The organism is Taylorella asinigenitalis MCE3 (assembly GCF_000226625.1).
Classification (GTDB): Bacteria; Pseudomonadota; Gammaproteobacteria; order Burkholderiales; family Burkholderiaceae_B; genus Taylorella; species Taylorella asinigenitalis.
Genome location: NC_016043.1, coordinates 807,402 through 922,744 on the forward strand (window position 1 = coordinate 807,402; position 115,343 = coordinate 922,744).

At 36.6% G+C, this 115,343-nt stretch carries 110 protein-coding genes and 1 tRNA gene (2 of these 111 cut by a window edge); 48 read left to right on the forward strand and 63 right to left on the reverse strand.

Annotation, left to right across the window (positions count from 1 at the left end; translation table 11 throughout):
- The 3 genes in view from nrdA to yfaE are tightly spaced (at most 23 nt apart) and all read left to right on the forward strand, a layout consistent with a single transcriptional unit that may run on beyond the window.
- Positions 1-1,249 carry the 3' portion of a class 1a ribonucleoside-diphosphate reductase subunit alpha gene (nrdA, locus tag TASI_RS03925; protein WP_014111467.1) on the forward strand. Its footprint begins 1,028 nt before the window's first position, so only the last 1,249 of its 2,277 coding nucleotides appear in the window; the start codon falls outside the window, past its left edge; it ends in the stop codon at positions 1,247-1,249.
- 23 nt (positions 1,250-1,272) lie between these two features.
- A complete protein-coding gene (nrdB, locus tag TASI_RS03930; protein WP_014111468.1) occupies positions 1,273-2,406 on the forward strand; it encodes a class Ia ribonucleoside-diphosphate reductase subunit beta in 1,134 nt (377 codons plus the stop codon).
- 1 nt (position 2,407) lies between these two features.
- Positions 2,408-2,671 carry a class I ribonucleotide reductase maintenance protein YfaE gene (gene yfaE, locus TASI_RS07795; RefSeq protein WP_081462454.1) on the forward strand — a complete coding sequence of 88 codons (264 nt, stop codon included), beginning with the start codon at positions 2,408-2,410 and terminating at the stop codon, positions 2,669-2,671.
- Here the strand turns inward: yfaE and TASI_RS03935 are convergent.
- A complete protein-coding gene (locus TASI_RS03935) occupies positions 2,642-3,985 on the reverse strand; it encodes a YihY family inner membrane protein (protein WP_014111469.1) in 1,344 nt (447 codons plus the stop codon). The genes yfaE and TASI_RS03935 overlap by 30 nt on opposite strands.
- A 60-nt stretch (positions 3,986-4,045) precedes the next feature.
- On the opposite strand from TASI_RS03935, the gene TASI_RS03940 reads away from it, so the two are divergent.
- The 9 genes from TASI_RS03940 (at position 4,046) to TASI_RS03980 (ending at position 12,381) form a co-directional block, all read left to right on the forward strand.
- Entirely contained in the window at positions 4,046-4,477 is a 432-nt protein-coding gene (locus TASI_RS03940) for a DUF2069 domain-containing protein (protein WP_044978043.1), read from the forward strand.
- On the forward strand, positions 4,470-5,891 hold the full coding sequence (leuC, locus tag TASI_RS03945) for a 3-isopropylmalate dehydratase large subunit (protein ID WP_014111471.1): 1,422 nt from the start codon (positions 4,470-4,472) through the stop codon (positions 5,889-5,891). Before TASI_RS03940 ends, leuC begins: the two co-directional genes overlap by 8 nt.
- A gap of 11 nt (positions 5,892-5,902) precedes the next feature.
- Complete coding sequence (gene leuD / locus TASI_RS03950) at positions 5,903-6,550, forward strand: 3-isopropylmalate dehydratase small subunit (protein ID WP_014111472.1); 648 nt, start codon at positions 5,903-5,905, stop codon at positions 6,548-6,550.
- Positions 6,543-7,631, forward strand: a complete 1,089-nt coding sequence (leuB, locus tag TASI_RS03955) for a 3-isopropylmalate dehydrogenase (RefSeq protein WP_014111473.1) — start codon at positions 6,543-6,545, stop codon at positions 7,629-7,631. Before leuD ends, leuB begins: the two co-directional genes overlap by 8 nt.
- Before the next feature lie 8 nt (positions 7,632-7,639).
- The gene (asd, locus tag TASI_RS03960; RefSeq protein WP_014111474.1) at positions 7,640-8,761 is read left to right on the forward strand and encodes an aspartate-semialdehyde dehydrogenase; all 1,122 of its coding nucleotides are present in this window, start codon (positions 7,640-7,642) and stop codon (positions 8,759-8,761) included.
- Positions 8,761-9,567: a tRNA pseudouridine(38-40) synthase TruA gene (gene truA / locus TASI_RS03965; RefSeq protein ID WP_014111475.1), complete on the forward strand. Its 807-nt coding sequence runs from the start codon at positions 8,761-8,763 to the stop codon at positions 9,565-9,567. Before asd ends, truA begins: the two co-directional genes overlap by 1 nt.
- Positions 9,568-9,640: 73 nt before the next feature.
- The gene (locus TASI_RS03970) at positions 9,641-10,672 is read left to right on the forward strand and encodes an ABC transporter substrate-binding protein (protein ID WP_014111476.1); all 1,032 of its coding nucleotides are present in this window, start codon (positions 9,641-9,643) and stop codon (positions 10,670-10,672) included.
- Position 10,673: 1 nt separating this feature from the next.
- Positions 10,674-11,603, forward strand: a complete 930-nt coding sequence (locus TASI_RS03975; protein ID WP_014111477.1) for an ABC transporter permease — start codon at positions 10,674-10,676, stop codon at positions 11,601-11,603.
- Complete coding sequence (locus TASI_RS03980; RefSeq protein ID WP_014111478.1) at positions 11,596-12,381, forward strand: ABC transporter ATP-binding protein; 786 nt, start codon at positions 11,596-11,598, stop codon at positions 12,379-12,381. The genes TASI_RS03975 and TASI_RS03980 overlap by 8 nt, the downstream gene beginning before the upstream one ends.
- Here the strand turns inward: TASI_RS03980 and TASI_RS03985 are convergent.
- From TASI_RS03985 to TASI_RS04030, 10 genes are all read right to left on the reverse strand, one after another.
- On the reverse strand, positions 12,370-14,283 hold the full coding sequence (locus TASI_RS03985; protein ID WP_014111479.1) for an ABC-F family ATP-binding cassette domain-containing protein: 1,914 nt from the start codon (positions 14,281-14,283) through the stop codon (positions 12,370-12,372). The two genes, TASI_RS03980 and TASI_RS03985, sit on opposite strands and share 12 nt — an antisense overlap.
- Complete coding sequence (gene prmB / locus TASI_RS03990; protein WP_014111480.1) at positions 14,267-15,184, reverse strand: 50S ribosomal protein L3 N(5)-glutamine methyltransferase; 918 nt, start codon at positions 15,182-15,184, stop codon at positions 14,267-14,269. The genes TASI_RS03985 and prmB overlap by 17 nt, the downstream gene beginning before the upstream one ends.
- Positions 15,184-16,329 (reverse strand): succinyl-diaminopimelate desuccinylase, encoded by a 1,146-nt coding sequence (dapE, locus tag TASI_RS03995; protein ID WP_014111481.1) that lies wholly within the window; start codon positions 16,327-16,329, stop codon positions 15,184-15,186. The genes prmB and dapE overlap by 1 nt, the downstream gene beginning before the upstream one ends.
- Positions 16,330-16,332: 3 nt before the next feature.
- Positions 16,333-17,148 carry a 2,3,4,5-tetrahydropyridine-2,6-dicarboxylate N-succinyltransferase gene (gene dapD, locus TASI_RS04000; RefSeq protein ID WP_014111482.1) on the reverse strand — a complete coding sequence of 272 codons (816 nt, stop codon included), beginning with the start codon at positions 17,146-17,148 and terminating at the stop codon, positions 16,333-16,335.
- Between the two features lie 94 nt (positions 17,149-17,242).
- On the reverse strand, positions 17,243-18,016 hold the full coding sequence (locus tag TASI_RS04005) for an acetoin reductase (protein ID WP_014111483.1): 774 nt from the start codon (positions 18,014-18,016) through the stop codon (positions 17,243-17,245).
- A gap of 16 nt (positions 18,017-18,032) precedes the next feature.
- On the reverse strand, positions 18,033-19,031 hold the full coding sequence (locus TASI_RS04010; RefSeq protein WP_014111484.1) for a hypothetical protein: 999 nt from the start codon (positions 19,029-19,031) through the stop codon (positions 18,033-18,035).
- Positions 19,032-19,041: 10 nt separating this feature from the next.
- A complete protein-coding gene (locus tag TASI_RS04015) occupies positions 19,042-19,494 on the reverse strand; it encodes a hypothetical protein (RefSeq protein WP_028883744.1) in 453 nt (150 codons plus the stop codon).
- Positions 19,495-19,496: 2 nt separating this feature from the next.
- Entirely contained in the window at positions 19,497-20,381 is an 885-nt protein-coding gene (locus TASI_RS04020; RefSeq protein WP_014111485.1) for a DUF3298 domain-containing protein, read from the reverse strand.
- A gap of 218 nt (positions 20,382-20,599) precedes the next feature.
- A tRNA-Leu gene (locus TASI_RS04025) sits at positions 20,600-20,684 on the reverse strand.
- 98 nt (positions 20,685-20,782) lie between these two features.
- A complete protein-coding gene (locus tag TASI_RS04030) occupies positions 20,783-21,946 on the reverse strand; it encodes an AI-2E family transporter (RefSeq protein WP_014111486.1) in 1,164 nt (387 codons plus the stop codon).
- Positions 21,947-22,000: 54 nt separating this feature from the next.
- Here TASI_RS04030 and TASI_RS04035 point away from each other — a divergent pair, with 54 nt between their 5' ends.
- The 3 genes from TASI_RS04035 to TASI_RS04045 all read left to right on the forward strand — a co-directional run bounded on the left by TASI_RS04035 (position 22,001) and on the right by TASI_RS04045 (position 26,359).
- Positions 22,001-22,597, forward strand: coding sequence for a transglycosylase SLT domain-containing protein (locus TASI_RS04035; RefSeq protein ID WP_014111487.1), 597 nt, complete (start codon positions 22,001-22,003; stop codon positions 22,595-22,597).
- 83 nt (positions 22,598-22,680) lie between these two features.
- A complete protein-coding gene (locus tag TASI_RS04040; protein WP_014111488.1) occupies positions 22,681-23,661 on the forward strand; it encodes a TAXI family TRAP transporter solute-binding subunit in 981 nt (326 codons plus the stop codon).
- Between the two features lie 88 nt (positions 23,662-23,749).
- Positions 23,750-26,359 (forward strand): TRAP transporter permease, encoded by a 2,610-nt coding sequence (locus TASI_RS04045; protein WP_014111489.1) that lies wholly within the window; start codon positions 23,750-23,752, stop codon positions 26,357-26,359.
- Between the two features lie 34 nt (positions 26,360-26,393).
- Here TASI_RS04045 and lexA read toward each other — a convergent pair whose 3' ends face one another.
- On the reverse strand, positions 26,394-27,095 hold the full coding sequence (gene lexA, locus TASI_RS04050; protein ID WP_014111490.1) for a transcriptional repressor LexA: 702 nt from the start codon (positions 27,093-27,095) through the stop codon (positions 26,394-26,396).
- Positions 27,096-27,200: 105 nt separating this feature from the next.
- A complete protein-coding gene (locus TASI_RS04055; RefSeq protein WP_014111491.1) occupies positions 27,201-28,397 on the reverse strand; it encodes an amino acid aminotransferase in 1,197 nt (398 codons plus the stop codon).
- A gap of 76 nt (positions 28,398-28,473) precedes the next feature.
- Between TASI_RS04055 and uvrB the strand changes: the two genes are divergently transcribed.
- On the forward strand, positions 28,474-30,486 hold the full coding sequence (gene uvrB / locus TASI_RS04060) for an excinuclease ABC subunit UvrB (protein ID WP_014111492.1): 2,013 nt from the start codon (positions 28,474-28,476) through the stop codon (positions 30,484-30,486).
- Here the strand turns inward: uvrB and TASI_RS04065 are convergent.
- The gene (locus tag TASI_RS04065; protein WP_228359728.1) at positions 30,478-30,984 is read right to left on the reverse strand and encodes a hypothetical protein; all 507 of its coding nucleotides are present in this window, start codon (positions 30,982-30,984) and stop codon (positions 30,478-30,480) included. The two genes, uvrB and TASI_RS04065, sit on opposite strands and share 9 nt — an antisense overlap.
- Entirely contained in the window at positions 30,965-31,876 is a 912-nt protein-coding gene (locus TASI_RS04070) for a recombination-associated protein RdgC (protein WP_014111494.1), read from the reverse strand. Before TASI_RS04070 ends, TASI_RS04065 begins: the two co-directional genes overlap by 20 nt.
- 109 nt (positions 31,877-31,985) lie before the next feature.
- On the opposite strand from TASI_RS04070, the gene recA reads away from it, so the two are divergent.
- From recA to TASI_RS04085, 3 genes are read left to right on the forward strand one after another with little or no spacing between them, the layout of a single operon-like run.
- Positions 31,986-33,050, forward strand: coding sequence for a recombinase RecA (gene recA / locus TASI_RS04075; RefSeq protein ID WP_014111495.1), 1,065 nt, complete (start codon positions 31,986-31,988; stop codon positions 33,048-33,050).
- 3 nt (positions 33,051-33,053) lie between these two features.
- Complete coding sequence (locus TASI_RS04080; RefSeq protein ID WP_014111496.1) at positions 33,054-33,482, forward strand: regulatory protein RecX; 429 nt, start codon at positions 33,054-33,056, stop codon at positions 33,480-33,482.
- Position 33,483: 1 nt separating this feature from the next.
- Entirely contained in the window at positions 33,484-34,587 is a 1,104-nt protein-coding gene (locus TASI_RS04085) for a glycosyltransferase family 9 protein (RefSeq protein WP_014111497.1), read from the forward strand.
- Here the strand turns inward: TASI_RS04085 and argH are convergent.
- Positions 34,559-35,965, reverse strand: coding sequence for an argininosuccinate lyase (argH, locus tag TASI_RS04090; RefSeq protein ID WP_014111498.1), 1,407 nt, complete (start codon positions 35,963-35,965; stop codon positions 34,559-34,561). The two genes, TASI_RS04085 and argH, sit on opposite strands and share 29 nt — an antisense overlap.
- 71 nt (positions 35,966-36,036) lie before the next feature.
- Between argH and TASI_RS08050 the strand changes: the two genes are divergently transcribed.
- The 5 genes from TASI_RS08050 (at position 36,037) to TASI_RS04110 (ending at position 39,468) form a co-directional block, all read left to right on the forward strand.
- A complete protein-coding gene (locus tag TASI_RS08050; RefSeq protein ID WP_014111499.1) occupies positions 36,037-37,053 on the forward strand; it encodes an NAD(+) synthetase in 1,017 nt (338 codons plus the stop codon).
- Entirely contained in the window at positions 37,022-37,675 is a 654-nt protein-coding gene (nadE, locus tag TASI_RS08055; protein WP_266105234.1) for an NAD(+) synthase, read from the forward strand. Before TASI_RS08050 ends, nadE begins: the two co-directional genes overlap by 32 nt.
- A 2-nt stretch (positions 37,676-37,677) precedes the next feature.
- Entirely contained in the window at positions 37,678-38,016 is a 339-nt protein-coding gene (locus TASI_RS04100; RefSeq protein ID WP_014111501.1) for a P-II family nitrogen regulator, read from the forward strand.
- Between the two features lies 1 nt (position 38,017).
- Positions 38,018-38,743, forward strand: a complete 726-nt coding sequence (locus TASI_RS04105) for a pseudouridine synthase (RefSeq protein WP_014111502.1) — start codon at positions 38,018-38,020, stop codon at positions 38,741-38,743.
- Positions 38,744-38,835: 92 nt separating this feature from the next.
- On the forward strand, positions 38,836-39,468 hold the full coding sequence (locus TASI_RS04110) for a SecDF P1 head subdomain-containing protein (RefSeq protein WP_028883731.1): 633 nt from the start codon (positions 38,836-38,838) through the stop codon (positions 39,466-39,468).
- Positions 39,469-39,472: 4 nt separating this feature from the next.
- Here the strand turns inward: TASI_RS04110 and xth are convergent, their stop codons facing one another.
- From xth to TASI_RS04130, 4 genes are read right to left on the reverse strand one after another with little or no spacing between them, the layout of a single operon-like run.
- On the reverse strand, positions 39,473-40,252 hold the full coding sequence (xth, locus tag TASI_RS04115; protein ID WP_014111504.1) for an exodeoxyribonuclease III: 780 nt from the start codon (positions 40,250-40,252) through the stop codon (positions 39,473-39,475).
- Entirely contained in the window at positions 40,246-41,553 is a 1,308-nt protein-coding gene (locus TASI_RS04120) for a sigma factor (protein WP_014111505.1), read from the reverse strand. Before TASI_RS04120 ends, xth begins: the two co-directional genes overlap by 7 nt.
- 5 nt (positions 41,554-41,558) lie before the next feature.
- A complete protein-coding gene (locus TASI_RS04125) occupies positions 41,559-42,527 on the reverse strand; it encodes a Bug family tripartite tricarboxylate transporter substrate binding protein (RefSeq protein WP_014111506.1) in 969 nt (322 codons plus the stop codon).
- Between the two features lie 2 nt (positions 42,528-42,529).
- Positions 42,530-43,216, reverse strand: coding sequence for a hypothetical protein (locus TASI_RS04130; protein WP_014111507.1), 687 nt, complete (start codon positions 43,214-43,216; stop codon positions 42,530-42,532).
- A gap of 91 nt (positions 43,217-43,307) precedes the next feature.
- Between TASI_RS04130 and TASI_RS04135 the strand changes: the two genes are divergently transcribed.
- From TASI_RS04135 to TASI_RS04160, 6 genes are all read left to right on the forward strand, one after another.
- Positions 43,308-44,237 carry a DMT family transporter gene (locus TASI_RS04135; protein ID WP_014111508.1) on the forward strand — a complete coding sequence of 310 codons (930 nt, stop codon included), beginning with the start codon at positions 43,308-43,310 and terminating at the stop codon, positions 44,235-44,237.
- A 3-nt stretch (positions 44,238-44,240) separates the two neighbouring features.
- On the forward strand, positions 44,241-45,329 hold the full coding sequence (locus TASI_RS04140; protein ID WP_014111509.1) for an efflux RND transporter periplasmic adaptor subunit: 1,089 nt from the start codon (positions 44,241-44,243) through the stop codon (positions 45,327-45,329).
- Between the two features lie 11 nt (positions 45,330-45,340).
- Positions 45,341-48,415, forward strand: coding sequence for an efflux RND transporter permease subunit (locus tag TASI_RS04145; RefSeq protein ID WP_044978049.1), 3,075 nt, complete (start codon positions 45,341-45,343; stop codon positions 48,413-48,415).
- A gap of 1 nt (position 48,416) precedes the next feature.
- Positions 48,417-51,503 carry an efflux RND transporter permease subunit gene (locus TASI_RS04150; protein WP_014111511.1) on the forward strand — a complete coding sequence of 1,029 codons (3,087 nt, stop codon included), beginning with the start codon at positions 48,417-48,419 and terminating at the stop codon, positions 51,501-51,503.
- Positions 51,487-52,878: an efflux transporter outer membrane subunit gene (locus TASI_RS04155; protein WP_014111512.1), complete on the forward strand. Its 1,392-nt coding sequence runs from the start codon at positions 51,487-51,489 to the stop codon at positions 52,876-52,878. Before TASI_RS04150 ends, TASI_RS04155 begins: the two co-directional genes overlap by 17 nt.
- Positions 52,879-52,942: 64 nt before the next feature.
- Positions 52,943-54,391: an NAD-dependent succinate-semialdehyde dehydrogenase gene (locus TASI_RS04160; protein WP_014111513.1), complete on the forward strand. Its 1,449-nt coding sequence runs from the start codon at positions 52,943-52,945 to the stop codon at positions 54,389-54,391.
- A 158-nt stretch (positions 54,392-54,549) separates the two neighbouring features.
- Here the strand turns inward: TASI_RS04160 and TASI_RS04165 are convergent, their stop codons facing one another.
- The 4 genes from TASI_RS04165 to TASI_RS04180 are packed head-to-tail and all read right to left on the reverse strand — an operon-like array spanning position 54,550 to position 56,990.
- Positions 54,550-54,852: a hypothetical protein gene (locus TASI_RS04165; RefSeq protein ID WP_044978051.1), complete on the reverse strand. Its 303-nt coding sequence runs from the start codon at positions 54,850-54,852 to the stop codon at positions 54,550-54,552.
- Position 54,853: 1 nt separating this feature from the next.
- Positions 54,854-55,456 (reverse strand): nitroreductase family protein, encoded by a 603-nt coding sequence (locus tag TASI_RS04170; RefSeq protein WP_081462455.1) that lies wholly within the window; start codon positions 55,454-55,456, stop codon positions 54,854-54,856.
- A gap of 1 nt (position 55,457) precedes the next feature.
- A complete protein-coding gene (gene pdxJ, locus TASI_RS04175; protein WP_014111517.1) occupies positions 55,458-56,192 on the reverse strand; it encodes a pyridoxine 5'-phosphate synthase in 735 nt (244 codons plus the stop codon).
- A gap of 6 nt (positions 56,193-56,198) precedes the next feature.
- Positions 56,199-56,990 carry a class I SAM-dependent methyltransferase gene (locus TASI_RS04180; protein ID WP_228359729.1) on the reverse strand — a complete coding sequence of 264 codons (792 nt, stop codon included), beginning with the start codon at positions 56,988-56,990 and terminating at the stop codon, positions 56,199-56,201.
- A 47-nt stretch (positions 56,991-57,037) separates the two neighbouring features.
- On the opposite strand from TASI_RS04180, the gene TASI_RS04185 reads away from it, so the two are divergent.
- Genes TASI_RS04185 through mnhG form a run of 6 tightly spaced genes read left to right on the forward strand, consistent with a single transcriptional unit; the run spans position 57,038 to position 62,983 of the window.
- Complete coding sequence (locus TASI_RS04185) at positions 57,038-59,890, forward strand: monovalent cation/H+ antiporter subunit A (protein ID WP_044978055.1); 2,853 nt, start codon at positions 57,038-57,040, stop codon at positions 59,888-59,890.
- Between the two features lie 9 nt (positions 59,891-59,899).
- Entirely contained in the window at positions 59,900-60,232 is a 333-nt protein-coding gene (locus TASI_RS04190; RefSeq protein WP_014111520.1) for a Na+/H+ antiporter subunit C, read from the forward strand.
- A gap of 3 nt (positions 60,233-60,235) precedes the next feature.
- Entirely contained in the window at positions 60,236-61,900 is a 1,665-nt protein-coding gene (locus TASI_RS04195) for a monovalent cation/H+ antiporter subunit D (protein ID WP_014111521.1), read from the forward strand.
- Entirely contained in the window at positions 61,900-62,385 is a 486-nt protein-coding gene (locus TASI_RS04200; protein ID WP_187286155.1) for a Na+/H+ antiporter subunit E, read from the forward strand. Before TASI_RS04195 ends, TASI_RS04200 begins: the two co-directional genes overlap by 1 nt.
- The gene (locus TASI_RS04205; protein WP_014111523.1) at positions 62,382-62,666 is read left to right on the forward strand and encodes a K+/H+ antiporter subunit F; all 285 of its coding nucleotides are present in this window, start codon (positions 62,382-62,384) and stop codon (positions 62,664-62,666) included. Before TASI_RS04200 ends, TASI_RS04205 begins: the two co-directional genes overlap by 4 nt.
- On the forward strand, positions 62,663-62,983 hold the full coding sequence (gene mnhG / locus TASI_RS04210; RefSeq protein WP_014111524.1) for a monovalent cation/H(+) antiporter subunit G: 321 nt from the start codon (positions 62,663-62,665) through the stop codon (positions 62,981-62,983). Before TASI_RS04205 ends, mnhG begins: the two co-directional genes overlap by 4 nt.
- Before the next feature lie 13 nt (positions 62,984-62,996).
- On the opposite strand, the gene TASI_RS04215 is transcribed toward mnhG, so the two are convergent.
- From TASI_RS04215 to mltG, 5 genes are read right to left on the reverse strand one after another with little or no spacing between them, the layout of a single operon-like run.
- Positions 62,997-63,653, reverse strand: a complete 657-nt coding sequence (locus tag TASI_RS04215) for an ankyrin repeat domain-containing protein (protein ID WP_014111525.1) — start codon at positions 63,651-63,653, stop codon at positions 62,997-62,999.
- An 8-nt stretch (positions 63,654-63,661) separates the two neighbouring features.
- The gene (locus tag TASI_RS04220) at positions 63,662-64,438 is read right to left on the reverse strand and encodes a TatD family hydrolase (protein WP_014111526.1); all 777 of its coding nucleotides are present in this window, start codon (positions 64,436-64,438) and stop codon (positions 63,662-63,664) included.
- A gap of 9 nt (positions 64,439-64,447) precedes the next feature.
- Positions 64,448-65,488: a DNA polymerase III subunit delta' gene (holB, locus tag TASI_RS04225; RefSeq protein WP_044978057.1), complete on the reverse strand. Its 1,041-nt coding sequence runs from the start codon at positions 65,486-65,488 to the stop codon at positions 64,448-64,450.
- A 5-nt stretch (positions 65,489-65,493) separates the two neighbouring features.
- Complete coding sequence (gene tmk / locus TASI_RS04230; protein ID WP_014111528.1) at positions 65,494-66,108, reverse strand: dTMP kinase; 615 nt, start codon at positions 66,106-66,108, stop codon at positions 65,494-65,496.
- Position 66,109: 1 nt separating this feature from the next.
- On the reverse strand, positions 66,110-67,138 hold the full coding sequence (gene mltG, locus TASI_RS04235; RefSeq protein ID WP_014111529.1) for an endolytic transglycosylase MltG: 1,029 nt from the start codon (positions 67,136-67,138) through the stop codon (positions 66,110-66,112).
- 113 nt (positions 67,139-67,251) lie between these two features.
- Here mltG and ygfZ point away from each other — a divergent pair, with 113 nt between their 5' ends.
- Positions 67,252-68,139 carry a CAF17-like 4Fe-4S cluster assembly/insertion protein YgfZ gene (gene ygfZ, locus TASI_RS04240; RefSeq protein WP_014111530.1) on the forward strand — a complete coding sequence of 296 codons (888 nt, stop codon included), beginning with the start codon at positions 67,252-67,254 and terminating at the stop codon, positions 68,137-68,139.
- On the opposite strand, the gene TASI_RS04245 is transcribed toward ygfZ, so the two are convergent.
- Genes TASI_RS04245 through ppsA form a run of 6 tightly spaced genes read right to left on the reverse strand, consistent with a single transcriptional unit; the run spans position 68,136 to position 73,114 of the window.
- A complete protein-coding gene (locus tag TASI_RS04245; RefSeq protein ID WP_081462456.1) occupies positions 68,136-68,471 on the reverse strand; it encodes an RnfH family protein in 336 nt (111 codons plus the stop codon). The two genes, ygfZ and TASI_RS04245, sit on opposite strands and share 4 nt — an antisense overlap.
- On the reverse strand, positions 68,452-68,895 hold the full coding sequence (locus tag TASI_RS04250; protein WP_014111532.1) for a type II toxin-antitoxin system RatA family toxin: 444 nt from the start codon (positions 68,893-68,895) through the stop codon (positions 68,452-68,454). The genes TASI_RS04245 and TASI_RS04250 overlap by 20 nt, the downstream gene beginning before the upstream one ends.
- Positions 68,896-68,902: 7 nt before the next feature.
- Positions 68,903-69,352: an SsrA-binding protein SmpB gene (gene smpB, locus TASI_RS04255; protein WP_014111533.1), complete on the reverse strand. Its 450-nt coding sequence runs from the start codon at positions 69,350-69,352 to the stop codon at positions 68,903-68,905.
- The gene (locus TASI_RS04260) at positions 69,352-70,287 is read right to left on the reverse strand and encodes an SPFH domain-containing protein (protein ID WP_014111534.1); all 936 of its coding nucleotides are present in this window, start codon (positions 70,285-70,287) and stop codon (positions 69,352-69,354) included. Before TASI_RS04260 ends, smpB begins: the two co-directional genes overlap by 1 nt.
- Positions 70,288-70,298: 11 nt before the next feature.
- Positions 70,299-70,742 (reverse strand): NfeD family protein, encoded by a 444-nt coding sequence (locus TASI_RS04265; protein ID WP_014111535.1) that lies wholly within the window; start codon positions 70,740-70,742, stop codon positions 70,299-70,301.
- 2 nt (positions 70,743-70,744) lie between these two features.
- Positions 70,745-73,114, reverse strand: a complete 2,370-nt coding sequence (gene ppsA / locus TASI_RS04270) for a phosphoenolpyruvate synthase (protein WP_014111536.1) — start codon at positions 73,112-73,114, stop codon at positions 70,745-70,747.
- Between the two features lie 152 nt (positions 73,115-73,266).
- On the opposite strand from ppsA, the gene ppsR reads away from it, so the two are divergent.
- Positions 73,267-74,097, forward strand: coding sequence for a posphoenolpyruvate synthetase regulatory kinase/phosphorylase PpsR (gene ppsR / locus TASI_RS04275; protein ID WP_014111537.1), 831 nt, complete (start codon positions 73,267-73,269; stop codon positions 74,095-74,097).
- Here the strand turns inward: ppsR and TASI_RS04280 are convergent.
- The 17 genes from TASI_RS04280 to rpsB all read right to left on the reverse strand — a co-directional run bounded on the left by TASI_RS04280 (position 74,087) and on the right by rpsB (position 90,839).
- On the reverse strand, positions 74,087-74,863 hold the full coding sequence (locus TASI_RS04280; protein WP_014111538.1) for a TrmH family RNA methyltransferase: 777 nt from the start codon (positions 74,861-74,863) through the stop codon (positions 74,087-74,089). The genes ppsR and TASI_RS04280 overlap by 11 nt on opposite strands.
- Positions 74,864-74,928: 65 nt before the next feature.
- Positions 74,929-76,035, reverse strand: a complete 1,107-nt coding sequence (locus tag TASI_RS04285; protein ID WP_014111539.1) for a fatty acid desaturase — start codon at positions 76,033-76,035, stop codon at positions 74,929-74,931.
- A 112-nt stretch (positions 76,036-76,147) separates the two neighbouring features.
- Positions 76,148-76,786, reverse strand: coding sequence for a ribonuclease HII (locus TASI_RS04290; RefSeq protein ID WP_014111540.1), 639 nt, complete (start codon positions 76,784-76,786; stop codon positions 76,148-76,150).
- Positions 76,776-77,957, reverse strand: coding sequence for a lipid-A-disaccharide synthase (gene lpxB / locus TASI_RS04295; protein ID WP_014111541.1), 1,182 nt, complete (start codon positions 77,955-77,957; stop codon positions 76,776-76,778). The genes TASI_RS04290 and lpxB overlap by 11 nt, the downstream gene beginning before the upstream one ends.
- Positions 77,958-77,960: 3 nt before the next feature.
- Positions 77,961-78,755 carry an acyl-ACP--UDP-N-acetylglucosamine O-acyltransferase gene (lpxA, locus tag TASI_RS04300; protein ID WP_014111542.1) on the reverse strand — a complete coding sequence of 265 codons (795 nt, stop codon included), beginning with the start codon at positions 78,753-78,755 and terminating at the stop codon, positions 77,961-77,963.
- 9 nt (positions 78,756-78,764) lie between these two features.
- Positions 78,765-79,217, reverse strand: a complete 453-nt coding sequence (gene fabZ / locus TASI_RS04305) for a 3-hydroxyacyl-ACP dehydratase FabZ (protein WP_028883703.1) — start codon at positions 79,215-79,217, stop codon at positions 78,765-78,767.
- Between the two features lie 44 nt (positions 79,218-79,261).
- Entirely contained in the window at positions 79,262-80,386 is a 1,125-nt protein-coding gene (gene lpxD, locus TASI_RS04310; protein WP_014111544.1) for a UDP-3-O-(3-hydroxymyristoyl)glucosamine N-acyltransferase, read from the reverse strand.
- Entirely contained in the window at positions 80,383-81,012 is a 630-nt protein-coding gene (locus TASI_RS04315; RefSeq protein ID WP_014111545.1) for an OmpH/Skp family outer membrane protein, read from the reverse strand. The genes lpxD and TASI_RS04315 overlap by 4 nt, the downstream gene beginning before the upstream one ends.
- 18 nt (positions 81,013-81,030) lie before the next feature.
- The gene (gene bamA, locus TASI_RS04320) at positions 81,031-83,415 is read right to left on the reverse strand and encodes an outer membrane protein assembly factor BamA (protein ID WP_014111546.1); all 2,385 of its coding nucleotides are present in this window, start codon (positions 83,413-83,415) and stop codon (positions 81,031-81,033) included.
- Positions 83,416-83,480: 65 nt separating this feature from the next.
- Positions 83,481-84,815 (reverse strand): RIP metalloprotease RseP, encoded by a 1,335-nt coding sequence (gene rseP, locus TASI_RS04325; protein ID WP_014111547.1) that lies wholly within the window; start codon positions 84,813-84,815, stop codon positions 83,481-83,483.
- The gene (dxr, locus tag TASI_RS04330) at positions 84,815-85,999 is read right to left on the reverse strand and encodes a 1-deoxy-D-xylulose-5-phosphate reductoisomerase (protein ID WP_014111548.1); all 1,185 of its coding nucleotides are present in this window, start codon (positions 85,997-85,999) and stop codon (positions 84,815-84,817) included. Before dxr ends, rseP begins: the two co-directional genes overlap by 1 nt.
- Before the next feature lie 3 nt (positions 86,000-86,002).
- Positions 86,003-86,911 (reverse strand): phosphatidate cytidylyltransferase, encoded by a 909-nt coding sequence (locus TASI_RS04335; RefSeq protein ID WP_081462457.1) that lies wholly within the window; start codon positions 86,909-86,911, stop codon positions 86,003-86,005.
- A gap of 3 nt (positions 86,912-86,914) precedes the next feature.
- The gene (gene uppS / locus TASI_RS04340; protein ID WP_014111550.1) at positions 86,915-87,661 is read right to left on the reverse strand and encodes a polyprenyl diphosphate synthase; all 747 of its coding nucleotides are present in this window, start codon (positions 87,659-87,661) and stop codon (positions 86,915-86,917) included.
- Between the two features lie 4 nt (positions 87,662-87,665).
- Positions 87,666-88,226, reverse strand: a complete 561-nt coding sequence (gene frr, locus TASI_RS04345; protein WP_014111551.1) for a ribosome recycling factor — start codon at positions 88,224-88,226, stop codon at positions 87,666-87,668.
- A gap of 12 nt (positions 88,227-88,238) precedes the next feature.
- Entirely contained in the window at positions 88,239-88,952 is a 714-nt protein-coding gene (gene pyrH / locus TASI_RS04350; protein ID WP_014111552.1) for a UMP kinase, read from the reverse strand.
- Between the two features lie 113 nt (positions 88,953-89,065).
- Positions 89,066-89,944, reverse strand: a complete 879-nt coding sequence (gene tsf, locus TASI_RS04355; protein ID WP_014111553.1) for a translation elongation factor Ts — start codon at positions 89,942-89,944, stop codon at positions 89,066-89,068.
- A gap of 103 nt (positions 89,945-90,047) precedes the next feature.
- Positions 90,048-90,839, reverse strand: coding sequence for a 30S ribosomal protein S2 (rpsB, locus tag TASI_RS04360; RefSeq protein ID WP_014111554.1), 792 nt, complete (start codon positions 90,837-90,839; stop codon positions 90,048-90,050).
- A 239-nt stretch (positions 90,840-91,078) separates the two neighbouring features.
- On the opposite strand from rpsB, the gene map reads away from it, so the two are divergent.
- The 5 genes from map to TASI_RS04385 all read left to right on the forward strand — a co-directional run bounded on the left by map (position 91,079) and on the right by TASI_RS04385 (position 96,863).
- On the forward strand, positions 91,079-91,879 hold the full coding sequence (gene map, locus TASI_RS04365; protein ID WP_014111556.1) for a type I methionyl aminopeptidase: 801 nt from the start codon (positions 91,079-91,081) through the stop codon (positions 91,877-91,879).
- Positions 91,880-91,882: 3 nt separating this feature from the next.
- Positions 91,883-94,435: a [protein-PII] uridylyltransferase gene (gene glnD / locus TASI_RS04370; RefSeq protein WP_014111557.1), complete on the forward strand. Its 2,553-nt coding sequence runs from the start codon at positions 91,883-91,885 to the stop codon at positions 94,433-94,435.
- Between the two features lie 14 nt (positions 94,436-94,449).
- Positions 94,450-95,127, forward strand: a complete 678-nt coding sequence (locus TASI_RS04375; RefSeq protein WP_015551101.1) for a MarC family protein — start codon at positions 94,450-94,452, stop codon at positions 95,125-95,127.
- Between the two features lie 79 nt (positions 95,128-95,206).
- Positions 95,207-95,656 carry a disulfide bond formation protein B gene (locus TASI_RS04380; RefSeq protein WP_241685333.1) on the forward strand — a complete coding sequence of 150 codons (450 nt, stop codon included), beginning with the start codon at positions 95,207-95,209 and terminating at the stop codon, positions 95,654-95,656.
- 112 nt (positions 95,657-95,768) lie between these two features.
- Positions 95,769-96,863, forward strand: a complete 1,095-nt coding sequence (locus TASI_RS04385; RefSeq protein ID WP_014111560.1) for an ornithine cyclodeaminase — start codon at positions 95,769-95,771, stop codon at positions 96,861-96,863.
- A gap of 71 nt (positions 96,864-96,934) precedes the next feature.
- On the opposite strand, the gene purF is transcribed toward TASI_RS04385, so the two are convergent.
- Genes purF through aceE form a run of 8 tightly spaced genes read right to left on the reverse strand, consistent with a single transcriptional unit; the run spans position 96,935 to position 107,620 of the window.
- Positions 96,935-98,392: an amidophosphoribosyltransferase gene (gene purF / locus TASI_RS04390; RefSeq protein WP_014111561.1), complete on the reverse strand. Its 1,458-nt coding sequence runs from the start codon at positions 98,390-98,392 to the stop codon at positions 96,935-96,937.
- A gap of 8 nt (positions 98,393-98,400) precedes the next feature.
- On the reverse strand, positions 98,401-98,910 hold the full coding sequence (locus tag TASI_RS04395) for a CvpA family protein (protein WP_014111562.1): 510 nt from the start codon (positions 98,908-98,910) through the stop codon (positions 98,401-98,403).
- Positions 98,910-99,743 (reverse strand): SPOR domain-containing protein, encoded by an 834-nt coding sequence (locus tag TASI_RS04400; protein ID WP_014111563.1) that lies wholly within the window; start codon positions 99,741-99,743, stop codon positions 98,910-98,912. Before TASI_RS04400 ends, TASI_RS04395 begins: the two co-directional genes overlap by 1 nt.
- Before the next feature lie 6 nt (positions 99,744-99,749).
- The gene (gene folC, locus TASI_RS04405) at positions 99,750-101,030 is read right to left on the reverse strand and encodes a bifunctional tetrahydrofolate synthase/dihydrofolate synthase (protein WP_014111564.1); all 1,281 of its coding nucleotides are present in this window, start codon (positions 101,028-101,030) and stop codon (positions 99,750-99,752) included.
- A 38-nt stretch (positions 101,031-101,068) separates the two neighbouring features.
- Complete coding sequence (locus TASI_RS04410) at positions 101,069-101,632, reverse strand: cytochrome b (RefSeq protein WP_014111565.1); 564 nt, start codon at positions 101,630-101,632, stop codon at positions 101,069-101,071.
- A gap of 49 nt (positions 101,633-101,681) precedes the next feature.
- On the reverse strand, positions 101,682-103,502 hold the full coding sequence (lpdA, locus tag TASI_RS04415) for a dihydrolipoyl dehydrogenase (RefSeq protein WP_014111566.1): 1,821 nt from the start codon (positions 103,500-103,502) through the stop codon (positions 101,682-101,684).
- Positions 103,503-103,511: 9 nt separating this feature from the next.
- The gene (gene aceF, locus TASI_RS04420; RefSeq protein ID WP_014111567.1) at positions 103,512-104,924 is read right to left on the reverse strand and encodes a dihydrolipoyllysine-residue acetyltransferase; all 1,413 of its coding nucleotides are present in this window, start codon (positions 104,922-104,924) and stop codon (positions 103,512-103,514) included.
- An 11-nt stretch (positions 104,925-104,935) separates the two neighbouring features.
- Complete coding sequence (aceE, locus tag TASI_RS04425) at positions 104,936-107,620, reverse strand: pyruvate dehydrogenase (acetyl-transferring), homodimeric type (RefSeq protein WP_014111568.1); 2,685 nt, start codon at positions 107,618-107,620, stop codon at positions 104,936-104,938.
- A 196-nt stretch (positions 107,621-107,816) separates the two neighbouring features.
- On the opposite strand from aceE, the gene TASI_RS04430 reads away from it, so the two are divergent.
- The 5 genes from TASI_RS04430 to TASI_RS04450 are packed head-to-tail and all read left to right on the forward strand — an operon-like array spanning position 107,817 to position 113,673.
- Positions 107,817-109,481: a PAS domain-containing sensor histidine kinase gene (locus tag TASI_RS04430; protein WP_015551111.1), complete on the forward strand. Its 1,665-nt coding sequence runs from the start codon at positions 107,817-107,819 to the stop codon at positions 109,479-109,481.
- Positions 109,482-109,484: 3 nt separating this feature from the next.
- Positions 109,485-110,105 carry a response regulator transcription factor gene (locus tag TASI_RS04435; protein WP_014111570.1) on the forward strand — a complete coding sequence of 207 codons (621 nt, stop codon included), beginning with the start codon at positions 109,485-109,487 and terminating at the stop codon, positions 110,103-110,105.
- A gap of 9 nt (positions 110,106-110,114) precedes the next feature.
- Entirely contained in the window at positions 110,115-110,990 is an 876-nt protein-coding gene (folD, locus tag TASI_RS04440; RefSeq protein WP_014111571.1) for a bifunctional methylenetetrahydrofolate dehydrogenase/methenyltetrahydrofolate cyclohydrolase FolD, read from the forward strand.
- Positions 110,990-113,056 (forward strand): M3 family metallopeptidase, encoded by a 2,067-nt coding sequence (locus tag TASI_RS04445; protein ID WP_014111572.1) that lies wholly within the window; start codon positions 110,990-110,992, stop codon positions 113,054-113,056. The genes folD and TASI_RS04445 overlap by 1 nt, the downstream gene beginning before the upstream one ends.
- Positions 113,053-113,673 carry an SCO family protein gene (locus TASI_RS04450; protein ID WP_014111573.1) on the forward strand — a complete coding sequence of 207 codons (621 nt, stop codon included), beginning with the start codon at positions 113,053-113,055 and terminating at the stop codon, positions 113,671-113,673. The genes TASI_RS04445 and TASI_RS04450 overlap by 4 nt, the downstream gene beginning before the upstream one ends.
- Positions 113,674-113,768: 95 nt before the next feature.
- Here TASI_RS04450 and TASI_RS04455 read toward each other — a convergent pair whose 3' ends face one another.
- The 3 genes in view from TASI_RS04455 to livM are tightly spaced (at most 3 nt apart) and all read right to left on the reverse strand, a layout consistent with a single transcriptional unit that may run on beyond the window.
- Entirely contained in the window at positions 113,769-114,470 is a 702-nt protein-coding gene (locus TASI_RS04455) for an ABC transporter ATP-binding protein (RefSeq protein WP_014111574.1), read from the reverse strand.
- A gap of 3 nt (positions 114,471-114,473) precedes the next feature.
- Complete coding sequence (gene livG / locus TASI_RS04460; protein WP_014111575.1) at positions 114,474-115,241, reverse strand: high-affinity branched-chain amino acid ABC transporter ATP-binding protein LivG; 768 nt, start codon at positions 115,239-115,241, stop codon at positions 114,474-114,476.
- Positions 115,238-115,343: the 3' end of a high-affinity branched-chain amino acid ABC transporter permease LivM gene (livM, locus tag TASI_RS04465; protein ID WP_014111576.1), read on the reverse strand. 1,127 nt of this gene lie beyond the right edge of the window; only the last 106 of its 1,233 coding nucleotides appear in the window; its start codon lies beyond the right edge, outside the window; the stop codon is at positions 115,238-115,240. Before livM ends, livG begins: the two co-directional genes overlap by 4 nt.

A 115,343-nucleotide genomic window follows, 5' to 3' on the forward strand; every position in this document is an offset into this window, starting at 1 on the left:
GATGTATGAAAGGTTGGTTAAAGGGCAAAATATTACTTTATTTTCTCCTTCTGATGTTCCTGGCTTATATGATGCCTTTTTCGAAGATCAAGAATTATTCGAAAAACTTTATACAAAATACGAGCAAGATCCTAGCATACGCAAACGTCAGGTTAAATCTAATGATTTGTTCTCTATGCTTATGCAGGAGAGGGCTAGCACGGGACGTATCTATATACAAAATGTAGATCACTGCAATACACATAGTGCTTTTGACTCTAAAAAGGCCCCTATCAGACAAAGTAATCTTTGCTTAGAGATTACATTGCCAACAAAACCACTAGATGATATCAATGATGTCAAAGGTGAGATTGCTTTATGCACTTTATCTGCGTTTAATCTTGGTGCGATTGAAAATTTAGAGGAACTTGAACACTTAGCCGATTTGGTTGTACGTGCCTTAGATGCCTTATTGGATTATCAGGATTATCCAATTAAAGCTGCACAAATTAGTACTATGAACCGCCGCTCTCTTGGCGTGGGTGTTATTAATTTTGCATACTATCTAGCTAAAAACAATGCAAAATACTCTGACGGTAGCGGGAATGCTTTGACACATAGAACATTTGAAGCTATTCAGTATTATTTATTGAAAGCTTCTATGAATTTGGCTAAAGAGTTTGGTCCTTGCCCAGCATTTAACGAGACTAAATATTCTCAAGGGCTATTGCCGATTGATACATACAAAAAATCGATAGATCAATTTTGTGATGAAACTTTGCATTTAGATTGGGAAACGTTACGAGTTGAGATTATGAAAAATGGTCTTAGAAATTCCACTTTAACAGCACTTATGCCGTCTGAGACTTCTAGTCAAATTTCTAATGCTACCAATGGAATCGAACCTCCTAGAGGTTTAATAACCGTAAAACAATCAAAGGATGGAATCCTAAAACAAATAGTTCCAGAATATAAAGAACTTAAAGATAAATACGAAACTTTATGGCAGTTACCTAATATGGAAGGTTATTTCCAAATCGTAGGTATTATGCAGAAATTCGTTGATCAGTCTATATCAGCAAACACTAACTATGATCCTAAAAAATTCCCAAATGGCTTAGTCCCTATGCAACAATTAATTAAGGACCTTCTTAAAGCCTATAAGTACGGAATTAAAACTCTGTACTATCACAACACTAGGGATGGATCTGATGATATTCAAGATACTGCAAAAGAAGATGATTGTGCTGGAGGGGCATGCAAAATCTAAAGGCATGCACATAGAGGAAAATTATGAAATATAGTACATTTTGCCAAACACCAAACAATGCTTTAAAAGAGCCTATGTTTTTTGGTCAACCCGTAAATGTTGCTCGATATGATCAGCAAAAATATGAAATTTTTGAAAAATTAATCGAAAAGCAATTGTCTTTTTTCTGGAGACCAGAGGAGATTGATGTCTCACAAGATCGTATTGATTATGCAGGTCTACCAGAGCATGAAAAACATATATTTATTAGCAATCTAAAATATCAAACTCTTTTGGATTCGATTCAAGGCAGAAGTCCTAATGTTGCCTTTTTACCCCTGGTCTCTATACCCGAACTTGAAACTTGGATTGAAACCTGGTCTTTTTCTGAAACTATTCACTCTAGATCCTATACACATATCATTAGAAATATATCAGTCGATCCTAGCTCTATCTTTGATGATATTGTTCGAAATAAACATATTCTAGAGAGAGCCAAAGACATTTCCAAATACTACGACAATTTAATTGAACTAACTCAGTATTATGAATTGTTCGGCGAAGGTACTCACAACATAAACGGCAAAGAAGTTGAAGTGAGTATTACTGAGCTTAAGAAACGTCTTTATCTTTGCTTAATGGCAGTTAATGTTTTGGAGGCCATTAGATTTTATGTAAGTTTCGCATGTTCATTTGCATTTGCAGAACGCAAACTTATGGAAGGTAACGCAAAAATCATAAAACTTATTGCACGCGATGAAGCACTTCACCTTACAAGTACTCAACATATGCTCAATATAATGCGTTCTGGAGAAGATGATCCAGAAATGGCTGTTATTGCTAAAGAGTTAAATGAAGAGTGTTTTGAGTTATTTAAAAATGCTGCTGAACAAGAAAAAGCTTGGGCTGAGTATTTATTTAAAGATGGTTCTATGATTGGGTTAAATAAAGACATACTAATCCAATATGTTGAATACATCACAAATATTCGAATGCTTGCTGTTGGATTGAGGGAGGCCTTTCCGAATTCTAAACAAAATCCTATTCCATGGATTAATACATGGCTAACTTCGGATAATGTTCAAGTTGCACCTCAGGAGGTTGAGCTTACTTCTTATCTTGTTGGTCAAGTAGATTCTAATCTGGATATCGATGAATTGAGCGCCGACGATCTATAGGATGGCCTATGTAATTACTGAAAGCCTTGGCTTTCATACGTTTGAAAACGAGACGCTATTAGAGAGCTTGGAACGAACAGGTCACAATGTTCCAAGCCATTGCCGTTCGGGGTTTTGTGGCACATGTAGAACAAAAATAATAACTGGTGAGGTTGATTATTTAATAGACCCTCTTGCTTACATAGGTCCTGACGAAATTCTACCTTGTTGTTGTAAAGCTAAAGGATCAGTGATTTTAGACTGTAGTACTGATATCAGAGATTAGTAAATTTTGCTTTGTTGGTAGGCTTTCATTTCGTGTATTTGATGGTATTAATTCGCCAAGTGTTACATGCTCATCGAGTATTAGACGGGCCATCTGTTTTTTCATATTGTTATCAACCTTATCATTAATTGATTTATTCAGAAGAAACATATCCTTAAGTTTGGACATGTCCATATCATAATCACTAGCTATAACCCATCGTTCAGAACGCTTGCCGTCTGTATTTACAATATATCCCAAAGTTTTTAACTTATCTAAAAGCATAAGAGTATGTGCAATTTCTCCATGGACTTCATGAACAATTGTGTTGGTGCTTTTTCCCGGGGGATTGTCGTTTCTTGAATTATTTAATAGTCTTAAAATCCTTACCGATTGTGTGAAATCGGCACCGATTTTGTTGTATGTGTAATCAAAACCATACCTAAGTTGTGGAAGTAGAGCTACCAATAAGGCTCCAGCGAGTATGATAATCCATGAAATATAAATCCATAATAAGAATAATGGTATGGTGGCAAAGGTACCGTATATCAGGGTGTAAGAGGGAAATTTAGTTATATAGTATGTAAATCCGAATTTCAGTCCTTCAAATAGCAAAGCTGAAGTAGCTCCGCCAATCAGTGCATCTTTCCAATGAACTTGTCTATTTGGAACGATTTTATAAATCAATGAGAAAGAAATAAAAGACAAAATAAATGGAAAAATAGTACCAAATAGGTTTTGTATAACACTTAAATCCATACCAACGCCAAGCTTAGCTCTAGTAACATAAGTGCTTGCCCATATGCTTGCTCCAAACACAAATGGGCCTACAGATAATACAGCCCAATATATAAGAATTCGAATCCATAGTGGCCTTTGTTTAGTAACTCTAAACATTTTATTTAATACTTCATCTATAGTTTTCATAAGCATAATGGAGGTTATGACTAGGAAAACTGAACCAACAACAGTCATACCTCTTGCACTTTCAGCAAACTGATTTAAATAATTCATTATTTGATCAGATAAACTCTCAGGCATAAGATTGCTTGTCATGTAAGTTTGGAGATCACCCTGTATGGTGTGAAACATAGGAAAAGCTGTGAATAGTGAGAGAATAACAGCTAATAATGGGACTACAGCAAGTACAGTTGTGTAAGTAAGAGTGCCAGCAACTTGAGTTATATTTTCTTTAAGAACTCTATTGTAGATGTATGAAACAGTTTCTTTAAATGATTTTTTAGATTTCTTGTCTTCAAGACTGCTATGCTCTTGAAGTTCATGAGCATCTTGAATGTCTTCTAATTGTTCATCTTCATCTATAAGGTCTGACATACTTACCCCTAAATATAACATTGTGTAAGTATAACAATCTTAGGAATAATTTAGATTAAAATGGAAAATTACATTTTGACTTTAAGCCATTTTAATTTAGTGAATAACCCTCAGAACAAATTAACAAAGAAAATAATATTCATACTTTTATCTGCACTTATTCTCTTAAACGTTCTGTGGGAGTTGTGGTTTGATCCATTGTTGCCAGGCGGCAGTTTATATGTTTTAAAAATTATGCCACTATTTTTTTTGCTGTATGGCACATATAAAGGGGATATATATTTATTGCAATGGCTATCCTTAGTAATTCTGTTATATGTAATGGAAGGCATTGTCAGAATGATGTCGGATACTACAGAAACATCTAAATTACTCGGTTTGATAGAATTTTTATTAGCTACGGGAATTTTCATATTTTCTCTTATATATTTAAGACCAGCTAAGCAAGCGTTCAAAGCTCATAAGAAAAAAATAAGGAGTACAAATGAATAAAACTTTATACGATAAATTATGGGATGCTCACGTAGTGAGTAATTCTGATGATGGTACCTCTCTTATTTATATTGATAGACAGCTTCTGCACGAAGTGACTAGCCCGCAAGCTTTCGAGGGCTTGAGATTAAACAATCGTAAGCCTTGGAGAATTGAGGCAAATCTTGCGGTAGTGGACCATAACATACCTACAAAAAATATAAAAATGGGGATAGACGAGCCCATTGCCAAATTACAAGTGGATACGCTTAGAAAAAATTGCGAAGCCTTTGATATTACTTTTTTCGACGTAAATGATATAAGAAACGGTATTGTTCATGTGGTTGGACCTGAGCAGGGAGCTACATTACCAGGAATGACAGTCGTTTGTGGTGATTCGCATACTAGTACTCACGGGGCGATTGGGGCATTGGCATTTGGAATTGGTACTTCTGAAGTTGAACATGTATTATCCACTCAGACTTTGATTAAAACTAAAGATAAAAATATGCTTATTCGTGTTGATGGTAAGCTTCCAGATGGCTGTACATCAAAGGATTTGATTTTATATATTATTGGTCAAATTGGAACAGCTGGTGGTACAGGTTATGCAATTGAATTTGCAGGTTCTACCATTAGCGATCTATCTATTGAGTCTAGATTAACGATTTGCAATATGGCCATTGAAGCGGGAGCTAGATCAGGTTTAGTGGCTGTAGACGATAAAACGATTGATTATTTTAAAAACAAACCATTTGCCCCTAAGGGAGCGGATTGGGATATGGCGGTTGAATATTGGAAAACACTAAATTCAGATGAAGGTGCTCATTTTGATAAAGTTATCAAAATAGATGCTACTAAGGTAGTACCTCAAGTGACATGGGGTACTTCTCCTGAAATGGTACTCGGAGTAGGGGATCAAGTTCCAAACCCGTCGGATGAATCTGATTTAACAAAATCACAGGGCATTGCCAGAGCTTTGGAATATATGGGCTTAGAGCCGAATCAAAAAATAACTGATATTTTTATTGATAAAGTCTTTATTGGGTCCTGTACGAATAGTCGAATAGAAGATATTCGAAGTGCAGCAGAGGTAGTAAAAGGCAAACGCATTGCCAGCAATATTAAATTAGCTATGGTCGTGCCAGGCTCTGGTCTTGTGAAAGAACAAGCGGAAAAAGAGGGACTAGATAAAGTTTTTACTGATGCTGGCTTTGAATGGAGATCGCCAGGATGCTCTATGTGTCTTGCTATGAATAACGATAGATTATCTCCTCAAGAACGCTGTGCATCTACCTCAAATAGGAATTTCGAAGGACGTCAGGGGCATGGAGGGCGCACTCATCTCGTAAGCCCTGCAATGGCTGCGGCTGCAGCAATTGCTGGACATTTCGTGGATATCCGTGATTTTAAAAATTTAAACTCTCAAATCTAAAGGAGTGAGATATGCAAGTGTTTACTAAACATAAAGGTCTAGTTGTTCCTTTGGATAGGGAAAATGTTGATACCGATTTAATTATTCCAAAACAGTTCCTTAAATCAATCTCAAGGACTGGGTTTGGTCCTAATGCATTTGATGAACTAAGATATATAGATCACGGCGAACCAGGAATGGACAATTCTTCAAGACCACTAAATCCTGATTTTGTTTTGAATTTTCCAAGATATAAGGATGCAAGCATTCTTTTAGTAAAAAGCAATTTTGGATGTGGCTCCTCTCGCGAACATGCACCATGGGCTTTGTTGCAAAATGGGTTTAGAGTAATTATCGGCTCTACTTTTGCTGATATTTTTCATAACAATAGTTTTAAAAATGGTTTGTTACTAATTAAATTGGATGCGAATATTGTTGATGAATTATTTAAGGAAGTTTCTGAGCAAGTAGGGTATACATTGACCGTTGATTTAGAAAACCAAAAAATCATTAAGCCTAATGGTTGCGAAATTAATTTTGAAATAGATGAATTCAGAAAATATTGTCTATTGAATGGCCTAGATGATATTGGAATCACTCTAAACAAAACTGAAAAGATTAAATCATTTGAACAAAATCGTTTAACTGAGCATTCTTGGCTAAGAGGTATGCATGGATAATTTAGTAGCTGTATTGCCAGGGGATGGAATTGGCCCTGAGATTGTAACTCAAGCTGTTCGGGTACTTAAAAGTTTGGATTTAGATTTGGTTTTTGAGGAGCAGCCAGTAGGCGGTGCAGCTTATGATATTTCTGGATATCCTCTTCCAAAGCAAACTTTAGATCTTGCAAAACGCTCTAAAGCAGTTTTATTTGGTGCTGTTGGAGACTGGAAATATGATTCTTTAGAGAGGGAATTTCGGCCTGAACAAGCGATTCTTTGGCTTAGAAAAAACCTTGGTCTTTTTGCAAATCTTAGACCAGCTTTCTTATATCCTGAGTTGTCAGATGCCTCAACTCTTAAACCTGAGATCGTTTCTGGGCTAGATATATTAATTATTCGTGAGCTAACTGGAGATGTATATTTCGGAAAACCTAGAGGGTTAAGAGAAATTCCTGAAGGTGAGTTTGCTGGTGAGCGTGAAGGCTTTGACACTATGTGCTATCGCGAGGGTGAGATAAGACGAATCGCTCATATTGCTTTTAAAACAGCTAAACTAAGAAACAAAAAATTATGCTCCGTAGATAAAGCAAATGTACTAGAAACATCTCAGTTATGGAGAGATATTGTTATTGAAGTAGCCAAAGAATATCCAGATGTTTCACTTTCGCATATGTATATCGATAATGCGGCTATGCAATTAGTGAGGGCACCTAAGGAGTTCGATGTTATTCTTACAGGAAATTTATTTGGAGATATTCTTTCAGATGAAGCCTCTATGCTCACTGGATCGATTGGAATGTTGCCATCGGCATCTTTAAATGCTAGTTCTCAAGGTCTATATGAACCAAGTCATGGGTCAGCTCCTGATATTGCAGGAAAAAATGTGGCCAATCCTTTAGCCACTATATTGTCAGCAGCTCTTATGCTTAGATATAGCTTTGGCTTGGAGGAACAAGCAAAAAGAATAGAGAGTGCTGTTGCTGGGGTCATAGCTGAGGGATATAGGACTGTAGATATATTGAGTGATTCAAATAATCTAAAACGTGTAAGCACTTCTGAAATGGGTGATGCTGTAATTAATCAACTTACAAAACAATAAGGAACAATATGAAATTAGACGTAGGAATTATTGGTTATCGTGGTATGGTTGGCTCTGTCCTTATGCAAAGGATGAGAGATGAGGGTGATTTTGATAGGATAAATCCAGTATTTTTTTCTACAAGCAACCCAGGTGGAGATGCTCCAAGTTGGTCTAATGCTGGTCCTCTTGAAGATGCCAAATCTATCGACGCATTATCAAAATTACCTGTGATTCTGACATGTCAGGGTGGGGATTACACAAAAGAGATTTATCCAATGCTTCGTAATAATGGATGGAATGGATACTGGATTGATGCAGCTAGTGCACTTAGGATGGATGATAGTTCCGTTATTGTTTTGGACCCCGTTAATCGTGATGTAATTGATAAAGCCCTACATAATGGAGGTAAGTTATTTACTGGCGGTAATTGCACTGTTAGTTGTATGCTTATGGGATTGGCAGGCCTATTTAAAGAAGGCTTGGTGGAGTGGATGACCTCAATGACTTATCAAGCCGCTTCTGGAGGAGGTGCTAAGCATATGAGAGAATTGCTCACTCAATTTGGAGATCTTAATTCTGAAGTAAAAAATTTGCTTGATGATCCAGCATCTGCAATTTTAGAAATCGATAAGCAAGTTTTAACTAAACAAAGAGGTGGCTTAGATACTACACAGTTTGCCGTTCCATTAGCAGGAAATCTAATTCCATATATTGATACACAATTAGAAAATTGTCAGTCTCGTGAAGAGTGGAAGGCTCAAGTTGAGACTAATAAAATCTTGGGTCGCTCTGGAGATGCGATTATTCCTATTGATGGCTTATGTGTAAGAATTGGGGCTATGAGATCACATAGCCAAGCACTTACGTTTAAGCTTAACAAAGATATTCCTATTGAGGATATCGAATCTATTATTTCTAATTCTACTGAATGGTCTAAGTTTATTCCTAATAATAAAGAGGAAACCATTCAAAAACTAACACCAGTAGCTGTGTCGGGTACTTTAGATATTCCTGTGGGACGTATTAGAAAATTAAATATGGGACCTACATATATATCGGCATTTACTGTTGGAGACCAATTACTTTGGGGGGCGGCCGAACCACTTAGACGCATGCTAAATATTATTCTAGACTTTAAAAACTCGTAATGTCTTCTAGAGTTGCTTTAGGAATCTCCTATGATGGACGGGATTATCAAGGTTGGCAAACTCAACCAAATGGTTTAACTATTCAAGATTTTCTTGAAGCTGCTCTCTTTAAATTTACAAATCATAAAGTAAATACAATTTGTGCAGGTAGAACCGATACTGGTGTTCATGCTATTGGACAAGTTGTGCATTTTGATACAGAAGTTTCAAGAGAACTGGAGTCCTGGGTTAGAGGAGTAAACGCTCATTTACCAGATTCTATTAGAGTAAGATGGGCTCAAGAAGTACCAGATGAGTTTAGTGCACGTTTTTCAGCTACGCACAGAACCTATGTTTATCTATTAAGAAATGAGAGGGTTCTGTCGCCTATTTGGAGTGGTAGGGCAGGTTGGGATTTTCATAATCTTGATATTGAAGGCATGAACATTGCCACCCAAAGTTTTATTGGTACGCACGATTTTTCAAGCTTTAGGTCATCTCAATGCCAAGCCTCAAGTCCTATTCGTTCCCTAGACACGCTTAAGCTTGAAGCAAAGGGACCATTTCTGATTTTTACACTTCGAGCAAATGGCTTTCTGCATCATATGGTTCGAAATATTATCGGAGCTTTGTTATATGTGGGCATGGGTCGTTTTAAGGCGGAATATATAAGTGAATTAATCGATGCTAAAGACAGAAAGTTTTCTGCACCAACTTTTATGCCAGATGGTTTATATTTTGCATGCGTAGATTATCCTGATAAGTACGATATACCACAAAATTTTGACCCTAATCATTCATTTCAAAGCATCATTTATTCAATTTAGTAGACATATTAAAAAAATTGATTAGAATAAAAATTCACTCTTATTATTATTAAATTTTAGGGATTAATTGAAAATGAACGTATTAAATAAAAGAGTCACGAAATTACTAATGGCATTGATAGCTACAAGTGCTATCGTGGCATGCGGAGAGAAATCCAACACATCAACATCATCAGAGTCATCTTCAACAAATACTGAAGCACCAGCGAAAAAATTTAAAATTGGTGTAGTGCAATTTGCTGAACATGCGTCATTGAAAAACTGTCATGATGGCTTCCTTTTGGGCCTAAAAGAAGCTGGATATGAAGACGGTAAAAACATTGAAATTGACTATCAAGTTGCACAAGCAGATACTGGACTTACAAACCAAATTGTTCAAAATTTTGCGAGCAATAAGGCTGATTTAATCGTGGGCATTGCCACTCCAGCGGCTCAGGCAGCATATAACGAAGGTCGTAAAAGTAATATTCCAGTTATTTTCAATGCTGTGACTGACCCTATTTTAGCGAAGCTTCAAAATGAGGATGGATCAAATAAGGAAGGTGTTACAGGAACAAATGATCGTCTTCCAATTAAACAACAGCTTGCGATGATTAGGGCATTTTTACCTGAAGCTAAAAAGATAGGTATTATGTACAATACTGCAGAGGATAATTCTTTAGCTTCAATCAAAATCTATGAATCATTAGCACCTGAATATGGATTTGAAATTGTGACTCAAGCAATTACAAACGCAGGGGACGTGCCATTGGCTGCTCAGGCTTTGATTTCAAAAGTGGATGCATTGACAAATTTGACCGATAACATGGTTGTTCAAAATATGCAGGTTATTATTGAAAAGGCAAAAGAAGCAAAAATTCCTTACTTCGGATCTGAGCAAGAGCAAGTTACTTTAGGTTTAGTTGCGGCTGAAGGCCTAGATTATGTTGCTCTTGGAAAAACTACAGGTAAGATGGCAGCTTCTATCATCGAAGGGAAAAAAGCTGTAGAAATTCCAATTCCTGAGATTTCAGAATCAAGCCCATTTTATAACTCAAAAACTCTTAGCGAATTAGGATTAACTCTTCCTGAAAGCTACAAACACGCTAAGGACTTAGCAAAATAAAATGCAGTATTTAGCAATTTTTTCTGACATATTTGAGCAAGGTTTAATCTACTCTTTGCTTGCATTAGGTATCTACATAAGTTTTAAGGTCTTAAATTTTCCTGATTTATCTGTAGATGGTAGTTTTCCATTTGGTGCTGCTGTATCAACTTGGGCACTTATGTCAGGCCTTGATCCTTGGACAGCACTTGTTTTAGCTACTTTTGCGGGAGCTATTGCAGGTGCATTTACAGGGTTCTTGCATGAAAAATTGCGTATCAATGCACTGTTTGCGGGCATAATTACTATGACCTTGCTCTACTCAGTGAATTTATTAGTTGTGGGTAGAGCAAATCAATCTATATTCGATAAGACTACAATTTTTAAGGGTGCACTTTCAAATTTATCTATTTTCGATGGCAATAGAAGCGTGCTCATCCTTACTGTTGTCGGTATTATCGTTTTGATTATTAAATTCGCACTGGATTACTACTTTAGAACCAAAGCTGGTCTATTGCTTAGGGCAACAGGTGATAATGAACAAATAGTTAAATCACTAGCTGTTAAGCCTGGTTCAATGCGTATTATTGGGCTCTCCCTAGCTAATGCATTAGTGGCATTATCTGGTGCGGTTTTATCGCAGCAACAAGGTTATTTTGAAATAAGTATGGGTACTGGGGCTATGGTCACTGGTTTAGCTTCATGCATAATTGGGTTAGTTATTTTTTCAAATATCAGATTTTTAAAAGTAACAACGCAAGTTATATTTGGCTCAATTGTGTACAAAGCTTTAGTGGCACTAGCAATTAATTTAGGTACTCCTGCTTACCTTCTAAATATGGTTAGAGCACTGTTATTTTTGTTGATATTAATGAGCGATCAAGTACGTATTCCGCTTATGAAAAGTTTAAAGATTAATTCTCGTACAAAAGGGAGATTAGAAGATGTCTAACTTTCTTGAGATTAAGAATTTAAATAAAAGCTTTCATAAAGGTACTCCTGATGAAGTTAGAGTTTTTAACGACTTTAATTTGACCACTAAAAGAGGGGAGTTCATATCAATAATTGGCTCAAATGGATCTGGTAAATCTACCTTATTGAATCTAATATCTGGCTCATTAAAACCCGACTCTGGAAAAATCATAATCGCAGATAGGGGAGATACTAATAAGATTTCTGAATCTTCAAGATATAAGACCATGGGGCGAGTTTTTCAAAATCCATCTATGGGTACTGCAGGTAATTTGACTGTTTTAGAAAATTTAGCTTTAGCCGCAAATAAAGGAAAATTTTACGGCTTGGGGCTTGGCTTTAATTCTAATGATAGAGCTTATTTTGCAGAATCCCTTAAAAAATTAAACATGGGTTTAGAAAATTACTTAGACCAAAAAACAGGTAATCTATCAGGAGGCCAAAGACAAGCATTAGCATTGTTTATGACTTCACTAACTGAAGCTAGTTTAGTTTTACTTGATGAGCACACAGCAGCATTGGACCCTAAATCATCCGATAGGATTATGGAACTTACCCAAGAATTGGTTGATACAATGAATTGCTCTGTTCTTATGGTTACTCATAATCTCAGATATGCGATTGCATACGGTGATCGCATAATTATGATGCATCAGGGAAAAATCGTATTAGATAAAAGTGGAGAGGATAAAAAACGTCTTCATCTAGATGACATAGTTGGCTTATTTGCAGATATATCGATAGAACTAGGAAATTAGCCCTTTTTCGATTTCTTCTAGTTGGCCTAATATTTCAATCCACTTATTTTCGGACTCTTCTAATTTTTTTGTGGCTGACGCATGGTCTTCCAAAGTTTTAATTCTAAGAGTCCGATTTGATTCTTCATAAAAACTCTCGCTAGCAATCAATTGATCGTATTTAGCGATTTCCGCTTGTAATGAGGATATACAAGCTTCGAGTTCAGCAGCCTTAGATTCAAGCGGCTTTTTAAGCCTCGATCTTCTTTGACGCTCCTCTGCTTCAAGACGTTTTTGAGTTTTTTTATCAACTTCAGCTGAGGCTGTCGACGAACTCTCTTTTGAAATCGATTGAGATTTATCTTGTAGCCAAGTTGCGTAATCGCTCAGATCGCCGTCGAACTCGGAAACATTGCCATCAAAAACAATCCAAAATTTATCGACCGATGTTTTAAGCAATTGACGATCATGCGATACCAATAGCATACTGCCCTCAAATTCAGCCAAAGCCGCAGCCAAAGCCTCTCTCGTAGTAATATCTAAGTGATTGCTCGGCTCATCCAGCACCAGCAGATTTGGCTTTTGCCATACTACTAAAGCCAAAGCCAGGCGAGCCCGTTCGCCTCCAGAAAAGTTGGCAATGCTCTCGTTTACCATATCCCCACTAAACGCAAACTGCCCCAAATAATTCCGCAACACTTGCTCGCTCGCACTCGCACCAGCAATCCGCTGCATATGTAATAGGGGAGAAGCACTATCATCAAGCATATCAAGCTGATGCTGTGCAAAATAGCCAATCTTCACGCCCTTCGATGAAGTGAGTTTTCCGCCTAACAGAGGCAACTCCTCAACAAGAGATTTCACCAATGTAGACTTGCCCGCACCATTAGCACCGAGAATCCCAATTCTATCGCCCCCGCGAAGCATTAGATTTATATCATGCAGCACACAAGTTTCTCCATATCCTGCACTAGCATTTTCAAGAATAAGAAGAGGGTCGGGCATGTTTGTATTGTTTGGCAATGTTATGTGAACCGCTCCTTCTAACTGAAGTGGAGCTAATTTTTGCATGCGGGCGAGAGCTTTTACGCGGCTTTGTGCTTGTTTAGCTTTTGTAGCCTTCGCTTTAAAGCGATCGATAAAGCTTTGCAGTTTCTCGCTTTCCCTTTTTTGACGCTCAATTGCTGAAGCAAGTTGCTTTTGCTTTTCTGCTCTCTGAACTACATATTGGTCATAATTCCCGCGATATCTGATTAATTTTCCATTTTCAAAGCTAAGAATTACCTGTGCGATTGAATTGAGAAAATCTATATCGTGGGAAATAGCAATCACTGTGCCATCATAAGATTTAATCCATTGCTCAAGCCAGAGCATCGCATCTAAGTCGAGATGGTTTGTTGGCTCATCTAACAAAAGTAAATCAGATGGCATCATAAGTGCACGTGCCAATGCCAATCGCATCTGCCAGCCGCCTGAGAATTCTTCAATAGCCTTGGTCCACTCGCTTTGATGAAACCCAAGCCCTGCCAATAATTGCTCAGCCCGAGACTGAGCCGTATATTGTCCCGCTTCGTCTAAAGCAAGCTCTAATTCGGATAAACGTACACCATCATTTGGGTCCGTAGCCTTAAGTTGAGCTTGAAGAGAGCGAAGATTCACATCACCGTCAATTACAAATTCCGTGGCTGACTGCTTTCCGACTAAAATATCTTGCTTTACGTGAGCTATACGCCAATTTTTTGGGATGGCAATGTCCCCGCTATCCTGATCAATCTGCCCAAGCAAAAGGGCAAACAAACTCGACTTTCCAGCTCCATTTCTCCCAAGAATTCCAACGCGCTCTTCAGGATTAATAGTGAAGGATGTATTTTCAAGTAAAAGCTTAGTTGAGCGTCTTAAACTTAAATTAGAGGCTTGAATCATTTAGGTCGCGACTATTGATGAGAACGACATTATCCACGGTAGTTTGAGTCTCTAAGCACACATGGTTTAAATCTGGAAACGCACGGATGAAGTTAACGTATTCATTGCCAATTTCAAGAATAATAGAGCCATCAGCACTTAAATAATTACGTGCCTCACTCAGAAATCTTCTAACGATATCCATGCCATCTTGACCACCAGCTAGAGCTAGAGCGGGTTCTGAACGATATTCGATAGGAAGTCTTTGCATAGAATCGTCGTTAACATAGGGTGGGTTACATAGAACCAAATCGTATTTATACTTTGGGGCAAAGGCAAACAAATCACTCTCGAAAATTTCTATATTTTGGATGCGATGATATTTAGCATTTCTTTTGGCAATGTCCACGGCACTGCTCGATATATCCACACAATCAACAAATGCCTCTGGAAAAGCCATAGCTGCCAATATCCCCAAACACCCCGAACCTGTGCACATATCAAGAATATGTAGCGGCTCCTCTTCGATAATTTGCTGATCAAGAAGATCGCTCGCAATTAGCTCTGCGATAAAAGAGCGGGGGATAAGGACATTGGGAGAAACTTCAAATCTCACACCCTGAAGCCACGCAAACCCCGTAATATATGGCAATGGTATCCGCTCCGACACTCGTTTTTGGAGATATTCTAAAATTTTTTGCTTCTCAGATTCTAGTACTTTAGCATCGAGGAATAAATCGATATCTGTGGGATTAAGATTTAATGCTGCAAATACCAGATGAATTGCTTCATCAGTAGGGTTATCATTTCCGTGCCCAAGGAAAATATCGTGTTCTACGAATTTGGTGACACAAAATCTAACGAGATCTCTAATACTATTAAGATCCTTCAAGTGGGAAGAGTCGAGATTTAGGCTTGTCATTATGCAAGAAGTTTTTCTAAAACTTTAACGTATATATCTTTGCTTTTCTCTAAGTCATTAATATCCACATGTTCATTGATTTGATGAATGCTTGCATTTATCACACCAAATTCAAGAATTTTTGGTTTGGGATTCATCTTAGCGATAAAACGTCCATCAGATGTGCCCCCAGTCGTGCTTAACTCAGCATCAACTCCAGTGACTTCTTTGATAGAGTCGACCATCGCATTAGTAAGATCCTCAGCTTCAGTCAAAAATGGCTCGCCTCCAAGAATCCATTCAATCTCATAGTCAAGATTATATTTTTTTAGAATATCTTCAACACGAGTCTCGAGAGATTCAGGCGAGCTCTCAGTGCAAAATCTAAAATTAAATTCTATCTGAGCTAATCCAGGCACTACGTTCGCCGCACCAGTTCCTGCACGATAGTTAGAAATTTGAAAAGAGGTAGGTGGAAAGAATTTATTACCTTTATCCCATTCAGTAGCACATAATTCAGCTATAGCTGGAGCAGATAAATGAATTGGGTTTCTAACTTTATGAGGGTAGGCAACATGTCCTTGCTTACCCTTAACTGCTAAAGTAGCACCTAAAGAACCTCTACGACCAATTTTAATAGTGTCACCTAAACGCTCTGCACATGAGGGTTCAGCAACAATACAGTAATCAATTGCATCGCCGCGATTTTCAAGCTCCTCACAAACGCGAACGGTACCATCAATTGCAACACTTTCTTCATCCGAAGTAATCAACAATGCTATAGAGCCTTTGTGATTTGGATTAGCTTTTACAAATTCAAGGCAGGCAATGGCACTGGCTGCGACTCCACCTTTCATATCTGCAGCCCCACGACCATATAGTTTGTTATCCCGTATGGTAGGTTCAAAAGGAGGAGAGTCCCACAAATCAGACGGTCCTGGAGGAACCACGTCTGTATGACCTGCAAATACTACTAACGGAGCTTGACTTCCACGACGAATCCAAAGATTGCGAACATCTCCAAATTGCATAAACTCAGGTACGAAACCGTGCTCAGAGAGTAGCTCTACAAGTACATCCTGACATCCTGCATCATTAGGCGATATCGATTCACGTGAAATTAACTCTTTCAATAACTCAAGTGTGGAAATGTTTTTGTAATCCATAATTTAATCTCTTAGTAAATCGTTAATACTTGTTTTAGAGCGAGTTTTTGCATCCACTCTTTTAACTATTACAGCACAAGCTAAGCTATGTGTGCCGTCTTTGCTTGGAAGGCTACCTGGAACTACAACGGATCCAGATGGAATTCGTCCATAAGATATCTCGCCTGTTTCTCTGTTGTAGATTTTTGTACTTTGTGACAGATAAACTCCCATTGCTAATACGGAATTCTCTTCAACTATTACACCTTCTACTATCTCAGATCGAGCACCTATAAAACAGTTATCTTCAATTATTGTGGGATTTGCTTGCAATGGCTCTAATACGCCACCAATCCCAACGCCACCAGATAAGTGAACATTTTTTCCGATTTGAGCACAAGACCCTACAGTTGCCCAAGTATCGACCATAGTTCCTTCCCCTATGTAAGAACCAATATTTACGTAAGAGGGCATGAGCACTACGTTTTTATCTATAAATGAACCACGTCGAGCAACAGCAGGCGGAACCACTCTAAATCCTGCCTTCTTAAAATCTTCAGATGTGAAATGTTCAAATTTTAGAGGTACTTTATCGTAGAACTGTAATGGAACTTCGTTCATCACTTTATTGTCGCGAAGTCTAAATGAAAGCAAAACAGCTTTTTTAACCCACTGATTTACATGCCATTCTGAACCTGTTTTCTCTGCTACACGAATAATGCCATTGTCTAAACCATCGAGAACAGTTTCAACAACTTCAGTAAGCTCTGAATTATTTGGATTGATTTCGCTTTTATTTTCCCAAGCTTCGTTTATTAAATCTTCTATTTGAGGTGACATGAGATGAGATATGTAAAATTAAACTATTATATATGAACAAAAATTCCCCCTATGAACTAAAGTACAAAGGGGGATTTGGTGGATTTACTTAGAATTATCTAAATACCATTCCGCCGTCAGTTAGGATTGCTTGCCCTGTAATGTAATCTGATTTTTCAGATGCTAAAAAGGAAACCAAATTCGCAACATCCTGTGGTACTTGAGGACGGCCAGCCAAAATTGGAGCTGTGAACTCATTCCACGCTTGTTTAGGTTCATATCCTTTATGATTTACAAATGCTTGGTCAATTCGCTCCCACATTGGAGTGTCAGCTACGCCAGGGCAATATGCATTTACTCGAATATTGTATTGAGCTAGTTCTTTTGCAGTAGATTGAGTAAAAGATCTTACTGCATATTTTGAGGCGCAATAGGTGCTTAACATTTCATAAGATTCATGTCCTGCAATTGAGCAAGCATTAATAATTTTTCCTATGCCATCTTGTTTTTTCATTTGTTCTGCAGCCGCTTGAGTGCCAAATACAACGCCTTTTACATTTATATTAAATACGCGATCAATCTCTTCTTCTTTAATCTCTAAGAATGCTTCCACGGATTCAACCCCAGCATTGTTTACGAAAACGTCGATGCGACCAAACGCTTTAACAGCTTCATCTACTAATCTGAATTGATCATCTCGCTTAGATACATCTCCTACAACAGCTATGGATTCAAATCCTTGAGAATCAAATTCTGCTTTTGCCTTATTTAGATTCTCTTCATTAATATCATGCAAAACAACTTTAAATCCGTCTTTTGCTAACTGAGTGGCAATGCCATTGCCCAATCCTACCGCAGATCCTGTAACGACAGCAACTTTCTTATTCATACGTTTCTCCTATAAATTAATCACTAGTTATATAATCAAAATAGCTTAAAGTAGCAGCACTCGGTTCTTTATTTGCATATGAGGTCATGTATTTTTCAATATGCATAAATTTAGCTTGTGTACTATCTTCAGGTAAATAAAGTACTGGTCTCCTGTCTAACTCAAATTTATATAAGTCGTTAAACGGAACTAGTTCTTTAATTGTTACAAGTCTTTCTATTCCGTTTTGATCTTTAAATTTAACATCAAATTTCATCAAAGGAACATTCATAACAATTGTCCCTGTATGGTCTCTATTAATTATTTCCCCATCAGCAACTTTCCCATAAAGAGCAATTTTGTTTGATTTAATAGAATTACTACCTCGAGCGATGGTTCTATCTACTAAACTAAATACAAATGTGCCTAGAATCCCTATTAATGGAGCCCACACCCACGGATGCCACAGTGATAGAAATCTCCAGCCATCTTTTTCTGAATAATAAAAATAACATACTAAAAAGAAACCTAATGCATAGGTTGCGATAAAGATTAGATAAATGAATCCCTTAATATTAATGGCACTGGGAACATCCCTATTATTATCATCAATTATAAAAGGAACATGTGGATTATCACTTTTATTTAAAAGTAACGATATGTTTTTCCCTTCGTAAAAGTTATATTTTCCTTCTTTATCGTCTATGTAGGCGTTAACTTGAGTACCAATAAAATTAGGGAAAGAAAATAAGTAAGCCTTATTTATTTTAGATCCTTTGGTGATGTCAAAAACTTTAAGCACCTTACCAATTGTATGATGCGTATTGTTATAAATATTTTTTATTTCAGCATTTACTTTAATAGGGTTGAGAATTACTCTTTTAAACTCTTTATAAATAAACCCTAGCCACAACACAATTCCAACTGCAAGAGCTATTGTGGAGTGCAGGGCTGAACTTTTCCAAATACCTGCATAAATAAAAAATAGGGGAAATATAAAAGTAAAAACCGCCATATATAAGCGCCAAAAAAACATAAATATCCCCTTAATTAGTTAACACAAATATATTCGGATCCAATCTTAGATATATCAACGGCTGTTTAACAAATAGTTTTCTTTGCTGATATGACAAGTCAGTTTCTAGAACTTTAGAATCTATTATCCTTCCGTCTTTAGTTTTAAAGATTATGTAGTAGTCATCTAGTCTCACATCATTTATTACTGTACCTGAGAATTTTATTTCATAGAAAACCCCAACAGAACTTTCTCCATTTTGAATTAAGTATTTTTTGGTTAAGTTTAGAACTGGGTTGATTTCTGTGAGACTAAGAATTGCTTTAGCTACAAGAAGTATAACAGTAGTAATAAGAGCAAAATAAAATCCCGCACGCCTAAAGAGTAAAGAAAAAATTATTAGAAGAATGACAAAAACTGAAATGCCGAAAAAAACATAAGAGTTAAGGATGAAAATTAAATATTCATATATAGGGTATTGCATGTTTAACGCCTATCAAAAACTTCACCTGTACCGTCGTGGTTAACTTTATATTCGTAATCACCACGATCTCCTTCAATATCCCATTCCCATACCTGAAAATTGTCTTTGTAGACTTTCACACGTGTAGAGGCACTAAGTTTTCCACCCTCTACCTCTTTTGCTTTGACTAAAGCAGAATCTCTTGATCTACTTAATCCAGCAAAATCAACTTCAGTAAGGGGAATGCGTCTTTTAGCTAGACTTTCTAGATGATATTTAGATAACTTAACAGGTTCATTTTTAGTCCAGACTCCATCAGTATAACTATAACGGTCAACATAGTCTTTATTTACAGGGTCGTTTAAGCTTAAGTGAATCCTATTGAAGTAAAAATAAATATAATCGTTATCTAATACGAAAGGAGTCTTCCCATCAAACATTTTTAATAAATCTGATTGAATGTTTTTTAAATCTGCTTCTGACATATTTAAAGGTGAACTTTCCTGGGCTTTAATCTCTCTTTGAATTTCCTTTACAACGGGTTCTAAATAATTTCGGTTTGGTGCAGATTTAACTCTTTCGATTAATCTTTGGTGATCAAAATTATTGTCTATTGGGTATTTGTTCTTTAATTCAGTGATTTGAGCTACTAATTCATCGATTTCGCTCTGATTAGGTTTCTGAGATTTATATCTAGGGTCATCCTTAGATATATTTTGCTCAATTTCCTCGTTTGGAATCGCTTGTCCCGAAGCTCGAGCGAATGCTTCGGCATATTTAGCTTCTAAATTTACTTGGGACTCAGATTCGGGGTGAAAGGTTTGGTTATAAGCTTGTTTAATGTCGTCACATGCAGATAGTGACAACAATAGCAATAGGGTGGCAATGCCTTTGTATTTTCTGAACATAAGATTTACTAAAATTATTTTTACTAAATTTTACAAATCTTATATTAAATATGTTTGTATCTTTGAATAAAGCAAAAAAAGAGTCCTTTAAGGACTCTTTATATTCTTTGAAACTGCTATAGGGTAATGAATGGTTTAATAGATGTATAAGAGGTCTATAAGAGATATAAAAAGAGGTATCCAAAAAAGCCTTTAACACAAGCACTCAAAGATATTTATGGTGCGAACGGAGAGACTCGAACTCTCACACCTCTCGGCGCTGGAACCTAAATCCAGTGCGTCTACCAATTCCGCCACGCTCGCTAATAAAGAAAATAATTCTACACCACAATTATTAAAGTTTCAAATACATTACAGGGTGATTGATAAATATTTGCTGTGAAGTTGTTTTAAAACACGAACTATTTTTCCATTTTCTTCTCTAATGCTTCAACTGTCTCTTCAGGGTGAGTTTCTGAAAGAGCAATATATTCTTCATGGTTACTTTCAATAGCAGCAACGTCGTCCTCTTCGAGCAAACCCACGGCGTTTGGAAGCTCTCCCCAAAAGGTGATAAATAAGGCGGCTAGCAATGGGCCAATTACAAATCCATTTAATCCAAAAACAGCCAAGCCCCCAATAGTGGTTATTAGGATTAAATAGTCGGGTAATCTAGTATCTTTACCTACTAATATAGGTCTAAGTAGGTTATCAGACATACCAATAACCACCACGCCCCAAACTATCATAATAATACCTTCAATAGTAGATCCTGATACTAATAGATAAATAGCAACTGGTAACCAAACTAAAGCGGCACCAATAGCAGGAAGTAGAGAAAGGAATGCCATGATTACACCCCATAAAATAGGTGATGGAATACCAAGAATGGCAAAAATAATCCCTCCTAACGCACCTTGAGCTATAGCCACAAGCATATTGCCTTTTACAGTTGCTCTCACAACAGTCAAAAATTTACTGAAAAGTTTGATTTTGTGATTGCCACTTAAAGGTATGAATCTTTTTATATATTCCTTTATGGATTCACCGTCTCTAATAAAGAAATACATTAAATAAAGCATAATGCCCAAATCCATAATGAAAGTGAACGTGTTTTGAGATATGTTCACTAACTCAGTAGCCATAAATTTAGAGCCTTGATTAAATAGTTGCAAAAGCTTCTCTTTGAAGCTGAACTCACTTGTGATATGGAATCGCTCAAGGAAAGAATGAATAGGCGATGGCAAATTGTTATAAACTAAATCTAAATATTCACCAATATTTAATTTCCCTGATTCTATCTGCTCATATAAATCAACAGCTTGAGTAGTAAGAGAAGTGGCAATGATACTTATAGGAATTATTCCTAAAAGAATCGCTAATATCAATGTAAGTAGAGCTGATATGTTTTTCCTTTTCGGCATTTTATTAAGTAATTTTAAATAAATTGGCCTAAATAAAACTGCAAAAATAACTGCCCAAAAAAGTGCCGAGAAATATGGACTTAGAATATAAATAAAGCCTATGGTCACTAAAAGGAGGAACCCCATATAAAAGCCATAAAATACTCGGTTTTTACTTTGCATTACCTTTCCTTAAGAATAAAATAATCTGATTATACAAATAATATAAGAACTGAGATGATAAATTTTTACAAATTTTTATCATTTGTTATTGTTTTTGTGATTAGTGCATGTGCCTCCAGAAATGTTGTTAGCACTAATCCTCCATCCAATTCAAATGATATGTGTTCGATACTAACTGAAAAACCCGAATGGCGAAAATCTTTAATTCAAGCAAAAGATAAATGGCAAGCACCTCCGCAAATCGTTATGGCTATCATTTATCAAGAATCTAAATTTATTCACAATGCTAGACCAGCTAAAAGATGGGCATTAGGTTTTGTTCCTTTAGGCAGGCCAAGCGACGCCTACGGTTATCCTCAAGCAAAAGATGATGTCTGGAGAGACTATATTAGAGAAACAGGGAATAGTGGAGCAAAGCGAGATGTTTTTCATGATGCTGTAGATTTTATTGGTTGGTATATGGCTAAAACTTACAAAGTAAATGCCGTTGGACGATGGGATACATATAATCAATATCTGAATTATCATGAAGGGTGGGGAGGCTTTTCAAGAGGCACATTTGAAAATAAGGAATGGTTAAAAAATATAGCTAATAAAGTTGCTTCCAGGGCCGAACTTTATGGTTCCCAATATTTATTGTGTAGGGAATAATCTTAGGGATATTCCTATTTCATTCTGTAACCTATATTTGTTATATATATAGACAATTTTTAATTACATAGATAGGTGTTACTATGAAAATCCTTAAAAAATTATCCTTAGCTGTAGGAACTGCTGCGTTACTATCTGCATTTACTGTATCTCCAGCTTCAGCAGCTGAACAGAAATTCGTTAGTATAGGTACTGGGGGTGTTACTGGAGTTTATTATGCTGCAGGTGGAGCTATCTGCCGTATCGTTAATAAAGATCGCAAAGATCATGGTATCCGTTGCTCAGTTGAATCTACAGGAGCTTCTGTTTTCAATGTAAACACTATCAAAGCAGGTGAGTTGGATTTAGGCTTTGCTCAATCTGACGTAGCTTACAACTCATACAAAGGAGAGGCTAACTTTAAAGAAGCTGGTCCATATCAAGATTTAAGAACGGTATTTGCTCTGCATCCTGAACCGTTAACTATCGTAGTTTCTAAAGATTCTGGGGTTAAAGGTTTTGAAGACCTTAAAGGCAAACGTTTTAATATAGGAAACCCAGGTTCTGGTAACCGTGCATCTTTGGAACAGTATTTAACTGAACTTGGTACTGACAAATCATATTTCTCAGTTGCATCTGAATTAAAAGCTGACGAACATGGCACAGCTCTATGTGACGGTAAGATTGACGGCTTCATCTACGGTGTTGGACATCCATCAGCTAATATTCAAGATCCAATCACCACATGTGGTGCTAAACTAATGCCACTTACTGGTGAAGTAGTAGACAAAATCGTTGCCAAATTCCCTTACTACGCAAAAGTTCAAATTCCAGCTGGTATTTATTCAGGAAACGAAGCAACAGATACTTATGGTGTTACCGCTCTTGTAGTGGCTTCAGCAAAAACTGATGAAGAAACAATTTACAAAATCGTTAAGGCAGTATTTGAAAACTTCGATGATTTCAAAAAACTTCATCCAGCTTTAGCTAATCTTACAAAAGAAGGTATGATTACAAACGGTGTTACTACTCCACTTCACCCAGGTGCTGAAAAATACTATAAAGAAATCGGTTTAATCAAATAATTTTTAAACTTTTTTTCAAATTTTTTTCAATCAAACCGCTAAAGACACAGGTCTTGGCGGTTTGTTCATAATTATTATTAGGACTTATATGGTTACGGACGCAAAAAAATTAGCTGAATTGGAGAAAATGGTCGCTGATGTCGACCGTGGTGGAAGAAAAGTTGAAGGTGCTGCAAGGCATGTATTAGCCATTGGTGCATTACTTTGGACCTTATTCCAATTATGGATTGCGTCTCCCTTACCTTTTGAATTTAACTTCGGAATTTTTAACGACACAGAAGCCAGATCAATTCACTTAGGCTTTGCTATGTTTTTAGGCTTTTTGGCTTATCCCCTAGGAAAAAATCACTCCCATAAGATGCCAGCATATGATTGGATACTAGCCTTATTAGCAGGATTCTGTGGAGCTTATTTATATCTCTTCTATCAAGAACTTTCTACAAGACCTGGGATACCTACTACATTGGATATTTTTGCTGGAACTCTAGGTGTTTTACTTCTTTTAGAAATTACTAGACGAGCTTTAGGTTGGCCTATGACCATTCTTGGTATAGTTATGCTGACCTATGTTTTTTTAGGCCCTTATTTTCCTGACGTTCTCTCACATAAAGGAGCATCTATTAATCGTTTAGTCGCTCATATGTGGCTTGAAACAGAAGGAGTTTTCGGCGTTGCTCTTGGTGTATCAACATCATATATTTTCATTTTTGTTCTCTTAGGTTCATTATTAGATAAATGTGGAGCAGGGAATTATTTAATGCAAGTCTCATTTGCGATGTTAGGTCATTTAAGAGGTGGTCCAGCAAAAGTAGCCGTAGTATCTTCAGCAGTAAACGGAATCGTTTCTGCTTCTTCAGTAGCAAATGTAGTAACTGGCGGAATTTTCACTATACCGCTAATGAAGAAGGCTGGTTATGGCGGCGTAAGAGCAGGTGCGATTGAAACTTCATCTTCCGTTAATGGTCAAATTATGCCTCCAGTTATGGGTGCAGCTGCATTCCTTATGATTGAATATGTCGGCGTACCATATACGGAAATTATTAAAAACGCATTCCTTCCCGCAACTATTTCCTATATTTCCTTGTTTTATATAGTTCATCTTGAAGCACTTAAGCTTGGAATACAGCCTATGATGGCAGCTAACCAGAATCGCACTTTTTCTCAAAAGCTAATTAGCTACCTTATTGGTATATCTGGTACCCTTGCGGTTATGGGGGCGTTCTATTACATAGGTACTGGTGTTCAAGCTATTGCTGGTGATGCAGCTATTTGGATTTTAGTTGGCTTATTACTCGCTTTATATTTAGGCCTAGTTTTTGTAGCATCAAAATACGAAGACCTACCAAATGATATTAATATTACCAGCCCTGTTAAGCCTGAAACTTGGCCTACTGTTAGGGCAGGTTTGTTTTATCTAATTCCAATAGCTATTTTAGTATGGTGTCTGAGTATTGAAATGCTTTCAGCAGGCCTTTCAGCTTTCTATGCGGTTATATCTTTAATTGTTTTAATGCTAACTCAAAGACCTCTTATGTCCTTATTTAGAAAAGAAAACCTCTCTGGTGCAATTAATAAAGGATATATAGAAACTGTTCAAGGATTAGAAGAGGGTGCTAGAAATATGATAGGCATTGCCATCGCCTGCGGAACGGCTGGTCTTATTGTAGGTGCAATTACTCTTACTGGTCTAGGACTTCGAATGACAGCTTTTGTAGAGCTTGTTTCAATGGGAAATGTCTTAATAATGTTGTTCTTTACTGCATTTGTATGTCTGGTTCTTGGCCTTGGTATGCCCACAACAGCAAACTACATTCTAATGGCTACATTGATGGCCCCTGTAGTGGTAGAACTAGGTGCACAAAATGATCTGATAATTCCATTAATTGCCGTACACTTTTTTGTGTTTTATTTTGGGATTATGGCCGATATAACCCCACCTGTGGGCTTGGCTACATTTGCTGCGGCCGCCATTTCGGGTGAAGATCCTATTAAAACAGGGGTTCAGGGCGTAGTGTATGCGATGCGTACAGCTATATTGCCATTTATTTTTGTTTTTAATCCTATGCTACTACTAATAGGGGTTGATTCTACTCTCAATTTAGTGATTGTCATATTTGGTGCAATTGTTGCTTCAATGATATTCGCAGCTTCAACTATGTTGTTCTTTAGAGTTAAGAGTACCTTACTAGAATCTCTCATCTTATTAATTGCAGCATTTATGATGTTTAGACCTGATTGGTATCTAAATAGAATGTATCCAGAATACGAAGTGAAACCCTTGGCTGATGTTTATAAGGTAGCAGCTCAAGTACCCGATAATGGTCGATTTGTAGCTAAAATTCAAGGCATGACACTTGAAGGAGATGATTTAACAAAACTTGTCTCCGTCAATCTTAAGGATTTAGAAAACACCGAAGGCAAAAATGAAGTTCAAATCGGTAAAGAGAAATTACGCAGAGCAGGCTTAACATTAATGCCTTTGGGAGATCAAGTTCAAGTAACTCAAGTTAAATTTGGTTCCCAAGCTTCTAAGGCCCGTTGGGAAAATCAGTGGGATATAGTTGAACTTATGGTTCCAAATAGAAATAGACCGAATGTCGCTATTATGTTTATACCAGCATTCTTACTTATAGGATTGGTTTGGTGGATTCAAGGTAGGAGAGGTCGTAAGCAGGGCGTTTTAGTAAGCAAAAAATAGAATTAAGGGGGTGTATTAATTTCACCCCCTTAATTTAAATCAGAACATGATTTCTGATTAACCCAACTGCCAATCCTTCAATTTTAAAATCTTGTTCGGGACTAACTTTTATAACAGAATAAGAAGAATTTTCTGGAATAAGTTCAATACGGTCTTTTAATTTGTGCAATCTTTTAACCGTAACCTCACCGTCAAGTCTAGCCACAACAATTTCATTATTATGGGCGTCTTGCACTTTTTTAACAGCAAGTAAGTCACCCTCCATAATTCCTATTTCTATCATGCTATCGCCCCTCACTCTAAGTAAATAATCTGGAGTTTGAGAAAACACAGATGAGTTAATAATTATTTGATCCTCATGATGTTCAATAGCCTCTATTGGATTTCCTGCTGCGACACGTCCGACTAAGGGAAGATTTAATAGATCATTTGAAGCGATAGAATCTTCGAAATTTAAGCGTTCATCTTCTATATCAGACCTAGTCGAAGACATAACAGCATCTTCTTTATTAAAAATAAATTCAGGATTAATTTTTAAACCTCTAGAAGCCCCAGGCAAGGTAATTAAAGCACCTTTTTTAACTAAAGCCTTAATATGCATCTCGGCTGAATTAAGAGAATTAAACCCTAAAGCAGCAGAGATTTCAGCTCTAGTTGGAGGAAAACCGTGTTTCTTAATAAAAGAATGTATTAGATTTAGTACATCAAGCTGTCTAGAAGTAAGTTTAATGCTCATATACAACCCTATAGTGTATTTACTAACATATTGTAAATTCATACACCATAATAGTCAATAAAAAAGGCCTACAAGAGGCCTTTTATTCAAATAACGATAATCAATCTAGGCTTTAGCCAAAGCATTTGCGACATAATCGATATTAGAGTCATTGATGGCGGCAACGCATATGCGTCCAGATCCAACAATATATATATGATCTTGATCTTTAAGTTTTGCAACTTTTTCCTTATCTAAACCAGTGTAAGAAAACATACCTTTTTGTTTAACTACAAAATCATAAGATCGACTAGATCCAGCCTCCATAACTTTTGAAGCCAGTGATTTGCGAACGTTAAGAATTCGCTGTCTCATAGACTCTAATTCAACTCTCCACATTTTATTAAGCTCGGGGTCGTTTAAGACAGTAGATACTAAAGTAGCCCCAAAGGTAGGTGGATTAGAGTAAAGAGATCTGATTAGGACCTTTACTTGGCTTAAAACAGGTTCAACTTCAGATTCATCTGAACAGAAAATGGTTAGTGCACCTACGCGTTCACCGTATAGAGAAAATATTTTTGAGAATGAAGTGGTAACGAGAACTTCAATTCCATGTTTAGCAAAGATTCGAATAGCTTTTGCATCTTCTTCTAAACCATCACCGAAGCCTTGATAAGCTGTATCTAGAATAGGTATTAAATTTTTAGATTTAATAACCTCAGCAATCTGCTCCCACTGCTCAATGCTAGGGTCTACGCCAGTAGGATTGTGGCAACATGTGTGAAGCACTACAATGCTTTTTTCCTCTAGCTCTTTTAATTTATTGATCATGGATTCAAAATCTAAATCCATGGTTTGATCGTTGTAATAAGGATATTCCTCAACCTTAAATCCAGCTAGTTGAAAGATAGTTTTGTGATTGGCCCAAGTAGGTTTGGATACATAAATAGTAGAAGAGGGAGTAAGTTTATACAAAAAATGAGCCGCAAGCATCAAAGCACCAGTTCCTGCTAAGGTTTGGATAGTGCAGCATAGCTTATTTTTAGAATCATAAAGTTCTTCGCCAAGAATCAGTTTCTTAACGGCATTTGTGTAATCTGGTGTCCCATTCATAGCTCGATATGCAAATGGTTTGTGAGATTCTATAAATCTTTCTTCAGCAATTTTTACAGCTTTAAAAATAGGTATATTACCGTTTTCATCGTAATAAACCCCAACACCTAGATTAACTTTTTTTGAATTTTGATCGGCCCTATATAAGTCAGTAAGCCCCAAAATAGGGTCACTCGGGGCTAGCTCTATTTTTGTAAATAATTTAGACATTTATTGAAAATTTTTTAATTATTGATTACTAAGTATAAAATAAAAAGTTTATATTTACATAAGCATTGCCACATTAATGTCTGAAGTTATTCAATATCCCAACAGTCCCTTTCTTCTACATCAATCATGGGAACCATCAGGAGATCAGCCAGAGGCCATAAAAAGTCTTGTACAAGGCGTACGTGATGGTCTAATGCATCAAACCTTGCTTGGGGTAACAGGGAGTGGAAAAACTTTCACAATGGCAAATGTGATCGCCCAACTTGGAAGACCAGCATTAATTCTTGCTCACAACAAAACGCTAGCGGCTCAGCTTTATGCCGAAATGCGTGAATTTTTCCCAAAAAATGCGGTTGAATACTTTGTTTCTTACTATGATTATTACCAGCCAGAGGCTTATGTTCCAAACCGAGATTTATTTATAGAGAAAGATTCAAATATCAATGAACATATTGAGCAGATGCGCCTCTCAGCTGCTAAAAGTCTGATTGAGAGAAGGGACACGATAATAGTTGGAACAGTGTCAACTATATACGGTATTGGCGATCCAACTGATTATCAAGCTATGGTCCTAATTCTCAGAACAGGAGATAAGATTTCGCGTGAGACTATTTTAGAGAGACTTGTATCTATGCAATACGAGAGAAATGATATGGAATTCTCTCGTGGACATTTTAGAGTGCGAGGAGATTTAATTGATATATTTCCTTCAGAAAGCCCTGAATTAGCTCTTAGAATAACTTTGTTCGATGAAGAACTTGAGAAACTTGAGCTTTTTGACCCATTAACTGGGAAAATTCGGCAAAATATTATTCGCTTTACTCTTTACCCGTGTTCTCTTTATGTGACTCCGAGATCAACGGTTCTCAGGGCAATTGAAAGCATAAAAGCTGAACTTAAAGACAGAGTAAAAGAATTTATGGATAGAGGCGAACTTGTATATGCTCAAAGAATTGAACAAAGAACAAGATTCGATTTAGAAATGCTTCATGAATTAGGTTTTTGCAAGGGAATCGAAAATTACTCGCGTCATCTTTCGGGAGCTAAAGCAGGAGATCCGCCACCAACATTAATTGATTACTTGCCTGAAGATGCTTTGATGTTTTTTGATGAGAGCCATGTAATGATGGGGCAATTGCGCGGTATGTATCGAGGAGATCACTCTAGAAAAGCTACATTAGTGCAATTTGGATTTCGTTTACCATCGGCCATGGATAATCGACCACTAAAAATGGATGAATTTGAATCTCGCATGAAGCAATCAATTTTCGTTTCCGCTACACCTGCAGAATATGAGTTGGAACGCTCGGATAATATTGTGGAGCAAGTCGTTAGGCCGACTGGCCTTGTTGACCCAACTGTAGAAATTAGACCAGCACTCACACAGGTCGATGATTTATTGGGTGAAGCTAAGAAATGCATTGCCAAAGGGGAGAGGGTGTTGGTCACTACCTTAACCAAAAGAATGGCAGAGGATTTAACAGAATATTTATCTGAAAATTTCTTAAAGGTTAGATATTTGCATAGTGATATCGATACAGTGGAGCGTGTAGAGATAATACGTGATTTGAGATTAGGTGTATTCGATGTGCTGGTAGGTATTAATTTACTTCGTGAAGGCTTGGATATTCCTGAAGTCTCTTTAGTGGCAATATTAGACGCCGATAAGGAAGGATTTTTACGGTCAGAGAGAAGTCTCATTCAAACTATTGGTCGTGCAGCTAGAAATATAAATGGGAAAGCTATCCTTTATGCGGATAAGGTTACAGATTCCATGAAAAAGGCCATTGAAGAAACTGAACGAAGAAGAAATAAGCAAATTACATATAACGAAGCTCATGGAATCACTCCTCAATCTATTAAAAAAGCGGTTAAAGATATTATCGATGGTGTTCTTCATGATTCAGTAGAGGAGATGAACGAAACAATTGATATGTCTGAGCTTCTGAAAGATGAGAAAAAACTATCTGCAGAAATCAAAAAACTTGAAAAACAAATGCTCGAGCATGCACGGAATCTAGAGTTTGAGCAGGCAGCCAAGGCTAGAGATCAGTTAAATAAATTGAAAGAGCGATATTTATTACTTTAATTTTTTAATATTTAAACTGAATTCTTCATATCTATCAGAGGATAAATTAAATTCAATATTTGGTTTAAAGAACACTCTTAGTTCATATATGCCCGCTTCAGGAGCTACAAATTTATCCGTATTTTTAAGTGTGTAAGCTTTGGAGCCATAAATCATCATCTCTAAATCCTTATGAGCTGTCAGCTTCAATTGTACTGCTTCATTAAAATTCATATAGAAACTGAAACTTGAGTAACTTATTCCCTGAATAAACCCTCTAAATTTATATTCTTCATCGCTAAGAAAAAATGTCTCCGTCACATTGGTAAGAGATTTCTTAAGATCTGTACTCTTTGTACCATTCAGGTCTTTAGAACCTGTTTTATTGGATAAATTAGATGTAAGAATATCCTCCTTAGAATTATCAGGCGGACGGGCACTAAAAAATAGAGTCCCCGTCACTATAAAAATAATAACTAAGGCGATTTTGGATTCTTTTCTAAGCTTCATTGTGCTCATCGCTTAAAGCCAAAGATAGATCATTGATCATATTAGATAATTCAGAAACCATAAGTGCAATCTCACTTAAGAAAAGCTCATATTTATCATCTGTTTCCTCTAAGTCATTCTTAATATTTAAAACAGTGATTTTTTTAATATCAAGCGATTCATTAAGAGTGAAGATAATTTTATCGTCCCAATTTAATGACAATCTCGTGCAAATCTTTCCATTATTTAGATGATTTCTAACTTCAGCTATATCAGGTGAGTGATTTGCATATTTAATAGAAACTTTGCTGTCCAAAATGCCTTTCAATTCTGTATCTTGTTCAGTGCTAAATGGAGATGGAGCCCCTTCGACCACCCATTTTGTCATAGCTGTAGTGGGTGAAATGGCTGTCTGAAAATTTGATAGTGGCAATGGATTCGTGCACTTCGATAGTAGTGTGACTATATCATCTGCAAGTGAAGTAGAGGATGTATCCATCCAAAATATAGAATTTTCTATATCGAAAACAACTAAAACCTCTTTGAATACACTAAATGCTTTGGGTCTTAGCTTGTCTGTGACGCTTTCTTTTAATTCTTTAAGTTTCTTTTTAGATAGTTTAAAGCCTTGTTGATCTTCTATTTCTTGAGCCTTTTCTTTTGTATATTGGTTAATTACTGCAGCTGGCAATAATTTCTTTTCATACTTAAATTTGGCAATAAGATGAGAGCCTATCTCAAGTACGAGTTCATGATCTGATTCATATTCATCGTGAACTTTTTCCCAACCTACATTCGCCAATCCTGAATCAGAAAAATTTGATTCAACGAAAGCAAAAGCTTTTAAATCCTTATGTAATTGCTTTGCTGATGGTGTCCAATTGGGGTTTAATTTATATAATTTTAAATTTTTAAAAATCATTAACTTTAGCCGTTTAAATTTCCAATATTGTAGTTCAAAAAATCTACTGTATGGACATACAGTGTTTTTAATGGCATAATACTCTTAACTACAAAAAAGGAGTCGATTTATGGAAGATAAAAATAACAAAGAGAGAGCTAAAGCTCTTAGTGCAGCATTAGCCCAAATCGAAAAACAATTCGGTAAGGGATCAATTATGCGTTACGGTGACGGTGAGGTTGAGCATGATATACAAGTGTTTTCTACTGGCTCACTTAGTCTTGATATCGCATTAGGTGTTGGTGGTTTACCACGAGGCAGAGTTATAGAAATTTTTGGTCCTGAGTCATCAGGTAAAACTACATTGACTCTACAAGCTATTGCTGAGATGCAAAAGATTGGCGGTACTTGTGCTTTTATTGATGCTGAGCATGCATTAGATGTTCAATATGCTTCAAAATTAGGAGTAAAACTCGATGAGTTATTAATCTCTCAACCAGATTCAGGTGAACAAGCCCTCGAGATTACTGATGCTTTAGTTAGATCGGGTTCTATTGACCTTATAGTGGTCGACTCCGTTGCCGCATTAGTGCCTAAAGCCGAACTCGAAGGGGATATGGGAGATAGCTTACCTGGCCTCCAAGCTAGGCTTATGAGTCAAGCATTAAGAAAACTTACAGCATCCATTAAACGAACTAACTGCACTGTTATATTTATTAACCAAATTCGAATGAAAATTGGTGTTATGTTCGGTAGCCCTGAAACCACTACAGGCGGGAATGCACTTAAATTCTACACATCAGTTAGATTAGATATTAGAAGAATCGGCTCTATTAAAAAGGGAGATGAAGTAATCGGAAACGAGACTCGGGTTAAAGTCGTTAAAAATAAAGTCGCACCTCCATTTAAGCAAGTTGAATTCGACATTATGTATGGTTCTGGCATATCTAGAGAAGGTGAGATAATTGACCTAGGGGTAAAAGCTGGTATCGTCGATAAAGCTGGTGCATGGTTTTCATATAACGGCACTAAAATCGGTCAGGGAAAAGATAATGTTCGGGAATATTTAAAAGCTCACCCTGAATTAGCTCAAGAAATCGAAGGTAAAATCCGTGCTGCTATGGGTGTAGGTGGGGCAGATAAATTGCTTGATGTTGCGCCTACAAATGATGAATTGGAAGATACTGAAGAGTAATATTTGGAAGTTAATTTAAAGCATAAAGCTATTGCTCTCTTGTCTAGAAGAGAGCATTCGAGTTATGAATTAGCTCAGAAACTTTCTAGATATACGCAAGACTTGAATCTTATTAATGAAACGATTGCATTTCTTAAGGAAAAAGATCTACAGTCAGATTTAAGGTTTCTTGAGTATTTTGTACATTCCCACTCAAAAAAATGGGGAATTAACAAAATTCTTCTATCTCTTAAAGAACATAGACTTGATGACTCGGTTCTATCAAAAATTCACGAGTTTATTCAAACTGATGAATCTGAATTAGCCCGTGAGATTTGGGAGAATAAATTTCACGGAATCAAGCCTTCAGATCTAAAGCAAAAAGCTAAGCAATATAGGTTCATGATTTCTCGAGGATTTAAGCCAGATATCATTAGAAAAATAATTGATTAATATGAATTTACTCGTAGTTAGAAATGACAAATTAGGTGATTTTGCACTTATCTGGCCCGCATTAAAGTTATTAAAATCGTCTATACCCAACCTACGTATTTCTGCCCTTGTATCAGAATACACTTCACCTCTAGCTTCGATATGCCCTTATATAGATGAAGTAATAGTAGATATTTCAACTGACGGAAAAATACTAAATCCAAATCTTACTGAGGAACAGAAGAAAAAATTTTTAAAAGCATTGAAAGCACACAAATTTGATGCTTCTATTTTGTTTTACTCTACTTGGCACAACACAAAACTAATTAGAAAACTAGATATTCCTCATAGATTTGCTCCTGCTACTAAACTTTTTCAAATATTTCATAATCACAGGCTAATCCAAAGACGTTCACAGAATTTAAAACCTGAATACGAGTACAACATCGATTTGGCCAAGTACTTTATTAAATTTTTAAAAAAGAGAGGTCTCTCGCTTCATTCAAATAGTGAGAGTGCAATATTAGAGAGAGCCTTAATACCCCCTTATTTGTCTTTTTCAAAGGAATTTTTATATCCACATAAAGATACGATACTAGAGAGACTCTCTTTAGATAGAAACCTTATAAGCGATCCTTGGGTTATGGTTCATACGTCTACTGGTGGTACAGCCTCTACATTAAGTCCACATCAAGTAGCCAATCTAATCCAACACATAAACAAAGATTTTAAAACTCAAATTTTCTTAACTTCAGGTCCAAATGAAGCTAAGACAGCTTTGGATATCTTGAATATCTTAGAGCCTCAAATTAAAAATAGAGTCCATTATTACGAAAGTAAGTATGGCTTAGTTGACTTTGTGCATTCTATAGCTTGCTCGAATTTATTTATAGCTGGATCCACTGGGCCATTACATATTGCAGGTTTATTAGACATACCTACAATAGGTTTTTATCCAAATTTTAAATCTAGTAATTCTTTAAGATGGCAGGCTTGCAGCTCTGAACAAAACAGGATGGTTATATCACTAAACTCAGAGCAGGGTAACGATTTCTCAACACTTGATATGGATAAATCCTACTTAAAATCTAAAGATTTTATCTCTCGCCACTTAGTATTGCGTTAGCCTGAGCCAGAACATTTTCAAATGAAGTACCGCCGATTGTTTTTCTAGAATTAACAGATCCTTCTAAAGTAAGAAAATCATATATATCAGAATCAATCATAGTATTCATTTTTTTAAATTCTTCTAAACTTAAATCAGATAAGTCCTTAGATTGAGCTTCGCATTCTTTTACAGCTTTAGCTACCACTTCATGGGCATCCCTAAATGGCAAACCTTTTTTAACAAGATAATCAGCCAAATCAGTAGCGGTAGAAAACCCTTTTTTCGCAGCATTGCTCATATTTAAAGCATTAACTTCAAGCCCTGAGATCATCTCAATAAAAATTGTTAGAGTATCTCTTAGAGTATCTGCGGCATCAAATAATGCCTCTTTGTCTTCCTGATTGTCTTTGTTGTATGCCAATGGTTGCGATTTCATAAGTACAAGCATAGACATTAAATCGCCGTACACACGTCCAGTTTTACCGCGAGCTAGCTCAGGCACATCAGGGTTTTTCTTCTGAGGCATAATAGAACTACCTGTGCAAAACCTGTCTGGCAATTTAATGAAGCTAAATTGCTGGCTCATCCATAAAACCAATTCTTCGGATAATCTTGAAATATGCATCATGGCAATGCTTGCGACTGAGCAAAATTCAATTGCAAAATCCCTATCGGACACAGAGTCTAAAGAGTTAGTAGTAATGGAATCAAAATTAAGAATCTCTGCGACTTTTTCTCTATCTAATGGATAGCTAGTACCAGCAAGAGCAGCTGCCCCAAGTGGCAATATATTCGCTCTTTTTCTGCAATCTCTTAGCCTCTCCAAATCTCGTCCGAACATCTCCGCATAAGCCAACATATGATGTCCAAAACTAACAGGCTGAGCAACCTGAAGATGCGTAAATCCTGGCATAACTATATCGTGATATTTAATTGCTAATTGGGCCAGAACTATTCTTAAATTTTTAAGAAGATCAATATCGGTATCAATTTCACATCTAAGCCAAAGTCTAATATCGGTCGCAACTTGATCGTTCCTAGAGCGTCCAGTGTGAAGCCTTTTACCAGCATCTCCTATAAGATCTACTAGACGTTTTTCTATATTTAGATGAACATCTTCTAAATCCAAGGACCAGGTAAATTTACCTTCACGTATCTCTTCTAAAATTTGATTGAGCCCTTTTTGAATATTTATAAAGTCCTCTTCACTTATAACGCCAACATTAGAGAGCATTTCAGCATGGGCAAGAGATCCTTCAATATCAAAAGGTGCTAGCCTTTGTTCAAAAAATACAGAGGCCGTATATCTTTTAACTAACTCAGACATCGGCTCAGAAAAGCGAGCGGACCAAGCCTTATTTTTATTGTCAAATTGGTTTTCTGTGTTGTTAGACATATGTATACCCTGTATAGACTCATGAACTGTCATTATAATTGTGTGGTCAAAATAATATATAAGGATTATGCATGTTTATCCGTTTTGGTCTTGCCCAATTCAATCCAATAACAGGGGATTTCGATGGCAATGAGCTCCTTATGACTCAATACCTCGAATCTGCAGAACAAGAGGGGGTAGATATCCTCGTATTTCCTAAATTTGCCTTTTCTGGCTTTGGTTCGGACGGCCTTTATTTAAGAAGTGATTTCGTTAATAAAGAACATCAAATAGTTGAACATTTTGGCAAAGAAGTGTCCGACAATTTCAGTGGAACTATTTTCGCTACTTCCTTTAATAACGAGAACAATTGCGTTTATTCAACTTTAAAGGTAGTTGAAAGTACGCCAAGCCTAACATCCAAACACATTAAAGGCTACGATGAACATATATTTATCTCTACTACAGAAGGGGATAAAAGAGTTGGATATGCTATTTTTTCTGGGGACGATTGGAAAAACCCTGCACATATTGAGAAATCTCTTTCTAAAGCAACTCAGTTTGCATTAATTCTCGATGCAAATCCATACCATTTAGAATCATTTTCTGAGACCCTTGAGTTATTAAAAACGAATATCGCATCTAAGGGTATAAAAGTTGTGTATTGCAATTTATTGGGCGGACAGGATGAACATGTGTTTGATGGTTTAAGCTTTGCCTTAGATGAAGGTGGCAATATTCACGCTCTTGGCCCTCGTTTTAAACAAGGCCTAAATATCTTTGATTTATCCATTTATGAAGAAGAGAGTAAAAATCAAAAATTCATCCCCTTTAATAAAAATAATCTAGATTCTGAAAAGACCTATGAGTTAACCTCAAGGGAAGCGGAGATTTGGTCCGCATTGACCCTAGCAACTAATAACTACATTAGAAAAAATGGCTTAAAGGAAATCGTCTTAGGTTTGTCAGGCGGGATTGATTCTGCATTAGTGCTCGCTATAGCCTCTGATGCGATTGGTGCTCAAAATTGTCATGCTTTATCCATGCCATCAGAGTTTACTGCTCAGATGTCAAACGATGATGCAAAAAAAAATGTGCGACACTCTTAATGTAAAGTACGATATAGTTCCTATAAAACCTATGTATCAAGGTATATATGATGCAATTAAACCAATTCTTAATTCGATAGAACCTAATTCTAAAGATGTAACTCTTGAAAATCTGCAAGCACGAGTTCGCGGGGTCATACTTATGGCCATAGCTAATCGTAAAAACGCCCTAGTTCTTAGCACAGGAAATAAATCTGAATCCGCAACTGGCTATAGTACACTTTATGGGGATATGGTTGGAGGATTCTCAGTAATATGTGATGTTCCAAAAACTCTAGTCTATGAATTAGCTAAATGGAGAAACACTCAGTCTGAGACCATTCCAGAACGAATTATACAAAGAGCTCCTAGTGCTGAACTTGCACCAGGGCAGGTGGATCAGGATTCATTGCCACCTTATGATATTCTTGATCAAATTATAGAAGCCATGGTAATCAATGATAAGTCATCAAATGAGATATCCGCTGAGAGTGGATTAGGCAAAGAAGAAATTGAAAAAACTTCACGTCTATTAAAAATAAGCGAATTCAAAAGAAGACAAGCGGCTCTAGGGCCTAAAATATCTAAACGTTCCTTTTTTAGCGGATGGAATGTACCAGTCACCCATAAATTTAAGTATTAATTATGAAACTTGTTACTGCAATTATTAAACCATTTAAATTAGATGAAGTCAGAGAGGCTTTAGGCGAGGTCGGTATTACGGGGCTTACAGTCACCGAAACCAAAGGATTTGGAAGACAAAAAGGCCATACAGAGCTATATCGAGGAGCTGAATATGCCGTAGATTTTTTGCCAAAAGTAAAGATTGAACTCTTGGTAAAAGATGATGAAGTAGACTCTGCACTAGAAGCAATCGTTGAAGCTGCCAGAACTGGAAAAATAGGGGACGGGAAAATTTTTGTCACTAATGTTGAGCAGGTTGTTCGAATTAGAACAGGTGAAACTGGAGAAGCTGCTATTTAATATGGATAAGGTTAGGGTATCAAAATTACTTAGTGAACAGGGGCTTTGTTCAAGAAGAGAGGCTGATGTTTTTATCGATAGAGGCTGGGTAAAGGCTGATGGGAAGGTCGTATCATTAGGAGATAAGGTAACACCCTCAGCAAAACTAACCCTCGATAAAAAAGCTTTAGATTTGAAATCTAAGCAGGTTACTATAATTTTGAACAAGCCTGTTGGTTATGTCTCATCTCAGCCTGAGAAAAATTATAAATCTGCTCTTATGCTTATAAATAAAGCGAACCAATTTGACAGAGCACATAACGAATTTTCACCCGACCATCTTAAAGGATTAGCAACTGCTGGTCGATTAGATATTGAGTCTCAGGGCTTGCTTGTGATGACGCAAGACGGAAGCATTGCCAAACAACTAATAGGAGATGACTCTGAAGTTGAAAAAGAGTATATTGTGCGCGTCGAGGGAAAGCTTAGCGATAGGGGATTGCAACTTTTAAATCATGGCCTAAGTTTAGATGGTCAGCCACTTCGAGAAGCTGAAGTCGAGTGGGTCAATGATGATCAGCTTAGGTTTATTCTCTGGGAAGGTAAAAAAAGGCAAATACGACGCATGTGTGAATTAGTAGGCTTAAAAGTTGTAGGGTTAAAGCGTGTTCGTATGGGAAACGTAGCATTAGCAGACCTTCCTACAGGAAAGTGGCGCTATCTTAAGCCATTTGAGCGATTTTTGTAATTTATTTTCTAAAATTAAGCTTTAAAATTCTAAATGCAATACTTATTTACATTTACAATAAGACAATCCACTAATTTTTCTACGAGGTTTATATGAACTATAAAAGTTGTTTTATAGCGTTGGCAGTACTTTTATCTGGATGTGAAACAATAGATAATATGTTGGGTGAAACTCCTCAAACACCTCAAGTTCAAGTACCGCAAGTTAATACGCCTCAAATTGCAACTCAAGTACCAAACGCTAATCTCCCAGCTACTAATATTGATAGTTTAGGGCAGGGAACTGCTGTACCGCAATTTCCTCAAGCAAGCCAATCTTTTACACCGATTACACAAGCACCACCTGCTAAATCATCATCTACTTTTGTGATTTATGTAGGTTCTACAGAACCTGTTCCTGGATTCACTCCTGTTGCTCAGGAAAACACTACTGTTTATGTTGATCCACGCCAAACTATTGTATATAGTGATTTGCAAGATGCATTAGCTGTTGTAGATCAGTACAACAGACCACACGTTAAACTTCAATTAAACGATACTGGGGCACGCAAGCTTAGCCGACACAGTGCAAACAATATAGGCAAATTCTATATAGCAACTATTAAGCAGAAATTAGTTTCTATTTTCCCAATTGATCAAATGATTTCTAACGGCTCTATAGCGATTCCTATGAAGAGTGCAAGTGCAGCACAAACTCTTGAACGTAGAATCCTAGACGGAGATTAATTTTTTAATCAAATTCTGCGATTACGGGGGCATGGTCGGAAGGTCGTTCATGCCCTCTTTGATTTTTATCGATCCAACTTTTGGTACACAAGTCTTTTAAAGCATTACTGATTAGAATGTGATCAATTCTAAGACCTGCATTTCTTTTAAAACCAAATTGTCTATAGTCCCACCAACTATAGGATTTAGGTTCTTGTTCAAACAATCTGAATGAGTCGTTTAAACCTAAACTAATAATCCTGTTAAAGTGTTCTCTTTCTTGTGGAGATATCAGTATTGGTCCTAAATATTTATTATGAATATCTTCATCTTTTGGGGCAATGTTAAAGTCACCCGTCAAAATTAGCCTTTTATAAAGTTTTAGCTGTTGCTCGACATAGTCTGATAAAGCCTCAAACCAACGCATTTTATATACAAATTTTGGACTCTCTAAATCACTACCATTTGGACAATATACATTGATAACTCTTAATGGTTCGCCTTTATATTCATAAGTAGCGGCTAGAAGTCTCTTTTGATCATCTTCGAGGTTTGGTAAGTTTTCTTGTATATCTCTAATAGGAGATTTGCTTACTAATGCAACGCCGTTATAGGTTTTTTGACCCAATGAATATATTTGATATCCGATTTTTTCGAAAAGAGTAGGGTCAATTTTATGAGATTCGAGCTTTAATTCTTGGAGACATAAAATCTCGACATTATTCTTTTGTAACCAATCTAAAACTTGATCTAGTCGAACGTTAAGAGAATTAACGTTCCAACTTGCAATTGAAAAATTTACCATTTAATAACTTTACCGCTAAATAAAGTAGGCCCAGGAGGGGCACTGATTTGAGCTGATTGTGATGAAGATATCGATTGTGCGACTGATTTTACGGCCGATTTTGGCTCTAGTGTAATAAAGAGAGTATCACCGACAGAGATATCAAAATCATTTTTAATTTTGCTAGTAGAGTTAGGCGACAATAAACCAACTCCCGAAATCAATCCAGCTTTGTTTGTATGCCAAAGTTTGAGATCGCTTTTAGAATCTATATGTTGATTTACAGACGGTATCACCTCAATAGTTTTATTAATTTTTACAAGATATGCTACCTGACTAGAGTTAGTTTGATTTAATACAGAAATCATCTTAGCTGGAGTGGCAAATGGATTACTAATTATGACCCATATGCACAAAGCTAATAATAGTAAAGATGCTAGTCTCCAAAAATTTCTACTAATCCAGCATTTTTTTAGAATAAATAGTAGTTTTGATCCAAAGCTTCCTTTAGTTTTAGTGTTCGAGTCATTTAACTCCAAGTTCTCGTCCAATTCTTTAATCGCATCTGGATCAGCTTTCTCATTTTTAATAAGTGATTTTTGAATTTTTAACCAGAGATTTCTTGGTGTTTTTTTAGTTGAGATTTGCTTAAGAAATTCTAAAAAAAGATTTTCCCATTGATAAGTAAATTGATCAGCTTCAGGGTCAATAGCAATTTTTTTATTTAATTCTTGCTCTTCCCCCTCAGACAAGGTACCTAAAATTAGCTCACCTATTTTGTTGTTAAGGGGATGTGTATTATTAAAATCATGTATATGAGCTGATAGATGTTTTACGCCCATTTTTATTGAGTTTCTTAATTCTTCTTCACCCATACTTAGAGCATTAGCTACATCCTTAATATGGTGCGGAGAAAAATAAAGAGTCAAAAAACTAGTTTGAGTATGTAGAGGCAACTCTTCAAATACCCTATAGAAAGAGCCGTCTGAATTAAATTGTGACATCTCTCTTTGAATATTGTGAACTACTGTAGGAGAGGGGTGAAGAGACTCAATATGAGTTCTAGCAATTTGATTTAGCCCATATCTAAATATGGTGTAAATCCATCCACGTGCATTTAATTTTTCATTATAAAAATTTGCATTATTCCAAATCGCTGTAAATGCATTAATTACAGCTTCTTGAGCGAGCTCATCTTTACCAAGAACTTGCAAAGCAAATGAATATAGAGAATCAGACTCTTCTAAATAAATATTTTTTAGAGCTTTGCGGTTGCCTTGAGCAACTGCAATAAGCTCCTTACCTAAATGATTACCGTTCATGGAAACTATTTTTTAAGATTTAATTTTTCAATAATTGGCTTCCATTTTGCTTCTTCAGACTCCATTTTTTTGCTGAATTCTTCTGGAGAGCTAGGAATTGGAGTCATATATTGAGCCTCAAGTTTTTGTGCAATTTCTGGTTTGCTTAGGGCATCGAACAAAGCTTTTTGAAGTTTAGATTTGATTTCAGGATCAACCTTACTTGAGATTACGTATCCATTCCAAGCTTCACTTGTGATATCGCCAGCACCAGATTCTTTTATAGTTGGTATATCTGGCAATGTTGAACTTCTTTTATCAAATGCTTGTGCCAAAACCACTAGCTTTCCATCTTTAACTAAAGGCATAACAGATGGAGGATTCATAGCAGCGAATTGAGTATCTCCAGCTAAAAGAGAGTTAACTGCGTCGGGAGAGCCCTTGTAATGAATTGCTACAGCCTCTGTACCAGTACCTTTCAGAAATAATTCGCTTGTTAAATGAGATCCAGAACCCTTTCCTACAGTAGCAAAATTATATTTACCAGGCTCAGCCTTAAGTTTTTCTATTAGTTCAGATAATGTACTAACTCCCATAGATTTACTTGCAACTATGAGATTGGGTTGCGTAACCGCCAAAGTGAGAGGGGATAAATCAGTTTTAGAATTAAATTTAAGATTATCGTAGATATATTGGTTATACACTAATGGCCCATTAATACTCATACCAAAGGTGTATCCATCGGGCTTAGCATTAGCGATTGCTGCGGTGCCTATATTCCCGCCAGCTCCAGGCTTATTTTCAACCACTATGGTTTGACCCAATGTTTTACTTGCTTCAGAGGCTACCATTCGTGAAATTTGATCGGGGTTTGAACCAGGACCAAAAGGAACAATTAGATGAAGCTCTTTCGAAGGCCAGTTATCTGCCGCAATAGCAATGCTCGAGCTAAATAATAAAGCCGATAAGCTTATAATTTTCTTTATATTTTTCATATTTATTCCTCTGGAGTTGGTATTCCGTACATAGTGTTGTAGTATAAATTTTTATTCAAATCTCTAGAATAATTAAATTTTGCTTGAATAAATTCCTTAAATGATAGAGTATTTTTTAAGAAGTTGTACCTATTTTCACATATTTTGAATTGATCTTCTTGAGCGGGAAACTCTTCGTAATTCTGTCCATAAATATAGACCATACAAATATAGGTGGCAATGTACTCGTCTATTTCTCGGTAATCATCTGACTCAACAAAATATTCTTTATAATTTGCGGGATCAAAAAAAGAGGGCACACTTACCTGAAAAGCAGAATCACTAGAAGCGTCTTTGAAGATTGTTGAATTCATAACAGAGAAAATCGACTTATTTGACGGAGACAAATTGCTAAATAAATCATAATTTCTATATTTGTGCGAATATGCTCTTTTAAAGTTCTCATATAAATCTAGATAAAACTCCTCAAAAGCATCATAAGATACTGAATTTTGAAATTCTAGAACTGCCGACCTACATAATTTTTCCGCACTAGCTGGCGTTAGCTTAGCTGAGGCTGGCCTTGATAAATAACATTGATCAAACAATTCCTGAGATATATCTGGAGGATAATGTTTGCTGAATAGGTTAAATACTAATGTTGCAATTACGGCAATAATAATCGAAATAATTACTCTTTTATATTTCATGTTAAGGAGATTTAATGGTTTTACATCTTTAAATATACTTATCTAAAGAGTAGAATATTTTGCTTGTTATTTCTACTAAAAGGACGTATTTGTGTATCAACCGCTAGCTGGATTAATATTTACTCTAGTTACTGTTACCTTATGGGCTGTGCTTCCGATTATTCTTCAGGGGCTGCTTCCAGAGATGAACGCAGAAACCATAGTGTTCTTTCGATTTTTGACAGCATCAATTGCCTTATTTTTCATACTCCTTTTTTCCAAAAAACTTCCTAACCTTAAAAAATTAAATAAGAATGATTGGCTAATTCTTATTCTTGGTGTTTTATCTCTATCCGGGAATTTTTTCTTATTTAACTACGCTTTAAACTATATTTCTGCTGCTACAAGTCAAGTTATCAATCCTCTTAACTCATTTTTCATGATATTCGCAGGTGTAGTAATCTTTCATGAAACTATTAAAAGATCAAATATTATTGGTCTGTTATTTGTAATCGTAGGTCTCGCACTGTTCTTTAACCAAAGATATCAAGACTTTTTAAACTTTAATGATTATGCCTTTGGTATATTTATTTCGCTTTCAGCAACTATGATTTGGGTTGTTTATGCGATGGCTCAAAAGATATTACTAAAGGTTTTAAAATCTCAACAAATTTTATTCTTAGTCTATACTGGATGTTTTATATGTTATTTGCCTATAGCAGATTTTGAGCAAGTTAATGGTCTTTCAACTTACGGTCTTTGGGCTTTAGTATTTTGCTGTCTTAATACTATCTTTGCTTATGGAGCTTACGGAGAAGCTCTAGCCCGATGGGAGGTAGCTAAAGTTAGCACTATACTTACCTTATTGCCTATTGCCACCATTATTGCCGCTCATATAGCTTCATTTATAAATCCTTCTAGGTTTCCTGCACCTGATTTAAATTTTCTAGCTTATGTAGGTGCCTGTTTGGTGGTAATCGGGGCTTTTCTTTCTGCAGTAGGGGACTATATTGCAAGACATTATCGAATCAAAAGGACATAAATTGTGATACGCAGGTTTTTATTACTCGTATTCTTCTGTACATTATCTTTAAACTCCTATTCACAAGACAAAAAACGTCCACAAGTAGCGACCAAAGTTTCAGTTGAAACCGTTATTAAAACCGAACTTAACTTAATTGTTGATTCCTTGGGTACAGCTGTTCCATCCGAGACCGTAATCGTTAGGCCTCAAATATCAGGTCCAGTAACTAAAATATTTTTTAAAGATGGTGCTCAGGTTGAAGCTGGAGAGCCCCTTTATGAGATTGACCCATCTTCACTGACAGCTAAACTTAATCAGATAAGATCCCAAGCCGTTATTAGTGAATCAAAGCTTTTAACTGCTCAACAAGATTTAAAAAGATATCAAACATTATTTAAACAGGATTCTATTGCCAGACAACAAGTAGAAAAACAGCAAGCCTTAGTAAATCAGTTAAAAGCAGAGCAGATAGGACTGAAAGCCCAAGTGGATCAAGCACAAATAAATCTAGACTACAGTATAGTAAAAGCACCAATAAGTGGTCGGCTTGGAATATCGACGATTGATGTAGGGAACATTGCCACAACAAATAGTCAGGAAGGTCTTGTGAGCATTATTCAAACTAATCCAATGGAAGTTGAATTTTCTCTATCTGATAAATTTATTTCTAAGGTCGCCCCAAAGTTTTATAAAGGTGAAAAGCTTAAGGTAACTCTTATAGATAGCACAAGTAAGGATTCATATGCTGAGGGTGAGCTTGTGTCATTGGATAATCAAATCGATACTAAAACTGGCACTATTAAATTAAAAGCGAGTTTTGATAATTCTGAATATATTCTTTTCCCTAATCAATTTGTAAACGTTAATCTCTACGTAGAGAATTTTAAAGATGCTTTAGCCCTAAAATCTGAGTCTGTTCAATACGGTAAGGACGGACCTTTTGTATTTAGAGTAAAAGAAGACAGCACAGTTGAAATGGTTTCAATCAAATTGGGAATTGTAGATAAGGGCTTGACTCAAATTGTCTCGGGTCTTGAAGAAAATGATAAAGTTGTGCTTGAGGGAGTGGATAGACTTAAGTCAGGCTCTAAAGTCGAAATAATCGAATAGGGTATTGGCTTATGAACTTCTCGGAAGTATTTATACGAAAACCCATTGCTACCACATTAATAATGATAGCTTTGCTCTTGGCAGGGCTATTTTGCTATAAACAGCTTCCAGTTTCTGCACTTCCTGATGTCGATTATCCTACTATTCAAGTTACAGCTCAATTTCCTGGAGCTAGTCCTCAAACTGTTGAAAAATTAATTACATCTCCCCTTGAAAAGCAATTGGGTCAGATGGCTGGGATTGAACAGATGATCTCCAATAGTATGGCTGGAGCTTCTGTTATTACCCTTAAATTTGGACTTGATATTGAAATGAGTGTGGCTGAGCAGGAGGTGCAAGCAGCACTTAATGCTGCTTCAAACAGTATTCCTGATGAACTACCTATGCCTCCCGTTTATAACAAAGTTAATCCTGCGGATACTCCTGTATTAACTATAGCGATAACATCGGAAACATTGCCACTACATGAAGTCAGAGATTTGGTAGAGACGCGGATTCTTCAGGATATTTCACAAATTTCTGGAGTAGGTTTAGTTAATATTTCAGGCGGGCAAAAACCTGCTTTTCGTATTCAAGTTAACCCAAATGCACTTGCTAGTAGTGGTTTGACTTTTTCTAATCTTCGTTCTGCTATAGCTCAAGCCAATATCAACACACCATTAGGAACTTTAAATGGTGAACAGAAATCCACGACTATTCATGCTCAAAGCCAACTTCAGACTGTGGAAGACTATGAAAATTTAATTATTGCTTTTCAAAATAATGCACCCCTTAGACTTAAACAAGTCGCTAAGGTTGTTAGGGATGCAGAAAATATCTATCAATCCGCTTGGATTAACGATAAACAGGGCATATTACTTAATGTTCAAAGACAACCTAGTGCAAATGTAATTGAGGTTGTAGATGAAATTTATAAAATTTTGCCTGATTTACGTGCATCTCTGCCTCAATCTATAGATTTAGAAATAGTAGGGGATAGAACGGAGTCCATTAGACTATCTATTGATCATGTTAAGAATGAACTTTTATTGTCCGTACTGCTCGTTGTTTTAGTAACTTTTGTATTTTTAAGAAGTCTCACTGCTACCTTTATCCCATCAGTAGTTGTGCCTCTTTCTTTGGTTGGCACCTTTGTAGTGATGTATTTTTTAGGGTATAGCCTAAATAATCTGACTCTTATGGCCTTAACCATTGCCACAGGGTTTGTTGTGGATGATGCCATTGTAATGATTGAGAATATCGCCAGGCATGTCGAAAACGGAGAAACGCCATTTAATGCGGCCCTTAAGGGATCTAAGGAAATTGGTTTTACCTTGATTTCTTTGACATTTTCACTAATTGCCGTGCTCATTCCCTTACTATTTATGGGAGATATTTTAGGGCGATTATTTAGTGAATTTGCAGTAACTCTTGCTGTTGCTATCGTTATATCATTGCTTATCTCATTGACACTTACACCAATGATGTGTGCAAGACTATTAAATAGTAAGAATAATTTGTCTGAAAGTAAGCAATATAGAGGGTTTCATGGACTGACTACCAAAATTATTGATTGGATTATTGATTTATATGCAAGAGCACTGGAAGTAGTTTTAAGAAATCAATTCATAACCTTAGTCATTGCCATCTTAACGCTTCTTATAACTATTTTCTTATATTTATATATACCTAAAGGTTTCTTTCCAGAACAAGATACAGGGCTAATTCAAATAGTATCATTAGCTGATCAATCATCATCATTTGAAAAAACATCTCAAGCACAACGGGAATTGATGATTGATATAAAAGCAAATCCTAATGTTCAAAGCGTAACTTCATACGTTGGAGTGGACAGCACAAATTCGACCATAAACAAGACCAGGATGCAGGTAGTTTTAAAACCTCACTCTGAACGCTCAAGTGTAGATACAATCCTTGGAGAATTAGATGAAATCGCCCAAAAGCATCCAGGATTAAAGACTTATATATTGCCAAGTCAAGATTTAGCCCTAGATACAGCTATATCTCAAAGTCGATACCAGCTTACATTGTCTTCAATAGATAAGGAAGAATTAAGCGAATGGATTACACCATTTATGAATAAACTGAGTTCTATCGATGGAGTTAAGGACGTAGTTAATAATTTACAAACCAATGGTCTTGAAGCAAGAGTGGTTGTTAATAGAGATTTGGCTTCTCGCATGGGAATTACTATAGGTCAGATTGATGAAGCGTTATATGATGCATTTGGCCAAAGACTAATTTCAACTGTGTTTACTCAAGCCAATCAATATCGAATAGTGCTTGAAATAGACCCAAATTTAAGTAAATCTCCAAGCGACCTATCAAATATCTATTTGAAATCAAATATAAGTGGCAATTTGGTTCGTCTTACTGATATCGCAAATATTGAAATAGGGACCACATCGCTTGAAGTTCAAAGAGTCGATCAATTTCCTTCTACATTAATTTCATTTAATCTTAAAGATGGATTCGCTTTATCTGACATAATCCCCCAAGTCACGGAAATTCCGTCGCAAATCAATATGCCTGAAAGTGTTTATTTGGATTTGCAAGGCTCAACGGCGGCCTACACATCATCCCAAGCAAACACATTATGGTTATTGCTTGCAGCTATATTTGTTATGTATATCGTCTTAGGCGTTCTATATGAGAGCTTTATACATCCTATAACAATTCTCTCTACACTTCCTTCAGCCACAATTGGAGCTTTATTAGCACTTATATTCGTGGATATGGAGCTAGATATGGTGGGGATAATTGGGATTATTTTGCTTATTGGTATTGTGAAAAAAAATGCGATTATGGTTATCGATTTTGCTTTAATTGCAGAAAGAGAGCAGGGGCTGTCTCCTAAGGATGCAGTAAGGCAGGCTGCACTTATACGGTTTAGGCCTATTTTTATGACCACATTGGCAGCACTTTTTGCTGCTATTCCTTTGATGTTATCTACTGGAGTAGGAGCGGAACTTCGCACACCCCTTGGCCTAACGATGGTCGGTGGTTTGATGTTAAGCCAAATTCTCACCCTTTTTACGACGCCCGTAATTTATCTATATTTCGATAGATTGACGAAGAGATCATAAGATGAGTATATCGAGTCCATTTATAAGCAGGCCTATTGCCACATTACTATTGGCATTGGCTCTGGCTGTGGCTGGAGTCGTAACTTATTTTCGCTTGCCCGTAGCACCGCTTCCTAATATGGCTATTCCAGCTATTTTTGTATCTGCAAGTTTGCCTGGTGCGAGCCCAGAAACTATGTCCTCTAGTGTGGCAATGCCTCTGCAAAGAGCCCTTAGTTCTATTTCCGGCGTGGATCAAATTACATCCAGTAGTTCTTCTGGTAGAACAACTGTCTTTGTTATTTTTAAGCTATCTAAAAATGTAGACGATGCGGCACGTGAGGTACAAGCAGCCATTAATAAAGCTAGTCCACAATTGCCATCAAATATGCGTACCCCTCCAATCTATAGGAAACTAAACCCATCATCGATTCCAATAATGGTGTTAGCTTTAAGCTCGGATACGATGGATTTAAGCGGATTATACGAGGTCGCCTCTAATGTCCTAGCCCCTAGGCTCTCTCAAGTCGCAGGTGTAGGCGAAGTTGATGTAGGAGGGGGGTCTATGCCCGCAGTGCGTATTGAGGTGAATCCTAAGCAACTTAGCTCCTACGGAATCAGTCTTAATGAGATTCAAACTGCAGTATCGACTTCAAACATGATATATCCTCGCGGATACATTGCCAACAACAATAATCAATGGCTTATAAATACTTCAGGGACCTATAAAAAAGCCTCAGATTTTCAGAACATTATCGTCAAATGGAATGGGAATAATGCTGTACGTCTTAAAGATGTGGCCCATGTTTATGATTCTGTGGAAAATGAATACAACCACGGTTTTTACAATAAAAAGGAGGCCGTGACATTAATTATTCGCAAGCAAGAAAATGCGAATGTTATTGAAACAGTAGATTCTATTAGAGAGCAAATCGATGATTTGGCTGTGTCATTACCTGATTCGGTGGATCTAAATATATCCCAAGATCGAAGCCCAAGTATACGTGCCACTTTGCATGAAACTGAGCTAACGCTAATGATTTCAGTGTTTCTAGTCGTTTTAATCGTACTATTGTTTTTGCGAGATTGGCGCGCGACATTCATACCTGCACTGGCCGTCCCTATCTCATTGTTCGGTACATCTGTGTTTATGTACTTTATGGGATTCTCTTTAAATATTATCTCATTGATGGGACTTATTGTTGCTACAGGCTTTGTTGTGGACGACTCCATTGTAGTTACGGAAAATATAGCTAGATATATCGAGAAGGGCTTGCCGCCTAAGGAAGCGGCTAGGATTGGAGCACGAGAAGTTGCTCCTACTGTAGTAACAATGAGCATTACATTGATCTTGGTTTTCATGCCGTTGTTAATATTAGATGAATTACTCGCTCGTCTATTTTTTGAATTTTCTTTTAGTCTTTCATCTGCTATTTTGATTTCGCTTTTGGTTTCATTGACACTTACGCCTATGCTTTGTGCCCATATTCTTCAGGGAAAAAATGATAACGATCGTAAGCAAAATTTAGTTTTCCGTTTATGTGGCAATATTCTCGCATTCGCTTTATCAATTTATAAGTGGACTCTTAAGATTGCTTTAAAGATGCGTTTTGTGACTTTATTAATTTTGATAGGGGTCATTGTTTTAAACGTATTTTTATTTGCATCTCTGCCTAAAAGCCTATTCCCAGAACAAGATACTGGCGTAATAATGGGTTTTTTTAGGGTCGACAAGGGTACTTCGTTTCAGTCCATGCTTCCTAAGCTTCAAAAGTATCGGGATATTATTTTGGATGACCCAAATGTTGAAAGTGTAAGTGGCTATGCTGGTGGTCGAGGCGGTGCTTCTAGCAGCTTTCTTTCCATACAGCTTAAACCATTTAATGAGCGTACTCTTAATGCTAAAGAGGTGGCAGGAAGATTAAGCAAAAAGTTAGTGGGCGTTTCTGGGGCCCGAATGTTTCTCGTTCCACAGCAAGATATAGGTGTAGGAGGGGGCTCGCAGTCTCAAGAAGCCGTGTATGAATATTCTTTAAGAGGCTCTAATTTAAAACTGCTCGAGAAGTGGTCTGATCGTGTTAGAGAAGCATTTAAGAAAATGCCTCAGCTGAAAAATATATCAGATGGTAGGGAAGATAGGGCTTTAGAAGTTGAAGTAGTAATAGATAGAGAAAAAGCTAAACAGCTTGGTGTTGATATGCGATTACTCACTAGCACAATTAATAATTTATATGGTTCTCGCCCTGTAAGTACAATTCATAGCGATTTAAATCAGTATAAGGTTATTCTTTCAGCGGCCAAAGAATTTGCTGAGGATACAAGTGTGTTGCAGGATTTATCGCTTATTACGAAAAGCGGAGATTTAGTTCCTTTAAGTGCTTTTACAAAATTAGAAACTAGTAATACTTCTACCAGAATTCGACAAACCGATGGGATGCTTTCTCAATCAATTACTTTTGATTTAGCAGATGGTGTCACATTAGATGAAGCAACTAAGGCTATTGAAGATACTATCCAATCTCTTAAACTACCTGCACGTGAGATAGAAGCTAAATTCGCTGGCACAGCCGATAAATATAGCAAGGTTTCTGGCCAGCAACCGCTTGTACTCATGCTTACGATAATTATGCTTTATATCGTTTTAGGAATTTTATATGAGAGCTATGTGCATCCGATAACAATACTATCAACATTGCCATCAGCAGGTGTTGGGGCTTTCCTTGCTCTTCATCTAGCAGAAATGCAATTTTCAATAATCGCATTAATAGGGGTATTTTTACTGATAGGTATAGTGAAGAAGAATGCCATAATTATGATTGACTTTGCCCTTCAAAAGCAAAGAGGTGAGGGGTTAGGGGCAGTAGATGCGATTTACGAAGCGTGTATAGTTCGATTTCGTCCGATTTTGATGACTACATTTGCGGCGATTTTTGGAGCATTGCCACTTATACTAGCTACAGGTGCAGGGGTTGAGATGCGTCAGCCACTAGGCATTACAATTGTAGGTGGGCTAATAATGAGCCAGATACTAACGCTTTATACTACTCCAGTGATATTTATATATCTCGATAAATTATTCAATAGGAAAAAGAATGCTTCTAAGGCATAAATTAACAGGTTTTATTTCGGTTGTTTTGCTATCTGCCTGTAGTATGGCACCAGAATATAAGGTGCCTGATATATATGTGTCTGAGAAATATAAAGCGACTAAGATAAATACTAGTGCTTGGGTTTCATATGATCAAATTCCTAAGATCAAATCAAAAGAAAATTGGTGGTCCATATTTGATGACCCAGTTTTGGATTCACTTATCAAAAAATTAAACGAAAGAAACTACACACTTGAACAATCATACGCAAAATATCAAGCATCGCTATCACAAATCCAATCTGCTCAATCCTCATACTATCCCAACATAGGTGCAGACGCATCTGCAAATCGCTCTGGCGGCTCTAATCGCAATGTAAGTGAGAGAGTAAGCTATGGAGCTAATCTCAAATGGGAAATTGATTTGTGGGGTAAATTTAGTGATCGTGAAAATATCGCAAGATTAGGCAGTGAAATGCAAGCATTAATGCTTGAGCAAACCAAATTAAGTCTACAAGCTCAATTGGTTGACACTTATTTTATGCTTCGAGTTACAGATTTAAAGATAGATGCTCTCAAACAGATAATTTCTTATCTTAAAAGATCTCACCAAATAAATATAAATCAATATAATCAAGGAGTTATAGCAAAAGCTGACGTTATTTCTAGTGAAATGCAGCTCTTTAATGCAAAGGCAAACTTAATTTCTACGCAATCGAGTCGAATTTTGCTTGAAAATGCGATATCAACATTAATAGGTTTAACTCCTGCTGAATTTAATTTGATGCCTACAAACTATAAATTTAAGCCTATTTCAATTCCAGTAGCATATCCAAGTGTTTTATTGGCTTTAAGACCAGATATTCAAATCGCAGAAAAACAAGTTCAAGAGGCAAATTATAAGATTGGAACCGCTAGATCAGCTTGGTTTCCTAATTTAACCCTTAGTGCAAGTGCTTCAAATCAAGGGATTAACTTAACAGAGCTTTTAAGTTCTCCAATTTCAGTGTGGTCCTTAGGACCAGCTATAGTCTTATCCATATTTGATGGTGGTGCAAAACAAGCCGCTTTAAATTCAGCCAAAGCCGAATATAGATCAAATGTGGCTGCATATAAAGACACTGTAATTAAAGGGATTCGTGAAGTCGAGGATGCATTATCAAAAATTGAGATGACTTCACGAGAATTGAATATTCAATCTAAAGCCTTGAGTTCATCTAGAAAATCTTTAGAGATTACAAATAATCAATATAAAGCTGGTTTGGTTAGTTATTTAAATGTTATACAAGTTCAAAATAGCAATATAAACTCTGAGATACAAAATCTAAATTTAAAATTAAAGCTCGTACAGAATCAAATAGAATTAGTTAAAGCTTTAGGCGGGAATATAAAATAATTCGTATACATTATTCGCATAATGTATATTATGTAAAGTTAATTATAGATAGTAAAACCGATACATGGATAAGCTAAATTACAAAGACCTCTTTCGTACAGAATCTTATATAAACGGCAAATGGATAAATGGGACTGATACTTTTGAAGTAATTAATCCTGCTGACGGCAAATGCATTGCCAACGTGGCGGATTGTTCTACTGAGCAAGCTCATTATGCGATTGAATTTGCTCATAAAGCACAAAAGACATGGAAAAAATCAATAGCTAAAGATAGATCTAAGTTATTACGCAATTGGTACGAACTTGTATTAGAACATATTGATGATCTAGCACGAATTTTGACAATAGAGCAAGGGAAACCATTGGCTGAGGCTAAGCGTGAAATTCAATCGGGGGCGGCTTATATTGAGTGGTTTTCTGAAGAAGCTAAAAGAATCTATGGGGATACGATACCAGGACCCACAGATGATCGTCGTGTGATTGTGACTAAGGAGCCTATTGGATTATGTGCGGCTGTGACACCATGGAATTTTCCTTCATCCATGATTTTACGAAAAGCGGCTCCAGCTCTGGCTGCGGGATGTGCTTTTATTTTACGCCCCTCCTCTAAAACCCCTCTTTCAGCTTTGGCTTTGGCGGAATTGGCAGATAAAGCAGGTTTTCCTGAAGGCGTTTTTAATGTAATTACGTCGAAAAGCCATGACATTGCCAACATACTAACTGAAGACGATCGCATAAAGCACTTTAGTTTTACTGGATCAACCGAAATAGGTAAGAAACTTATGGCACAATGTGCGAGCACTGTAAAACGGGTCTCGCTTGAATTAGGCGGAAATGCCCCTTTTATTATTTATGATGATGCGAATCTAGAAAAGGCTCTAGATGGCATTGTTGTAAGCAAATTTAGAAATGCTGGGCAAACTTGTGCATGTGCGGATAGGATTTTTGTACAAGATGGGATTTATGAGGAATTCTTAAGTGGATTTAAAAAACGTGTTAAGGGCTTGAAGCTTGGCTCTGGGCTTGATGCATCTACAACAACTGGTCCGCTTATAGATCAAGCTGCATTAGTAAAGATTCAAAAAAATATGGAAGATGCGGTTTCAAAGGGCGCTCATATTGAAATTGGCGGTAAGGTGTCAGAACTAGGAGGCTTGTATTACGAACCAACAATTCTTACAAATGTCACTGAGGATATGCTTGTCGTCAAGGAGGAGAATTTCGGCCCTTTAGCTGCTATTATCCCATTTGATGATGAAGACGAAGTCATTGCCATGGCAAACAATACTCCGTATGGTCTCGCCTCTTACGTCTATACCAACGATTTAGGGCGCATTGTACGCACTTCAGAAAAATTGGAATATGGAATGGTAGGTATAAATGCGGGCAATTTCTCAAACGAAACCGCCCCTTTTGGTGGTGTTAAGCACTCGGGATTGGGCCGTGAAGGTTCTAAATATGGCATAGAGGACTATGTTGAGATTAAATTTATATTAGTCTCTGGAATATAAACCAGCCAATTTTGTAAGAATATGCTTATAGCCATTAAAGAATGAATCTGGGTCTTTAATAATAGGATTTCGTTCTCTTGAAGTATTAGGGCCCACGTATATTTTGACTAATTGCGGTTTTAGTGGAAATGAATCCGCTATTTTCGTATATATTTCTCCTACTTTATCAGAGTCAATAAAAGTCCACCATCTAATTTTAAAAAATGACCTGCATCATAAACTTCTTCATCATGCCATAATTCGTCTTTAAGATACGCACCTACAGTAGCATTCCAATGTTTATCTAAATCTTCATATATTTTAAGTGGATTGGTTTTATACAATTCTTCGTAGTTAACCTTCCTAAGTGCAAGCACTGCTACTTCAGTTTTACGAATTTTTTTATGGTGTTTATAAGCTCTAATTCCAAGCAATACAGCCAAAATGACAAATATAATGACAACAAATTTAATCGCTTTCATATTAAATTATTTCAAAATTACCGTCCCAAATATCGACATGAGCATTAATGTTTGCTCGTTCTTTTAAAGCCTTTGGAGCAGTAGGAGTGCCCACAAGTATCATACCCATATATCGATAATCCAAAGAATTGAATCCTATAGCGGCTTGAAATTCATCCAAATAGGTTGCAACTCCAGTAGACCAAAATAAACCATAGCCCATACTTTCAAGCGAATTGATTAAATTCATTGCAGAGCATGCGGTGGCAATGACTCTCTCTTCCTCAGGTATTCGTGTGTTTTGATAATCCATATGGCAAGCCACTAATATAATCATAGGAACTTTTTCGTACATAGCTCTAAGATTCACGACCTTTTCTTCAGGTAATGGATTATCAGAATTTTGCCTAAGGTCAATAGCATATTCAGTAAATTTATGAATATTCTCTGACCCTTTAATTATTCGATATCTCCAAGGTCTAAGTTTCCCATGGTCTGGAGCAGACATAGCCGCTTTAAATGCCAATTCTAAATCCTCTTCACTAGGACTTGGATATGAAATTGCCTTAGTTGATGAACGATTGATAATTGATTCAATTAAATCGTATTTTTGAGTATCTTTCACCCTATCCCCCATTTACTCTAATCAAAGCTACCATATCACTTACCGCCTTATACAACCCGTCAAATACCGATTGAGCAATGATGGCATGACCAATATTTAACTCAGATATGCCTGGTATCTTAATTATTTCTTGAACATTTTCGTAGTTTAATCCATGTCCAGCATTGACTTTCAGTCCTAAATTTTTAGCGACCGATATTGCAGATTCTAATCTATTTATTTCCTCTGTCGCTTTGCCCGATATATTTGAGTCTGCATATTGAGCGTAAGCCCCTGTATGTAGCTCAATTATCCCAGCCCCAGCTTCACTAGCGGCTTTAATTTGTTCAGCTTCAGGATCTATAAATAATGAAACTGAAATCCCCTCTTCAGTCAATTTTTCAACGGCCGATTTCACTAAATTAAATTGCGAAACTACATCCAAACCACCTTCAGTAGTCAATTCTTCCCTCTTTTCAGGAACAAGGCAAACATCTTTAGGTTTTACTCTTGTGGCAATGCCTATCATCTCATCTGTAATAGCACATTCAAGATTCATATGGGTCAAAAGCCTATCTCTCATCTCAAACACATCTTTGTCCTGAATATGCCTTCTATCTTCTCTTAAATGTAGAGTAATAAAATCTGCACCAGCTGATTCTGCTAGGAGAGCTGCCTTTATCGGATCTGGATATTTAGTGCCTCTTTGCTGTCTTAATGTAGCAATGTGGTCAATATTTACGCCTAATTTAATCATTTAAAATCACGCCCCATCGATAAAAAAAGATTTATTGGATTTTCTGATTTCTTTCACCATTTCTACAGCTTCCAATTCAGTGTTATTTTGAATAACTTTAGCCCTTTGCATAATTTCATCGAATGTAATAGATAGTTTAGGCCCTTTGAAACCAAGAACAATCCTATTACCGTCTTCTGTTTCTTTAAATTCAATAACAAAATCAAATATATCTTTAATTCTTTTTACATTTTTCTTATAAGTTTTATGATATCCAAAGAGATTGACGGCCATAATCCCAATATCATTTAAATTTTTATAGCAATGTCTATAAAACCGTTTATCACCTGCTACAGGCCCCTCTCCTTCATAATTGTACAAATCAACGAGTAGAACTTCACATTTGTGATGGTCAGCCTTAATCCACTCTCTTGCATCTGCATGTATAACTGTAATGCGATCAGAATTTGGTAGCTTAAATTCTGAGATAGCACATTGTGTAACTTGAGGATTCCATTCTATGCAATTGAAATTCGTTTTCCTGTGGCAATATCTAAAGCAAGATTTAAGAAGTGTTCCAGCCCCTAATCCAAGCAAATTTACAGTGTTTACATACGAAGTAGGCAAAAAAATCATCCAAGCCATCATTTGCCTTGTATATTTAAAATACAAATGATTTGGATGCGAAAGCTGCATTGCACCTTGAATATACCTGCTTCCAAAATGAAGGAATTTCATACCATTTTCAATGGAGATACTAGGCTCATCGTAAACCGGATGCGGTTCTAAAATTTTCTCTTTCTTTTTGCTCAATTTCATCTCCATTCTTATAAAATACAATTATAAAAAATCTACTTATTCCCGTTATGTCTTTATCGAGCCTGATAATTGTTCCTCTAATAGCTAGTTTAATAGCAATGATGTTGCCATCTAACGCACGCAACAGAGAAGCCTGGTTATCAGGTATAGTGGCATTTTATTGTGTTGCAAACCTAATTTATTACGCCCCTACTATTTTTGAAGGCGAAGTAATCATTGAAAAAATCGAATGGCTTCCTTTCCTAGGCTTAAATTTCATTTTTCAACTAGACGGGTTCTCTTGGGTTTTCTCTCTTTTAGTATCTATTATGGGCTTTTTGGTTGTTATCTATGCCCGCTATTACATGGATCCCGCTGATCCAGTTCCTAGATTCTTTTCATTCTTTCTGATTTTCATGGCTTCTATGATTGGAGTCGTGATATCAGGGCATTTAATTCAGTTAGTAATCTTTTGGGAGATGACTTCCTTAAGCTCGTTTATGTTAATCGGTTACTGGCATCATAGATCAGATGCACAGCGGGGTGCACGTATAGCACTTACAGTAACAGCTTTGGGCGGATTTAGTTTACTTGCTGCCATGCTTATAATTGGAAATGTTGTCGGATCCTATGAGTATCAAGCTGTTTTAGATTCTACTGAACTCATAGCTAATCATCCCTTTTATCCAGTTATATTAATTTTGCTAGTTATTGGTGCATTAACTAAAAGTGCACAATTTCCATTTCACTTTTGGCTTCCAAATGCAATGGCTGCTCCTACCCCTGTTTCAGCTTACCTGCATTCAGCGACACTCGTTAAAGCTGGAGTTATATTATTAGCTAGATTTTGGCCTGTCATGGCTGGAACTGATTTATGGTTCTGGACTGTAGGTCTGTCTGGATTAATCTCTTTGACGCTAGCCGCATACATTGCCACCTTTCAAAGAGATATGAAATCTGTATTGGCTTATTCCACCATTAGCCATTTAGGACTAATAACTTTATTGCTGGGACTAAATAGCAAACTGGCTTTAGTGGCAGCGATTTTCCATATGATAAACCATGCTACCTTTAAGGCCTCACTATTTATGGCGACGGGTATTGTTGACCATGAGACTGGTACCCGTGATATGTCTATATTAAGCGGTTTACGTAGATATATGCCTTTGACTACAACTCTTGCTGTCGTAGCGGCTGCAGCTATGGCTGGGGTCCCATTGCTTAATGGATTTATTTCTAAGGAGATGTTCTTCTCAGAAACACTGACCTCAAATGATGCAAAATCATACATTCTTCCAATATTAGCTTTAGTTGCAAGTATCTTTAGTGTCGCTTATTCATATAGATTTATAGTTAAAGTTTTCTTTGGGCCTGAACCCAAAGCTTTACCAAGAATGCCACATGACCCGCATAAATTCATGCTATTGCCTAGTGCGTTTTTAGTTTTTATGTGTATTGTTATTGGTATTTTTCCAGGATATATTGTTGAGCCTATCTTAAAAGTTGCTATGCGGACTTTACTGCCGTATGACAATTTTGATTTTAGTCTTCATGTTTTCCATGGATTTAATATTCCTTTAGTAATGAGTATTTTGGCTTTACTATTTGGATTTATTGTTTATCTAATAGTTAGACCATATAACAGAGTATCGCTTAACAATCCAATTGGTTTAAGAAAAATAGAAGGCCGAGATATTTTTGATTGGATATTAGATAAAATCGATAATATCGCCTACACCATTATGGGATATATTTCCTCGAATCGATTGCAATCTCAAATTTTTGCAATCATTTTTGTATCTGTAGTAGTAGCAGCATTGCCACTACTTCAATTTGAAAATTGGTATAGGCTACCTGCCCTAAATTTTGATTTACCATTTGCATTGATGTGGATAGCAGGATGTGCCTGTGCAGTTGGGGCTGCTTATCAAGCGAAATATAATCGATTTAGGGCAATCGTATTAGCTGGTGTGGCTGGTGTGATTACTTGTGCGACTTTTGTATGGCTTTCTGCACCAGACCTAGCTTTGACTCAATTGGTAATCGAAGTTATAAATGTAGTTTTACTTCTTTTAGGACTAAGGTGGCTTCCTCGAATTTCCAGAAAAGAAAAAATTGAAGCCTATACAGCTAAACATTTAAGATATATAAGAGACGGTGCCCTAGCAACCACTGTTGGCTTAGGGTTAGCATTCTTAACATATCAAATAACAACGCGTGAGACAGTTCCATCAGTTGGAAAATTCTTTTTAGATAATGCTCTTTCATTAGGTGGCGGAACAAATGTGGTCAACGTAATATTAGTGGATTTTAGGGCCTTCGATACTTACGGTGAAATTACAGTTTTAGGCATTGTGGCTTTAACAGTATATGCATTATTGCGTAGATTTAGGCCCCCTAAAGAGACCCTTCAAGAGTCCAAAGTAACGCATAAACAACTCTCACCTGATATTGTACCCATTTCAGAAGATAGATATCTTCCAAATGGCACAATGCTTGCACCTACAGTACTAGCAAGGCTAATCATGCCACTTATCAGTGTCATTGCCTACTTTTTCTTCTTCAGAGGTCATAATTTGCCTGGTGGCGGGTTTATTGCAGGCGTTATTTTTGCAATTGGCGTAATTATTCAATATATGATAAGTGGAATTCGTTGGGTTGAAGAACTCTCACGAATCCGACCACATAATTTGCTATCGGCAGGTTTGTTGTGTGCCGCAATTGCTGGTATTTATCCTATGTTTCATGGCTTACCATTCTTATCAGCAATGGCATATCATTTTTATCTCCCCCTAATAGGTGAGATTCATATTTCGAGTGTTCTTTTATTTGATTTGGGTGTGTTTATGCTAGTGATTGGTGCTACCACATATATGCTTGTAGCGCTTGCTCACCAATCGCTCAGGTCTAGTAAATCTTAGGGATTATATATGGAACTTATTTATTCAATCGCCGTCGGGATATTAGCTGGCTCAGGTGTTTGGCTCCTTCTTAGACAAAGAACCTTTCAAATACTTATCGGAATTAGTTTGTTATCTTATGCCGTAAATTTATTTATTTTTGGAACTGGGCGTCTTGTTATTGGAAAGGCACCGCTTTTACAAAAAACTGGAGACTCTTTGGTTTATGCCGATCCTGTTCCACAATCATTAGTTTTAACGGCTATTGTTATCGGATTTGCCCTAACAGCTTTAATTCTAGTTATGATTCTTGCTCAAAGAGGTTTAACTGGTTCTGACCATGTAGATGGTCAAGGTGAATAAAACATGAGAGATTCTCTTCTTTTCCCTCATCTACCGCTTTTATGCATTTTGATCCCCATGTTCTCTGGGGCTTTAATGCTATATCTGAAGGAAAAGAGGAGGCCTTTAAATAAAATCATTGCCATTATCTCCAATATTGCATTGCTATGGGTTTCTATTGTTTTAATGCAGCTTGTTAGTGGCAAGTATCCTGATCTAGCCCCTAATAATATTTACGTATATTTATTAGGAAATTGGGAGTCTCCTCACGGGATCTTGCTTGTCGTTGACCGATTATCCGCCTTAATGGTTACTCTAACTAGTTTTCTTGGCCTTATGTGCATGATATATGCAACATCGCTATGGGACAGAGCTGGAGTACATTTTTACCCCCTCTTTTCTTTTATATTAATGGGGGTTAATGGGGCATTTTTAACTGGCGATTTATTTAATTTATTTGTTTTCTTTGAGATTTTCTTATCCGCTTCTTATGGCCTTTTGTTGCATGGCCCTAATCAAGCTCGCGTCACATCTGGTTTCCAATATATAGTTATAAATTTAATAGGATCTTTCCTATTACTTATCGGTATTTCGATGATATATTCTGTGACTGGCTCACTAAATATAGCTGATATAGCTCTTAAGGCTGGCAATATGTCCTCAGACTATCGCTCTCTTTTTGAAGTTGCATGTGCGATTCTGGCGACCGCGTTCCTAATTAAAGCAGCTGCATGGCCTTTATCCTTCTGGCTCACAAATGCCTATTCGTCTGCTGTTGCACCTGTAGCCGCTTTCTTTTCGATAATGACTAAAGTAGGTATTTACTCCCTATTAAGAGTTGGATCCTTATTATTACCAACAGGAGCTCCTGGTGCATTTGGTGGTCAATGGCTATATTTCATAGGTCTTGGAACATTGATTTACGGCTCTTTAGGGCTTCTATCTGAGAAAAAATTCTCAAGAATGGTGGCCTTTTGCGTAATTATCTCTTCGGGCACTTTATTAACAGCACTAGGTATGCCAGGAGTTGCATTAACTGGCCCGTCATTGTATTACCTAGTTAGTTCTGTAATTGCTGTTGCTATTGCATTTTTACTAGTTGAGATTATTGCTCGCACAGAAAATACCCCTAAAAACATACTTGCAACCACATTAGAAGCATTCGGTTTGGACGATAAGGAAAAACAATCGGATTACTCAGGTGAAGTTGTGGGTGTATCCATACCTGCAGCTTTAGCATTTTTAGGCTCAGCTTTTGTTCTATGCACTCTTGTAATTGCTGGATTACCGCCATTTTCAGGGTTTATAGCGAAATTTGCCCTACTATCTCAAGCCGTTTCTCTGACTAGTTCAGAATCTGGATCTGCTTCAATATATGCATGGTTCTTAGTTGGATTTATGATTTTCTCAGGAATCGTGACAGTAATTGTGATGAGCCGAACTGGTATACGAGTTTTTTGGGCAAATAGTAGTCTAAATCTACCAAAATTGAGCATTAGGGAAGCATTGCCAATAGCGTTATTAATTGGATTATGTTTATACATTACTATATTTGTAAATGATGTTATGGTGTATATGAATGCCACCGCAAAATCCTTGGATAATCCAGCAGAGTATGTTGAGGCCGTCTTTTCGAAGCGATCTGTTAAGCAAACTGCTGGTTTTTATAGTTACGAAGGTGAGCACTGATGAGTAGATTGTTTTTTTGGGTACCGCTTACTATTTTTCTTACGATAGTATGGGTATTGCTAGCCAAGTCGGCCGACTTATCTCAAGTGCTATTAGGCGGCCTGGTCAGCATGATTATGGTTATGCTGTCCTTAAGAATGCGACCTCATCTAGCATATCCTAAAAACATATTTAAGATTATTAAGCTTAGTTTTATCGTGCTTTACGATATGACTTTCTCAAACTTTATCTTAATTAAGCAAATATTATTTAAAAGTAAAGAGGTAAATCCTGGTTATGTCTATATTCCTCTAACTATAAGAGACCCTCACGCCATAGCCTTTTTATCTTGCATTATTACCTACACGCCTGGAACTGTTTGGGCAGGCTTATCAGAAAAAGATTTTATTCTCAGATTGCATGTTCTCGATTTACACGATGAACATATTTGGTATGAGACTATAAAGACAAGGTACGAAAAGCCATTAATGGAGATTTTCGAATGAGTTGGACAATTATTTATTATGCAATTATCTATTCATTAATTTGTTTAACCTTCGGGTGCATTGCCAGTTCAATAAGAGTATTCAAAGGTCCTAGTCCAGAGGATAGAGCTTGGGCTCTTGATGCAATATATATTAATTGCATGCTTATTATTGTGATTTTAGGCATGTTATTTAAATCATCTTGGTATTATGAAGTGGCATTTCTTATGGCATTACTAGGATTTGTTGGAACCGTCGCTCTAGCTAAATTCTTGCTCAGAGGTGAGGTAATTGAACCATGAATGACATACCTGTTTGGGTTGCTGTTTTAATAGCAATTTTTCTTGTTTTCGGAAGTACTATTACGATGATAGGATCGATTGGATTGGTTCGATTTAGAAGTTTTTCAAGCCGGGTTCATGCTACTGCCTTAGGAAGCACCTTAGGTACATTGCTTGTGATGATATCTTCTATGACCCTATCATATTACTTACATGATAGAGTATTTTTTCACGAAATTATTTTAGTGCTTGTTTTGTTCCTCACTTCCCCTATCTCTACATCACTTATGCTCAGGTCATACACTCTTAGAATGGAGAGATTGGGGAATCACGAATAATATTCTTTTAAAATTATTTTTGAGGTTTTATTCCCTTTCTTGGATCATACTGAAGCATAAGTTCATATATAGATTTAAGGTTTTTCTCCTTAGCATAATCCAAGGCACTTTTTCGGCTTTGATCTATTGCTTTAGGGTCTGCACCCGCCTCTAATAATACTTTTACTGTTTGAATATTGCTTGCTTTAACCGCCATTATTAGTGGTGATGCTCCATTTGGTGCTGGTGCATTTGGGATAGCCCCTTTAGAAAGCAATAGTTGAGCCATATCTGATTTTCCAGTAGAAGCAGCATAGTGTAAAGGTGTCCATCCGAATTTATTGATTTTTGCTCCACGCTTAATAAGGTAATGAGCTAATTCCATATTTCCAGAAATGGCTGCATACATCAGAGGAGTTTCACCAAAGCTATTCTCGTGATTAACGTTAAATTTAGGGCTTTTTGCAATTAAATTTGCGGCCTCTAAATTGCCTTCTCTAATTGCTAGGATAAATGGAGAATGCCCTTGCATATTTACAATATTAGGATCTTGTCCAGCATCCAATTGTTTTTTAATTGCTTGAACACTATTGTTCTCGACCGCTTTGAAAATCGGGGCATCAGCAGCCAAAGCCGCTGTAGAGGCAGTAAATGCTAACAACGAAGCTAAAAGAAGTTTATTGACTCTCATAATTCCTCCTAAGAATTTGATTTTATTTTTGGAAATAATTTATAAAAATTTGAAGTTGTTTGCCTACCAACTTCATCTAAAGAAATTCCTCTAAGCTCAGCAATTTTTTCTGCAACATGCATAACATATGATGGATCATTTCTTTTCCCTCTATAAGGGACAGGGGCTAAATATGGTGAATCGGTTTCAATCAAAAGTTTGTCTAGAGGAATATTTTTTGCTACTTCTTGGACTTGTGTAGCATTTTTAAAAGTAACAATCCCAGACATCGAAATATAAAAACCTAAATCTAAAGAGGCTTCGGCCATTTTCATATCTTCAGTAAAGCAATGCATAACTCCACCACAACGCTCAGCACCCTCTTCTTTTAAAATCTTAATTGTGTCCTTAGGGGCTTGACGAGTATGTATCACTAAAGGAAGGCCCGCTTCTATAGCCGCTCTAATATGTACTCTAAATCTATCTCTCTGCCACTCAAGAGGCTCAGCCAAACGATAATAATCCAACCCACATTCGCCAATTGCTACTACTTTAGGGTGTTTGGCGTACTTTACAATATCTTCTACTGTGGGTTCCGCAGTATTTTCGTAATCAGGATGAACGCCAACAGAAGCGGACAAATTATCGTATTTTTCAGTTAGATTGATTACATTATCCCAGTCAGGCTTATTCACATTAATACAAAGTGCATGTTCAACCTCATTTTGTTTCATCTTTTGCATAATGCTGTCAAGGTCAGAAATAAGCTCTGGAAAATCTAAGTGACAATGCGAATCTACAAACATAAAATATCCTTATTTATTTAAGCTTAAAAACACTCTTTGTAAGCATGAATGTATAAATAATTTAGGGTTCAAAGGGTGTCTTGCTAGTTTTTGTCTATCTATTAAATAATCCCATAAATATACAAGCCTATGAATATTACTTTTAGTGGCAATGCTTCCGATTTCATCCCGCAATGAATCAAAAAACCTAGGGTTTAATCCTTGTTTGGTCAGAATTAAGTCAGTAAGCAAAGCTTGTAAACTTGCAATCCATTGGTTGTTTGGAATGGATTCGAGTTTCTCCACATATACATCATAATTTATAAGTGAACCAGAATTTAGGTCTTTGACAAAATCTGAAACCCAATATTGCACAGGCTGATAAGAGGATTCATTTAATTCCAAGGCCTTTAAAGGAGCTCCAGAAGCCATAGATAATAGCTCCTTAGGATTTTTTACGCCCTTAGATATAAGCCACTCTGTTGATAATTCCATATTTGGAATTGGAAGTGGTAATCTTTGGCATCTTGATAGTATTGTTGGTATTACCTTTTGTATTGCGTGCGTAAAAAGCAAAAATATAGTGTCGCCCAAAGGTTCTTCAAGAATTTTAAGCAATGAATTTGATGATGCTTGGTTTAAGGCCTCTACAGGCCCTAATATAACCACCTTAGTTTTGCCCAAAGAAGGACTAAGTGTAAAAAAATTCTCTAGTTCTCTAACTTGATCTATTTTTATTTCATTAGATGGTTTAGAGCTTGTTGAACTTGATGATGTGTATTCCTCAAGTTCTTGCTGATTTAGATTGTAGTGATCACGAAGTGCTTCTGGTACCACAATTCTAAAATCAAGGTGATTGCTTTTATCCATTAAATGGCAGGAATTGCACTCATTGCAAAAAAAAGGTTGTGGGTTATGACAAAGAAAAGATTTTGCAGCAGCAAGACAAAAATCGAACTTACCAATTCCTTCTTGCCCGTAAACTAGCCAAGCATGTGAAAATCTATCAGTTGATGATATCCACTTTTTTGCTAAATCTTTGTGCCAGGGGTAAAAAGACTTTATTTCCACTTTCTTTAAACACCAATAAAATCCATTAAAGCCTGATAAACAAGCCTTCTAACAACAGTGACAGGATGACTCGAATCAATTACTTTAAACCTATTTGGTTCATAGTTTGCCATGCTCAAGTATTGTTTGCGAACTCTATTAAAAAAATCCCCATCCAGGGCTTCAAATTTATCAGCTGAGCGACCTTTACTTAATCTGTCGCGTGCAACTTCAAGGGGAACATCAAAAAGAAGAGTCAAGTCTGGAGTTAAATCAGGGTGAACTATATTTTTTAGGTCATTTATAACGTCAATTGAGAAGTTTCGTCCTCCCCCTTGATATGCCAATGTAGAGTCCGTAAATCTATCTGATATTACAATCTTTCCTTCGGCTAAGGCAGGCATAATTATGCTACATACACTTTCACTTCTAGAAGCAAACATAAGTAAAACTTCAGTAAGAGAATTCATATGTTCTGTTAAAAGCAAAGTGCGAAGAGCTTCCGAAAGAGAATTGCCCCCAGGTTCTCGAGTAACTACAACTTCTCTACCAAGCCTTTCAAAAAATTCAACTATGAAATCAAGGTGTGAACTTTTGCCTGCTCCGTCAATACCTTCAAGAGTTATGAAATATCCTTTCATATTATTTTTTCTTCAGAATATATTCATTTACATTTTTATTATGCTCTGCTAGAGATTTGGCAAATGCACTTGTTCCATCTCCCCTCGATACAAAGTAAAGATACTCATGTTCTTCAGGATGCAGAGCCGCTTGTATTGATTCTAAACCAGGGCTGGCAATAGGTGTAGGTGGCAATCCTTTCCTTGTATAAGTGTTCCATGGTGTGTCAGTTTGGAGATCAATTTTTCTTATTTTGCCTTGATATTTATCACCCATACCATAGATAACTGTAGGATCAGTTTGAAGAAGCATATCCTTATTTAATCTATTGATAAAAACGCCTGCTATACGTTTTCTATCGGAAGACTTACCCGTTTCTTTTTCAATTATCGAAGCAAGTATCAAAGCTTCGTAAGGGTTTTTTAGAGGAAGGTTTGGAGAACGACTCTCCCATTCTTTATTGAGTAGTTCCATACCTTTTTTATAAGCAACCCTAAGAATATCAATATCCATATTTCCTGGAGTATACATATAGGTATTAGGGTGTATTAATCCTTCGAGGGATTTTATATATTGGGGAGCACCAAATAACTTTAAAATCTCTTCATCTGATTTATTAGGTAAATTTTGTTTTAAGTCCGATTTAGAGGCAAAAGCACTCTTTATCTGCTTTAAATTCCAACCTTCAATAAGCAATATTGAACTATAGTATCTATCACTATTATTGAGTTTTTGAATAAGATCGACAACTGAATCTCCCTTTTTAATTTCATATGCTCCAGGGTGGATTACTAAAGGTTTATTTTGTAATTCTTGGATTTTTGAATATAGCCTAATAAATGTGGGAATTATGGAGGACTGAGTGTTTTGGCTAACAATATCAGAAATTTGAGATAAATATGTGTTCTCTGGGACTGAGATAATTAACTTCTCGCCTTCAAACTCTAAAGGACTAGTTAGCGTTTTATTGATGTAATATCCCCCTGCCCCAACAATTACCAACAGAAGAATTAAAACAATTAGAATCGATTTAAAGAGAAATTTAATCATAAAGTCTGCTAGCAAAAGTTTAGTTTTTTATTTTAACGTATTAACTTAGGGATAATTGATATAAATAGTCAATTCAAGTAAGCTTATAAAGTCTAACTAAAACATTTCATACAATGATTAACCACTTTGCTTTAATTAAATTCTCTGGTTCAGATGTAAGGAATTTTCTCCAAGGCCAAATTACTCAAGACATAAATAGAGTCTCTGCTGGTCAAGCCCAATTTACAGCTTATTGCAACCATCAAGGTCGTCTTCAAGCAACTGGTGTGTTATGGTCTGATTCAGCTGATAGTGACAGAAGCGATGAAAATATTTATTTTTTAGTTCACAGAAGCATTGCCACTGACATAGCAAAAAGATTATCAATGTATGTTTTAAGGGCGAACGTCAAAGTAAATATTGCCAAAGCATTAATCGCTCCTAGCTATGAGAACGAAAATGATTTAACCAACGGAGGGATTCCTCATTTCCCACTCCTACATTGCGACTCCAAAGAAGGCCTTTTCTCAATAGGATTCCCAAGTCCAGATTCAAACAAAAACCGCAAACTAACTATAAAAATCGCCCAAGAAGGTCAAGTGCAAACGGACGAGAATGAACAATTAAGCGAAGAAAGTTTAAGATGGATATCCGAGGATATTAGAAGTGGGCTTGCATGGGTCACTAAGGATATATATGGACTATTTTTAGCTCAAAATTTAAATCTTGACTCTATTAATGCGATAAGTTTTTCTAAGGGCTGTTATACGGGGCAGGAAGTCATTGCAAGGCTTCATTATAAAAGCTCGCCTAAAAAAAGAGCCTACCCTCTTAAAATCAAAAATCTAGATTTTAGCGATGGACAGGATTTATCTATAGTTGGCACTCTCTTGGGCACTGCTATTAATTCTGTGACTTATGATAGGCAACAATTTGTGCTAGCCGAGATGCCTATTGCATACTTAGAAACATTAAAGGCGGGCGATAATTTTGAGCTTTTGCCCTTGCCCTACCCGCTTTAATTGGAGTCGAACACAACTTTTCGTCTTCTTTGAGCCTCTTTTTTAAGAATACCCATTTTAGCTACTTGAGCACGACGTTTTCTGGATTCCATGGGATTAAAACTCAAGGGCCTACAAATTTCGATTCGATCAGCATTTCTAAGCAGATAATTTAGTGGAACTTTTTTTCCATACACTGATATACCCCTATTTTTGATATCAAACGGGCTTAACTTCAGTGCATCAGAAAGCAAGGTGCCCTGCGGGAATTGGGTCTCATGGCTTTGTATGTGGCCAAATTCGTCGGCAAAAACAAACTTAATGATTATATGATTAGAGGTTGGATTCCCCATACTTTGCTTTTGCCCTCTTTGTAAATGAATCGATAAAAGTACTGGCAATCGTATTAAAAACTGGGCCCACTACAAGTGCTAGAGCACGATTTTTAAAATCGTATTTAAGGTCAAACACTACCTTACAGGCATTTTCAGATAAAGGAATAAAATTCCATTCCCCTGATAATGAGGAAAATGGCCCATCTACTAGTGATAATTTTATATTTGTAGGCTTGTTATTTATATTTTTTGTTGTAAATGATTGCTTAAGGCCTGCAATACTAATTATTATGGTGGCAATGAGCGTGGATTCAGTCCTTTCAATTATTTTTGAGCCACCACACCAAGGCATAAAATCAGGATATTCTTCTACGGAATCAACCAAGTCGAACATCTGAGCAGCTGAATACGGCACTAGTACAGATTTATTTATTACTGGCATTTTTAATTTATAACCTATTGGTTTTCATTATTCTTTCTTTTTCACGCTGCCAATCTCTTTCTTTAAGCGTGTCTCTTTTATCGTGAGCTTTTTTACCTTTGGCCAAACCAAAATCTAGTTTAATTTTTCCTGATTTGTAATGTAGATTTAGTGGAATTAATGTGTAACCTTTTTGCTCAACTTTTCCAATTAATCTATTGATTTCTCTTTTATGCATCAATAGTTTTCGAGTTCTATTTGACTGGGGATGAACATGTGTGGAAGCGGAGAGCAAAGGATTTACATGCATGTTCAAAATATAAAGTTCACCATCTTTAACTATAACGTAAGTATCATGAAGTTGAACTTTACCTGCTCTAATGGCTTTTACTTCCCATCCTTCTAAAACAAGACCCGCCTCGAATCTATCTTCTATAAAATAGTCGTGACGGGCTCTTTTATTTTCTACTATACTCATTAAGAATTAATTTTGTTTTGTTTATGAGTGTCCAAAATTGTTAAAGCTGAAGCAACTAAGCCACCCATATCCGACATATTGCTAGGTAGGATTAAAGTAGTTCCTTTTTTAGCTAATTCTCCAAAAGCTTCTACATAACGATCTGCCACTTGAAGATTTACTGCTTCGCGACCACCTGGCTGATTAATAGCATTAGCCACTTCAGAAATAGCTTTAGCAGTCGCCTCAGCAATTCTTCTAACTGATTCAGCTTCAGCCTCAGCTTTATTGATTTGAGCTTGCTTTTCACCTTCAGAACGATAGATATCAGCAGTTCTTTGAGCTTCTGCAATATTTACTTTCTCTCTACTTTCACCTTCAGAAACAGCAATACGAGCCCTTTTATCGCGTTCAGCTGTAATTTGTTGTTGCATCGCTTGCAAAATAGCGGTTGGAGGTGTTAGGTCTTTAATTTCATAACGCAAAACTTTAACGCCCCATGTAGTTGCAGCTTCATCTAGTACAGATACAACTTCAGCATTAATGACTTCACGCTCTTCAAATGTTTTATCTAATTCCATCTTACCTATAACTGAACGCAAGGTTGTTTGAGCTAGTTGAGTAATTGCCGAGATATAGTTAGAAGAGCCATAAGAAGCCAATTTAGGATCAGTAACTTGGAAGTACAAAACCCCATCGACTTGTAGTTGAGTATTATCTCTAGTGATACAAATTTGAGATGGAACGTCTAATGGAATTTCTTTAAGCATATGCTTATATGCTACTTTCTCAACTAGTGGAATTACAAATTGAGGACCTGGAGTAAGAACCCTATCAAATTTACCTAGTCGTTCAACTACCCATGCGTGCTGTTGAGGTACAATCGCCACCGACTTAAATACTAAAATAATCACTAGGATAATTAAAATTATCCAAAAAATCTCTAAAGCTGACATTCTACTCTCTCCTAATCTACTTTAAATCCTACGGGTTCTAAAACCAAAACCAATCCATTTATGGCCATTATTTTATAGTATCCACTTGACTCTGGTATGGCAGTAATATGGTCAGCCAAAATAGCTTGCCATTGGGCTCCACGATAATTGACTTGTGTACGTCTGTTTCCGTTCCAAGAATTTACAAAAATAGATGTTCCGATATCCAAATTAACATTTTTGTCCTGAGCTGCTTTTTTAGAAGGTGACTTTCTAATACCAAAAACTCTAAGTAAAAATATACTTGATAGAGTGATTATGGCAAAAGCTCCTAAAGACCAATATATATGCAATTCAAAAAATGATAGTATCCCTGCTGCTAATAGGCCTATAGATATAAAGAGTAGAAAAAATCCACCCGTCATAAGCTCTACAATTAGGCACACTGCTGCTAAAGCAAACCAAACCCACATCATAATCACTCTCCGAGTTTTTGCCAGGTTTCAACAACACTATCTGGATTTAAAGATATTGATTTAATACCTTTTTCCATTAACCATTTTGCAAAATCGGGATGATCTGAAGGGCCTTGGCCACAAATACCAATATATTTGTTTGCCTTAACGCAGGCTTTAATTGCTTTTTCTAGAAGATATTTAACCGCAGGATCTCTTTCGTCGAAATCCTTAGCCAATAACTCCATTCCTGAATCTCTATCTAGACCCAGGCTTAACTGAGTCATATCATTAGAACCAATAGAGAATCCGTCAAAATATTCTAGAAATTCTTCGGCAAGTATGGCGTTACTTGGTAGTTCGCACATCATAATAAGTCGAAGTCCGTTCTCGCCTCTTTTAAGACCATTTTCCGCCAATATATCAACCACACATTTTGCTTGATTTACAGTGCGGACAAATGGAATCATTACCTCCACATTAGTCAATCCCATATCTTCACGCACCATTTTTATAGCTTCACACTCCATTTTGAAGCAATCACGGAATTCATCCGCTATATAACGAGAAGCCCCTCTAAAGCCTAGCATAGGATTTTCCTCATCTGGCTCATAACGAGTTCCGCCTACAAGTTTCCTATATTCATTAGATTTAAAATCCGAGAGTCGCACGATTACAGGTTTTGGATAGAATGCACTGGCAATGGTTGCGATACCCTCAGCCAGTTTCTTAACAAAGAATGCACGTGGACTTTCATATCCTCTTGCAGCTGATTCGACTGCTTTCTTAAGATCAGAATCTACATTTGGATAATCTAAAACTGCTTTAGGGTGAATATTAATATTGTTATTGATTATGAATTCAAGCCTAGCAAGCCCAACACCCATATTTGGAATTTGTGCAAAGTCAAATGCCAATTGAGGATTACCCACATTCATCATAATTTTTACTGGAATTTCAGGCATATCGCCTCTAACCACATCCTCTACTTCCGTCTCAAGAAGACCATCATATATTTTTCCTTCATCTCCTTCAGCACACGATACAGTTACCTGCATATCATTTTTGAGAACTTCTGTACCATTTCCCGTGCCTACAACAGCTGGAATCCCTAGTTCTCTGGCAATGATTGCGGCGTGACATGTACGTCCCCCACGATTAGTAACAATGGCTTTTGCTCTTTTCATAACCGGCTCCCAATTCGGGTCAGTCATATCAGTTACTAATACATCACCCTCTTTAACTTCATCCATTTGGTCTAAATCGTGAATAACTTTAACTTTACCGACACCCACTTTTTGACCAATTGCTCGACCAGTACAAAGAATTTCACCAGTTGCTTTTAATTTATATCTTTGTTGAGCTGTACCATTAGTACCTTCAGATGATTTAACCGTCTCGGGTCTTGCTTGCAATATATAAAGTTTTCCATCAATACCATCTCGACCCCATTCAACGTCCATGGGTCTTTGATAATGTTTCTCGATAATCAATGCATATTTAGCAAGTTCGATGACCTCATCATCTGTAAGAGAAAATCGATTTCTTTCAACTGAAGGAACATCAACGGTTTTTACGGCTGCTTCACCAGGCTTACGCTCATCATTAAATTCCATTTTGATGAATTTAGAGCCAATCCTTCTATTTACAATCGGGTATTTTCCAAGGTTTAAAGATTCCTTAGAGACATAAAATTCATCTGGATTTACAGCTCCCTGTACAACTGTCTCCCCTAAGCCGTACGATGAAGTGATAAATACTACTCCTGGGAATCCAGACTCAGTATCTATAGTAAACATTACACCTGCACTTCCTAGGTCAGATCTCACCATTCTCTGAATCCCTGCTGACAATGCAACATCCGAGTGTTCATACCCTTTATGAACACGATAAGAAATCGCCCTATCGTTATATAGAGATGCAAAAACATGTCGAATTTTATCTAGAACGTCTTCAATACCTGTAACATTTAAAAATGTCTCTTGCTGACCAGCAAATGAAGCATCTGGAAGGTCTTCGGCTGTGGCAGATGAGCGAACAGCAAAACTACCTTTTCCGTCAGTATCAAGTTTGGCAAATTCATCACGAATTGCTTTTTCAAATTCATCAGAAAATGGTGTTTCAATAATCCAATTGCGGATCTCCTGACCTGCAGCCGCTAATTCTCTAACATCCTCGGGATTAAGAGTTTTTAATTTCTCAGCGATTTTAGTGTCTAGTCCAGATGATTTAAGAAAATCCCTGAAGGCTTGAGCTGTAGTGGCAAAGCCGCCAGGGACTCGAACACCTGCAGAAGATAGTTGGGAAATCATCTCACCTAGAGATGAATTTTTACCCCCAACAGTATCTACATCTTGCATACGAAGATGCTCAAAAGGAACAACGTAAGACATAAGTCTCTCCAATAATAAAAAAAGCCAATTTATTAGAAAATCTATGAAAAATTTTTAAATAAATGAGCCTTAGTACCAATAGTTATTTATAATTTAGGTGCTTTACATTGTAAACCTTTTGAAAACTAAATGAAATGCAATAAGGATAGTAAATGACCTTGCCTATTAAGACTGTTTTCTTTATTTCTGATGGCACAGGCATTACTGCTGAAACCTTCGGTAATTCTGTACTTAGCCAGTTTTTGCATCATTATCGTTTTAAGATGGTCCGAGAACCTTTCATTAAAACAGTACCTCAAATAGAAGATATTATAAGAAGGATAGATGAGATTGCTGTAACGGATTCTCCTCCCATTATTTTCAGCACCTTAGTTCAAGAGGAAATCGTAGAAAAAATTAGAAATTCTAAAGGTATTTTCCTTGATATTTTTACCGCCTGTGTAAATACCTTAGAACTCTCGCTCAATGTTAAATCTCAACCAGCTATAGGATTATCTCATCATAATGTAGGTTCGGATGCTTATAGAAAAAGAATTGAAGCCATAAATTTCACGCTTGCACATGATGATGGTCAATTTGTGCATGGGCTTGAGCAATCTGATGTGATATTAGTCGGAGTTTCTCGCAGCGGAAAAACTCCTACTAGTCTATATCTTGCAATGCAATATGCCCTAAGAGTCGCTAATTTTCCATTAATTCCTGAGGATTTTGAGCGAGGTCAACTTCCAAAAACCATACAACCTTATAGACATAAATTATTTGGTCTTTCTATACATCCCGATAGATTGAGTGAAATCAGAAGTGAGCGCCGCCCAAATAGCAAATATGCCTCTATTGAGCAATGTAGATATGAGGTGGCCGAAGCAGAAAGACTTCTTCGCATGGAAAATATTTCCTGGCTCTCCTCAACCACTAAATCTATTGAAGAAATCTCTACTCAGATACTTCAAATTTTGAAAATAGATCCTAAGACTATTGGCTAAGTTTCTGCCTATATTGCTCATAAAGACATACACTTGCAGCGACCCCCACATTTAGCGATTCTATTTCCGATTCCATGGGGATCATTATTGAGGTATCAACCTTAGAGCAGACCTCTTTTGAGATGCCCGCACCTTCATTGCCAAATATCCAAGCTATCTTTTTATTTAAATTCAACTTATATAGAGACTTGGCTTCCTCACTAATTAGGGTGGCAATGACTTCGTATTCATCCCTTATCTTAGGTAATTCAATAATCTCAATTAGATTCAGTCTATAAATATCTATAAATGCATGTGCCCCTTGAGCACTTCGGATTACTTTACTTGACCAGGCATTAGCGCATTTGTCGTTCATTATTACTTGATGAATATTCACTGCTAGGCAGGTTCTTAAAATTGTTCCTATATTGCCTGGGTCTTGTACTCCATCAAGCATAACTATAGATTGAGTAAAATCTAAGTCATTTTTTTGACCAATAGAGTATTTAACAAGAATCATCAGACCTTGATTTGAAACGACATCACTAAGTTGCGAGAACAAGGCATCACTTACACATCGCACCTCTGATTTGAAAAATGATAGGAATTTAGAATTTTTTTCTATAAAGCTCTCAGAACAAATGATGCATTCAATAGGTTTATTGCTAGCAACCCATTGTTCATATAGATGCGGTCCCTCCAACAGAACATATTGAGGCACCTTAGAGTTCATAATTTTTATAAGATTTTTATAAAAAGGATTATCCTTAGATTTTATTATTTCCATGAATACAAATAAAAAAAGCCTTCAAAGCGTTTTAACACAATGAAGGCAATGGGGGTAATTAAAACTTAAACTTGATGCTTAGTAATAGGATTACCGTCAAAATCAGTCCAAACTTTATTTTTATAGTCGTATAGTTTGCATGCACCAGCTGTTCTGAAATACCATCCCCATGAGAATGGTTGTATAACAATGCGCTCAGGCAATATATGTTCCAATTTAGCTTGTGCAGACTTTAAGTGATATAGAGGAATAGACATATCAACGTGATGGGCAGTGTGTTCAAAAATATGATGAACTAAAGAACCCATGTTGTAGTTGAAAGTCAAGTGAACAGTAGTTGAAACAAATGGCTGTGCTGCCGCCCACTCTTTTTTATCATCATGCCAAGTGATTTTAGTGTGAGTATGGTGAACATAAACCACAAATCCGATCATGTAAAACCACATCAATAATGGCAAGAACCAAGAGAAGAACAATAAGGTTAGTACTGACTGTCCAGTGGCATAAGCCGCCCATACAACAACACCAGCCCAAGCTAAACCAAATGCTGCACATAATAGGCTATCCCAGAAGAATATTTTTCTTTGAGTAGGCATCTCTTTTTTTGATGGAAACATCATTTTCTTCCACCAAATTTCAATTATGTAGTAGATACCAGAGCCTAGACCACTTCTATAGATTCTTTCAAGGAATTTTCTTCCTGAACTCATTGCTTTGTACTCTTCTGGAGATTTTGGCTGCCAAACAAAGTCAACATCTTTTAGATTTGTATATCCGTGATGAACAACGTTATGGCCAACATCCCACAGACTATATGGAGATACTGAAGGCAAGAAACAAATCCTACCAAAGAAATGATTCATCTTACGACTCTTGAAATAAGCTTGATGGCATAAATCGTGTCCGATAACAAAGATTCTACCAATCCAAAATCCAGCCAAGAGTGCGAAAATTAGCTTAGCCCACCATGCATAAAAATGCACAGTTCCAAAAAGCAAGGCACCTAAGATAACAAAATCAAGTGCAATTAAAAATAATCCCCAAGCCATATTTTTAGAGGCAAAGGGCTGAGTCCAACTGCGAATTACTTTTCTGTGAGGAAGTTGTTCATTCGGAGTTAATGGACGTGGATCTACATTAAGACCCAAATCTAGAGATTTATCAGGTGTCATATTAAAATAGTATTTAAAACCGTGTTTAAAAAATTGTTTTTATATTAACATTTAAAATTCAAACAGTGTAAGAATTTAAACGATTCTGTAATTAATTGTGGTATTTAAGTTTTTAAAATAATGTTTTTTGGAGCATACTTCGCACAGGATTAAAGCTTTTTCGATGAAATTTGCTAGGTCCGTACTTTTCTAATAACTCAATATGCTTTGCCGTTCCATATCCTTTGTGGAGATCAAATCGGTATTCTGGAACAATTTCGTGAAGTTGAAGAATATGAGAGTCACGGGAAGTTTTAGCTATGATAGATGCTGCTGAAACGGCGGGAACTGTTAAATCCCCTTTTATTTTTGATATAACATTTAATTTGAAATTTTTGTAATATATGGGTGCCTTGCCCTTTAATGATTCTGGAATTCGGTTCCCATCTATTATTACAGTTAATATTTCGTCCTTATATTTTGGTGACAATGCCTCCAAAACCTCATCCAGTGCCCTATTCATGGCCAACAATGTAGCATTCAATATATTTATTTCATCAATCTCCTCAACACTACTTTGGGCAACACTGTATCGAATTGATTTTTCGTGAATTATTTGAGTTAACTGCTCTCTTTTAATTGCGGTCAATTTTTTTGAGTCAGTAAGCCCCTCGATATGTATAGAACCAAGTAGGACAGCGGCTGCAAAAACATTGCCAGCAAGGGGGCCTCTTCCCGCTTCATCAATACCAATAATTAAATTATCTGACATAGGAAGCGACCACGTCAGCCACTATCTGTGGGGTATTTAAGCTTAAGGAATTATGAAGCTGCTCAAATTTTGAAATTAGTTGGGCTTCGTCGGCTGAGCCGATTTTTTCTATCATATCTAAGCAAGCATGTAATAGATTTTGTACCGTAGCATCATCTTGGAGCAGTTCTGGGACGGCAAACTCTCTCAATAATATATTCGGAAGACCAACCCAAGGAACAAGGGGCTTGGATTGTCCTGATTTCCATTCCATTATCTTCTTCATAAATGGGGTCAACTTATAGGAGATAACCATAGGTTTTTTGTGCAAAGCAAGCTCTAAAGTTGCTGTTCCACTAGAGGCTAAAGCACAGTCAGATGCTTGCATAACAGCCCATGATGCGGGTTTGGAAGGGTCGATAGAATTTTCAGTGATTAGATGCAAATTCTTTATATTATGATGCCTAAGTTCTTGGGTAATCAAAGATTTACATGAATCATTAACTACTGGCAGGAGAAATTTTATCTCTGGATAATTCTCTTGGATTAATGCAGCTGTACTGAAAAATAAGCCAGATAATTGCTTAATCTCAGAGAGGCGGCTGCCCGGAAGCATTGCCAAAATGATATCATTTTTATCTAAATCAAGACCCATGGCTTGTCTTGAAGCGATTTTATCAATTGATTTAGGTATCTGGCTGGCCAAGGGATGCCCAACATAAGTCACAGGAATATTTTCTTTCTCGTAATTTTCAACTTCAAAGGGAAATAATACGAGCATATGAGTGACAGATTCTTTTATTTTATAAATACGCTCATAACGCCAAGCCCAAATTGAAGGACCTACAAAATGCAAGCTCGGGATACCATTTGCTTTTAGGTGCTTCTCAAGCCTTAAGTTGAAATCGGGTGCATCGATACCGATAAAAACATCAGGTTTATTATCAAGAAGTGTCCTTTTTAGGCCTTTATATGTTGATAATAGCGAAGGGAGTCTCTTTAGGGCGTCCACATACCCGAAAACGGTTAATAAGGACATGGGGTAGAGGGATTTAAACCCCTCGGAGATCATATTTTCCCCTCCTATACCATAGGTCGATAAATTAGGGAATTTTTCATTTAGACCTCGAATAATTCTAGAGGCCAACAAATCTCCTGATGGCTCTCCTGCAACTATTGATATCGAGGTCATATTTTATGTCTCTTTGGCAATGCCTCTGGCACTTGTCTCTAAAAATTCTATAAACATTTGAATGTACTCTTTAGCTGAAATGCTATTTTCTTTAAGTACTTCAAGTTCTTTAGTAACATCGGTGGCTACTAAGTCTTTAGAGAAAATAATTTTGTATGCTTCTTTTATGTCTTGGATTTGCTCATTTGTGAAGTCTCTTCTTCGCAATCCAACTGAATTTATTCCAACCGATTTGTATGGCTGCCCTGCACCTAAAACAAAAGGTGGAATATCTTGTCTTATTGCAGACATACCACCTGTCATAGAATGGGCACCGATATGGATGAATTGATGAACTGCCGACATACCGCCGACAATGGCCCAATCGTTGACGTGAACATGTCCACCAAGCTGAACAGAGTTGGCTAAAATCGTGTTGTTTCCAATTTGGCAATCGTGGGCAATGTGTACGTAAGCCATAATCCAATTATTATGACCAACTCTAGTTATGCCTACATCTTGAACTGTTCCAGTATTAATGGTGACAAATTCTCTGAATGTATTTCCGTCACCTATTTCTAATTTCGTATCTTCTGCATTGTATTTTTTATCTTGAGGCATACCACCCACAGAGCAAAAACGATAGAAATTATTATTCTTTCCTATTACAGTTTGACCATCGATTACACAATGTTCGCCTATGCGTGTACCCTCTCCAATTTCAACATTTGGGTACACAACCGCATAAGCTGCTATTTCAACAGAGGGATGCAATTTTGCTCCTTCATAAACTATAGCAGTAGGATGTATATTAGCCATTTAAGACTCCTATTCTGTTACTTTTCTAACAGCACACATCAATTTTGCTTCAGCAACTAATTGGTCATCAACATAAGCTTTTGCGTCATACTTACACATAACTTTAGAAATGCGAATGGCATCCACCTCAAATCTTAATTGATCACCTGGAACAACTGGTTTACGAAAACGTGTTTCATCAACTCCAACTAGGTAATATATTTCTTCTTGTTTTTCAACTACACTGGAATTAGGTTTTGCAAAAGAAAATATAGCTGCACATTGAGCCATAGCTTCAATTATGAATACTCCTGGCATAACAGGCATATCAGGAAAATGGCCAGTAAAAAAAGGCTCATTAATAGTTACATTCTTAATAGCGACAATTCTTTTCGCAGGTATCATTTCGAGAACCCTATCAACTAAAAGCATAGGATACCTGTGCGGAATCCTCGACATAATTTCTTGGATATCCAATTGCATTACATTTTCATCTGACATTATTCAACCTATTATTTTTTTCAAATTTAATCTATATTTGATATTACGGTAATTTTCATATTTTTTTCAAGTTCTAAAACCCTCTTTCTTAAGTCATATAAGGATTTCAGAGCTGCTGCATTTTTTTGCCACTCTTTATGAGGCTCAATAGGATATAAGCCTGTGTACCTTCCAGGCTCTGAAATATCATTCATAACGCCAGTGCCTCCAGAAATATGAATATCATCTCCAATAGTTAAATGCCCAGAAACCATAGAAGCACCTGCAAGTGTGCATCGATCACCGATTTTTGTTGATCCTGCAACGCCAACACAAGCAGCCATGGCTACATTTTGGCCTATGTCGCAGTTATGTGCAATCATAATTAAATTATCTAATTTTGCACCTTTTCTTATAATTGTGTCTGAAAGGGCTCCCCTATCAATACAGGTATTAGAGCCTATCTCTACATCATCCTCTATGATTACAGATCCAAATTGATGAATTTTTGACCAAGCACCTTTAGTTTCAGAATTATCTGGTGCAAATCCAAAACCGTCTGAACCTATGACGGCACCGCTATGAATAATGCATTTTGAGCCGATGGAAACGTTAGGATAAATTGTTACATTAGGATAAATAACGGTTTCATAACCTATAGTAGCCCCCTTACAGATTACAGATCCTGCCCTTATTTGAACTCTATCCCCTATTTTTACATTATCCTCTACCACTACATTAGGGCCAATCACTACAGATTGGCCAAGTATTGCTTCAGTGGAAATAACCGCTGAAGGATGAACATTTGCTTCAAGATGTGCAATCTCTTTGTTGTAAAACCACTGAGTTAAACGAGAATACATAAGATATGGATTCTCGCAAATGACAACTGCAAAAGGAGGCTTGCTAGGATTGATATTCGGTAATTTGTCTAAGGCTTCAAGAGCAATGCTAGGCATAACAACTGCACCAGCCCTAGTGGTTGAAAGTAAATTAAAAAACTTTGGGTTTGATAGAAAGCTTATATCCTTCTGTTGAGCAGCTTCTAAAGAAGCAATGCCCGAGATAGAGGGGTCCTCGTTTGAAAATAATTCAACACTACGAGGTAACCCCTTTTCACTGATCTCAGAAATTAATTTAGTTAATTTGACGCAACTATCTTTATCGATCATTTTTTAGTTTCAAGAGCTTTTATAACTTTATCAGTAATATCCACTCTATCACTAACAGCTACTGCTTCTTGAATAATAATATCGTAATCCTCTTCGGATGCAATATCTTGAATTGCACGATTTGCTTTATCTACAATTTGAGCAAATGCGTCTTGACGTCTACGATTAAAATCTTCCTGGAATTCACGTCTTTTTCTTTGAAGATTTGTATCTAAATCAGTCAACTCTCTTTGAGCTTTAGCTCTGTCTGAGTCAGTCATGACAGGTGCGTTTTTATCGAAATTCTCATACTTAGTTCTTAAGTCATTTGCTAACTTTTGAAGCTCAGTATCTCGTTTTTTAAACTCCTCTTCAATTTTTCTTTCTGCTTCCTTAGCTGGAGCAGATTCGGAAAGAAGTTTATTTGTATTAACGAATCCAATTTTTGGCACAAATGCTTTTTGTGGAGCAACTTTCTCGGCATCAGCAGGTTTGGCAACATCTGCTGGTTTAGCTGCTGGAGCTGATTTAACTTCATTTGTTTTTGGGGCTTGAGCTTGGCCTTGAGTTTGTGCTTGTGCAAATGCAGACGTGCTTAAAGCAAGCGTTAAAGCAGAAACTGATATTAATGTATTAATTTTTAACATAATAAATCCTTAAAACTTTTAGAAAGATGCACCAATTTGGAATTGGAATCTTTGTTTTTTATCGCCTTCTTTACTCTTAAGTGGATAAGCGTATGAGATTTGAAGAGGTCCTATTGGAGACTGCCATGACAAACCTACACCTGCTGAATAACGCCATCCGCATGGGTCATCAACTACACCACCATAACTAGGGTTACCTGCAGAACACTTCATGTCCCCACCAGTAACACCAACTTTTCCGGCATCCGCAAATAAGAACCAACGTAAAGATCGGTCATTTTGAGTACCAGGGAAAGGTAAATACAACTGTATATTACCTACGATTTTAGTATTTCCGCCCAAATAGTCACCAGTTAAAACATCTCTTGGACCTAATGAGGCTCCTTCATATCCCCTAACAGAACCGATACCACCAGCAAAAACATTTTTAATTACAGGGTATTTCTTAGCTGAACCATAAGTCCTACCCCAATCAGCAGCGAGGTTAAAAGCCAAGATATAGTCTTTGCTTAATGGCAAGTAATACTGTTGTTGAGCTGAAAGTTTATAGTATTTCAAATCACCAAAAGAAGCTAAAACACTAAGACTAGTTAAATAACCCTTGGTTGGGGCTATAGCATTATCGCGGGTATCTTTTGACCATCCTAGACTAAGAGTAAAAGAATTATTTTTCTCGCCGTACTCTTTAACAAAGTCCCTATAAGCGGCTGGAATTAAGAAACCACTTTCAACAGAAGGAAGTATAGTCTCATTCCTTTCAAAACCAAGGCCCAAAAATATTCTATCGTATTCTGAAATAGGTACGCCAAAATTCATATTAAGACCTAGTCCACGAACTTGATAAGTATCTTTTTCTTGATTTACAGCATTACTATAAGGCTTATCTAAACGATAATATAAGCTTGTTGTTCGACTAATGCCGCTACTAGTCCAATAAGGATCAGTATGAACAATAGAGAGATTTCTATTAGTTTTAGCTGTGTTAAACGAAACGGCTAAATTGGTACCTGAACCAAAAATATTATCCTGACTTATACCAGCCTGAAATGATAATTTATCTGTAGAGCCATACCCAACACCAACGTTAATAAGACCAGTAGGTTTTTCTTTAACATCGATGTTTACATCCACCTGATCATCTGTACCCTGAACAGGGGCTTGAGTCATTACAACATCATTAAAATAGCCAAGTCTATTTATACGATTAACTGATAATCCCAGACGTTCAGCATCATACCATGCACCTTCGTCTTGACGAATTTCACGACGAATAACTTCATCCCTAGTCCTAGTATTTCCGCCGATATTTATACGTCTTACATACATTCTTTTGCCTGGATTAATAAAGAATGTAAGGTCAACTTCTTGAGTGCCTGATATAGGAGTAGGAATCGGATTAACCTCTGCCAAAGCATATCCAAGACTACCAAGATATAATTTAATATCATTTACAGATGCTCTTGCTTCCGAAATCTTGAAGGTTCTACCCTCTCTATTGATTACACGGTCAAGAATTTCATCATTTAAGCCCATGGTATAACCCGATAATTTAATATTACGGATCTTATAAGGTTTACCTTCGCTTACAGTGAAATTGATACCTATATCCTCAAGGTTAGGAGAAATATTAACTTGAGGCGGATCTATGCGAACATCTAAATATCCACGGTCCATATAGTAGTCACGTAAAATTTCTACATCATTTGCGAGTTTTTCACGTGAAAATTTATCAGTACCCGTATACCAAGTCATAAAACCTGGAGTTGTTAAATTCATTTGGCTTCTTAATCTAGAAGACGAGATTTCAGAATTACCTACAAAATTAATATCTCGAATTTTAGATTTACGCCCTTCTTTAATCTGAAAGTTTACACCTACGCGGTTATTAGGAAGTGGTGTAAATATTTGCTTAATATCTACACTGTAGTTGCCCACATTAACGTATTGATTTCTAATTTCGCCAACAGCTTTATTTAAAAGTGATGGGTTAAGTGGCCTTCCTTCACCAAATCCTAAATCACTTAGACTTTGAGTGATTTGTTTTGGATCAAAAATATTCATTCCGTCGAATATAACGGATGCAATTACAGGCCTCTCAACAACATTGATATAAACAATACCGTTTTTATGAGTGACCTTAATATCCTCAAATAGGCCTGTGGAGTGCATACGTTTGATAGTATCGCTTGCAACTGCAGGGGTAAATGTTGAGTTCACCCTAGCTGGGATAAAACCAAACACAGCTATGGCTTCAGTATTTTGAAGACCAGTGACAATAATGTCTTTAACTTTAAATGGCTGGAATTGAGCATAAACACTTGAAAAAGAGGTAAGTGCTGTAAGAACAAATCCAGATAAGATAGATGCAAATTTTATTTGTTTTTTTTCTGACGAAGAGGACATAAATAATTCCAAATCTTTATAATAAATTTAACTATATATTCTAGCATTAAAGCTAATACTTATAACTAGTTAATTAGCCTTAAAATATCATTCCTAAAAGCTATAAACATCAATCCTAATAATAAAGCATATCCAACGGTAACGATTCCTCTCATAAACTTTTCTGAAAGTTCTTTACCAGTAATGCCTTCAACCGCATGAATCAACATTTGACCGCCATCAAGCCCAGGCACTGGCAATAAGTTTAGTAAACCAATACTTACGCTTATTAGGGCTATAAATTGTAAGAAATTCATAACTCCAGTCTGAACTACCTGACCTGAATATTGTGCAATGGATATAGGACCAGATAAATTAGTTATAGATAAATCTCCAGTCAGCATACGACCAAGTAATTTCAATGATATATAAGCCGTATCCCAAGTCTTCCGAACAGCCTTAAAAACCGATTCTATAGGCCCATAAGAGACATCAACTGTTGGAAAATCACCTCCTAACTGAGCCCCAATTCTGCCTATAGATTCGCCTGATTCAGATTTGACCGAATCAGGTACTATAGAAATCGTTAAATCTGTACTATTTCGCTTCACCTGTAAAGTTAAGGGTTTATTAGCTGAGGATTTAATTATTTCAATAAGCTGACGACTATCTTCAACTTCAATACCATTTACTTGCTCAATTAAATCACCCTCGAGCAAAGCAGAACGTTGAGCAGCACCATCAGGAATTATTTTTATAATTTTTGGTTTAGGAAGTTTAAGCATCAAACCTGATACACCAAAAATATCATAATTCTCAAGATTGCCTTTGGCTGGTGGAAATGTCAGAGCAATTGTTTTCTCCACCCCACCACTACTCAATAATTTTATTTCTACTCTCTCACCTAGAGTAGCTGGCCCCAAGAGCTTCTCCATAGCTTGATTCCAGCTTAATATTTCAGAACCATTTACGGACAGGATCTTATCCCCTTTTTCTACGCCTGCACTATAAGCTAAAGTATTGATATAAGGCTTAGCAAGCAAAGGAGCAGGCTCTTTAACTCCCAAAATAAAAATAAAAGTATAAATAATTATGCCAAGCAAAAAACTAAAGAAAGGACCTGCAGCATAGATAAGAAATTTCTGAAATGGAGATTTCTCTGAAATACTACTCCCTTTCTTATATTCTGGATCCTCAAATTTAGGTTCATCCAAGGGTTTAACATACCCGCCTAGAGGCCATAGCGATACAGCCCATTCCGTACCCTTAGAATCTACTTTAGATATTAAAGTTCTACCAAATCCTAAAGAAAATTTCTCAACAAACACACCGTTTGCCCGTGCCACTAAATAGTGTCCCCACTCATGGAACACTACAACAATTGAAATAGTTATTATGAAAGCAACTAAACTTATAAGCATTAATTTATTGATAAAGAAGTCAATTCTCTGATTCTAAGGTCAAAATCGATAATATCTTCAATATTAGTTAATTTTGTTTGAGAAATAGTTTCAAGCTGTTTGGCAATGATTTTGGAAATATCCATATATTTTATTTTCCCCTTAATAAATGCATCAACAGCTATTTCGTTAGAAGTATTAAAAATTTGGCAAGCCGCATTTCCTTCTGCAAGGGCTTCATAAGCCAATTTTAAACAAGGAAATTTTCTAAAGTCTGGCTCCATAAACTCTAAACCAAAAAGTTTTGAAATATCAAATTGAGCCGCATTATGGCTAATTCTATCGGGATAGGCTAAGGCATATGAAATCGGAATTCTCATATCGTGATGCCCCAACTGAGCAAGCAAGGATCCATCAATATACTCAACTAATGAATGAATAATACTTTGTGGGTGTACCAACACATTTATTTGACTAAGATTTAAATCAAATAAATATTTTGCCTCTATTACTTCAAGACCCTTATTCACCATAGTTGATGAATCTATTGTTATTTTCTTACCCATCGACCAATTAGGATGCTTAGTGGCCTCATCTAAAGTAATTGTGTCGAATGTATCTAAAGGCCTTCTAAGAAATGGTCCGCCCGAAGCAGTAATATGTATTTTTTTTAAATGGTCTATTTTTCTAAGTCTAAAAGAAGTTTCAGAAGGTGGAAGACATTGAAATATAGCATTATGTTCACTATCTACAGGTAATAGCTCTGCCCTATTTTTAACAACAGTTTTCATGAAAAGCTCACCTGCGGTAACTAAAACTTCTTTATTAGCTAAAAGAATTTTTTTGGAATGCAATGCTGCTTCATATGCACTCTTAAGCCCAGCCGCTCCAACAATTGCACATACTACTATATCTACTTCAGGCATAGAACTAGCAGTACACAAACCTTCATCCCCGACTAAAATTTCATATTTATATTGAAGGGGTGGCAATGCCTTAAACTCATCCAATTTTTTTTGGTTTGCAACTACGATTAAACTAGGACTAAATTCTGAAGCAATTTCGTGAAGCTTAGTTATATTGTTAAACCCACTTATGGCAAAAACTTCGTATCTATCAGGATTGCTCCTGATTACATCTAAAGTACTACTACCAATAGAACCAGTGGCACCAAGTATAGATATTTTTTGCCTAGGACTGCTCATAGCCTAAATTACAAGATGAAATATAAAAACAAGAGTCATAGAGAATGACATTACTGGAATAATAGAGTCTAGCCGATCCAAAAGCCCCCCATGGCCAGGAAGAAGGGATCCAGAGTCTTTCAAATTTGCCCTTCTTTTAAGAAGTGACTCATACAAATCACCTATCACAGAAAGAACCGCAAAAAGTGCCCCAATTAATGCTAATGCAAATACACTTAACTCTTTTGATAATGAGTATGAAAATGTGCCTTCAATATAATAGCTTACGGCCATCCATACAACCGAAGCTAAAAGACCACATATAAATCCAGAATTAGTTTTAGCTGGACTAATCACGGAATTAAGTTTCTTTCCGCCAAATAACTTACCCCCAAAATAAGCAAATATATCCGTACAAAATACTGACATTAATATGCTTAATAAATACCACGACCCTCTAAATTCATATATGGTCAATGCACTAATCCAAGCACCTGTACATGCTAAAACTGCAAACACTTGATGGAAAAGTCCATTATTTGATATCTCTAATTTTGGTTGATATAAATGAATAGGAACTAAAAATAACCAGGTAAAGCTTATGAAAAATTGCAATGTCATAAGCAAAGCAAAAACACCTGTGCTCCAGGGATAAGTATTGAAAATTTTAGGATGAGTTAAAGCATGAATTATTTGATTATCTTGAAATATCAAACAGTAAAGAAATACAAATAATGCCAAGCAAAAAATAGTTAATGACAGAGCATTAGATTTTCTATTTTTGGATGAAAATAGCATCTTTAACCATTCATATAGTCCAATACATGATATGAAAGTTAAAAAGATAGCAAAATAAAGATTGTTCTCTGTAGTAAGAACAAAAAAGAGGACTGCAAGAAATATTATCGATGTTATGGTTCTAGTAAATAACATTTTCTAAACTTGATCAGAAGTCATACCAAACCGTCTCTCCCTGGATTGAAAATCTTTGAGAGCCTCCTCAAAATCAGAAACCTTCATATCGGGCCAAAACTTATTAGTGAAATATAATTCGCTATAAGCCGTCTGCCACAAAAGAAAGTTCGAAAGCCTATATTCTCCCCCTGTCCTAATGCACAAATCTGGCTCTGGTATATCATTAAGAGCTATAAATGGGGCTAGATCTTCTTCCTTAATTGGTTCAGTATTAAATTTATAGTTATTATGTTTAATCAAATTATTTATGGCATTCAAAATATCCCATCTACCGCCATAATTCGCACAAATATTTACGCATAAAGTAGAGTTATTTTGAGTCAATTCCTCAGCTTTTTGCATAAGAGTTTGTATATCATTAGTAAATGCAGTTCGATCTCCAATAATCCTAAGGCGGATATTATTTTTATGAAGTTTTGAAACCTCATTAGTAAGCACTTTTTTAAATAGCTTCATTAATAAATTGACTTCATTTTGAGGACGACGCCAATTTTCAGAGCTAAAGGCATAAATAGTTAAATTTGATACACCAAACTTAATACAGAATTCGACAGCATTTCTAACAGACTGTACGCCCTTAACATGACCTGAAGTTCTTGGTAGATTTCTGTTTTGAGCCCATCTGCCATTGCCATCCATTATGATGGCAATGTGTTTGGGTATTCTATTTGAAGTTGGGACTTGTAGAGTAGAACTTTGATTTAACATTAGGTTAGACTTTCATAATTTCAGCTTCTTTTTCTGAAATTATCTTATCAATCTCTCCTACATATTTATCAGTCATTTTTTGAATGACATCTTGTGCACGACGATCATCATCTTCAGAAATTTCTTTATCTTTAAGAAGCTTTTTAAGCGTATCGTTGCTATCACGACGCAAATTACGTATTGCAACTTTTGCATCCTCGCCTTCAGCTCTAACCACTTTTGTAAGATCTCGACGACGCTCTTCTGTGAGTGCTGGCATAGGAACACGAATAGACTCACCTAATGTAATAGGATTCAAACCTAAATCAGATTCTCTAATCGCTTTATCGATAGGACCAGCCATATTTTTCTCCCATGGCTGAACGCTTAAAGTTCTAGCATCAACTACAGAAACATTCGCTACTTGAGAAATTGGAACTAATGAACCATAGTAATCTACGGATACATGATCAAGAATGCCTGCATGTGCACGGCCAGTGCGGATTTTTGAAAGATTCGTTTTTAAACTTTCAATAGACTTGTTCATTCTAGATTCGGCAGAAGCCGTTATAGAAGTAATACTCATAAAATCCTCTGATTAAATGTGAACCAAGGTACCTTCATCTTCACCGAGAACAACTCTTTGAAGAGCACCAGGTTTGTTAATAGAAAAAACTTTAATAGGAAGTTTCTGATCACGACATAATGCAAATGCAGTCGCATCCATAATTTCTAGCTTTTTAGATAAAGCTTCATCAAAAGTTATGCTTGAATATCTAGTAGCAGAAGAATCTTTCTTAGGATCAGCAGTATAAATCCCATCTACTTTTGTTGCTTTCAAAACGATTTGAGCACCTATTTCAGCTCCTCTGAGAGCAGCAGCTGTGTCTGTAGTAAAAAATGGATTTCCAGTTCCAGCAGCAAAAATTACAACTTTTTTCTCTTCTAGATATCTTAGAGCTTTAGGCCTAATATATGGCTCAATAACTTGTTCTATATTAAGTGCTGATTGAACTCTAGAGACTACTCCGAACGATTTAAGTGCATCTTGTAGTGCCAATGCATTCATAACCGTAGCTAGCATGCCCATATAATCAGCAGTAGCTCTATCCATCCCTTGAGCTCCAGGGGCAATGCCTCTAAATATATTTCCCCCACCAATAACTATGGCCAATTCCACTCCAAGTTTAGTAACTTGAGCAATTTCTTCGGCCATGCGGGAAATGGTGGACCTATTTATTCCGAAAGAATCTTCTCCCATCAAAGCCTCACCAGATAGCTTCAAAAGAACACGCTTAAATTTATCCGCCATATGACTAATTCTTGAAAAAAATTATCTGACATTTTAACAGTTATACATTGCGATTGCATATAAAAATCCCCCAGTAAATCTGGGGGAGAAACATAGCTATAAAGTGGCAATGCTTACGATCTAGTCATTGAAGCAACTTCTTCAGCAAAATTAGTTTGAGCCTTCTCAATTCCTTCACCAACGATAAATATATTGTATGACTTAATTGAAGCACCCTTCTCTTTAAGCATTTGCTCGACAGTTTGCTTATCGTTTTTAACGAAAGGTTGACCTAAAAGTGTATTCTCTTTTAAAAATTTAGTAATGGCACCTTGAACCATTTTTTCAACAATTTCAGCTGGTTTACCAGACTCTTGAGCTTTTTCTGAAGCTACTTTACGCTCTGATTCAAGATCTGACTCATTAATACCTGATTGATCCAAAGCTTTAGGTTTAGTAGCTGCGATATGCATAGCAAGATCTTTACCCACTGAATCATCACCTGAATATTCAACCATAACACCGATACGGCCACCGTGGTTATAAGTGGCAATTTTATCATTGGTTTCTACTCTGTGAAATCTACGAATAGTCATATTCTCGCCGATTTTACCTACTAAATCTGTGCGAGTAGATTCAACTGTACCGCTGCCATGTTTAAGATAGTTTAATGCAGAAACATCTGAAGGGTTTTCAGTAGCAACTAATTTAGCTAAATTTTGAACGAATTCAATAAATTCAGGATTTTTAGCTACAAAGTCAGTCTCACAGTTAACTTCCACTTGAGCACCAACTTGACCATTCTGGCCATCAGTTACGTATTCACCAATTAAGCCCTCTGCAGTAACACGTGAAGCTGCTTTAGTAGCTTTATTACCTAATTTGACGCGAAGAATTTCTTCAGCACGGGCCATATCCCCATCAGCTTCAATAAGGGCTTTTTTGCACTCCATCATAGGTGCATCAGTTTTTTCGCGCAGGTCTTTAACCATACTTGCAGTAATTTCAGCCATATATACTCCAATTAATTTTCTAGTGTTTTCTTAAAAATATCGGCTACCAATGATAGCCGAATATTATTACTTTTTAGTGTTAGTCAAAATTCTTTAACTGAACTTATTCAGCATCTGATGATTCAGAATTTTCCTCAGAATAGTCCTCTGAGTTAGTCTCAACTGGTTCTTCAGAATCAAAATCCTCAGATTGAATCTCTTCAACTACTCCATTTAATCTTTGCTCACGACCCTCTAAAATTGCATTAGCTACGCCCTCAGCATAAATTTGAACAGCCCTAGAAGAGTCGTCGTTTCCTGGGATAATAAAATCAATACCCTCAGGTGAGTGGTTAGTATCAACTACAGCTACAACAGGTATACCCAAAGTGCGAGCTTCTTGAATTGCAATTTTATGATAGCCAACGTCAATAATAAAAAGTGCTGATGGCAATCTAGCCATATCTTTGATACCACCGATAGATTTGTTTAATTTTTCCAAATCACGATTGAAATCTAAAGCTTCTTTTTTAGATAGTCTTTCAAGAGAACCGTCATTTTGAGCGGTTTCCATATCTTTTAAGCGTTTAATAGAACTACGAACTGTTTTGAAATTAGTCATCATGCCACCTAACCATCGATTATTAACGTATGGCATACCAGCACGAGTAGCTTCCTCAGCGATAATATCTTTAGCTGAACGTTTTGTACCAACAAATAGAATATCCTCTCCCCTAGCCGCTGTTTTGCGAATAAAAGCTAGTGCTTCTAGGTATTTTTCAATTGTTTTTTCTAAGTTGATAATATGAATTTTGTTACGTTGACCAAAGATGAAAGGAGCCATCTTAGGATTCCAGTAACGTGTTTGGTGGCCAAAATGAACACCAGCTTCAAGCATATCACGCATAAGTGACATAAATTTCTCCTAAAGGGTTATAGGATTACTCAAGGTTTGGAATTTTAATTTTTATATCAAACACCCTTAAGATTGAGTAGATCCGAGTTAAATAATAAAATCAAAAAAATCTAAAAATACGTTTAAATTTAAGTTTAATTCCTTTTATATCCCTAAACTTAAACCTAAAATTTTTATGTATTTTTAAAAAATTAAAGACTATAATTCTCTCATAATTTTCTATAAAAATCAAGCTTTTTATGCAAATTCTTCTTGAACCCTCTGATATTTCTGGCATGAAAGCTGCGTGTGAAGATGCGGCTAAAATCCTTGACTTCCTAACCCCTTACGTAAAGGAAGGTGTTACAACAAAAACCTTAGATAATCTTACTATTGAATATATCAACGATGTTCTTCATGTCCAATCTGCTACCATAGGTTATGGTCCAAAGGGACACCCACCTTTTCCATCAAGCATATGTACATCGATAAATAATGTAGTATGTCACGGAATTCCAAATGAAAAGCAACTTAAAAATGGAGATATTATGAATATAGATGTCACCATTATTAAGGATGGTTGGTTTGGTGATACAAGTAGAATGTTCTTAATAGGTGAACCCTCTCTAAGAGCAAAATTGCTATCTGAGACTGCATTTGAAGCTATGTGGTTAGGTATTAGTCAGGTTAAACCTGGTGCTCATTTGGGTGATATTGGTTTTGCAATTCAAAATTACGTTCAATCCAAAGGATTTTCTGTGGTCAGAGATTATTGTGGCCATGGTGTTGGTAGAGTATTTCATGATGACCCTATGGTTTTGCACTATGGCAAAAAAGGAACTGGAATAGAACTTGTAGAAGGACTTACCTTTACAATCGAACCAATGATTAATGCTGGGGCGTATCAATGCAAAGTACTATCTGATGGATGGACTGTCGTTACAAAAGATAGAAGCCTATCAGCCCAATGGGAACACTCAATTAGAGTTACTAAAGATGGATATGAGGTTTTAACCCTATCCGATGGGGTACGCCCTCCTCCTGAATTTATTAAATCTTGATTTATGGAACTGCTTAAGAAGCGTGAAACATTAGATTCTAAGTTTCTTAATAAGGACTTAAGCCCAAAAGAATATCTATCTCTTTGGTCATCACTAATCGACCAAGAGATTTTGCATATTGCAAATGAGAAATTAAATCCAAACGAATATACAGTATTAGCCGTCGGGCGCTATGGAGCGGGCGAATTATTTCCATTTTCAGATATTGACTTATTGATACTAGTTCCAGAAGAATCTATAAACCTACAACAGATAGAAGATTTTTTTTCTGAAATATGGAACTTAGGAATAAAAATTTCGCCACTAGTTCACACAGAAAATAGTGTACACGAGAGTATTGCCACAGATAATATGCTTGAGACTAGTATATTAACTGCAAGATATTTATACGGATCAACTGAAAAATATAAAAGTGTTAAATCCAAATTCCAAAATGGACACGACCCGAAGAAGTTTTTTTATAAGAAAATAATTGAAAGAAATCGCCGTCACGAAAAATACGATAATTCACCATATGCTTTAGAGCCAAACTGTAAGGAAACACCTGGAGCGTTGCGTGATCTTGATTTAGTTAAATGGCTTGCCCTATCTAATGGGCTCAAACCAGATTGGGACGCATTGGTCGAGGCCAATTTGCTATCGAGCAAGGAGGCAAAAGTTTTAGCGATATGCGAGGAAGATTTTAATAGGTTAAGAATATTACTGCACCTTTTAAACAAAAAAGCAGACGATCGGTTGCTATTTCATTTGCAGGATGAGGTAGCTATTTTCTTCGATAAATTACAAGAAGGCAGGCGCCCTTCAGAACCCTTTATGCAATCCTACTATAAGGTTTCTTCACAGGTAATTTTAATTACAGAATTTTTTATTAAAGCCCTAGAACTTCAAATTAATGAATCAGAAGAAAAAGAAATAATAAGTTTGGATGAAGATTTTGTACTTGAGAATAATTTTCTTAAATTGAAACATGCAGATGCCTTTAAAAAGGCTCCTGAACTTATTCTTAAGGCATTTTATTATTTGCAAACTAAGGCCGAAATTAATGATTTTTCTCTTGAACTACAAAGACAGATTTGGAGTCATAGAAAATTAATTGATGCTGATGTTATAGAAAGAAAAGATATAAATCAGATTTTTATTCATATCTTAAGTTATCCCGAAGGCATTGTAAGAACAATTCGCAGGCTAGATAAATTTAAAGTTCTTCACAGAATAATACCTCAGTTCAATAATATATCTGGACAAATGCAATACGACTTATATCATGCATACACAGTTGATCAGCATACTTTGCAGGTAATTAAATTTTTAAGACGTTTTACTATGCCAGAATACGACAACGACCATCCATTGGCAGCAAAAATAATGCGAGATTTTTCTAATTCTTGGCTACTTTATACTGCCGCTATTTATCATGATATTGCCAAGGGCCGAGGCGGCGACCATTCAGAATTAGGTGCACAGGATATATCTGAATATGCCATTCGAATTGGATTAGATGAATCTGATAGAGAACTATTGGTTTTTCTTGTTCGCAATCATTTATTAATGTCAACTTATGCTCAGAAAAAGGATACAAGCCACCCTGAAATAGTACTTGAATTTGTAAATTCAATAAAAAATATTCGATATTTAAATGCTCTGTATTTGCTGACCATTGCGGATATAAAAGGCACAAATCCTAAGCTTTGGAATAGCTGGAGAGCCAATCTTATCGATAAGCTATATGAGCAGGCATCGCAATTTATTCATAAAGAGAGCGAAGAAGTTAAGGGCGGGAACATTGCCACCAGAAAAAATGAGGCTTTAAATTTTATAGATTTTAAATCTGAAGACCAAAATTATAAAAAGAGTATCCAAGAATTATGGGGCAGTTTTGGGGCGGATTATTTCTATCGCAATGAAGCTAAAGTTATTGCATGGCACGCAAATTCTATTCTAAATGCAAAATCGAAGGCACTGCCTCTTGTATTTTGTGAATCATTGTCAGATGATCATTTCAGGGTCGGTATTTGGGCTAAAGATAGACCTCGCCTCTTTTTAGATATTCTTGGTTTTTTTCATAAACATAAGATAAATATTCTTGATGCAAAAATTCATACGTCTACAAATGGCTTTGCATTAGATACTATTATTTGTGAATTTGGCCCTTATACTGAGATGTACAGGGATAAGGTTAAATTTATAGAAAAGGCCTTAAGCGAGGATATTGCCACTTCAAAGGATAGTGTTATACCTGAGCAAAGTTTACCAATTAATAAAGAGATGCGACGTATGAAGGTCTTTCCAATACGTCCAGAAGTTAATATTGAGCAAAAAAACAATAGTTCATCGTTCGTAATGACTATAATTTCAAACGATAGGCCAGGAATTTTGTATCATATTGCCAAGCTGCTAGATTCAAACGAAATTAACCTCGAGATGGCTAAAATTTTAACTTTGGGCCAGAGGGTGGAGGACGTTTTTCTAATTAGCAGCGAGAAACTTTATGAAGAGTCTTTTAGAAATAAACTTATTGATGAAATATACCTATACCTTCAATCTATTATTCCCTAGTGCAAAACGAAGATATGTTTAGTATTATTCTTGGAAGCTTTTTGTTAGTTGTGGGTACGATATTGCCCATTGTAAATCCGCCTGGGGTTGCTCCTATTTTCTGGTCTCTTACTACTGGGGCGAGTAATAAAACTCGTAAAATCTTAGCCAAAAAAGTTGCTATAAATGCCATATTTATCGTTGTTGTGGCTACGTTTCTCGGGAAATTGGTTTTATTTGCACTTGGAATTTCTATTCCAGCTGTAAGGATTGCTGGTGGTTTACTTGTTATTGGTGCGGCATGGAAGCTATTAAATGCTGAAGACCCTGACACAGGTATTCATGATATTTCTGCTGAAACATACACTTTAGATAAAGCTAAAAGCAACGCATTCTACCCTCTTACATTTCCAATTACTTGTGGACCAGGATCCGTTGCTGCGGCTATCACATTAGGTACTTCATTTTCATATTCAACATTTGATTTGGTGCTTCTGGCTAATATTATTGGAACTATATTGGGGGCCGTAGGCGTAGGATTGGCTATTTTTGTTAGTCTTTACTTTGCTGCAGAATTACTTCATAGATTAGGTAATCAAGGTACAGTAATTTTTATGCGCTTAAGTGCGTTTATACTTTTGTGTATCGGCGTTCAAATCTTTTGGACTGGATTACACGAATTTATCCTAATATTGAATAATGATATACAATAGATAAAACATTTTTAATAAAACGTTAATAATGAGAACACGCAGCATCCTAAATATAATTTCTATTTTATGCGTCTTATCCGTGGGTTTTGCTCTTTTTACTCAGTACTACTGGGACATGCGTCCATGTGCGTGGTGCGTTTTAGCTAGACTAATATTCATATTAATATTTATATTTGCTGTTGTATTTAATTTTTTCTCATCTCATGGGGCTAAAAAATTCGGAACATTTATGACATTTGTATTGGCTGTACTCGGGGTCATTGCCACCGTATATCAATATACAGTCGCAAATAAGTCATTCTCATGCGATTTAACCCTTGCAGATAAGATTGTGTCACAGTGGCTTGGTCTTGATAAGTTGCTACCTGAGGTATTTGGTATTTATGCTTCATGCCTTGACGCTAGTGTGGACTTATTTGGAATTGAATATGTCCTATGGGCTTTGATGGTTTTTGCACTTATAGCACTACTTTCTTTAGCTGGAATATTTAGTAAGCGACGTCTACCAAATAGGGCACTTTTCAAATAGTCATACTATATAAATTGATTTAAATCAATCTTGTCTAATCAAGATTAATACTAATGTTAATTTGAATGTTAGATAATTAAAATTTCCAAAGTCTTTTTTCAATTGGTGTTTTATGTCTAATCAAACAATTACTGAAACCTCTAAAGTATTAATGAACCCTCAAGTTGAACAAACTGTTATTGAGGGCAGCTTGCCGAGCTATCATATTAGTCCTCAAGACATAGCTAAAATCATTCAAGCTCAAGGGTTGAAAGCAACATTTGAGGGCATGTTAAAGTACATGTACGATGATTATCTCAAATGGGAAGAATTCGATAAGATTGCTCGAGTAGGAAACTATGCAAAAAATGGCGTTTTAGAGCTTATGCCTATCGCTAATAATGAGCAATATAGTTTTAAATATGTTAACTGTCACCCTACCAACCCAGCTAAAGGTCTTTCAACGGTTCTTGCTTTTGGAGCCTTAGTCGATTCAGAAACTGGACAACCAGAAGTCATTAGTGAATTTACCCTAACTACAGCATTTAGAACTGCAACTATGTCAGTATTAGTTGCAAAATATCTTGCTAGAAAAGATAGTAAGAGAATGGCAATTATAGGGAATGGATGTCAGAGCGAATTCCAAATTTTAGCCTTCCATTTCATCTTGGGTATATCAGAAGTTGCTCTATTTGATATAGACAGAAATGCTAGTGAAAAGCTCGCAAAAAACCTAGAGAAATTTGGAATTAAAACTGAAATTTTCGATAACGTAGCCGATTGCGTTAAAGGGGCTGATATCGTCACGACGGTAACTGCAGAATATTCTAAAGCTCATATCCTTAAAGATGAAATGATTGAACCAGGCATGCATATTAATGCTGTGGGAGGTGATAGTCCAGGCAAAACTGAACTTGATCCAGCGATTTTAGATCGTACTACTACATATATCGAATTTGAGCCTCAAACACGTGTAGAGGGCGAAATTCAAAACAAAGGCGATGACTATAAAGTCAACTACGTTTCTGAATTATTCAAAAACGATAAATATGCACGCAAATCAGATGATGAAATTACACTTTTCGATTCTGTGGGCTTCGCATTAGAAGATTATTCTGCGATTCGTTATATGAAAGATATCGCAATGAAACTTGGAATTGCAAAACCTCTTGCTGTGGTACCTGATCTTGAAGATCCTAAGGATCTTTTCGGTTACCTTAAAGCTTAATTTGTAAAGTTTAACTCCTAGCCCGCCTCATCAATAACATTTGTTATGTTGGGGCGGGTGATTTTTTGTACTTAACTACTTCTACTTTCGCTAAGTTTTCTTAGAAATTTTTCATCAACATCACCAGTGACATATTTTCCATCAAAACAAGAAGCGTCAAAGTTTTCTATATCAGGATTAATATCATTTAAGGCAGAAATTACATCCTGTAAATCTTGATACACCAAGGCATCAGCCCCTATGACATCTCTAATTTCCTCTATGGACCTATTGTGTGCAATTAATTCTTCTTGCGTAGGCATATCTATGCCATAAACATTTGGAAATCGAACAGGAGGTGCTGCAGATGCAAAAAACACCTTTTTAGCTCCAGCAGCTCTTGCAAGCTCAACAATCTCTCGACTAGTCGTACCCCGAACTATAGAGTCATCAACAAGTAAAACATTCTTATCTTTAAACTCAACACCCATAGGATTTAATTTTTGACGCACAGATTTTCTGCGTACCGCCTGACCAGGCATAATAAATGTTCTGCCAACATATCTGTTTTTTATAAATCCTTCTCTATTCGGTAAACCCAGTCTAGAGGCTAATTGCATAGCCACAGGTCTTGATGTATCAGGAATAGGCATAACAACGTCAATTTCTTTTATATCAAGCTCGGATTGTACTTTTTTCGCCAAGTACTCTCCCATTTTTAATCTTGCGTTATAAACATTAATTCCATTTATTGTTGAATCTGGTCTAGCAAAATAGATATATTCAAAAATACATGGACACAGCTTTGCGTTTTCCGCGCATAATTCGCTCACAGGCTGACCATCATCACCTATAAATACCGCCTCTCCAGGCAATATATCTCTCACAAAAGAAAATCCAATACCTTCTAAAGCAACTGATTCTGATGCAAACATCCACTCAGTCCCTTCATCTGTTTCAAATTTTCCGAGGCATAGTGGCCTAATTCCATATGGGTCCCTAAAAGCCAGCATGCCAATACCAGATATTTCAGCTACAACTGCATAGGCACCTCTAGCACGATTATGAACTGCTTTTACCGCCCTAAAAACCATATCGCTATTTGATTTTGCTACTGGAATTGAGTTTTGCAATTCATGTGCAAACACATTCAAAAGCACCTCTGAATCTGAGTTAGTGTTTATATGTCTGCGATCTACTTTAAACAACTCTTCTCTTAAAGCATCTGGATTTGTGAGATTGCCGTTATGTGCAAAAACAATACCAAACGGAGCATTAACGTATAGAGGCTGTGCTTCTTCTAAACTAGTGCTTGAGCCTGATGTAGGATATCTAACTTGCCCAATTCCTGATAATCCGTTTAGAGTGCGCATATTTTTAGTCTGAAAAATATCTCGCACATAACCTTGTTCTTTGTGAACATAAAATCGTTTATTTTCTATGGTGGCAATGCCCGCCGCATCCTGCCCTCTATGTTGAAGCAAAAGCAATGCGTCATACACTCTTTGATTTACTGGATTTAATCCATTAATGGCAACAATTCCGCACATATCAAATCCTAATTAACAAAATTATTTTCTCCATATGGAAGCGAATTCGAATATTTTTCTGGAAGCATATCTTTGAGTTTTAATACAGCCATTTCTGCTTTGGATGAGAATTTGGCATTTTGCCACCAAGTCTCCTTAGGTAAATCTGTATAACCAGCCACAATAACTAGCAAAATTACTATGGCTAAACCTCTTAAAACACCAAATAAAAGACCAACAAAGCTATCAGCCCCACCTAATCCTGTGTAGCTAATCATTGAGCTTATAAAACGATTTATAAACCCGACAAGAATTAGAAGCAGAATAAACAATAAAACATAAGTGGCTACATACGAAGCATAATAATTTTCGAAAATATCGTATGCATATGGCAATATATATGGACCAAATCTCAAGGTCCCAAATGCCGCAGCTACATATGTAAGTAAGGAGAAAACCTCTCTTACAAAACCACGAAAATACCCAAAAATCGCTGACAACACAACGATTGCAATAACAACATAATCGAATTCATTCATTACTTATTAGCTATATAACCGTCTGAATATCCCAATGCTCTAAGTCTAGCAAGAGCAGCTTGAGCAGATTCTTTTGTCGCAAAAGGGCCAACTCGAAGTCTATAAGTCTGTTTACCATTTACTGATGCCGTTTGAATAAATGTATTACTCACACCAGATTGAATTAATTTTTCTCGAAGTTTACGAGCCTCAGACATATTGTTTAGGGATGCCACTTGAACAGAATAATTTCCGCTACCAGCTGCATTTTTTTGAGTTTTAGTATCATTTTTCTTTGTATCATTAGAAGCGGTCTTAGGCGGTTCTTTTCCTTGCAAAATTGCCCTAGCCTTAGAACCATCATCTGTTCTTGTAACCTTGGTATCCTTTTTAGTATCTTTTTTAGTAGCAACTGGCTCTTTAGGCTCTTTAGGTTCTTTTGGCTTAGCTGGCTTTGTGTCTACTATAGGCTCTTCAATATTAGTGGGTTCAGTAGTTGTAGTACCCTGAGCTATAGATTGTCCGCTTGGACTAGTAGTACCTGTGCTCGGTGCAGGTTTTACTACTGTGCCCTGTGCTTCATTCGATGTATTGTTAGATGGTACAACCACTTGTACTGGTTCCTTAGGACCTGTTCTTACAGGTGGTTCTAATGGAGCAACTTCTCCATTAGTATTTATGGGCTTATCGTTAGAAAATATCATAGGTAATACAATGATTGCAATGATAGCTAAGAATAGTGCTCCAATTAATTTACTTCTTGCCCTATACTTCATATCATTAGATTGTTGCTGAGCAATTTTAGATTTCTGTATAGGATTTCTTTGATTACCTGATGACTTAAATATACCCATTTGTACTCACTTATCAAAAAACTCTTTAATTTCAGAGACTGTTAAAAAAGATCCAAACACTACAATTCTATCCTCTTTCTTAGCATTAGATTTTACTTCTTTATAAGCCTGAATTGGGGATGAAAACGTAAGAATTTTTGGAAGTCCGTCCGCATCAGGTGGCAATAATTTCCTAATCCTCTCAGCCACCTCTATAGCCTCACTCCCCCTAGGCCCATCCAAATCACATAAATACCAATAATCAACGATTCCTTTAAAGCACTTTACAATACCTTCAAGGTCCTTATCTTTTAAAACTCCAAATACTGCATATGTATAAGGAAAATAGGACATGCTTTTAAGGTTATGTGCCAAAGCAGATGCAGAATGAGGATTATGGGCTACATCGATCACCGTTACAGGTTGACCTGGCAATATTTCAAATCGCCCAGATAAAGAGGCATTTACTAAACCAGTTTTTATATACTGAATTGGAACGGGTAGAGCCCCTTTTAGAGCGTCAATACAAGCAAGAGCTGCAGATGCGTTAAGTAGTTGGTTTGCACCTCTTAAAGCTGGATGTGGCAATGCATGTTTTTTTCCCTCTCGAGATGCAAATGCCCACTGAAGTTTATCTGCAGAATAATTAAAATCTCTATTAATCAACCACAAGTCAGACCCAATTTCTTGAGCATGGTCTAAAACAGACTGAGGTGGCAATGGATCCGATACTATCCCTGGCTTATCTTTTCTAAATATGCCAGCTTTCTCAAACCCTATTTTCTCTCGTGTATTTCCCAAATACTCGGTATGGTCAATATCAATACTAGAAATAATACTAGCATCTGCGTCAATTAAATTTACCGCATCTAGCCTACCACCTAAACCAACTTCAAGTATCCATAAGTCCAAATTTGCATTTTTAAAAATATAAAATGCAGCTAAAGTTGTGTACTCAAAATAACTTAAACTAATATCTTCTCTTATTAACTCTATATGTTCTAAAGCTTCGATAATTAATTCATCCGAGACTTCTTGCTGATTTATACGAATTCTTTCATTGAATTTAATAAGATGAGGTGAAGTATATTTACCTACGGAGAAGCCTGCAGCAGAATAGATTGATTCAAGATAAGTACAGGTTGAACCCTTTCCGTTTGTACCGCCTACAACAATTTTTATTGATTGAGTTTCCGAGATCTTTAGTCTATTGAAAACTTCTCTTATTCTATCTAAACCTAAATCAATACTTTTGGAATGAAGGCCCTCAATATAAGAGAGCCAATCGCTAAGATTTTTTTTTGACATATTAAGATTAAGGCCCCTCTAAAAGATGAGGGTATAAATTATCTTCTGTTTTCTACGCCTTTATAACCACGAAGCATACGAATTAAGGTAGCATCTTTTTGAATCAAGTGATGATAATATGCCCCAACCACATGCAGTATAAAACTAACACTAAATACCCAGAACATAGTTGAGTGAACGGTATGGAATGTTCCAGCTAATTGACCATCAATAGGTGTCGGTCTGCCATTTGAACCCATAGGTTCTGGGGCAATAATTTCGAATCCGACTAACTCTAGCCCACGTCCACCGTAATATCCCATTAATAAGCCTGATAGCGGGAAAATAATTGTAGATAGAAGAAGGATCCAGTGAACAATTTTTGAGATTACGATTAGTAGTTGATATGGTCTAGTCGATATATCTTTAGGCCATCCTTCTATAAAACGATTAATCACTCGCACAAGAGAGAGAATTAAGACCAAAGACCCCAACATTTTGTGATATGGAAATGGAACACCCATATCTTTTAAAAATAGCGGAATACAGAATACAAATAAAAATAGTATTGCAATAATCCAATGCATAGCCCTTGAGAATGCTGAAATGTTTAAGTTATTCATAACTATCCTTCTTAAAAAAAAGCCCTAGAAACGCGGCTAGGGCAAAAGCTTATTTTTTGCGTTTTGGAGGTAAATCTGTGCAACTACCGTGAGCAACTTCAGCAGCCATGCCCACCGATTCACCTAATGTTGGATGTGGGTGGATGGTTTTACCTATATCAACCATATCAGCACCCATTTCAATAGCCAAAGTTGCTTCTGAGATTAAGTCGCCTGCATTGGTTCCGACTATGCTAGCACCTAAAATCCTGTGCGTTTCGGAATCGAAAATTAATTTTGTAAAGCCTTCATCCCTACCGTTTGCAATTGCTCTACCTGAAGCTGCCCAAGAAAACAACCCTACTTCTATACTAATGCCCTCTTCTTTAGCTTTTTCTTCAGTTAGTCCAACCCAAGCAATTTCAGGGTCAGTATAAGCAACGTTTGGTATTACTCTTGCATCAAAGGCAGTTTTTAAACCAGATATCACCTCTGCAGCTACATGACCCTCATGAACAGCTTTATGTGCAAGCATAGGTTGTCCAACTATGTCTCCAATAGCAAATATATGACTTATATTAGTACGCATATGATCTGTTACTGGAATAAAACCTCGATCATCTACTTTAACTCCAGCTTTTTCAACATTAATTAGTTTCCCATTAGGTATTCTTCCAACCGCCTGCAAAACCAAATCGTATTTTTGCGGCTCTTTTGGGGCTTTATCACCTTCTAAAGTAACATATATTCCATCTTTTTGGGCTTTAGCTGAAACTGTTTGAGTATTTACAAAAATATTTGCAAACCTATTTTGGTTGAATTTTTGCCATACTTTAATAGCATCTTTATCGGCTCCGCGCATAATAACATCGCCCCTCTCTACAACATCTACTTTTGAACCAAGCGATGAGTAGACAGTGCCCATTTCTAAACCAATGATACCAGCCCCAATGATAAGCATACGTTCTGGAATAAATGGAAGTTCCAACGCACCAGTTGAATCTACTATTCTTTTATCTTTAGGCAAAAATGGAAGTTCAAATGATTCACTTCCAGCTGCAATAATGCAGTATTTGAAGGAATAGATTTTGTTTTCGCCAGAATTTAAAGAGACTTCAAAACTATGTTCGTCATTGAATTTGGCAGTCCCATTGATAATATCAACTTTGCGTGCCTTAGCCATACCAGATAATCCTGTAGTAAGCTTTTTGACCACATTATTTTTGAAAGTTCTAAGTTTATCTAGGTCAATTGAAGGTTCACCAAATGTAATACCATTTGATGCAAGGTGTTTAGCCTCCTCCATAATAGCTACACTATGGAGCAATGCTTTTGATGGAATACATCCCACATTTAAACAAACACCGCCTAAAGTTGGGTCGCGCTCAATAATCGCAGTTTTAACACCTAAGTCAGCTGCTCTAAAAGCAGCAGAATATCCTCCTGGACCTGCACCTAAAACAATCAATTCATAATCAAAATCGCCTTCGGGCTCGGGATAGTCTGAAGCACTATCTGAACTTTCTTTGGATTTTGATTCTTCTGTATCTTTATTTATATCATCAGATTTTTCTTGAGCTTTTTTAGGTGTATCCTGTGATTTTGAGGTATCTGAAGCCTCTTTAGAATCCTTTTCTTTTTTAGAAGATGAAGTAGTATCAGCATCAATCTCCAAAATTACATCACCTTGATTTACTTTATCGCCTAACTTTACTAAAACCTTTTTTACAATACCAGCTTGTTCAGAAGGAATTTCCATTGAAGCTTTATCAGATTCAACTGTTAGAAGACTTTGATTTTCCTCAATTCTATCTCCCTCATTTACAAGCAGTTCGATTACAGTAACATCCTTAAAATCACCAATATCAGGAATTTTTACTTTTTCAGACATATTACTTCCTTAAATCAAAGCTCGTCTAAAGTCAGATAATAGCTGACTTAGGAACGCATTAAATCTAGCTGCCGCTGCACCATCAATAATTCTGTGATCGTAAGAAAGCGAAAGCGGTAAAGTTAATCTTGGTTTAAATTCCTTCCCGTCCCAGACAGGTTTTTGAAAAGAACGGCTAACACCCAAAATAGCAACTTCTGGAGCATTGATAATTGGTGTAAAGTGAGTTCCGCCTATGCCACCCAAAGATGAAATCGTAAAACATCCCCCCTGCATTTGAGTAGGACTTAATTTTCCATCTCTAGCAAGTTTTGCTAGTTCAGCAGTCTCTTTAGCTATATCCGATACAGATTTTTTATCTGCATCTTTAATTACTGGAACTACCAAACCATTAGGAGTATCGGCCGCAAAGCCTATATGGTAGTATTTTTTATAAACTAAATTTTCTCCGTCAATAGACGCATTAAATTCAGGAAATTTCTTAAGGGCTTGTACAACTGCTTTAAATATAAATGCAAGCATCGTGAATTTAGTGCCAGCTTTTTCATATTCCTTATTAAGCTGAACACGGAAAGCTTCCAAATCCGTAATATCCGCCTCATCATTATTAGTAACATGAGGGATCATTACCCAGTTTCTATGAAGGTTTGCACCTGAGATTTTTTTAATCCTTGATAATGGCTTAGTATCGACTTCACCAAATTTAGCAAAATCCACTTTTGGCCAATCAAGCAAAGATAAACCACTACCACCTAAAGTAGAAGATCCTGTAGTAATCCCTCCAGGAGCTGAGAGAGCAGATTTTACGAAGTTTCTAACATCATCTAAAACAATTCTACTCTTACGACCAGTACCCTTAACTTGACTTAAATCTACCCCAAGTGATCTAGCAAACTGCCTTACTGAAGGTGATGCATGTGGAAGATTTCTAATTTCTTTGCCTGAAAGAGCAAATGCGGCTGTTGGTGATTCTTTGGTCTTTCCAACCTTATCCCCTGCATCAGAACTTTGAGCGATATAAGTTTTAGAACTTTGTTTATGTTCACTTTCAGGTGGCAATGCAGTTGCTTCTTCTTTTGATGATTTTGACTTAGGTTCAGTTTGTTCCTTAGGCTCTTTAGGCTCTGAGGCGGCTTCAACCTTTGGCTCCTCTTTCGTATCCTTACTTGAATCATCTTTATCAGAAGGTTCAAGAGTAAGCAATACTACACCTTCACTTACCTTGTCCCCAAGCTTTACACGCATCGATTTGATAACCCCCGATGCACTACTTGGTATTTCCATAGAAGCTTTATCAGATTCGACAGTTATTATGCTGTCGTTTTCCGAAATTGAATCACCCTCTTTAACTAAAACTTCGATAACTGAAACATCATCGAAATCACCTATATCTGGAACTTTTACTTCAACTAATTGACTCATATTTATTCCTATTAAGCTCGTTGAGGATTGACTTTATTGATATCAATTTTGTATTTCTTGATGGCTTCAGAGACTTTTTTAGACTCAATAGAACCTTCATCAGCTAAAGCTTTTAATGCAGAAAGCACTACAAAGTAACGATCTACTTCAAAAAAGTTTCTAAGCTTATGTCTAAAATCTGAACGTCCAAAACCGTCGGTGCCAAGAACGCGATATGTACGATCTGCTGGTATAAATTCACGAATTTGATCAGCAAAAGTTTTCATATAGTCTGTAGATGCAATGATAGGACCTTGTGTTCCTTCAAGCATTTGAGTTACATATGCTTTCTTAGGCTTGCTAGTTGGGTTTAAAAGGTTATAGCGATTTACGTCCAATCCATCTCTACGAAGTTCAGTAAAGCTTGGGCATGACCAAACATCAGCCGAGATTTTCCAATCTTTTTCAAGCAAATCCTTAGCAGCCTCAACTTCCCTAAGAATGGTGCCCGAACCCATTAATTGAACTTTTAATTTTGATTTAAGATCAGATTTTTTAAGTAAATACATACCTTTTAATATGCCTTCAATATCTTCTTCCCTTAAACCAGGCTGAGGGTAACTTTCATTCATTAAAGTTAAGTAGTAGAAGACATTTTCTTGGTCTTCAACCATGCGTTTTAAACCTCTTTGCATAATAACTGCTACTTCATGAGCATATGTTGGGTCATAAGAAACGCAATTCGGAATTGTTGAAGCCATTAGATGACTATGGCCATCTTCATGCTGCAGACCTTCACCATTTAATGTTGTGCGACCAGCTGTACCTCCTAGTAGGAATCCACGAGCCTGCATATCACCAGCAGCATAAATAAAATCACCAACCCTTTGGAATCCAAACATAGAATAGAAGATAAAAAACGGAATCATTATTCTATTATTTGTTGAGTAAGATGTAGCAGCTGCAATCCAAGAACACAACGCCCCTGCTTCATTAATACCCTCTTGCAAAAGCTGACCATCTTTCTCTTCGCGATAATACATCACCTGAGCTTTATCTACAGGAATATATTTTTGGCCTTCATTTGCGTAAATACCAATTTGTCTAAATAAGCCTTCCATACCAAATGTTCGAGATTCATCTGATAGGATTGGTACCACACGTTCACCTAATTTTTTATCTCTAAGTAGCTGATTTAAGAATCTTACAAATGCCTGAGTTGAAGAGATAGAGCGACCTTCAGCGGTAGCCTCATATACTGATTTAAATGCATCAAGTTCAGGGGCTTTAAATTTTTCATCTGAAGTAATACGACGTTTAGGATAATATCCGCCAAGTTTTTCTCGATGCTCTCGAAGATACTTCATTTCTGGTGAATCTTCAGAAGGCTTGAAATATGGAACATCATCTACTTGATCATCAGGAATTGGAATATTAAATCTATCTCTAAAACCCCTAACATCATCTGCACCTAGTTTCTTTTGTTGGTGAGCAGGATTTTTTCCTTGGGCAACGTGTCCGAGACCGTATCCCTTAATGGTTTTAGCTAGAATAACTGTAGGTTGACCCTCTGTTTTCATAGCAGCATCAAAAGCAGCATACACTTTATTTGGGTCATGACCACCGCGATTAAGTCTCCAAATTTCTTCATCACTCATGCGGCTAACCATCTCTAGAGTTCTTGGATCTTTTGCAAAGAAATGCTCTCTCACATAAGCCCCATCGTTTGCCTTATAGGCTTGGTACTCGCCATCTACAGTTTCTTCCATAATTTTTAGAAGAGCACCATCTTTATCTCTAGCTAGTAATGGGTCCCAATAGCTACCCCAAATTAATTTAATAACATTCCAACCAGAGCCTCTAAACTCTCCTTCAAGTTCTTGAATAATCTTGCCGTTACCACGAACTGGACCATCTAATCTTTGTAGATTGCAATTAATAACAAAAATCAAATTATCTAATTTTTCACGTGAAGCAAGACCAATAGCGCCCATTGATTCAGGTTCATCCATCTCGCCATCCCCGCAGAAACACCATACTTTACGTTTTGATGTATCCGCTATTCCACGTGCATGTAGATATTTAAGGAAACGAGCCTGATATATAGCCATCATTGGGCCAAGTCCCATAGAAACAGTTGGGAACTGCCAGAATTCAGGAAGTAATTTTGGATGAGGATAAGAAGGAAGACCATTTCCGTCTACTTCTTGGCGGAAATGTTCTAGTTGCTCTTCAGAAATACGACCTTCAAGAAATGCACGAGAATAAATTCCAGGAGATGAATGACCTTGGAAATACACTAAGTCTCCACCGTGGTCTTCAGTCTCAGCATGCCAAAAGTGATGTTGACCACAACTAATCATAGTAGCCAAAGATGCGAAAGAAGCAAGATGGCCTCCTAATGTCCCGCCATCGCCTGGGTCCTGTCTATTAGCTCGTATAACCATAGCCATTGAGTTCCAGCGAACATAAGCTCTAATTCTAGCTTCAAGTTCTAAATTACCTGGATATTTAGGCTGTAATCCTGGTGGTATTGTATTTACGTAAGCAGTCTGAGGATTAAAAGGAATATTTGAACCAGATCTTCGGGCTAGTTCTGTAAGTTGTTCGATAAGGAAATGTGCTCTTTCAGGCCCGTCGCGATCTAAGACAGATTCAAGGGCTTCGAGCCATTCCTTAGTTTCGGTCTTATCAATGTCGTTTTGCTTAATAGTCATATAAAACACATCTCCTATATATTCATAAGATTAATGAAATTCTGTAATTTTAACGGATTTTACTATTAAACTTTTTAATAAAAGTTACCAATCAGATAAAGAAATAGGTAAAATTTCTTGTCTCTTAAATTTAGTAAGTATGTACGATAATACTCAATTTTTAAGTCAAAATTTCACCCCTAAAAAGCGTTCAAGAATGCTGCCTTGGGTAGTTTTGTTTGCAATAGTTGTACTCTTAATACTTATATTTCTCTCTGTTCTTGGTTACCAAGACCTTAGGAATTATATAAATTCTTACTCACACGAAAATGGCTTAAAAAATCATCAAGATTTACTTTTCTTTATTATTCTGCTTCTAGCTGTGTTTATTCTTTTTATCTTCACTTTAATGTGGAAGGATGCACGCGAAAGATATAGAACAGAACTAAAACTTGAAAATGAAATTTTATTCCGAAGGGCTATGGAAAATTCCATGTCCACTGGTATGCGAGTAATTGATCTTAAAGGACAAATACTTTACGTTAATCCAGCCTTTTGTAGACTTATCGGATGGGATGAAAGTTCATTAGTTGGCACATCCCCACCTTATGCATATTGGATTCCAGGAAATCATAAAGAACACATTCGCTCAATGGATATAGTTTTAAGTGGTAGAACACCAACTTCTGGCATTGAAATAGACGTACAAAGACGTGATGGCTCACAATTTACAACTTGCTTATACGTCTCCCCTTTGAGAAGTCCAAACGGTGAGCAAATGGGATGGATGACCTCTATGACTGATATTACTGAGTCTAAGCGATCACGCCTAGCATTGTCTGCAGCTCATGAACGCTTTATGACAGTACTAGAAAGTATGGATGATGCTATATCAGTTTGCTTTAAAGGAAATAAAGGACTTGAACTCTTATTTGCGAATCAAAAATATCGAGCTTTCTTTGGCAATAGTCCTCAAGGACATCAGGAATTATCTGATACTCAAAATATAAATTTTGAACAAACTAATCTATATAAATCCCCTTCGCTAAATTCGTGGTTTGAGGTTAATTCTAGATCCTTAACCTGGACTGATGGAAGAAAAGTGACACTTCAAGTTGCACGTGACGTTACTGAAAAACTCAAAAACGAAGAAGCGTATAGAATGCAACAAGAAAAAATCGAACTCACCAGTAGATTAACAACTATGGGTGAGATGGCCTCTATGCTAGCGCATGAATTAAATCAACCTTTAACAGCAATTGTTAACTACAATTCAGCCATCTTAACTATTCTGAGAGAAGATGAACATACCCATCCAAAAGTAATAGAAGCCCTAGAAAAATCAGCCAAACAAGCTGAGAGAGCGGGTAGGATTATTAGTCATATCCGAGCATTTGTAAAAAGACATGAAGCCAGACATCAGACATCAGATATAGCAAATATAATAGATTCTGTATGCGATTTAGCAGAAATTGAAGCTAAAAAAAATGGTGCAACTCTTGATATTGTTATGGATAAGGACATTCCAAAAATTCTTGCTGACCCTATTCTTATACAGCAGGTAATTTTAAATTTAATCAAAAACGGTATCGAAGCCATGCAAAATAGCAAGGAAAAACTCATAAGAGTTATCGTTAGAAAATTAGAAAAAGATTTACAAATTCAGGTTGTGGACCACGGAAGCGGATTGAAAAATCCTAATAGAGTTTTTGAACCATTTTTCAGTACTAAAGAAAAAGGTTTAGGTATGGGGCTAAATATTTGTAGAACAATTGTAGAGGCTCATCATAGCAAGCTCATTGCCATCCCAAATCCTAAAGGTGGGACGATTTTCCAATTTTCCCTACCCTACGCAAATTCATTTTTACAGTCAGAGGAGTAATTCATGTCAAGCTCGCAAACTACTATCTATATTGTGGACGACGACAATGCGGTACGCGATTCTCTTAGGTTTTTACTTGAAACTAATGGATACATTGTCGAGACCTTTCCAAGTGGAGAACAATTTTTAGAATCTTACAAACCTGATTCTGTAAGTATTTTAATTACCGATGTTCGTATGCCTGGTATGTCAGGTTTACAACTTCAAGAAGAAATGAACAGTAGAAAAATTGATATTCCTATAGTATTTATTACTGGACACGGAACTGTACCAATGGCTGTGTCTACTATGCAAAGAGGTGCTGTTGATTTCATAGAAAAACCATTTAACTTAACTCATATTCAAAAAGTTATTTCTCGCCTTATTAATGTTGCTCAAGATCGAGCTGAAAAAACTAAAAATCAAAAAGCAAATGATGCACTTTTAGGCAAACTTACTAGTAGAGAACAACAAGTTCTAGAAAGAATTGTTGCTGGCCGTCTGAATAAGCAGATTGCCGATGATTTAAGTATCAGTATTAAGACTGTAGAGGCTCATAGGGCTAACATTATGGAGAAGCTTGAAGTATCTAATGTTGCGGACCTTATTAAGGTTGCACTTAAATCCTCTAACATTCATAACTAAGAGATATACATGTCAGAAATTATTGATGGCAAAGCCTTGTCAGCTCAAATAAAAGAAGGACTTTCAGATCGAATTAACACTCTCAAATCAAAAGGAATTACTCCATCATTAACCGTGATTTTAGTGGGAGATGATCCAGCATCTGCAGTTTATGTAAAAAATAAGCACCAAACATTTATAAATCTAGGACTTATAAGCGAAGTTGTGCGACTTCCCGCAGAAACAAGTCAAGAAAAGCTTATTGAACAAATTGAGAAATTAAACAAAGATGATACTGTACACGGGATATTGATACAGTTGCCATTGCCACCTCATTTAAATAGCCAAATTGCTATATCTTCTATTGACCCATCTAAGGACGTTGATGGATTTCATATAGAAAATGCGGGGGCATTATTGACGGGAAATCCTAAATTTATACCTTGCACCCCTTACGGTGTTATGCGTATGCTCAAATCAAAGGATATTTATATTCGTGGAGCGGAGGCTGTTATTGTGGGGGCAAGTAATATTGTTGGCAAACCTATGGCCCTACTTCTTCAAATGGCTGGTGCGACAGTTACCATTTGCAACTCAAAAACACGTGATTTAGCCGCTCAAACCAAAAGAGCCGACATTCTCGTGGCGGCCGCTGGCAAACCGCATCTTATTAACGGCGAAATGATAAAAGATGGAGCTGTTGTTATAGATGTTGGAATCCATAGAAAAGAAGATGGAAAATTATGCGGTGACGTTGATTTTGAATCTGCTTCTAAAAAAGCCTCTTTCATAACTCCAGTACCAGGCGGGGTCGGACCCATGACTATCGTAATGCTTCTAGTAAATACAGTAGAAGCCGCTGAACGCAAAGCTGGAATTACTCCTCAAAGAGAAGGAATTATTTAATGCTTACAAACAATCCATTAGTAGTTGGAATCAATGAATTTATTGATTACAGTGCAGTAAAAGCTGAACATATTGAGCCAGCAATTAAATTTTTAATAGACGAGAATAAAAAATTTGTTGATGAATTGGTAGCTGCTCCTACACCATTAACATGGGAGACATTTGTTCATCGCCTAAACGAAAACTCAGCTCAATTAGGAAGAGCTTGGCAAGTAGTGGGACACCTGAATTCGGTTGTAAATACGCCAGAATTGAGAGAAGCGTTTACAAAAACATTGCCACTTATAGTGGAACATTCAACTTTAATGGGCCTAAATAAAGACCTATATAAGCACTATAAAGCATTAGCTGATCAAGATTTGAATCCAGAATATGCTTCATACTCAAAAGAGCAAAAAAGAATTCTTTATCTTGCTCTGCAAGCATTTAAATTAAGTGGAGTTGAACTTGAGGGAGAGCAAAAGCAAAAGTTTATTGAAATTTCGGACAAGCTTGCTCAGTTATCGCAAAAATTTTCTGAAAATTGTTTGGACTCAGTTGATAAATGGTCCTACTATGTTTCAGATATAAATGAGCTTAAGGGGCTGCCTGAGGATGTTATTGCTTTATGTAAGGAATTAGCAGTTGCTGGAGGAAGGCCTAATGAATGGAAATTAGTTGTGCAAATTCCTGTATATGTGCCAGTAATGCAATATGCAGAATCTGAAGATTTAAGAGAAAAACTTTATCGTGGCTTTAGCACTATAGCTTCGGAAAACGGCAAACCTGAATTCGATAATTCATCCAATATTGAACAAATCTTGCATCTTAAAAATGAATTAGCAAAAGTTTTAGGATTTAAAGATTATGCGGACCTTCAACTTGAAACTCGCATGGCTAATGATTCTCATGAAGTAATGAATTATTTAGATGATTTGGCTAAACGGTCAAAACCTTTTGCACAAAGAGATTTAGATGAGCTCAAAAGCTTTGCTAAAGCTGAATTTAACAAGGAATCCCTTAACCCATGGGATATTGCTTATTATTCAGAAAAACTTCGTAAATCTAAATATTCTTATTCGGATGCAGAGCTTAAGCCCTATCTTCCTGTAGATTCAGTATTCTCTGGCTGGAAAAAAATTATTTCTGAACTTTTTGGTGTTACCTTAAAAGATATTCAATTGCCTAAATGGAATAAAGATATAGTTTCATTTGAAGTCACAGATACCAAAAGCGGAGAACTATTAGGACATCTTTATGTTGACCTATATGCGAGAAATGGAAAACAAAGCGGTGCTTGGGTAAATATAGAACGCAATCGCATGAAAACCGAAAATGTTTTTAGTACTCCGATTGTTTATTTAACATGCAACTTTATTCCACCCGTTGATGGAAAGCCTTCGCAACTTACACATGATGATGTAATAACACTATTTCATGAGTCTGGGCACGCATTGCATGCTTTATTAACCAAGGTTGATGAAGTTGATGCATCGGCATTTAGTGCAGTTGAGTGGGATGCCATAGAGCTTCCATCACAAATGATGGAAAATTTTGTGTGGGAGGAAGATGTAATGAATCTCTTGAGCTCGCACATTGCCACCAAAGAGAAACTGCCACCAGAATTATTTGAAAAAATATATAAGGCTAAGAATTTTCAAAGTGGCATGTTTAATGTGCGTCAACTTGAATTTGCCCTATTTGATATGACTCTTCACATTGGTATGAAGGATCTTAAAATTGCCGATGTTATGCGAATTTTAAAAGAGGTTCGCGAAAAAGTGGCTGTTGTGATTCCACCAGACTGGGCTCGCTTCCCGCATAATTTTTCTCATATTTTTGCAGGCGGTTATGCGGCAGGCTACTACAGCTACAAATGGGCAGAGGTTCTTTCATCTGATGCTTATAGTTTATTTGAGGAAAATAGGCTTGCAGATGGTTCAACACTAAATCCTGAAATTGGTTTGCGTTATAGAGAGCGGATTCTTGAGGTGGGCGGTTCTAAGCCTGCTGAGGAATTTTTCAGAGATTTCAGAGGTCGCGATCCTCAGCCAGATGCAATGCTTCGACACCAAGGATTGATATGAAAAGATTGATTTCAGCATTAGTGATTGGGTGGGGTACGTGGGCATTGCCACCTGTACTAGCGGGCGTAAACACCGCACAATTAGCTCAAACTGATACGACGGTATATCCTATCAAAGGGAATCTTCCCGATCTTAAATTTGAATTAAATTCAACGGATAAATCGTACACAGAAGAGGATTTTAAGGGCTATGTGACCTTAATCACATTTGGATACGCATCCTGCCCCGATATATGTCCAACAACATTAGCTGAGCTAAATATTCTTCAAAATTCATTGTCACCTGAGCAAGCTGCTAAGGTGCGTGTTATTTTTATTTCTGTGGATCCGTATAGGGATACGCCTGAGCTTTTGAAAAACTATGTCAGTGCATTTAGCGATAGGATATTGGGTTTGACTTCGGACGAGAAAACTATAGCGAAATTAGCGAAACGATATCGTGTGGCATATCAAATCGAAAAGCCGAAAAACGATGATCCAAATGCGTATTATGAAGTTATGCATGCGCGGGGTATATATATTTTCGATCAAGATTTGAATGCAAGATTTTTAGCGACAAATGCGATTGAGACGGATAAGCTTCGCAGCTCTGTGATTAAGCTTATAGAAGGAAAATAAAATAAAGGCCATCGAATTATAGATGGCTTTTTTGTGTTTGATTTGCGGACCCGCCCTTATATTGTGGCAATGTCCACGTACCTCATCCTCTTATATCAATGCCCCAAATAAGCTTTTCTTACTGCATCGTTTGATAGAAGATTTTTTCCCGTATCTTCTAAGACAACCTTGCCTGTCTCAAGAACATATCCTCTATCTGCCACTTGCAATGCTTTATTTGCATTTTGTTCCACTAAGAAAACGGTCACACCAGATTCTCGTATGGTTTGAATAATTTCAAAAATCTGAGCGATTATTAAGGGAGCAAGCCCTAAAGTTGGCTCATCCAAAAGCAGCAATTTTGGTTTACTCATAAGTGCACGACCGATAGCAAGCATTTGTTGTTCGCCTCCAGACATAGTGCCCGCCCTCTGTTGAGCCCTCTCTTTAAGTCGCGGAAATAAATTAAAAACGTGTGAGATACCCTCTTCAACTTCGCTTTGTGATTTGAAAAAAGCCCCCATCTGCAGATTTTCATTTACAGTCAGACCAGGGAAAACACGTCTCCCTTCAGGAGATATGGCAATGCCCTTTCTCATAATCTCATGTGTTTTTAATTTCGTAATATCCTCGTTTTGAAATAGCACTTGGCCGTTAGTAGCATGGGGATCTCCGCATACTGTTTTTAAAATAGTAGTTTTGCCCGCACCATTTGCCCCAATTAGAGTTACTATTTCACCTTCGTTTACGTGAACTGATACGCCATGCAATGCTTCAATCGCCCCATAATGCGTAAAGATATTCTTTAATATAAGCATGTTCTACTCCCCTAAATATGCTTTGATAACTTCAGGATCATTTCGCACTTCGTCAGGGAGTCCTGTAATCAACGGTTTACCCATCTCCATAACCATTATTCGATCTGATATATCCATAATCAAACTCATGTCATGTTCGATAAGTAGAACTGAAAGGTTGTATTCTTCTCTAAGTTTATTAATCAGAGATGATAGCTCTTTTTTCTCTTGTGGATTTAGTCCTGCAGCAGGCTCATCCAAAAGCAATAGTTTTGGTTGAGTAATCATGCAGCGAGCTATTTCTAATCGTCTTTGATGTCCATAGGCTAAGTTACCTGCTTCACGATTTGCATATGCCCTAAGACCCATAAAATCAAGCCATTTCATTGCGTTATCTAAAGCAATTTTTTCACTTCTTTTAAAAGATGGTAATCGCAGAATCCCAGCCAAAAAACTAGCCGATAATTTATTGTGTTGAGCTACTAATAAATTTTCTAAAACTGAGAGGTTTTTAAATAGTCGCACATTTTGGAAGGTTCTAACAAGTCCATAATTAGCAACTTGATGACTAGATTTACCAGTGATATCTTCTCCAAAAAGCTGAACTACACCTTCAGTAGGAGTATAAAACCCACTTACACAATTAAATACAGTGGTTTTCCCAGCCCCGTTAGGACCGATAATTGAAAATACTTCGTTCTTATAAACATCAAAGCTTACGCGGTCTACAGCTAATAGACCGCCAAATCGCATCACTAAATCTTTTACTGATAATACGATTTCGTTTTTCATGCAGAAACCTCCACATGAGGTCTTTTAACTGGAAATAATCCCTGTGGTCTCCAAATCATCATAAGTACCATAACTAGACCAAAGATTAGCATCCTATATTCA

Coding starts and splice junctions, on each gene's coding strand:
- nrdB (WP_014111468.1), top strand. CDS start 1,273: ATGAAATATAGTACATTTTGCCAAACACCAAACAATGCTTTAAAAGAG.
- yfaE (WP_081462454.1), top strand. CDS start 2,408: ATGGCCTATGTAATTACTGAAAGCCTTGGCTTTCATACGTTTGAAAAC.
- TASI_RS03935 (WP_014111469.1), bottom strand. CDS start 3,985: ATGTCAGACCTTATAGATGAAGATGAACAATTAGAAGACATTCAAGAT.
- TASI_RS03940 (WP_044978043.1), top strand. CDS start 4,046: ATGGAAAATTACATTTTGACTTTAAGCCATTTTAATTTAGTGAATAAC.
- leuC (WP_014111471.1), top strand. CDS start 4,470: ATGAATAAAACTTTATACGATAAATTATGGGATGCTCACGTAGTGAGT.
- leuD (WP_014111472.1), top strand. CDS start 5,903: ATGCAAGTGTTTACTAAACATAAAGGTCTAGTTGTTCCTTTGGATAGG.
- leuB (WP_014111473.1), top strand. CDS start 6,543: ATGGATAATTTAGTAGCTGTATTGCCAGGGGATGGAATTGGCCCTGAG.
- asd (WP_014111474.1), top strand. CDS start 7,640: ATGAAATTAGACGTAGGAATTATTGGTTATCGTGGTATGGTTGGCTCT.
- truA (WP_014111475.1), top strand. CDS start 8,761: ATGTCTTCTAGAGTTGCTTTAGGAATCTCCTATGATGGACGGGATTAT.
- TASI_RS03970 (WP_014111476.1), top strand. CDS start 9,641: ATGAACGTATTAAATAAAAGAGTCACGAAATTACTAATGGCATTGATA.
- TASI_RS03975 (WP_014111477.1), top strand. CDS start 10,674: ATGCAGTATTTAGCAATTTTTTCTGACATATTTGAGCAAGGTTTAATC.
- TASI_RS03980 (WP_014111478.1), top strand. CDS start 11,596: ATGTCTAACTTTCTTGAGATTAAGAATTTAAATAAAAGCTTTCATAAA.
- TASI_RS03985 (WP_014111479.1), bottom strand. CDS start 14,283: ATGATTCAAGCCTCTAATTTAAGTTTAAGACGCTCAACTAAGCTTTTA.
- prmB (WP_014111480.1), bottom strand. CDS start 15,184: ATGACAAGCCTAAATCTCGACTCTTCCCACTTGAAGGATCTTAATAGT.
- dapE (WP_014111481.1), bottom strand. CDS start 16,329: ATGGATTACAAAAACATTTCCACACTTGAGTTATTGAAAGAGTTAATT.
- dapD (WP_014111482.1), bottom strand. CDS start 17,148: ATGTCACCTCAAATAGAAGATTTAATAAACGAAGCTTGGGAAAATAAA.
- TASI_RS04005 (WP_014111483.1), bottom strand. CDS start 18,016: ATGAATAAGAAAGTTGCTGTCGTTACAGGATCTGCGGTAGGATTGGGC.
- TASI_RS04010 (WP_014111484.1), bottom strand. CDS start 19,031: ATGTTTTTTTGGCGCTTATATATGGCGGTTTTTACTTTTATATTTCCC.
- TASI_RS04015 (WP_028883744.1), bottom strand. CDS start 19,494: ATGCAATACCCTATATATGAATATTTAATTTTCATCCTTAACTCTTAT.
- TASI_RS04020 (WP_014111485.1), bottom strand. CDS start 20,381: ATGTTCAGAAAATACAAAGGCATTGCCACCCTATTGCTATTGTTGTCA.
- TASI_RS04030 (WP_014111486.1), bottom strand. CDS start 21,946: ATGCAAAGTAAAAACCGAGTATTTTATGGCTTTTATATGGGGTTCCTC.
- TASI_RS04035 (WP_014111487.1), top strand. CDS start 22,001: ATGATAAATTTTTACAAATTTTTATCATTTGTTATTGTTTTTGTGATT.
- TASI_RS04040 (WP_014111488.1), top strand. CDS start 22,681: ATGAAAATCCTTAAAAAATTATCCTTAGCTGTAGGAACTGCTGCGTTA.
- TASI_RS04045 (WP_014111489.1), top strand. CDS start 23,750: ATGGTTACGGACGCAAAAAAATTAGCTGAATTGGAGAAAATGGTCGCT.
- lexA (WP_014111490.1), bottom strand. CDS start 27,095: ATGAGCATTAAACTTACTTCTAGACAGCTTGATGTACTAAATCTAATA.
- TASI_RS04055 (WP_014111491.1), bottom strand. CDS start 28,397: ATGTCTAAATTATTTACAAAAATAGAGCTAGCCCCGAGTGACCCTATT.
- uvrB (WP_014111492.1), top strand. CDS start 28,474: ATGTCTGAAGTTATTCAATATCCCAACAGTCCCTTTCTTCTACATCAA.
- TASI_RS04065 (WP_228359728.1), bottom strand. CDS start 30,984: ATGAGCACAATGAAGCTTAGAAAAGAATCCAAAATCGCCTTAGTTATT.
- TASI_RS04070 (WP_014111494.1), bottom strand. CDS start 31,876: ATGATTTTTAAAAATTTAAAATTATATAAATTAAACCCCAATTGGACA.
- recA (WP_014111495.1), top strand. CDS start 31,986: ATGGAAGATAAAAATAACAAAGAGAGAGCTAAAGCTCTTAGTGCAGCA.
- TASI_RS04085 (WP_014111497.1), top strand. CDS start 33,484: ATGAATTTACTCGTAGTTAGAAATGACAAATTAGGTGATTTTGCACTT.
- argH (WP_014111498.1), bottom strand. CDS start 35,965: ATGTCTAACAACACAGAAAACCAATTTGACAATAAAAATAAGGCTTGG.
- TASI_RS08050 (WP_014111499.1), top strand. CDS start 36,037: ATGTTTATCCGTTTTGGTCTTGCCCAATTCAATCCAATAACAGGGGAT.
- nadE (WP_266105234.1), top strand. CDS start 37,022: ATGATGCAAAAAAAAATGTGCGACACTCTTAATGTAAAGTACGATATA.
- TASI_RS04100 (WP_014111501.1), top strand. CDS start 37,678: ATGAAACTTGTTACTGCAATTATTAAACCATTTAAATTAGATGAAGTC.
- TASI_RS04105 (WP_014111502.1), top strand. CDS start 38,018: ATGGATAAGGTTAGGGTATCAAAATTACTTAGTGAACAGGGGCTTTGT.
- TASI_RS04110 (WP_028883731.1), top strand. CDS start 38,836: ATGAACTATAAAAGTTGTTTTATAGCGTTGGCAGTACTTTTATCTGGA.
- xth (WP_014111504.1), bottom strand. CDS start 40,252: ATGGTAAATTTTTCAATTGCAAGTTGGAACGTTAATTCTCTTAACGTT.
- TASI_RS04120 (WP_014111505.1), bottom strand. CDS start 41,553: ATGAACGGTAATCATTTAGGTAAGGAGCTTATTGCAGTTGCTCAAGGC.
- TASI_RS04125 (WP_014111506.1), bottom strand. CDS start 42,527: ATGAAAAATATAAAGAAAATTATAAGCTTATCGGCTTTATTATTTAGC.
- TASI_RS04130 (WP_014111507.1), bottom strand. CDS start 43,216: ATGAAATATAAAAGAGTAATTATTTCGATTATTATTGCCGTAATTGCA.
- TASI_RS04145 (WP_044978049.1), top strand. CDS start 45,341: ATGAACTTCTCGGAAGTATTTATACGAAAACCCATTGCTACCACATTA.
- TASI_RS04150 (WP_014111511.1), top strand. CDS start 48,417: ATGAGTATATCGAGTCCATTTATAAGCAGGCCTATTGCCACATTACTA.
- TASI_RS04155 (WP_014111512.1), top strand. CDS start 51,487: ATGCTTCTAAGGCATAAATTAACAGGTTTTATTTCGGTTGTTTTGCTA.
- TASI_RS04160 (WP_014111513.1), top strand. CDS start 52,943: ATGGATAAGCTAAATTACAAAGACCTCTTTCGTACAGAATCTTATATA.
- TASI_RS04165 (WP_044978051.1), bottom strand. CDS start 54,852: ATGAAAGCGATTAAATTTGTTGTCATTATATTTGTCATTTTGGCTGTA.
- pdxJ (WP_014111517.1), bottom strand. CDS start 56,192: ATGATTAAATTAGGCGTAAATATTGACCACATTGCTACATTAAGACAG.
- TASI_RS04180 (WP_228359729.1), bottom strand. CDS start 56,990: ATGAAATTGAGCAAAAAGAAAGAGAAAATTTTAGAACCGCATCCGGTT.
- TASI_RS04185 (WP_044978055.1), top strand. CDS start 57,038: ATGTCTTTATCGAGCCTGATAATTGTTCCTCTAATAGCTAGTTTAATA.
- TASI_RS04190 (WP_014111520.1), top strand. CDS start 59,900: ATGGAACTTATTTATTCAATCGCCGTCGGGATATTAGCTGGCTCAGGT.
- TASI_RS04195 (WP_014111521.1), top strand. CDS start 60,236: ATGAGAGATTCTCTTCTTTTCCCTCATCTACCGCTTTTATGCATTTTG.
- TASI_RS04200 (WP_187286155.1), top strand. CDS start 61,900: ATGAGTAGATTGTTTTTTTGGGTACCGCTTACTATTTTTCTTACGATA.
- TASI_RS04205 (WP_014111523.1), top strand. CDS start 62,382: ATGAGTTGGACAATTATTTATTATGCAATTATCTATTCATTAATTTGT.
- mnhG (WP_014111524.1), top strand. CDS start 62,663: ATGAATGACATACCTGTTTGGGTTGCTGTTTTAATAGCAATTTTTCTT.
- TASI_RS04215 (WP_014111525.1), bottom strand. CDS start 63,653: ATGAGAGTCAATAAACTTCTTTTAGCTTCGTTGTTAGCATTTACTGCC.
- TASI_RS04220 (WP_014111526.1), bottom strand. CDS start 64,438: ATGTTTGTAGATTCGCATTGTCACTTAGATTTTCCAGAGCTTATTTCT.
- tmk (WP_014111528.1), bottom strand. CDS start 66,108: ATGAAAGGATATTTCATAACTCTTGAAGGTATTGACGGAGCAGGCAAA.
- mltG (WP_014111529.1), bottom strand. CDS start 67,138: ATGATTAAATTTCTCTTTAAATCGATTCTAATTGTTTTAATTCTTCTG.
- ygfZ (WP_014111530.1), top strand. CDS start 67,252: ATGATTAACCACTTTGCTTTAATTAAATTCTCTGGTTCAGATGTAAGG.
- TASI_RS04245 (WP_081462456.1), bottom strand. CDS start 68,471: ATGGGGAATCCAACCTCTAATCATATAATCATTAAGTTTGTTTTTGCC.
- TASI_RS04250 (WP_014111532.1), bottom strand. CDS start 68,895: ATGCCAGTAATAAATAAATCTGTACTAGTGCCGTATTCAGCTGCTCAG.
- smpB (WP_014111533.1), bottom strand. CDS start 69,352: ATGAGTATAGTAGAAAATAAAAGAGCCCGTCACGACTATTTTATAGAA.
- TASI_RS04260 (WP_014111534.1), bottom strand. CDS start 70,287: ATGTCAGCTTTAGAGATTTTTTGGATAATTTTAATTATCCTAGTGATT.
- TASI_RS04265 (WP_014111535.1), bottom strand. CDS start 70,742: ATGATGTGGGTTTGGTTTGCTTTAGCAGCAGTGTGCCTAATTGTAGAG.
- ppsA (WP_014111536.1), bottom strand. CDS start 73,114: ATGTCTTACGTTGTTCCTTTTGAGCATCTTCGTATGCAAGATGTAGAT.
- ppsR (WP_014111537.1), top strand. CDS start 73,267: ATGACCTTGCCTATTAAGACTGTTTTCTTTATTTCTGATGGCACAGGC.
- TASI_RS04280 (WP_014111538.1), bottom strand. CDS start 74,863: ATGGAAATAATAAAATCTAAGGATAATCCTTTTTATAAAAATCTTATA.
- TASI_RS04285 (WP_014111539.1), bottom strand. CDS start 76,035: ATGACACCTGATAAATCTCTAGATTTGGGTCTTAATGTAGATCCACGT.
- TASI_RS04290 (WP_014111540.1), bottom strand. CDS start 76,786: ATGTCAGATAATTTAATTATTGGTATTGATGAAGCGGGAAGAGGCCCC.
- lpxB (WP_014111541.1), bottom strand. CDS start 77,957: ATGACCTCGATATCAATAGTTGCAGGAGAGCCATCAGGAGATTTGTTG.
- lpxA (WP_014111542.1), bottom strand. CDS start 78,755: ATGGCTAATATACATCCTACTGCTATAGTTTATGAAGGAGCAAAATTG.
- fabZ (WP_028883703.1), bottom strand. CDS start 79,217: ATGCAATTGGATATCCAAGAAATTATGTCGAGGATTCCGCACAGGTAT.
- lpxD (WP_014111544.1), bottom strand. CDS start 80,386: ATGATCGATAAAGATAGTTGCGTCAAATTAACTAAATTAATTTCTGAG.
- TASI_RS04315 (WP_014111545.1), bottom strand. CDS start 81,012: ATGTTAAAAATTAATACATTAATATCAGTTTCTGCTTTAACGCTTGCT.
- bamA (WP_014111546.1), bottom strand. CDS start 83,415: ATGTCCTCTTCGTCAGAAAAAAAACAAATAAAATTTGCATCTATCTTA.
- rseP (WP_014111547.1), bottom strand. CDS start 84,815: ATGCTTATAAGTTTAGTTGCTTTCATAATAACTATTTCAATTGTTGTA.
- dxr (WP_014111548.1), bottom strand. CDS start 85,999: ATGAGCAGTCCTAGGCAAAAAATATCTATACTTGGTGCCACTGGTTCT.
- TASI_RS04335 (WP_081462457.1), bottom strand. CDS start 86,911: ATGTTATTTACTAGAACCATAACATCGATAATATTTCTTGCAGTCCTC.
- uppS (WP_014111550.1), bottom strand. CDS start 87,661: ATGTTAAATCAAAGTTCTACTCTACAAGTCCCAACTTCAAATAGAATA.
- frr (WP_014111551.1), bottom strand. CDS start 88,226: ATGAGTATTACTTCTATAACGGCTTCTGCCGAATCTAGAATGAACAAG.
- pyrH (WP_014111552.1), bottom strand. CDS start 88,952: ATGGCGGATAAATTTAAGCGTGTTCTTTTGAAGCTATCTGGTGAGGCT.
- tsf (WP_014111553.1), bottom strand. CDS start 89,944: ATGGCTGAAATTACTGCAAGTATGGTTAAAGACCTGCGCGAAAAAACT.
- rpsB (WP_014111554.1), bottom strand. CDS start 90,839: ATGTCACTTATGCGTGATATGCTTGAAGCTGGTGTTCATTTTGGCCAC.
- map (WP_014111556.1), top strand. CDS start 91,079: ATGCAAATTCTTCTTGAACCCTCTGATATTTCTGGCATGAAAGCTGCG.
- glnD (WP_014111557.1), top strand. CDS start 91,883: ATGGAACTGCTTAAGAAGCGTGAAACATTAGATTCTAAGTTTCTTAAT.
- TASI_RS04375 (WP_015551101.1), top strand. CDS start 94,450: ATGTTTAGTATTATTCTTGGAAGCTTTTTGTTAGTTGTGGGTACGATA.
- TASI_RS04385 (WP_014111560.1), top strand. CDS start 95,769: ATGTCTAATCAAACAATTACTGAAACCTCTAAAGTATTAATGAACCCT.
- purF (WP_014111561.1), bottom strand. CDS start 98,392: ATGTGCGGAATTGTTGCCATTAATGGATTAAATCCAGTAAATCAAAGA.
- TASI_RS04395 (WP_014111562.1), bottom strand. CDS start 98,910: ATGAATGAATTCGATTATGTTGTTATTGCAATCGTTGTGTTGTCAGCG.
- TASI_RS04400 (WP_014111563.1), bottom strand. CDS start 99,743: ATGGGTATATTTAAGTCATCAGGTAATCAAAGAAATCCTATACAGAAA.
- folC (WP_014111564.1), bottom strand. CDS start 101,030: ATGTCAAAAAAAAATCTTAGCGATTGGCTCTCTTATATTGAGGGCCTT.
- TASI_RS04410 (WP_014111565.1), bottom strand. CDS start 101,632: ATGAATAACTTAAACATTTCAGCATTCTCAAGGGCTATGCATTGGATT.
- lpdA (WP_014111566.1), bottom strand. CDS start 103,502: ATGTCTGAAAAAGTAAAAATTCCTGATATTGGTGATTTTAAGGATGTT.
- aceF (WP_014111567.1), bottom strand. CDS start 104,924: ATGAGTCAATTAGTTGAAGTAAAAGTTCCAGATATAGGTGATTTCGAT.
- aceE (WP_014111568.1), bottom strand. CDS start 107,620: ATGACTATTAAGCAAAACGACATTGATAAGACCGAAACTAAGGAATGG.
- TASI_RS04430 (WP_015551111.1), top strand. CDS start 107,817: ATGCTGCCTTGGGTAGTTTTGTTTGCAATAGTTGTACTCTTAATACTT.
- TASI_RS04435 (WP_014111570.1), top strand. CDS start 109,485: ATGTCAAGCTCGCAAACTACTATCTATATTGTGGACGACGACAATGCG.
- folD (WP_014111571.1), top strand. CDS start 110,115: ATGTCAGAAATTATTGATGGCAAAGCCTTGTCAGCTCAAATAAAAGAA.
- TASI_RS04445 (WP_014111572.1), top strand. CDS start 110,990: ATGCTTACAAACAATCCATTAGTAGTTGGAATCAATGAATTTATTGAT.
- TASI_RS04450 (WP_014111573.1), top strand. CDS start 113,053: ATGAAAAGATTGATTTCAGCATTAGTGATTGGGTGGGGTACGTGGGCA.
- TASI_RS04455 (WP_014111574.1), bottom strand. CDS start 114,470: ATGCTTATATTAAAGAATATCTTTACGCATTATGGGGCGATTGAAGCA.
- livG (WP_014111575.1), bottom strand. CDS start 115,241: ATGAAAAACGAAATCGTATTATCAGTAAAAGATTTAGTGATGCGATTT.